Source organism: Achromobacter maghribensis, from assembly GCF_057334215.1.
Map to the genome: position 1 here is coordinate 3,426 of NZ_JBHFII010000047.1, position 90,430 is coordinate 93,855.

The window sequence follows — 90,430 nt, forward strand, 5'->3', positions numbered from 1 at the left end:
CCCCCCCCCTGACAGCGCTTAGCGGCCCTGACGGCCACGTCCGCCCATCACGCCAAGGCGGGATTCGTGGGCCGAAGCGCCACGCGGCTGCCAATCATCGCCACGCGGGGATGACGACGACGAGGCATTGCGCGGAGCACGCGGCTTGCCGCCCGCCCCCGGCCCCTTGTTGTTGCCGGCGCCGCCACCCGCCGCGCGCGGCGAGCCTTCGGTCTTGCTGCCGCCACGACCGGCGCCTGCCGGCTTGCCGCCGCGGCTGTTGCCGCCGCCCGCGCCCGCCGGTTTGCCACCACCCGGCTTACGGCCGGAAGGCTTGCGGCCACCACCACCCACGGGGGCTTCGGCCACATTGCCGACGGCATCCGCCGACGCCATGGGGCCCGACGGGCCGTTGGCCGCCGCCGAACGCGGACCGCGAGGCTTGCCGCCCGGTTTGCCACCAGGCTTTCCGCCCGACTTTCCACCCGGCCGGCCACCGCCCGCCGGCGCTGCCGAACGGCCGCCACCGGGCTTGCCGCCCTTGCGATTGCCGCCCGCGCCTTCCGCGGCCAACGGATGGCCGTTGGCATAGCCACCGGCAATCATCAAACCGGTACCGAACGGATCCGACGGACACGCGGCCGTTTGGCCTGCACTACCCAGACGACCGCCCTGCAGCTTGCCGCGGCGACCAATGCGGGCGCCATTCATGCCATTGCGGTCCATGGTGCCGAAGCCGGGAGGCAAGGCGCTGTCATGGGATTGCGGTTGCTTCGAGCGGCGGCGGTTGCCACCGGATTCGTCGTCTTCACGCAACAGTCCCAGCTGGACCATCAGCGCGGTCACGAGCGAACCGTCCAATTCTTCCCAGCGGCCGCGCCGTAGCGTGCGCGGCAGCACCACATCGCCGAAACGGGTACGGATCAGGCGACTGACCGTGACGCCGACGGCTTCGAACATGCGGCGGACTTCGCGGTTGCGGCCTTCCTGCAAGGTCACGCGATACCAGCGGTTGCTGCCATCGCCACCCAGGTATTCCAGCGCGCCGAAAGCGGCCAGGCCGTCTTCCAGCTCAATGCCATCGACCAGCGACTGGCGCTGCGCCTCGTCCATTTCGCCCAACACGCGGACCGCGTATTCGCGTTCGGTGCCGTAACGGGGGTGCATGATGCGGTTGGCCATGTCGCCCGAGGTCGTGAAAATCAGCAGACCTTCGGTATTCAAGTCCAGACGCCCGACCGACAACCATTTGCCGGTGCGCAGCTTGGGCAAGCGCGCGAAAACGCTGGCGCGACCACCCGGATCGTCGTGGCTGACGATCTCGCCTGCCGGCTTGTGATACAGGATCACGCGCGGCGGCTTCTTCGTATTCACGCGCATGATCGGCTTGCCGTTGACACGAACCTGATCATTCGGCGCCACGCGCTGGCCAATATGGGCCGGCTCGCCGTTGACCGACACGCGGCCCGCGACGATCAACTCTTCCATCTCGCGGCGCGAACCGATACCGGCATCAGCCAGCACCTTGTGCAGCTTGGGCATGACCGAATCGCTGTTCAGGTACTTGCCCAGGCGCTGCTCCATGCGGTCCGCCGAGTCCAGGTACGACAGGGCCTGCTCGGCTTCCTGCTCGCCGCCTCGGGAGTCAGGCGACTCGACCGTAGCAGCGGCGGCAGCAGGCTGCTGGCCCTCAACGGCCGGTGCCTGTTCGGCCGTCGCATCGCCGCGACGGCGACGGAACGGCGTCCTCAGCTTGCGCCCGCGCCCACGGGCGCCGGCCTCACCTTCGACTGCCGGCTCGCGCGCGGCGGAAGCTTCCGGTTGACCGTTGGAAACGGTGTCATCCGAACGGGGATTGTCGTCCTGCATTGCTGTATTCGTTGTCACTGGGACAGCTCCGAATTTCAAACTTGGGTAGGCCTGCCAGGGGCAGGCTCGTCATCATCAGGGGACGCCGACTCACGGCCGGCGCGAGGCCGCTCCGGATCTGCCTCGCCCGATGCCGTGGGGACGACATCAGGGTCGGGCCGAACAGATTCGTCAAGGCCGATGGCGGGCTCATGCCCGGCGGCGCCAGGCGCTGCGTGATCGGTCTCGTCAATCGGTTCGGTCGGTTCCGCGTGTTTTGCGTTCTCGACACTTTCCTTTGCAGCACCGGCTTCTGTGACGTCGGCGGCCATATCGGAAAGGTCGTTGCCAGCCCCTTCGTCGGGAAAACCGGACGGGGTTGGCGTATTGGACAAGCCTTCGGCTTGCTCCCGGACGGTGGGTTCGTCTGCGGGATCCGCGCCTTCTTCTGTGCGCGAAACGACGGATTCTACGCTATCGCCCGGGGCTATGGTTGCATCGTGTTCCGAAACAGACAATTCCGCAACTGGGATAGCGTCATTTTCTTCCACGCCCGGCGGCTCGTCGACGGCGATTTCACCCTGCAAACCGCTGGTTTCATCACCGATTCCATCGCTGGTTTCGCCGTCGGCGTCGGCGGCGGCACCGTCAGGCGCGGCGGCGTCGGCGGGCGCAGCCCCCTCGCCTGTCAGTTGCTGCACTTCGCCCAAGTCCAGGCCGGCCAGCGCCGCAGCGGCTTGCGCCGATTCCAGCGGCGGAAGCTCATCCAGCGCCCGCAAGCCCAGATCGTCCAGGAACTGGCGCGTCGTGCCGAAGAGGGCGGGACGGCCCGGCGCATCGCGATGCCCGATTACCTCGATCCAGCCCCGATCCTCCAGCGCCTTCACGATCTGCGAAGACACGGTGACCCCGCGAATGTCCTCGATATCGCCGCGCGTGACCGGCTGACGCCAGGCCACGATGGCCAGCGTCTCCATGACAGCACGCGAATACTTGGGCGGCTTTTCAGGGCTGAGCCGCTCAAGGTAGCGCTGCATGTGCGGGCGGCTTTGGAATCGCCATCCGCTAGCCAGTTGCACCAGCTCAAGGCCACCATCGGCCCAATTGCTCTGCAGCGTCTCCAACAGCCCGCGCAGCTTGCTGTTGTCGAATTGTTCATCGTCCCCGAATAGCTTGCGCATATCGGACAGTTGCATCGGCTGCACCGCGCATAGCAGCGCGGTTTCCAGCACGAGTATTGCCTCGCTATCGTTCATCGACATTCAAATTCAAAAAGGGCTAACTTGCGCTAGGTTGAAAATAAGGTTAATATTCTTTTCTCAGACGCGGGGTGGAGCAGTCTGGCAGCTCGTCGGGCTCATAACCCGAAGGTCGTAGGTTCAAATCCTGCCCCCGCAACCAAATTGACGAAGGCCTGGCGAATGCGCCGGGCCTTTTTCATTGGTGCCCGCAAATTCGCGCCCGCAAAATTCATTCGTGCGCACCAAACCGTTAGCGGCAACGGGCACGAACCCCACAAACTCGGCACCCAACCCCGCCCCCGCGACTGACGCGGACTGCGCAACGAACCTCACGCCCGCACCCGCCGGCAAGATCCCGGCAAAAGCGGGCTCGCTACAGACAGCGTGGGTTTGCGTAGTGTTCACAACATTCCTGGGTTGACTGCCATGCATGACGGGCTGCGCGGCGGACCGCACGCTGGCTATGCGCCAAAACGGCCGCACCAATCAAGATAGGGCGATATGCCTGCCGGATTTCCATCGCGGCAGACGCCTTAAGCAAATTCTGGAAAAGCTGGCATTACACGCCAACACTAGCCTGCGGGACACGCCGGTAACCCGGCGACTGCTTCCTGCGGCGATCAGTATCAAGACCTGGATCGTCAGGCATCGGATTCGGCATTGTGGCTGGCCGCCACCTTTGAATCCCATGCACCCCCTCGCGCATACGAAGACCCGCTTCGTGATGCGATGACCAACCCCAGGCCGGACTTACGATTCTTAGCTGTTTTCGACGACTACATGCTAGCGGACATTGGCCCGCCGCAATATGGTTTGCTGGCGAAAGCCCGGAAAGAAATGTGGCTCGTCCGCCAAAGCAATACGGAAATTATACCGCCATAACCCGGCCCCTCAAGCCCGGCCGCCCGCAAGACCACCCCTCAAGCGGGCGCGCGCGGCGCCACGACGGGCTTGTCCCACGGCGCGGAACCCAGGCGCTCGACCAGAAAATCCAGCATCGAACGCAAGATCAACGGCATCTGGCGGCGCGAGGCATAGACGCCATAAATACCCAATTCCTGCGGCTTGCACTGCGGCAAAATAGCTTTCAAGCGCCCGGCCGCCAAGTCCTCGGCCGCGTAGTAAGTCGGCAGCATGGCGATGCCCGCCCCTTCCAGCGCGGCGCTCGACAGCACCGAGACCTCATTCGCGCTGATATTGCCGCTGACCGGCACATCCACCGGCTGGCCGTCGCGCTCGAATCGCCACAGGCTTTTGCCAAAATAGGAATGCGTCAGGCAGTTGCGCAACGACAAATCCTCGATGCGCGCCGGCACGCCTTCGCGCGCCAGGTATTCCGGCGATGCGCACACCACCGAGCGGCAGACGGCCAATTTGCGCGCGATCAGATTAGGATCCAGGTCATTCGTGATCCGGACCGCCAGATCCACCCGCTCTTCGACCAGATTGACGGCGCGCTCGACCAACATCAGATCCACGGAGGTGCCGGGATGTTGTTTGACGTAATCGGTAACCACGCTGGCCAGATGCCTTGAACCGAAGGACATGCTGGTCGTGATGCGCAACAAGCCGCGCGGCGTGTCTTCCGGCGTGGACACCGCGCTGCGCAGGTCACCCACCATGTCCAGCATCTGCCGGCATCGGGGCAAGGTTTCCGCCCCCGCCGGCGTGAGGCTGAGCCGGCGCGTGGTGCGATGCAACAAGCGCACCCCCACCCACTGCTCCATTTCAGCCAGATACCGCGACACCATCGCTCGCGACATGTCCAAATGGACGGCCGCCGCCGACAGGCTTCCCCGGTCGGCGACTTCCACGAACACCTGCATGGCTTTCAGACGATCCATGATTGTCTCGGTTCTTGCATCAGACCGTACCGGTTATACCGTATTTCCATGCAACATCCGTGCAGAAATAGCGACACGAGTATTCAGCGCGTACCGCGATGAAACCCGGACGGCGGCACTCAGGCGGGCAACTGGCCCAAGGCCCGAAGGACCTCGGCGCGCACGCTCTCCGCGTCCAGCCCGCGCAAGATGTAGACCAGGCGCGACGCGCGATCATCGCTGGGCCATTGCAACAGCGGGCGCAAGGGATAGAGTTCGCCGTGGACGCCATGCACCTCGCATGGCAGCGCCTCGCCCTCGAAGCACACCAGCCCCTTCATCCGCAGCAGCCCCTGGCCGAAGCGCTCCTGGATGCGCGACACCCCGGCCAGGAAGGCGGCCCGGCTCAACGGCGCGGACAAGACCAGGGAAAAACTGGTGACCTGCGCGTGGCGGCCCGCGACGGGACGCGCGAAGGCCTGCAGCCAGTTCGCCAGCGCGACGCCATCGCGGCGCGCGAGCGCATCGGGGCCGTCTCGCAATATTCCGGCCAAGGGCGCATCCTGGCGCTGGACGCAACGTTGCGCACCAGGATTGATGGCGATGACCGCCTGCTCCACCCGCCGCAACTGCGCCGCGTCCGCCAAATCCGATTTGCCCAGCACGACGGCATCGGCCAACGCCAATTGCCGCGCCGCTTCCGGCTGTGACGCCAATTGGTCCTCGCCGTGCCGCACATCCACCACCACGATGGCGCCACGATAAGCGTAGCGCTCGGCCAGGAACCGGTCATGTTTGAGCATGAACAGGATCGACGCGGGATCCGCCAACCCGCTGGTTTCAATCAGCACGCGGCGAAACGGCTTGATCCGGCGGCTGAGCGCCAGCATGAAAAGGTCGCGCAGCGCATCCACCACCGCGCCGCTGACGACACAGCAGAGGCAACCGCCCTCGATCAACACGACGTTCGCCGGCGCCAGGCGCACCAGATGATGGTCCACACCGACGTCGCCATATTCATTGACGATGACGAGTGCGTCGGCATACGCCGGCTCGTGCAGCAAGCGATTGAGCAGCGTGGTCTTGCCGCTGCCCAGAAACCCTGAAATCACCGCCACGCCAATGCGCTTGCCCTCGTCCATACCCATTCGTCCAACGGGTGCCACCCCGGATTTTGCGGCCGCCCCCGCACACCAGGAACGGATCCGCCAGCGCAGCCCCCTCATTCGCGGGACAACAACTATGCGAACAAATACTAAACAAAAGACCTAAACAAAAGGCGGCCCAAACAAAAAGGGCCACTCACTTTCGTGGGTGACCCTTCTGCATTCGGCGCCAGCCTGGCGCTGAACTTATCGGTACTGAATTCTTTTGGCTCCCCGAGCTGGGCTCGAACCAGCGACCTGCGGATTAACAGTCCGTCGCTCTACCGACTGAGCTATCGGGGATCTGCCAAGAACGTAATTATGACCTAAATTTTTTTGGCATGCAAATCGCGATTTTTTTGGTTCTTTTTGAGCCCTTTGTTTCCCATCGCGAAAAAACTCTGATATGATTTCGGTCTTTCCAGATCAGGCCCCATAAACAGGGCAGCGAACTGGGAAGAATAAAGATGTTTTGCTAGAAGTTCAGCATTGCCGAATTCAACACCGGCACGCAAGAATCGAAGCAAATGGTCTTGCCGGCATAGCTCAGTTGGTAGAGCAGCGCATTCGTAATGCGAAGGTCGTAGGTTCGACTCCTATTGCCGGCACCAAATTCAAAAAGCAGCCCTCTCGGGCTGCTTTTTTCATTTCTGCTCCGCCATCCCTCTTGCGGGCCCGATCACGGGAACTCCATCCGCCTGCCACGCGTCCAACTTGCTGGATTTCCGTCACCACCAAGCGAAGACCACCATGCGCATCCTACTCGTCGAAGATGACATCATGATCGGTGAAAGCGTATTGGACTGCCTGCGTGCGGAGCATTACGCCGTCGACTGGGTCAAGGACGGCAACGCCGCGGAACTTGCCCTGCGCACCGACACTTATGACCTGATCCTGCTGGACCTGGGCTTGCCCAAACGCGACGGCCTGACCTTGCTGCGCGACCTGCGCACCCGCAAGGACCGCACGCCGGTGCTCATCGCCACCGCGCGCGACGCCGTCAGCGACCGCATCGCCGGATTGGACGCTGGCGCGGACGACTACATTGTCAAACCCTATGACGTGGACGAACTCCTGGCCCGCATGCGCGCGCTGATTCGTCGCAGCGCCGGCCGCGCCGAGCCGGTGTTCGAACACGACGGGATCACCATCGACCCGCAATCGCACGCGGCCATGGTGGACGGCACCCCGGTGGCCCTGACCGCGCGCGAATGGGCGGTGCTGGAGCCCCTGATCGCCCGCCCCGGCATGATCTTTTCGCGCGCGCAGCTGGAAGAGAAGCTCTACAGCTGGAAAGACAGCGTCAGCAGCAACGCCGTTGAGGTTTATATTCATGGCCTGCGCAAGAAACTGGGTCAGGACCTGATTCAGAACGTCAGGGGCGTCGGCTATGTCATTCCCAAAACATGAGCATGCGGCTTAGCTACTCGCTGAGAGCCCGCCTGCTTTTCTTCCTTCTGGCCGCCATTGCGGTCGGCGCGCTGGTGCAAGGCGCAATCGCCTACCGCAGCACGCTGGCGCAGGCCGACGATATCTTTGATTCCCTGCTGCAACGGACCGCCCTGTCGCTGGGCACCGGCGACGGGCTGCTTAGAACCGGCCCGACCCATGCGCGCGGCGCGGGCTCGCCCGTCGCCGACGATCTGATCATCCAGATATGGACCCCGGACGGCCTGCGCGTGTTCAATTCGCGGTCGCGCAGGCCCTTGCCCGATCAAATCGTGCTGGGCTTTTCCGACGCCCGGATGGAAGGCATTACCTATCGCGTGTATTCGCTGGCCACGCCGTTCCAGGTGATCCAGGTGGCGCAGGATATGGACGTTCGCAAGGACATGGCGCGCGCGCTCGCGCTGCGAACCATCGCCCCCATCGCTGCCGCCGCGCCGTTGCTGATGCTGATTATCTGGTGCGTGGTCAGCTGGTCACTGCGGCCGGTCAAGCGTGCCCGTGCCCAGGTAGCGGCACGCCAGCCCGAAGACCTGTCGCCGGTCAATGTGCAAGGCTTGCCCGATGAGATCCAACCCCTGATCCAGGAACTGAACCTGCTGCTGGAACGCATGCGCGGCGCCTTCGCCCAACAGAAGCAGTTCGTGGGCGACGCGGCGCATGAACTGCGTTCGCCGCTGACCGCGCTGCGCCTGCAATTGCAGGCATTGCAACGTGCCGGCGACGCCGATAGCCGCCAACTGGCCGAACAACGGCTGGCGGCCGGCATCGACCGCGCCACCCGCCTGGTCGAGCAGCTACTGTCCATGGCGCGCCACGAAAGCGCGGCGGCGCCCTCGCCTGCCGGCCCGGTGGACCTGGCTGATGTGTTGCGCCAGGCCCTATCCGAAACGCTGCCGCAAGCCAACGCCAAGTCAATCAGCATCGAGATGGAAGGGGCGGCGCAAGCCCCGCTTCAGGGGCATCGCGATGCGTTGGTGCTGTTGGCGCGCAACCTGCTCGACAACGCGGTCAAGCATACGCCCGAGGGCAAACACATCCGACTGCGCCTGGAACAGACGGCGGACAAGACCCAATTCATGATCGACGACGAAGGCCCGGGCATCCCGCCAGCGGAACGCGAACGTGTGTTCGACCGCTTCTACCGCGCAGAGGGCAATACGCAGCACGGCAGCGGCCTGGGGCTGTCGATCGCCCGCGCCATCGCCGAGCGACACGGCGCCCGCATCTTGCTGGAAGACGCGCCCGGCGGCGCGGGACTGCGCGCCCGGGTGGAATTCCCCCGCCCTCGATGAGTCCCGCGATTTAAGATTCCCCTAAGTGTCAGGCCCGATGATTGCGCCATGCCCTCAAACATGAACGCAGGAGCCGACATGAAAACCTCGCAACTGACCCCTTCCCGCCTGGTGCTGGCGCTGCTGGCCGCTGGCGCCATTGGTGGCGCCGGCGCAACCGCCATGACCGGCAGCGTGTCGATGGCGGCCAACGCGCCGGCCGCCGTAGCCGCGCCGCAAACGATCGCCCCCTCCAGCCCGCCGAATTTCGCGCAGATCACCCGCGACTTCGGGCCTGCCGTCGTCAACATCAGCGTCAGCGGCACCCGCAAGGTGTCCGCCGACGACGATGACCCCTTTGCCCAGTTCTTCGGCCAGATCCCGGGATCCCAAGGCCGCATGCCTTCGCGCGAAGTCCCGATGCGCGGGGAAGGATCCGGCTTCATCATCAGCAACGACGGCATCATCTTGACCAACGCGCACGTTGTGCAAGACGCCAAGGAAGTCACGGTAAAGCTGACGGACCGCCGCGAATACAAGGCCAAGGTGCTGGGCGCGGATCCGCAAACGGACGTAGCCGTGCTCAAGATCGACGCCAAGAACCTGCCGGTTGTGAAGGTGGGCGACGTGAACCAGTTGCAAGTGGGCGAATGGGTGTTGGCCATCGGTTCGCCCTACGGCCTGGAAAACACGGCGACCGCGGGCATCGTCAGCGCCAAAGGCCGCTCGCTGCCCGACGACACCTCGGTCCCATTCATCCAGACGGACGTGGCGGTCAACCCCGGCAATTCGGGCGGCCCGTTGTTCAACGACCGCGGCGAAGTCGTGGGTATCAATTCCCAGATCTATAGCCGCACTGGCGGGTTCCAGGGTCTGTCGTTCTCCATCCCCATCGATGTGGCCTACAAGATCAAGGACCAGATCCTGGAGCACGGCAAGGTGCAGCATGCACGGCTGGGCGTGACGGTGCAGGAAGTGAACCAGGACCTGGCCAACTCCTTCAAGCTTGCGTCCCCGTCGGGCGCACTGGTGTCCAGCGTCGAGAAAGGCAGCGCTGCCGACAAAGCCGGCCTGCAACCCGGCGACGTGGTGCGAAAGATCGACGACAAGACCATCGTGTCCTCGGGCGACCTGGCCTCCCTGATCACGCTCGCCTCGCCGGGCGAAAAGATCAAGATGGACGTGTGGCGCGCCGGCGCTCCCAAGGAACTGGTGGCCACGCTGGGGGGTATTCCCAAAGACAAGACGCAGGCGTCGGCGGGCGATCAGGACGTGCAGCGCGGCCAATTGGGCCTGGCGCTGCGCCCACTGAGCCCGCAGGAACAGCAAGCGTCAGGCACCGAAGGCTTGCTGATCGAACGCGCCGCCGGCCCGGCCGCCAAGGCGGGCATCGAACCGGGCGACGTGCTGCTGTCTTTGAATGGCGTGCCCGTGCACAACATCGGGCAAGTAAAGGAAGCGCTGTCCAAAGCGGGCAAGACCGTCGCCCTGCTGGTCCAGCGCGGCGAAGACAAGATCTTCGTCCCGGTGCAGATCGGCTAAGCCGATCCGCAGGCGTTACTCCGCGTCGGGCTGCTTACCCGGCGCGGCGTCCGCGAAGGCAGGCAGTTCACGGCAGGCAGCATCGATGCGCACCACATTGGGCATGGCGGACAGGTCACACTCAAGGCGATGCGCATTGGCCACTTGCGGCACCAGGCACAGGTCGGCGATGGTCGGCGTGTCGCCGTGGCAGAAGCGGCCCGTGGCACCAGACCGCGCCAGTTGCGCCTCCAGCGCTTCCAGCCCCTGATGCACCCAATGCCTGTACCAGGCGTTCTTGGCAGCTTCGTCCACGCCCAGCGTGTGCTTCAGGTATTTCAGCACGCGCAGATTGTTCAGCGGGTGCGTGTCGCAGGCGATGCCAAGCGCCAGATCGCGCACGCGGGCGCGGCCGATGGCATCAGCCGGCAGCAGCGGCGGCTGGGGATGCGTCTCTTCCAGGTACTCGATGATGGCAAGCGACTGCCCGATGACGGCATCGCCATCAATCAGGGTAGGCACCAGCGCCGTCGGGTTCATCTTGCGATACCCCTCCGACAATTGCTGCCCGCCATCCTTCAACAGATGCACCGGCAGGTATTCGTACGACAAGCCCTTCAGGTTCAGGGCGATGCGCACGCGATACGCGGCCGAGCTGCGGAAATAGCTATACAACTGCATCAGGTCTCCTAGGTGTTCTCCGGCGCTGCGGGCGCCTGTATTTTCAGCCGCGCAATCCGACGCTATTCCAGCGACTCCGTCTGCGCGGCCTTGCGCGACAGGCCCTTCGGAAGCGGGAACGCCACGTTCTCTTCCAGGCCCGGCATCGTGCGCACGGATACCGCGCCCAATTCCTTGACGCGGTCGATCACCTGCTGCACCAGCACTTCGGGCGCGGACGCGCCTGCGGTCACGCCGATGCGCTTGCGATCCACCAGCCACGCCGGATCAATGGAGTCGGCGCCATCGATCAGGTAGGACGCCACGCCCTTGCGCTCGGCCACTTCGCGCAGCCGGTTCGAATTCGAGCTATTGGGGCTGCCCACGACCAGCACCAGATCGCAGTCGGGCGCCATCACCTTGACTGCGTCCTGGCGGTTTTGGGTGGCATAGCAAATATCGCTTTTCTTGGGTTCGACGATCGAAGGGAAGCGCGTCTTCAGCGCCTTCGACACCGCCGCCGCGTCGTCCACCGACAAGGTCGTCTGCGTGACGTAGGCCAGGTTTTCCGGGTTGACCACGTCAAGCCCGGCGACATCCTCCACGGTCTCGACCAGGTACATGCCGCCTTGCGCCTGACCGAGCGTGCCCTCGACCTCGGGATGGCCCTTGTGGCCGATCATGATGATCTCGCGGCCGGCGGCGCGCATGCGGGCCACTTCAATATGGACCTTGGTGACCAGCGGGCAGGTGGCATCGAATACTTGCAGGCCGCGGGACTCCGCTTCCGCCCTCACCGCCTTGGACACGCCATGCGCCGAGAACACGACGATCGAGCCCGCGGGCGCGTCGTCGAGTTCATCGATGAAGATCGCGCCCTTGGCGCGCAGGTCTTCCACCACATAACGGTTGTGGACGATCTCGTGGCGCACGTAGATCGGCGCGCCATGCAGTTCGATCGCGCGTTCGACGATGTCGATGGCGCGGTCAACGCCGGCACAGAAGCCCCGGGGCTGCGCCAGCAGGACTTCGGCGCCGACGGCGGTAACGGCCTTGCTCATGTCAGAGGACTCCCAGCAGCGCCACGTCCACGCGCAAGCTGATGCCCGCAAGCGGGTGGTTGAAGTCGAACAGGGCCGACTCGTCGTTGATTTCCTTCAGGACGCCCGAATAGCGGCCGCCGTTGGGCGCGGTGAATTCCACCAGGTCGCCCGGTTCGAAACCGGCATCCGCGCCCGCGTGTTCGGCCAGCATCGTGCGCGTGACGCGCTGGATCAGTTCGGGGTTGCGGTCGCCATAGGCGTCGGCCGGCTCCAGCGTGACGCTGAACCGCTCACCTTCAGCATGGCCGATCAACGCGGCCTCCAGGCCGGGCGCCCACTGGCCGCTGCCCATTTGCAGCGTGCCGGGACGGCCGTCGAAGGTATCGGCGAACACCGAGTCCTTGCCCGGCCCGGAAGCCAGCGTGATCCGGTAGTGCAGCGTTAGGTAGGAATCCTGACGGACAAAAACGTTCACTTCGTTAGAGGCGATGCTCAAGATCTGCCACCGTATAGATATTGGATAAACCCTGATTTTAGAGCCTCTTATGAAATTGTCTGTGCGGCTGTCAAAACATGAGCGTCCCCGAGAGCGGCTGCTGCGCCACGGAGCCGCCGCGCTCCAGGACGCCGAACTGCTTGCCATCGCCCTGCGCACCGGCATTCCCGGGCTGAACGTGATGGATTTGTCCTACCGCCTGCTGGAGCGCTTTTCGGGCCTGCGAGGCCTGCTGGGCGCCACTCCCGAGGAATTAATGACCGTATCCGGCCTGGGCGAGGCCAAATCCTGCACGCTTGCCGCCCTGCTGGAGCTGGCGCGCCGAACGATCGAGGAAGACCTGACCCGCAACGACACCCTGCGCCACCCCGGCCAAGTGAAACAATATTGCATGACCGCGCTGGGGCATCGCCGGGTCGAGCACTGCATTGCCCTGTACCTGGACAACCAATTACGCGTCATCACCACCGGCGAACTGGCTCGCGGCACCCTGTCCCAGGCCTCGGTCTACCCGCGCGAGGTCGTCCGGGAAGCCCTGCGCCACCATGCCGCGGCGCTGATCGTGGCCCACAACCACCCCTCCGGCCTGGCCGAAGCCAGCGCCGCCGACCGTGGCTTCACCTCGCAACTGAAACAGGCCCTGGCGCTGGTGGACATCAAGCTGCTGGACCACCTGATCGTCGCCGGCTCGACGGTCGTCTCCATGGCCGAACTGGGCGACCTGTAGCCGCAGCGCGGCATGCCGGAATTCGTTAGACTACCGCCCTGAATTGCTTTAGGCTTTAACCTGTTCCGGCCTCATCCGACCGCTTCCCCGCCACCATGAAACGCCTGTGGGATATTTCCCCTCCCGTCTCCACGGCTTCGCCTGTCTTTCCCGGCGATACGCCGTACCGCCAGCAATGGAAGTGGTCGCTGACGCCCGGCTGTCCGGTCAATGTCAGTGAAATCACGCTGTCGCCGCACATCGGCGCGCACGCGGATGCCCCGCTGCACTACCAGAACGGCGCCGCCGCCATCGGCGCGGTATCGCTGGAACCCTTCCTGGGCCCTTGCCGCGTCATCCACGCCATCGATTGCGGCCCACTGATCACTACCGACCACCTGGCCCATGCCGCCTTGAACCTGCCGCCCCGCGTGCTGGTGCGCACGGCCAAGCATGCGGCGCAAGACTGGTGGACCGACGATTTCTCGGCCTACGCGCCCCAAACCATCGAATGGCTGGCCGAACGCGGCGTCATGCTGATCGGGCTGGATACCGCCAGCATCGACCCCGCGTCCAGCAAGACCCTGGACAGCCACCACACGATACTGCGGCATGACATGCGAGTACTGGAGAACCTGGTGCTTGATGACGTGCCCGAGGGCGATTACGAGTTGATCGCCCTGCCGTTGGCGCTGGTCCAGGCTGATGCCAGCCCGGTGCGCGCCGTCTTGCGCGAACTGTAGGCTGGTCCGCTTGCCATGGGCTGGCCGGCCCCGCCGGCTGCCCATTTTCGACTAGGCACGACCATGAAACCTGTTTCCCCCTACGCGCCCCATTGGCGCGCGTTGCCCGCATCCGCCCGCCGCGCGGCGCCTCCCTGCCACGGAGGCCGAGCATGAGCTGCCCCCACCGCCCCGAAGATATCGTCCGCGAGGAAAAGGCGCAGCTGGATTTCGCGCGCGACATGACCTACGGCGACTACCTGCATCTGGACGAATTGCTGGGCGCGCAGCACCCGCTGTCGCCCGAGCACAACGAGATGCTGTTCATCATCCAGCACCAGACCAGTGAACTCTGGATGAAGCTGATGCTGCACGAGCTGCGCGCCGCCATCGCCAACGTGGCCGCCGACCGGCTGCAGCCCGCCTTCAAGATGCTGGCGCGCGTCAGCAAGATCATGGAACAGCTGGTCCATGCCTGGGACGTGCTGGCCACCATGACGCCCCCCGAGTATTCCGCGCTGCGCCCGTATCTGGCCCGCTCCAGCGGCTTCCAGAGCTATCAATACCGCCAGGTGGAATTCCTGCTGGGCAACAAGAACGCGGCGATGCTCAAACCGCATGCGCACCGTGAAGACCTGCTGGCGCAGGTACGCACCGCCTACGAGGCCCCTTCGCTGTATGACGAGGCGCTGCGCCTGCTGGCCCGCCACGGGGTGACCGTGCCGGCCGACCGCCTGGAGCGCGACTGGACGCAGCCCTATGAGGCCTCGGCCGGCGTCGAAGCGGCCTGGCTGACCGTCTACCGCGACACCGACCGCTATTGGGACCTGTACCAGCTGGGTGAAAAGCTGACGGACCTGGAAGATGCGTTCCGCCTGTGGCGATTCCGCCACGTCACGACGGTCGAGCGGGTCATTGGCTTCAAACGGGGCACTGGCGGCACGTCCGGTGTCGATTACCTGCGGCGCATGCTGGACGTGGTGCTGTTTCCCGAGATCTGGAAGCTGCGCACGGAACTCTGAAGCCTGTCCCCAAATTGATGGAAGGAAGGCGGCGCGGGTCGTGCCAGCCTTCGGCCGCTGGCGCACCGGGATTTTCCCGTGCTAGAATTTGGGGTTACTTTTCGGATACGTGGCTAGCGTTCTTGCGTAAACGTTACTTGTGAACCCGTTCTTTATGAACTCGTTTCCTGTGAATTGTTTTTCGCGTCCTGGCTGGCGACCCTAACACTTTGAGAAAGACTCCTTGCGAGTCCTAGGAAAGCACCATGAAAGAAGGCATTCACCCCGAATACCGCGACGTCGTTTTCGCCGACCTGCAAACGGGCAACAAGTTCATCACCCGTTCGACCGTCCACACGCGCGAAACCGTCGAAATCGACGGCAAGACGTACCCGCTCTTCAAGTGCGACGTGACCTCCGAATCGCACCCGTTCTATACGGGCGCCCAAACGCGTATCGTCGAAACCGGCCGTGTGGAGAAGTTCCGCGCTCGCTTCGCCCGTACGGCTGGCACGGTCAAGTCCGCTTCCTGATCCTGCCGCTCCCGCGGGAGTCGCAGCAAAAAGGCAGCCTCCGGGCTGCTTTTTTTTCCCCCCTAGCCAGCTTGTTACGCGCTGGGGGCTGGCGCAACCAGACCACTCGGTTACATTAACGCCCGTGTCCCCACTTTCTCTTTCCACTCCGGCCCGGCTCACGTCCGTGGCAACCGCAAAGCTCCCCAGACTGATTCTGCTGGGCTTATCGCTGGCCTATATCGTGGCCGGCCTGTTCATGCGTGACCCGTGGAAAACGGACGATGCGGTCGGATTGGCGACCATGATCACGGCGATCCGCGAAGGCGGCATCACCTGGCTGCTGCCGCAAGTGGGACTGCTGGCGCATGCCGAGGAAGGCCCGCTGATCACCTGGGTCGGCGCCGCCAGTATTTGGCTGTTCGGCCCTTTCGTGGGCGATATCACGGCCGGACGCTTGCCCAACCTGTTGTGGTTCGCCATCACAGCGTCCAGCGTCTGGTACGGCACCTATCTGCTGGGCCGCCGCACTGAAGCCCAGCCGCTGGCCCTGCCCTTCGGCGGCGAGCCCGCCCCACGCGACTACGGACGCATGCTGGCGGACGCGGCCCTGCTGCTGCTGCTGGCCACGGTGGGCATCCTGCAACGCACCCACGAAACCACTGTCGTGCCCGCCATCATGGCGTGCCAGGCGCTGGCATTCTATTCGCTGGCCCGTAGCGTCGACCGCCCCGTGACTGGCACGACCACGCTGGGGATTGCCCTGGCGGCCAGTTTCCTGACCCGCGGCTGGGTCGGCGCCTTGCCCATCATGATCGGCGCCCTGCTGGCTTTCTACCCGCGCAGCCAACTCTGGAAGTGCAAGCGCTGGTTGCCGTGGGCGGCGCTGGTGACCGTTGCCCTGATTCTGGCCTGGTGGATCCCGGCCAGTGAAAGCAGCGAATACTGGATCCGCAACTGGAAGACCTGGAACCTGGCGTCGTTCGCGTGGCCGTCCTGGCGCGACATGGGCCGCACGCTGCGCGACCTGCCGTGGTACCTGTGGCCGACCTGGCCTCTCGCGCTGCTGGCCGTGTGGCGCTGGCGCGCCTGGATCTATGCGCCCCACATCTGGCTGCCGCTGATGCTGCTGGCGTGCTCCGCCCTGGTCTTGTTCGGCCTGGATGAAGCCACCGATTCCGAATATGTGATGCTGGTGGTGCCTTGCGCCGTGCTTGGCGCCTTCTCGCTGCCGACCCTGCGCCGCGGCGTCGTCAACACGCTGGACTGGTTCGCCGTCATGTGCTTTTCGCTGACGGTGGCCACTGCCTGGCTGGGCTGGGTGGCCCTGCACTTCAACTGGCCAGCCCAGATATCGCGCAACATCGCCCGTCAGACGACAGGCTATGAGCCGGTCATCTCCTGGACCGCGTTCACACTGGCGGCCATCTTCACCGTGGCCTGGATCGCGCTGGTCGTCTGGCGGCTGCGCGTGCGTCCGCAAGCCTTGTGGCGCGGCACGGTGCTGTCGGCTGGCGGCTTGACCGTGACGTGGATCCTGCTGGTGCTGCTGTGGCAGCCCGCCGTGGACTACGCCCGCAGCTACCGCACCGTTTCGGGACAACTGGCCCAGGCGCTGGAGCAGAACATGCGGCCGGGCGAATGCGTCCGCGGCCTGAGCCTGGGCAGCGGCCAACGCGCATCGTTCCTGATCTTCAACAATCTGACCTTCACGTTCGACGCGAAGTGCACGCTGATCCTGCAACAGACCAGCAACCAGAGCCTGCGTGACAACACCGCCGCCTATAGCGACGGCGCCGACGTGCTGTGGCAGGGCGGCCGCCGGGCCGATCGGCAGGAAGTGTTCCGCCTGCTTCGGGTCGGCGCCAACCGATGAGTTCCGTGAACGCGGCGCCGATCTCTTTCGGCGCCACCCTGCGCGGCATCGCCAAGCAGGCCTGGCCCGTGCTGATCAGCCAATGGGCCGGCATCTCGTTCGGCGTGCTGGACACCGCCATGACGGGCCACTCCAGCGCCAGCGACCTGGCGGCGATGGCGCTGTCCGCCTCGATCTACATCACCGTTTTCGTCGGCTTGATGGGCGTGGTCCATGCCCTGATCCCCATCCTGGCCCAGCACTACGGCGCCGGCAACAACCTGGAAGTGGGCCGCAGCTGGGGCCAGGGCGTCTGGCTGGCGCTAGGCCTGTCGGGGGTGGGCGCCATCCTGATGCTATTCCCGGACGTCTGGCTGTCGATGTCCGGCGAGGTAGCCCCCGCAGTGCGGGAACGGATCGGATCCTACCTGCAGGCGCTGGTGCTTGCCCTGCCCGCCGCGCTGGTGTTTCGCACGATCTATGCGTTGGGCACCTCGGTGTCACGCCCTAAACTCGTCATGGCCATCAACTTGTCGGCCATCGGCTTCAAGGCCTTGTTCAATTGGATCTTCATCTACGGCAAGCTGGGCCTGCCGGCCATGGGCGCCACCGGCGCCGGCCTGGCGACGGCCCTGGTGTCGTGGATGAGCCTGGGGCTTGGCCTGTGGGTGATTACCCATGACCGTTTCTACCGCCGCTTCCAGTTGCGGATCGGCAAGCCCGACTGGAAGACGCTGAAGGAACTGTTGCGGCTGGGCATCCCGATGGGCGGCTCGTACCTGGTGGAAGTGTCGGCCTTCACGTTCATGGCTTTGCTGGTCGCGCGCGAAGGCACCTACGTGACAGGCGGGCACCAGATCATGTCGAATCTGGCCGCGCTGTGCTACATGATGCCGATGGCGCTGGGGGTGGCCACCGCCGCCCTGACCGCCCAGGCGATCGGCGCAGGCAACCTGGCTCATGCGCACCGCACCGGCATGGCCGGACTGGCGCTGGGCCTGATCGGCGCGCTGCTGACGTCGGCGGTGCTATTGGCCGGCCGTCCGCTCATCCTGGCCGCCTATACCGATGACGCCGGCGTGGCGGCCGTCGCGACGACCTTGCTGGCGGTGCTGCCGCTGTTCCATCTGTTCGATTCGATGCAGTGCATTAACTCCTACCTCCTGCGTGCTTATAAGGTCGCGGTCGTGCCCCTGCTGCTGCAGGTGGTGGCGCTGGCAGGCGTTGGCCTGGTGGGCGGCTGGTGGTTCGGCTTCGGTCCGGGCCAAGGTGGCCTGGACGCTATCCGCAACGTCCTCGTGCCGGGATCGCCCGTCGGGGCGGGCAGTATGTGGCTGATGGCCATGGTCGGCCTGGCCCTGTCCGCCGTCCTGCTGCACTTCTGGTATCGGCGAATCGTGCGGACGCTGGCCTAGCGGCAAACACAGCAACCGAATAAAAAAATGGCGGCCCGAAGGCCGCCATTTTTTTCGGGTGGGATCTACCCTTTGGGTCGCTTATCGATCACGCGGCGCGCCTTGCCGGTCAAGGTGCGTTCCACATGCCCGGAGTCCGACACCTGGATGCGCGCACTGACGCCGATGTGCGTTTTCACCGCATGCTGCAGTTGCCGGCCCAGGTCGTTGCGCTCGGCGTCCGACAGGCCTGAGAACTCGGCCCGCACTTCGGTCAGGATTTCCAGCTCGTCCATGTTGCCGGTGCGCGACAGCACCAACTGATAGTGCGGGGCCAGTTGGGCGATCTTCAGCACCAGCTCCTCGACCTGTGTCGGGAACATGTTCACGCCGCGCACGATCAGCATATCGTCGCTGCGGCCGGTGATCTTGCCGATGCGGCGCATGCTGCGCGCCGTGGGCGGCAACAGCCGGGTCAGGTCGCGCGTGCGGTAGCGGATGATGGGCATCGCTTCCTTGGTCAACGACGTGAACACCAGTTCGCCCGGCTCACCGTCGGCCACGGGCTCGCCCGTGTCCGGATTGATGATCTCGGCGTAGAAATGGTCTTCCCAGACCACGGGGCCGTCTTTGGTCTCGACGCATTCGCTGGCCACGCCCGGCCCCATCACTTCGGACAGGCCATAGATGTCCACCGCATCAATGCCGGCTTCGGTCTCGATATCGGCACGCATCTGGCCGGTCCAGGGCTCGGCGCCAAAGATTCCGATACGCAGCGAGCTTTGACGCGGATCAATGCCCTGGCGGCGCTGCTCTTCCAGAATATTGCAGAAATAGGAGGGCGTGACCATGATGATGTCCGGACGGAAATCGCTGATCAGCTGCACCTGCTTTTCGGTCTGCCCACCCGACATCGGAATGACCGTGCACCCCAGGCGTTCGGCTCCGTAATGCGCGCCCAGGCCGCCCGTGAACAGGCCGTAGCCGTAGGCCACGTGCACGGTGTCGCCCGGCTTGCCGCCAGCCGCGCGGATGGAACGCGCCACGAGGTTTGCCCAGTTGTCCAGGTCGCCCTTGGTGTAGCCCACCACCGTCGGCTTGCCCGTGGTGCCGCTGGATGCGTGAATACGCGAGATCCGGTCGCGCGGGACGGCGAACATGCCAAAGGGATAGTTCTCGCGCAGTTCTTTCTTGGTCGTGAACGGAAACTTCGCAATGTCGGACAGCTGCTTCAGATCGTCGGGATGCACTCCCGCTTCGTCGAACGCCTTCTTGTAGTGCGGGACGTTTTCGTAGGCATGCTTCAGCGTCCACTTAAGACGTTCCAGCTGCAACCCGCGAAGCTCATCCTCGCTGGCATGCTCGATGGGGTCCAGCCCCGGCTTGCTCATGGTGTTGGACATGATTATCTCTCTCCTGAAATTCTCTCTGCGCCGGTTCGGGCGGCAACAGGGGCCTGAACTCCCTGGCGCGCGCCGCCCGACTGGCGGCCTTATCTTTGGCGGATTGCGTTACGCGGCGGCGGGAACGCCGACGATCTGGCCCTTGATGCGATACGAACGTCCCCGGAACAACGCGACATTGCGGCCTTCCTGATTGGTCACGGTCACGTCGTAGACGCCCGTGCGGCCTGCCAGCGACCGTTCCTGGGCCACGGCAGTCAGCACGTCGCCTTCGAAACCGGGCGCCAGATAATCGATGGTGCAGCCGGACGCCACGGTGCTGACGTTGCGCGAATTGCAGGAAAACGCGAAGGCGCTATCGGCCAGGGCGAAGATGAAGCCGCCGTGGCAGGTCTTGTGCCCGTTCAACATGTCGGCGCGCACGCGCATCGTCAGCCGCGCGTAGCCGGGCGCCATTTCCTCGACTTTCATGTCCAGGCCTTGTGAGGCCGCGTCGCCTGCGTACATCACGGTACCGACCGCCTGCGCCAACTCCTGGGGGTCCGCCGGCACTTCAACTACGGGAACGTGCACATTCATCATTGCCCCTTGAATTGCGGTTCGCGCTTGCCCAGGAACGCGGCTACGCCTTCGGCGTAATCAGCGCTGCGGCCCAGTTCACGCATCATGTCGCGTTCGAGGTCCAGCTGCGTGGACAGGTCGTTGCCCAGGCTGGCCTGCATGGCCCGCTTGGTGAATGCCAGGCCCTTCGTGGGCGCCGTGGAGAAATGCTGGGCCAGGCGGTCCAGCGTGGCGTCGAACTCGTCGTCCTCCACGCATTGCCAGATCAGGCCCCATGCTTCCGCCTGCCTGGCGCTGAGCTTGTCGCCCAGCATCGCCAAGCCCATGGCGCGCGCGCGGCCGACCAGGCGCGGCAGCACGAAGGTGCCGCCGGTGTCGGGGATCAGCCCCAGGCGGCAGAACGACTGGATGAAGTTGGCCGACGCGCGGGCGATGACGATATCGCCCGCGAACGCCAGGTTGGCGCCCGCGCCGGCCGCCACGCCGTTCACGCCCACCACGACGGGCAGGGCCAAGGCGTTCAAGCGCCGCACCAGCGGACCGTAGAACTTGTCGACCGTTTCGCCCAGATCGGGCGGCGTGCCGTCTTCGGCGGGCTTGCGCTCGCTTAAGTCCTGCCCCGCGCAAAAGCCGCGCCCCGCGCCGGTCAAGACCAGCACGCGCGCGCCTTCGGTTTCAACGCGCGTCAACGCGTCGGCCACTTCGGCGTGCATGTTGGCGGTAAAGCTGTTCAGCTTGTCCGGGCGGTTCAGCGTCAGGCGCGCGATACCGTTGGACAGATCGAATTTGATGTCTTGGTAGTTCATGTCAGTTATCCATTGCGGGCACGCTACTGGCATTAAAAGTAATCGGTACCCCCTATCCGGGCCGCGCGGAGCCGGCTTTGCCGGGCCGCAGCGGCGCCCCCTCGAGGGGGAAGCGCGTAGCGCTTCGGGGGTGGGCTAGATATGACGGCGGGTTTGCACCACGCGGAAGCGGTTCGACACGAACGCCGTGTCGGACAGCGCCGCATTGGCGGCCGGGTTGGCGCCGGTACCGTGGAAGTCGCTGAAAGCCGCGGTCTGGTTCACGAACACCGCGCCCGTCAAGTTCAGCGACAGCGACACGCCGGACACTTCCGCCGCGTCCTGGACCTGGTCAGCCACCTGCGCGTCGGTCGTGTAAGCGGACAGCGACAGGGCACCGTGCTGGACGACGCTGTCGCGGGCCAGCTGGATGCTGTGCGCCGTGGAGTCGGTGGCCACCACGAAAGCGATAGGACCAAACCATTCCTGGCTGATGGCGGCATTGCCCGCTTCCGTACGCAGCAACAGCGGCGTGCGCACGCAGGCATTCTCGAACTGCGGGTGCGTCAGCGTCTTGCTGTCGGCGACGACCGGCAGGCCCAGGGCGCGGGCGCGTTCGATGCGCTCGACGATGCCTGCGTTCTGGATCGCGCCGGTCAGTTCGACCGCGCGCGCGGCGTCGGCGCTGACCTTTTCCAGCGCCACGCCCAGCGCGGCGGCGACGTCGTCGAAGCTGACGCGGCCTTCCGGCGTATTGATGCCGTCGCGAGGCACGTAGATGTTCTGCGGCGCCGTGCACATCTGGCCCGAATACAGGGCCAGCGAAAACGCCAGGTTGCGCGCCACGCCCTTCAGGTCATCCGTGGAATCGATGATGACCTGGTTGACGCCGGCCTTCTCGGTGTACACCAGCGCCTGGCGGGCGTTGTTCTCCAGCCAGTCGCCATTGGCGGTGCTGCCCGTGAAGTCGACGATCTTGACTGCCGGGTCCAACGCCAGCTTCTGTGCGGTGTCGTCGCCGGCTTCGTGCGCGGCCAGCAGCACGACGTCGGGATCGAAGCCCGCTTCCTGCAGCACTTCGCGCGCCACCTTGACCGTGATGGCCAGCGGCAGGATCGCGCCGGGATGCGGCTTCACGATGACGGTGTTGCCGGTGGCCAGGCTGGCGAACATCCCCGGATAGCCGTTCCAGGTCGGGAAGGTTGAGCAGCCGATCACCAGCGCGACGCCGCGCGGCACCACGGTGAACTGCTTTTCCATGCGGATCGGGTCGTTCTTGCCCTGCGGCTTTTCCCAAATCGAGACGCCAGGAATGCGCGACATTTCCTGCCAGGCGTAGGTCACGGCCTCGAAGCCGCGGTCCTGCGCGTGCGGGCCGCCAGCCTGGAAGGCCATCATGAAGCCCTGGCCGGTGGTGTGCTGGACCGCGTAGGCGATCTCGAAGCTGAGCTTGTTCAGCCGGGCCAGGATTTCAAGCGACACGCCGACCCATGCCTGCGGGCCGGCGCGACGCCAGTCTTCCAGCGCGCGCTTGGAAGCGGCGATCAGTTTGTCCACGGGCACGTGCGGATAGGTGATGCCCAGCTCGAAGCCGTAGGGCGATTTCTCGCCGCCCACTGTGCCGTCGGCATCATGCAGGTTCAGCGGAAACGGTTTGCCCTGCAGCGCTTCGAAAGCCGCGCGGCCGTCGTCATTGGCCGTTTCGCCATAGTTGCGGGGGCTGGGCGATTCGGCAAACGGGCTCCAGTAGCCGCGCAGCGCGGCGGCGGCCAGGGATTGTTCCAGCAGGGGCTGATGGCGTTCGAAGAATTTCTGGGACACTGTGTCTCTCCAATGAATTAGGGATGTCTGTCTGGCGTGCGCCGGATCAGGTTTCCTGGTCGAAGTCGATGACCAGGCGATCGCTGACGGGGAAGCTCTGGCAGCTGAGGACAAAACCGCGCGCCACTTCGTAGTCTTCCAGCGCGAAGTTGGCATCCATGTCCACCTCGCCTTCGACCACTTTGCAACGGCAGGTGGAACACACCCCGCCCTTGCACGAATACGGCAACTCGATCCCTTGCGCCAGCGCCGAGTCCAGCACGCTGTCTTTATTCTTTTCAATGACGAACTTGCGGCTATGGCCGTCCTGCACCACGGTGACTTCGCACTGGCCCTTGCCGGGCGCCTGGCGGGCGTCGTGGCCGGTGCGCAGCGCACGCGGCCCCTTGGGCGCGCCGAACAACTCGAACTTGATGTTCGACTTCGGAATGCCGCGGGCCTGCAACCGCTCGACCACGCTTTCCGTCATGGTCTGCGGACCACAGACAAAAGCGTAATCGATATCCTCGGGGCTCATCCAGGCCGACATCAGCTGGTCGACCTTGTCGCCATCCAGACGGCCGTTGAACAGTTCGATGTCCTGGGACTCGCGGCTCATGACGTAGACCAGCGAAAAGCGGTCCATGTACAGATTCTTCAGGTCTTCGATTTCTTCGCGGAAAAGCACCGCCGAGGACGCGCGGTTGCCAAAGAACAGCGTGAACTTGCTGCCCGGCTCGGTAGACAGCGCCGTCTTGACCAGCGAGAACACCGGCGTGATGCCGCTACCCACGGCGAAGGCCACGTAGTGACGTTTATTTTCGGGAGAAAAATCGACCGTGAAATTGCCCGCCGGCGCCATGACTTCCAGCGTCTGGCCGGGTTGCAGCTCTTGGTTGGCCCAGCTGGAGAACGTGCCTTCGTCCACCTTCTTGATCGCCACGCGCAGCAGCTTGTCGTGCGGCGCGGAACAGATCGAATACGAACGGCGCAGCTCTTCGCCGTTCAATTGCGTGCGCAGCGTCAGGTACTGGCCCGGCAGGAACGCGAATTCCTCGGTCAGCGTGTCGGGCAGATCGAAAGTCACGACGACGGCGTCGCGCGTATTGCGCGCTACCGAGGCCACCTTCAACGAATGAAATTGATTCTGGCTCATCTCGAAACCGCTCTCAGTGAGTCTTGAAATAATCGAAGGGTTCGCGGCAGGCGACGCAACGGTACAGCGCCTTGCATGACGTGGACCCGAAGTTGCTGACCATCCGCGTGTCGCGTGAACCGCAGCGCGGGCATGCGATGGCGGGCGCGGCGGCGCGGCGGCTGATGCCCGAGATGTCGATGGCGCGTTCCGCGGGCGCGGCGATGCCGTAGCCCTTGAGCGCTTCGCGCCCCTTCTCGCTCATCCAATCGGTGGTCCAGGCCGGCGCCAGGCGGGTTTCGACACGGACCTCGTCAATGCCGTGGCGGGCCAGCGTCTGCTGGATGTCCTGCGTGATCTCGCGCATGGCCGGGCAGCCAGAGTACGTGGGCGTGATGACGACGACGCAGGCGTCGCCGTCCCAGGACACGTCCCGCACCACGCCCAGGTCCACCACGGACAGCACGGGGATCTCCGGATCGGGGACCTCCTGCAGCCAGGCGTAGACCTGGTCGGCGGAAATGGGCGCCAGCGCGTTCACCACGTGGCTCCCGGATAAGCGCGCGGCAGGTACTGCATTTCCGCCAGCACGTAGCCCAGTTCTTCGGTGTGCCTGCCCTGGCGTCCGCCACGGTAGGCCAGATGGTTGGCGGCGGTTTCGTCCGGCACGGTCAGCGTGGCTTCTTCCAGCACTTCTTGCACATGGGCCAGCCACGGCTGGCGCAAGGCGGCCAGCTCACAGCCGATGCCACGGGTGGCCAGGTCCTGGTCCACGGCGTCGTCGGCGAACAGTTCACCCGTGAAGCGCCAGGCGTCGTCGATGGCAGCTTGCATCTTGGCGTGGCTTTCCGCCGTGCCGTCGCCCAGTCGGACCACCATGTCCGACGAGCGGCGCACGTGATAGGTCACTTCCTTGATCGACTTGGCCGCGATGGCGGCCACGCGCTCGTCCGAGGATTGCTCCAGACGTTGCAGCAGGAAGTAGTGCCATACGTCGAACAGGAATTGGCGCGCCATGGTGTCGGCGTAGTTGCCGTTGGCGCGCTCCACCAGCAGCGCGTTGTGGAACTGATGCGCGTCGCGGTGGTAGGCCAGCGCGTCTTCGTCGCGGCCGGCGCCTTCCACTTCACCGGCCAGCGTCAGCCACATGCGGGCCTGGCCCAGCAGGTCCAGCGCGGTGTTGGTCAGCGCCAGGTCTTCTTCCAGGATGGGGCCGTGGCCCGTCCATGCGCCCAGACGCTGCGACAGGATCAGCGACGTATCGCCCAACCGCAACAGGTATTCAAACAGAGTCTTGTCCATGTCTCCCCCGCCGCCTCACATGTGCTTGATTTCTTCGGGCATCGGGAAAAACGTGGGATGCCGGTAAACCTTGCTGTTGGCCGGTTCGAACAGGGGTTCCTTGTCGCCGGGGCTGCTGGCCGAGATGTCCGAGGCGCGCACGACCCAGATGCTCAGGCCTTCGTTGCGGCGGGTATAGACGTCGCGGGCGTGGTTGATCGCCATTTCGGCGTCGGACGCATGCAGGCTACCGACGTGCTTGTGCGCCAGGCCGTGCTGGCTGCGGATGAACACTTCCCACAAAGGCCAGTCTTTGCTCATGATGGATATCCTTGGAATGCCGGGCGCGCGCCGCGCGCACCGGTCTACGATGATGATGGGATGGAGAATGCGGCCGGGTGCGGCTCAGGCGGCTTTGCGCTGGGCCTGCTTGTCGGCGTAGGCGACCAGGGCGTCGCGCACCCAGGCGCCGTCCTCGTGCGCCTTGACGCGCGCAGCCAGGCGTTCCCGGTTGCAGGGGCCGTTGCCCTTGAGCACCACGTAGAACTCGCTCCAGTCGATCTCGCCGAAGTCGTAGTGGCCGCGCTCGGCGTTCCACTTCAGATCGGGGTCCGGCACGGTCAGGCCCAGGTATTCGGCCTGGGGCACGGTCTGGTCGACCATCTTCTGGCGCAGTTCGTCGTTGGAGAACAGCTTGATCTTCCACGCCATGGACTGGGCGCTGTTGGGCGAGTCGGCATCCGACGGGCCGAACATCATCAGTGCGGGCCACCACCAGCGGTTCAGCGAATCCTGGACCATGGCCTTCTGCTCCGGCGTGCCATGCAGGCACATCTGCATCAACAGGTCGTAGCCCTGGCGTTGGTGGAAGGACTCTTCCTTACAGACACGCACCATGGCCCGCGCGTACGGGCCGTAGGAGCAGCGGCACAGCGGAATCTGGTTGATGATGGCCGAGCCGTCGACCAGCCAGCCGATCATGCCGATGTCCGCCCAGCTGAGCGTGGGGTAGTTGAAGATGCTGGAGTACTTGGCGCGGCCGGCATGCAAGTCGTCGATCAGCTCGTCGCGCGACACGCCCAACGTTTCCGCAGCGCTGTACAGGTACAGCCCGTGGCCGGCTTCGTCCTGCACCTTGGCCAGCAGGATCGCCTTGCGCTTGAGGGACGGCGCCCGGGTGATCCAGTTGCCTTCCGGCAGCATCCCCACGATTTCCGAATGCGCGTGCTGCGAGATCTGGCGAACCAGCGTCTTGCGGTAGGCGTCCGGCATCCAGTCCTTGGCCTCGATGCGCACGCCGTCGTCAATGCGGCGCTGGAACGTCTGGTCGCGGCCTTCAAGCTGATCGGCGGTCTTGACCTGCTTGACGCCGGTTTCGACGAGTTGAGCGTACATGTTCTGTCTCCTAGAGACGGTTTGCGAAAACGCAAAGCAAACGTTCCGCAGTGCCGTCATGTCATAGGCGGATTATTTAATACAAAAAAATCATTGTCAAACTCAAATCTGTATCACATTGGATTTATGTATCATATTGCGGATCCCGATATCGGCCGCTTGCGGCCCCCCTTATGGCAAACCCTCAGTCGCCCCTGGACCGCTTTCTGTCCCGCTTATTGAAAAGCGATCCGCCCCGCGCCAAATCCCTGTGCGTCAGCTTGCTGGGCGACGCGCTCGCGCCCCATGGCGGCGCCATTTGGCTCGGCGACCTGATCGCGCTGCTGGCACCGCTGGGCATCAACGAGCGGCTGCTGCGCACCAGCGTGTTCCGGCTGGTCGCCCAGAACTGGCTGCAATCCGAACGCCATGGCCGTCGCAGCCTTTATCTGATTTCCGAGCAAGGCCTGCGCCATACGGCGCACGCGTCGCAGCGCATCTACGAGGGCGCGGCGCGGGACTGGAATGGGGAATGGACATTGGTGGCGTTGCCGCGCACGGGCAACGGCCTGGCCGAACGCGCGGAGCTGCGGCGCGAACTGGTCTGGGAAGGCTTCGGCATGATTGCGCCGGGTTTGTTCGCCCATCCGCACACCGAAGCACGGGCGGCGCACGACATCCTGGACAAGCTGGGCATCCCGGACCGGGCGCTGGTGTTGTCCGCACGTGACCTGGCCGGCGCAGGCGGCCTGCCCATCGCCAGCCTGGCGTCGCAATGCTGGAACCTGGACGACGTCGCCGAGCAATACCTTCAGTTCTCGCGAAACTTCGGCCCGTTGGAGAAACTGCTGGAAGAACCGCCCTCTCCGCCCGAGGCGTTCGTCGTCCGCGTCATGCTGCTGCACCATTGGCGACGGATCGTCCTGCATGACCCGCAGTTGCCCGGCCCGATGCTTCCCGACAACTGGCCCGGCCACGCGGCGCGCGAGTTGTGCGGAAGGATCTACTGGAAGGTGTTCGACGCGTCGGAGACGCACCTGGCAGCCTTGGCCGGCCAGGACAACGAACGCTTTGCCCCCCTGGCGGGAGACATCGCCGGTCGCTTCGGCGGACGCCCGGCCTGAACGCCCGGCTTCAAGCGGGCGGAGACAGGGTCACGCCCAGCGAATCGACGTGACGCTCGCCGGCGGCGATCTGGCCGGGGCCGGGACGCGATAGCCCGACCGTGGCGGCGATGAAGGAAAGCGTCCAGTGCGCCTGGATGGGCCGCCCCAGCGCCGCGCCGGTATCGGCGTCGATGCCGCTGGGCACATCCAGCGCCAGGACCGGCACGTTCCAGCTGTTGACCGTATCGACCAGCACCTGCCAGTCCGCGTCCAGCGTACGGTTCAAGCCGATGCCGAACAAGCCGTCAATGACGATATCGGGGACGTCCCCAGACCCAAGCGACGTCTGCGTCTCGCCGCCGGCGGCGTGCCAGCCGGCCCAGGCGCGGGCCGCATCCGGTGGCAAGCGGGCAGGGTCGGATGGCAGCAGCACCCGTACCGTGTATCCCAGGGCGAGCAGGCGCGTCGCGGCTTCCAGCGCGTCGCCCCCGTTATTGCCGGGGCCGGCCAGGGCCAGAAGGGTGTGATCAGGGGAGAAACGGGCCGCGATGAACTCGGCGGCAGCCCGGCCGGCCAACGGCATCAGCGCCCGGCCCGAAGCCAGGGCTAGCTGTTCGGCGCGGCGTATCTGAGCGACGGAGTAAGACGGCATGGCGAAGGCGCGGCGGAGGGATCCAGACCAAAGGTCTTACCCAGTTTACGCCGCGGCCCGGCCTGCCGCTCACACCTTCAGGAAGTGCTCGCGGTAGTACTTGAGTTCGTCGATGGATTCGTAGATGTCCGCCAGTGCTTCGTGGCGGCTCTTCTTTTCGAAGCCCTTGTACACCGCAGGCGCCCAGCGGCGCGCCAATTCCTTCAGCGTGCTGACGTCAAGGTTGCGGTAATGGAAGAACTGCTCCAGGCGCGGCATGTAAGCAAACATGAAGCGGCGGTCCTGGCTGATGGTGTTGCCGCACAACGGCGACTTACCGGCCGGCACATGCTGCGCAAGAAACGCCAAGAGCGTATCCTCTGCCTGCGCCTCGGACACCGTGGATGCCTTGACCTTGTCGATCAGGCCGCTCTTGCCGTGGGTGGACTTGTTCCAGTTATCCATGGCGTCAAGCAGGCTGTCGGGCTGGTGGATCACCAGCACCGGGCCTTCGGCCACGACCGTGAGGTCGGGCTCCGTCACCACGACGGCCACCTCGATGATGCGTTCTTTCTCAGGTTCCAGGCCCGTCATTTCCATGTCGAGCCAAACCAGGCGATTTTCGTTCACAGCCATATAATTTGCCTATAAAACGCGCGATTTTCGCACATCCCTACTTGAGTCGACCGCTTCGCCCATGTTCACATTGCTGTTCGTTGCTTTCCTGCTGACCGATATTGCCGTGCGTCTGTGGCTGGCGACACGCCAGATTCGCCACGTGGTACGCAATCGCGACCAGGTGCCCGTGGAGTTTTCCCATCGCATCGGGCTGTCCAGCCACCAGCGTGCGGCGGATTACACGGTCGCGCGGGTCAAGCTGGGCATGCTGGAGCGCACCTACGACGCGATCCTGCTGGTGTGTCTGACGCTGATGGGCGGACTGCAGTTCATTGACCTGATGGTAGGCCAGCTTACCAGCAACGACTTCCTGCGCCAGATGTTGCTGCTGGTGGCCGTGGCGCTGCTGCTCGGCGTGTTGGGATTGCCGTTCACATTGTGGCGGCAGTTCAAACTGGAGGCGCGTTTCGGATTCAACCGCATGACGCCCGAGCTCTTCATCGCCGACGCGGCCAAGGGCCTGCTGGTGGCCGCCGTGCTGGGCTTGCCGCTGGCCGCTGCGGTGCTCTGGCTGATGGGCAGCGCGGGCGCCTACTGGTGGATCTGGGCGTGGGCGCTTTGGACCGTGTTCAACCTGGCGCTTCTGATCATCTACCCGATGTTCATCGCCCCGCTGTTCAACAAGTTCACCCCGCTGTCCGACCCGGAACTGGCGGGACGCATCCAGAGCCTGGCGCAACGCTGCGGCTTCTCCCTCAACGGCCTGTTCGTGATGGACGGTTCGCGCCGCTCCGCCCACGGCAACGCCTATTTCACGGGATTCGGCCGGTCGCGCCGCATCGTGTTCTTCGACACCTTGCTGGCCCGCTTGAACGGCGACGAAATCGAAGCCGTGCTGGCCCACGAGCTGGGCCATTTCGCCAAGCGTCACATCATCAAGCGCATCATCTTCAGTTTCGGCATGGCATTTGCCTTTTTCGCCATCCTGGGCTGGGTCGCCCAACAACCCTGGTTCTATGTGGACCTGGGCGTGATGCCACAATTGGGCGGGCGCAACGATGCCATGGCATTGCTGCTGTTCTTCCTGGCCATTCCCGTTTTCACTTTCATGTTCACCCCGCTGGCCAGCTGGTACTCGCGCCGCGACGAATTCGAAGCCGACCGCTATGCGGCCGAGCAGAGTTCGCCGGAACGCCTGGTGGCCGCGCTGGTCAAACTCTACGACGACAACGCCTCTACGCTCACCCCCGATCCCGTGCACTCCGCCTTCTACGACAGCCATCCCCCCGCCGCCGAGCGCATCCGCCACCTGATGGCGACCGCCGCATGAACGCCCGCAACAACAGCAGCAGGAAACCTCCCAATACGGCGCCTGCGGGCACCCCGGCCGCGCAAGTCGGGCTAGAAGGCCGCATCATCGCGGCGCATGGGCGGCATTACACCGTGGAGCTGGCCGACGGCTCGGTACGCAAGTGCTTCCCCCGCGGCAAGAAGGCCGGCGCCGCCGTGGGCGACCGCGTCCAGATCACGCCCCAGGGCAACGATGAAGGCGCCATTGACACCATCCTGCCCCGCAGCAACCTGTTGTACCGCTCGGACGACATGCGCTCCAAGCAGTTCGCATCCAACGTAGACCAGCTTCTGATCGTGATCGCCGTGCGGCCGACGTTCTCGGACGACCTGACCGGCCGTGCGCTTGCCGGGGCCTGGAGCGCGGGCATCTCGCCGCTCATCATCCTGAACAAAACGGATCTGACCGACGAATTGCCCGCCGCGCGCGCCCGCCTGGCGCCGATCGCGGCGCTGGGTGTGCCGGTCATCGAACTCAGTGCGCTGGAACCCGAAAAAGTCCATACCCTGCTGGCGCCACACTTGGCCGGCCGCACCAACCTGTTGCTGGGCCAGAGCGGCATGGGGAAATCCACGCTGCTCAACGCGTTGATTCCCACCGCCGGCGCCGCCACGCGCGAACACTCGACCGCGCTGGACATGGGCAAGCACACCACGACCAGCACGCGGCTCTATCACCTGCCCGATCCGGGCGGCGACCTGATCGACTCGCCGGGATTCCAGGCCTTCGGGTTGCAGCACCTGACCCGCGACGACATCATCCGCGGCTTCCCGGAATTCACGAAGCCCATCGAAGCATGCCGTTTCTACAACTGCACGCATCGGCAGGAACCGGGCTGCGGCGTCCTTGCGGCGCTGCAGGCAGGCGAGATCAATCCGCTGCGCTATGCACTGTACGAACGCATCCTGGAAGAAAACCTGGCCGGACAGCAGCGCTATTGAAGGTCAGCGGCGCACGTCGCGCCCGACCAGCAACCGTGCCACCCGGCATGATGACGGCCCCATAAGGGGCCGTTCTTATTGGGGTGCGCGACGGGCGGGCGGCGGGTGGGCGCCGTCAGCGCGGCTGGAAGCCGTTGCGCAGCAGGTGATAGAGGTTGCGCAGCATGCCGGCAGTGGCGCCCCAGATGAAATGGTCGCCGTAGGGCATGCCGTAATAGTTGCGTACCCGTCCGTCGTCCAGCCGCGCTTCGTACAGGCGGTGGTTGGCGGGATCCATCAGGAAAGACAGCGGCACTTCGAACACTTCGGCCACTTCAAATGCGTCGGGCGCCAGGTCGAAACCCGGGCGCACCAGCGACACCACGGGAATGATGGAAAAGCCCGTCGCCGTCAGGTACGGCGGCATGCTACCCAGCACTTCCACATGGTTCGAGGGCAGGCCCGTTTCCTCCTGCGCCTCGCGCAGGGCCGCGGCCACCGGCGTCGAATCGCTGGTCTCGATGCGTCCGCCCGGAAAGCTGATCTGGCCGGCATGGTCGTGCAAGTGCGCGGCACGCTGGGTCAGCATGATGTGCACGCCGTTGTCGCGGGTGACCAGCGGAATCAGCACCGCGGCGGGCACGGGCGTGCCTTCGCGACCTGGATAGCGCAGGTCGTTGTCGCGGGAAAGCTCCAGCGTCCAGGTGGACGGCTGGCTGAGCGTGCCCCGCAAGGAGTCCGGGGTCAGCAGGCTGGCAGGCACGGCCGGCAAGGACTCGTTGGCCACCACCCACGGTTGCGTCGCGGGATCGAAGCCGGGACGCGCGAGCGGCCGTCTAGGCCGCGCGGAATACGAGGAATCAGACATACGGCTTTGCAATAAGAAAAAGGCACCCTCGCAGGTGCCTTTTTAACCCGGAAACCTGTGCCGGACGGAAACGCTGAATGGCGCGGACGTCCGACACTGGTAGGGCCGTGTGCCGATAAGCGATCAAGCCGCCGGGGCTTGCTTGCTGACCAGCTTTTCCTTGATACGCGCCGACTTGCCCGAGCGGTTGCGCAGGTAGTACAGCTTGGCGCGGCGCACGTCGCCGCGGCGCTTGACTTCGATGCCAGCGATTTGCGGCGAGTACAGCTGGAACGTACGTTCCACGGCTTCACCCGACGAAATCTTGCGCACGGTGAACGCGGAGTTCAGGCCGCGGTTGCGCTTGGCGATAACAACGCCTTCGAAAGCCTGCACGCGCTTGCGGGTGCCTTCAACGACGTTCACGCTCACGATGACGGTGTCACCAGGAGCAAATTCAGGCTTGGCTTGGCCGCCGGTCAGACGGGCAATTTCTTCCTGTTCCAGGATAGCGATAAGGTTCATTAGAACTCCTAAGTCATCATGTCTTTGCGGACTAAAACTTTTGCCGTTCGATGTTGTTCACGTAAAGCGTAGCCATCAGATGGCAGACTTTCCGTGTGCATGGCTGGCAATCGATGCGTGTGCCCAGGGTTCGCTTGAAGTAGGTCTACTCAAAGTTCTACACGGGGCCACTCATGATTTCCCGCAATGCTCGTACCGCAAGCAGAGGATGAGATTTGGCAAACCAATGATTCTACACCAAAAATTCGGTTGGGCGTCGGGTAGAATGGCGACCTTCTGGTGGCTTTGATGTACGCTTGCCACTTCTGTAACAAACACGTCATCTGACGCTGTTCCCCCATGTCGTATACGTCCCTGTTATTGGTTGTCCTGGCGGCAATGGCCCACGCGACGTGGAACCTGCTGGCCAAGCGAGCGGCCATGGTGGGCGCCCCATTTGTCTTCGCGTACGGCTTGTGCGCCTCGGTGCTGTATGCGCCTTGGGTGATCTGGGTGCTGATGCATGACGGCATGACGTGGACGTGGCCAGTCGTGGCCGCCATCCTCACTTCGAGCCTGTTGCATCTGGGCTACAGCCTGTGCCTGCAACGCGGCTATCAAGTGGCCGACCTGTCCGTGGTGTACCCCATCGCCCGGGGCACCGGCCCCCTGCTTTCGACCACTGGCGCCTTCCTGCTGCTGGGGGAACCCGCCACCAGCACCGGCATCATCGGCATGCTGTGCGTGGTGATCGGCGTATTGCTGATCGCGACCCAGGGCCGGCTGACCATCTTCAAGCAGGCGCAAGCCTGGGTGGGGGTGCGCTGGGGCGTGGTGATCGGCCTGTTCATCGCCGCCTACACCGTGGTGGACGCCTACGGCGTCAAGGTCTTGCTGATCAGCCCGGTGCTATTCGACTGGTTCACGTGCGTGACCCGCACCGCCATGATGACGCCCCACATGCTGGGCCGCCGCGCTCAGGCCTGGGAATCGATGCGGGGGCATTGGCATCTGGCGCTGGCCGTGGGCCTGCTGTCTCCGCTGGGATACATCCTGGTGCTCTACGCCTTGCGCAACGGCGCGCCGCTGAGCCTGGTGGCCCCTGCGCGCGAAATGTCCATGATGCTGGGCACCTTGGCGGGCATGTTCCTGCTGCGCGAAAAGGTCGGGCCCGGGCGTCTGGCCGGCTGCCTGTCCATTCTGGCGGGCGTCATCCTGCTGGGTTCCAGCTGAACCTCCTGCCGCTCAGAAACCGGCGGCCGCGCCCAGCCACATCAGACCGGGGATGATTGCGCCCCAGGCCAACACCATCACCACATCGATCACCATGGCCTTCATGGTGACCTGAGACGTAACGGGTTCAACCGTGGCGTTGCCCAGGCTGCGTTCGCGCACGACGGCTGCCGTGGGCGTGCTGACGGCAACCGGCGCCACGGGGCGCCCCGTTGCCACCGGCGCCGGGGCGGGAACCACCCCGTGGCTGGCAGAGCCCTCTTCCGCCGGCGCGGGCGGGAACGGCCAACGGGCGGGCATGGAGCCAGGACGCGCACGATGACGCGGCTGGGCATCGGCCGATGGAGTCCAGGGCATCGCCAGGCCCACCAGCTTGGCGCATACCGCCCGGGCGCGATGCGCGCTGCGGCGCAACGGGTTGAGCGTAACGGCAAGCTCGTCCGACAAAACGGAAATATCAGCGGTGTTCATGGGAACTCCTTGGAGAAAGATTCCAGGCCGCGGCGGGCACCGCGGCGTCGACCGGCAATCAGTCGAACAATGACAACTGGCCTGCCGCCATTGCGCGCAGTTGGCGCGCACCGCGGCCCACTGCGCCGCTGACCGCGGGCAATCCATCAGAAAAAGGGACCCCTGAAGACGCTTGCGCGCCAACCGGGGATAGGAAATCGGAAGAAGACGCGGCGGAAGAAGACGCGGCGGACGCGCCAGGCTCGGCCGCGGTGAACAGCGACGGCGTCGCGTTCGAGGCCAGCGGCGGCTGGAAGCGTTCGCAGTCCAGGGCAAGACGATGACGGTTCAGGCCCAACTTGCGGGTCGCCACGGCGAAACGTTGGCGCAGCAGATCTGCCCAGATGCCGGTGCCGCGCATGCGCGACCCGAAATTTGGATCATTGCGGCGGCCATTGCGCAGGTCTTCAATGCGGTGCAACACGCGCTGGGCGCGATCGGGGAAATGGGCGTTAAGCCAGTCCTCGAACAAGGTCTTGACCTCCCAGGGCAGGCGCAAGACGGTGTAGCTGGCGTAATGCGCGCCGGCCGCCTTGGATTCCTGGAGGATATGTTCCATGGAGTCGTCGTTGATGAACGGAATGACCGGTGCCACCAACACGCCCACCGGCACGCCCGCTTCAGTCAGCGTGCGTACCGTTTCCAGCCGACGCCAGGGGGCGGCAGCCCGGGGTTCCAGCGTGCGGGCCATGCCGGCATCCAGCGTGGTGATGCTCATGTAGACCACCACGAGCTTTTGCTCGGCCAGCGCCGCCAACAGGTCCACGTCGCGGGCGACCAGCGCGTTTTTCGTGACGATCGTGACCGGATGCCGGGTTTCCAGCATGAGCTCCAGCATGCCACGGGTGAGCCGCCAGTCGCGTTCGATGGGCTGGTAGGCGTCCGTGGCGGAGCCGATGTTGATGGGAGACGGCTTGTAACCGGGGCGGCTGAGTTCGGCTCGCAGCGCCTGCACGGCATTCGCCTTGGCGACCAGCCGGGTTTCGAAGTCGAGCCCGGGGGACAGCCCCAGGTAGGAATGCGTGGGCCGGGCGTAGCAGTAGACGCAGCCATGTTCGCAGCCCCGGTACGGGTTGACGGCCACGTCGAAAGGAATGTCGGGCGAGTCGTTGCGCGACAGCATCTTGCGCGCTTCTTCGGCCGTGACGGTGGTCTTGGGCGCGGCAGGCGCCACGCGCGAATCGGGCAGGATCGGAATGACCCGCTCGCGGGAGGGCGTATCAGCAGGAAATTCGGAAGGGAATTCGGGGACGGAATCTACGTAATCGGCCGGCAGGCCGGAAGTGGACCAGCCGTCATCGACCTGCACGCGGTCATCGCGTTGAAAGCGATGCCGAACATTAGTAACCGCACCCCGACCGCGCAAGGCGGCGGGGGCGGCAGCCGGGGACCCAGAACCGGCGGGAAAAGAATGATCGGTGCGTGCCATAAAAACTACTGTACAAAAACACAGTGGTTTTGACAAGCACCAAAAGCCTTTTCGTAAGACAACCCCACTTTACCGCAAGACGAGAGCCCCGTCTGAACAAATCGATTTCACCAGGCGATATGGGCCGGAGAGCCGCGCCAGCATTGGATTTGGAAGAAAAACAACAGCGAAATTCAGCCTCAGGAGCCGTTGTTTTCCAGCCCACCCCCGCGCTCAGCGCAGCATGCCCGCCGCCGCGGTCTGATGCGTGGCTTCGTCGATCAGGATGAAGGCTCCGGTCGCTGGCACGTCGGCATAACGATCAACCGCCAGCGCTTCGCGCGTGGTGAACGTCACGCGTCCGATATCGTTCATGCGCAAGGTGCCTTCGGTGTTTTCGACTTCCTGCAACTCGTGGATGTCGCGATGCGAGAGCACGGCGCGGATCTTCGCCGACGTCAGGCGCGTGCCGGACTTCAGCAGATATTTACGCGCGGGATTCAACGCCTGCGCATCCAGCCAGCACAGCTCGGCTTCGAACTCGCGCGTTACCTGCGCAGGCGCGGACGAGTGCACGATCACGTCGCCGCGCGACACGTCCACATCGCGGTCCAGCACCAGCGTGACCGAATCCCCCGCCACCGCTTCATCCTGCACGCGGTCGAAGACGCGCACTTCACGCACCACCGCCGTGACGCCCGAGGGTTGCACGGTGACCGCATCACCCGCGCGCAGCACGCCGCTGGCCACCCGGCCCGCATAGCCACGGAAGTCTTCCTTGCGGTCGCCATCGTGGCGCGCCACCCATTGCACGGGGAAGCGCAGCGGCAACGCGCGGCCGTCGCTGGCCAGGTCCAGCGACTCCAACAGCGCCAGCAGCGGCTGCCCTTCGTACCACGGCGTTTTGGGCGATAGCGTGACAACGTTGTCGCCATTCAGGGCCGACAGCGGCAGCGCGTCGAAATGCGCAATGCCCAGCTTGCCCGCCAGGTCGGCATAGGCGTCGCGGATGCGCTCGAACACGGCGCGGTCCCAGTCCACCAGGTCCATCTTGTTCACCGCCACCACGATGTGGCGAATGCCCAGCAGGCGGGCGATGGTGCTGTGGCGCTTGGTCTGCGCCAGCAGCTTGCCGTCCGCGGCGCGCGTGGCGTCGATCAGGATGACGGCGACGTCCGCCGTCGATGCGCCCGTGACCATGTTGCGCGTGTACTGTTCGTGCCCCGGCGCGTCGGCGATGATGAATTTGCGCGCCGGCGTGGAGAAGTATCGGTAGGCCACGTCGATGGTGATGCCCTGCTCCCGCTCGGCTTCCAGCCCGTCGGTCAGCAGTGAGAAGTCGATCCCGTCGCCGGCCACGCGCTTGTGCTTGGCACGCGAAATCGCGTCCAGCTGGTCGGCGAACACGCCCTTGCTGTCATACAGCAGGCGGCCGATCAGCGTGGATTTGCCGTCGTCGACGGAACCCGCCGTGATCAGGCGCAGCACGCCGTTGCCGGCGCCGGAAAGAAAAGAGTCGTTCAGTGCGTTCATGTGCGTCCCCTGCCGCCGGCCGCAGCCGGCGTATCCTGCATTCAGAAATAGCCTTCCTTCTTACGGCGCTCCATCGAGGCCTCGGAAGTCTGGTCGTCCATGCGCGTGGCGCCGCGCTCGGTGATGTCGGTCACCGCGGTCTCGGCGATGATGGCGATGGTGTCCGTGGCGTCGGACGCCACCGGGCAGGTGCACGAGATATCTCCCACCGTGCGAAAACGCACGGGCAGGCGTTCGACCTGCTCGCCATCCTGCGGCGGCGTCAGGCGCGTGACCGGCACCAGCAGGCCCTTGCGGCGGACCACTTCGCGTTCATGGCTGAAATAGATGGACGGCAACGCCAGCTGTTCGCGCTGGATGTATTGCCAGACGTCCAGTTCGGTCCAGTTCGAGATCGGGAAGACGCGCATGTTCTCGCCCCGGTGCACGCGGGTGTTGAACAGGTTCCAGAGTTCCGGACGCTGTGCCTTGGGATCCCATTGGCCGAACTCGTCGCGGAACGAAAAGATGCGTTCCTTGGCGCGCGCCTTTTCCTCGTCGCGCCGGGCGCCGCCGATGCAGGCGTCGAACCCGAACTCCTCGATCGCCTCCAGCAAGGTCACCGCCTGGGCCGCGTTGCGGGAATCGGTTTCGCGCCGCAGCACCACGCTGCCGCGCTTGATCGAATCTTCCACGCTGCGCACGATCAGCGTCTCGCCCAGTTCGGCGGCGCGCTGGTCGCGAAAGGCAATCACCTCATCGAAGTTGTGCCCCGTATCGATATGCATGAGCGGAAACGGAAAGCGCCCCGGCCGGAAGGCCTTTTCGGCCAGGCGCAGCAGCACCACAGAGTCCTTGCCGCCCGAGAACAGCAAGACGGGGTTTTCGCTTTCGGCAGCGACCTCGCGCAAGATGAATATTGCTTCCGATTCCAGCCAATCCAGGTGGCTGCGTTGGATCACAGCAGACATAGGTATTCCCCTAAAACAGATTTCGAATTCATGGTCGGCGTCAGTCGCCGCGCGCCACGACACTGATGACCCGGTTGCCTGCATGCAGGCCGCATTCCTTGGAGTCCGACGACTCCCACCACCAGCGCCCTGCCCGCAGGTCTTCGCCCGGGCGGATCGCGCGCGTACAGGGCTCGCACCCGATCGACGGGTAGCCCTGGTCGTGCAACGGGTTGTACGGAATACCCAGGGCGCGGATCACGGCCCAGACTTCTTCTTCGCTCCACTCGGCCAGCGGATTGAACTTGTAGAGGCCGAAGGTCGTGTCGTGTTCTTCCAGCGGCAGCTCGCCGCGCGTCGTGGACTGCTGCCGGCGCTGGCCGGTGATCCACGCGCCGCGGCCGGCCAGCGCGCGCTTGAGCGGTTCGACTTTGCGGATCTGGCAACAGGCTTTGCGCAGGTCGACGCTTTCGTAAAAGGCATAGGCGCCATGCGCCGCCACGTGCGCGTCGACCGCAGCCGCGTCGGGCCGGTACACCGTGACGCGGCGCCCATAGCGCGCGTCCACGGCATCCAGCACGCCAAGGGTTTCGGCATGCAGCCGGCCGGTATCCAGCGTGAACACTTCCAGGCCCAACCCCGAACCATAGATGGCATGCGTCAGAACCATATCCTCGGCCGCCAGCGACGACGCCAGCGCCGCGTCGGGGTAGCGGCGCTGAACCTGCGCCAACCGGTCAAGCAGCTCTCGCCAGCGGCGGGCCAACCCCGCATCCAAACCGGCCGGAAGCGCGGCAGCAAACTCTGAAGAAACCGCAGCAGACACCGTCATGGCTGCACCGCGAAAATGCGTGCACGGCGGGGACGCGCCAACAGAACCTCGCCGTCGCGCAGGTCCAGCTCCCGGTACAGGTATTCGGGCACCTCCGCTTCGATGATGGTGTCGGAATCCTCGCGGGCCAATTCCAGATAGGCGCTGGGTCCGGCCAGATATGCGTGCGACAGGCGCACCGCGATGCCCTCGCCGCCCGCGCGATAGCGCTCGATATCGAATTCGTGCGGCCGCACATAGGCGGTAGCGCGCCGGGCTTCGGCTTGTGCCAGGCCGGGCGCGGGCAACGACAGGCCGGCGCCTTCCCAGACCTCGCGCGCCGCCACGCCCTGCAACTGGTTTACATCGCCCAGGAAACCGTAGACGAAGGGCGTGGCGGGCTGTTCCCAGACTTCGCGCGGCGTACCCACCTGCTCGATACGGCCGGCGTTCATCAGCACGACGCGGTCGGCCACCTCCAGCGCCTCTTCCTGATCGTGCGTGACGAACACGCTGGCCACGTTCAGTTCGTCGTGCAACCGGCGCAGCCAACGCCGCAGTTCCTTGCGCACCTTGGCATCCAACGCGCCGAAGGGCTCGTCCAGCAGCAGCACGCGCGGTTCGACGGCCAGCGCGCGCGCCAGCGCAATGCGCTGCCGTTGGCCGCCCGACAATTGCGCGGGGTAACGATCCGCCAGCCAGTCCAGTTGAACCAGCGTCAAGAGTTCGTGCACTTTGCGGCGGATCTGGTCCTCGGCGGGACGCTGCGACCGGTGCTTGACGCGCAGGCCGAAGGCCACGTTTTCGAACACCGTCATGTGCTTGAACAGCGCATAGTGCTGGAACACGAACCCGACCTGGCGCTGGCGCACGTCGACCGAGGTGGCGTCTTCACCGGCGAACAGCACGCTGCCGGAATCCGGCGCCTCCAGCCCGGCGATGATGCGCAGCAGCGTGGTCTTGCCGCAGCCAGACGGCCCCAGCAGCGCCACCAGCTCGCCCGTTTCGATGTGCAGCGACACGTCGTTCAGCGCGCGGAATTGGCCAAACTGCTTGGATAGATTGCGAACTTCGATACTCATGCTTGTCTCCGTCTGAACCGACCGCGTCAGGCGACGGCAGGTTTGAGGGTTGCCGCCGCCGGACCGGGGTACTCGGTGGGCAGGTCCGCCGCGCGCAGGAAGCGCGCGTTGCGCCACTCGACCACGTTCTTGGCCACCAGCGTCACCAGCGCCAGCAAGGCCAGCAGCGAGGCCACCGCGAATGCCGCGGAATATTGATATTCGTTATAGAGAATCTCTACATGCAGGGTCATCGTGTTGGTCAGCCCCCGTATCTGCCCGGACACGACCGACACCGCCCCGAACTCGCCCATGGCCCGCGCGTTGCACAGGATCGCGCCGTACAGCAGGCCCCACTTGATGTTGGGCAGCGTGACGCGCCAGAAGATCTGCCAGCCATTGGCGCCAAGCGTCAGCGCGGCCTGCTCTTCCTCGCTGCCTTGCGCCTGCATCAGCGGAATCAGTTCGCGCGCGACGAACGGAAAGGTCACGAAGAGCGTGGCCAGGATGATGCCGGGCACGGCGTATACGATCTTGACGTCGTGTTCCTGTAGCCAGCCGCCCAGCCAGCCTTGCGTGCCGAACAGCAGGATGAACACCAGGCCGGCCACAACGGGCGACACCGAAAACGGCAGATCGATCAACGTGATCAGGAACTGCTTGCCCCGGAACTGGAACTTCGTGATGGCCCAGGCGGCGGCTACCCCGAACACCAGGTTCACCGGCAGCGCGATCGCCGCCACCAGCAAGGTCAGCCAGATGGCCGACAACGCATCGGGTTCGACGATGGCCGCCAGGTACAACTCCCAGCCCTTCTTGAACGCCTCGGCGAACACCGCCGCCAACGGCACCAGCAGAAACAGCGTCAGGAATCCCAAGGCGATGAACAGCAGCACGCCGCGCACCCAGCGCGGCTCGGTCAGATGCGGCGGACGGTCCGATGCGCTCATGCGAGCCTCCCCTGGTTGCGGCGGGCCTGCCAGCCTTGCAACAGATTGATGATGAACAACAGCGCAAACGACAGCACCAGCATCACCGTCGCGATGGCGGCGGCCCCGGCGTAGTCGAACTGCTCAAGTTTGGAAATGATCAGCAGCGGCGTGATTTCGGACACCATGGGCATGTTGCCCGCGATGAAGACCACCGATCCGTATTCACCCACCGCGCGCGCGAACGCCAGGGCGAAGCCCGTCATCAGCGCAGGCAGGATGGTCGGCAGCAACACGCGGCGGATGGTCTGCCAGCGGCTGGCGCCCAGGCTGGCGGCGGCCTCTTCGATCTCGCGCTCGACGTCTTCCAGCACGGGCTGCACGGTACGCACCACGAACGGCACGCCGATGAAGATAAGCGCGATCACGATGCCCAGCGGGGTGAACGCCACTTTCAGGTCAAACCATTTTGACAACGGCGCGCCCAGCCAGCCTTTTTCGGAATACAGCGCGGTCAGCGCGATACCGGCCACGGCGGTCGGCAACGCGAACGGCAGGTCGACCAGCGCGTCCAGGATTTTCTTGCCGGGGAAGCGGTACCGCACCAGCACCCACGCCACCACGGTGCCGAACACCAGGTTCACCAGCGCGGCCAGCAACGACGCGCCGAAGGTCAGCTGATACGACGCCAGCACCCGAGGCGCCGTCACGGTGTCCCAGAACCCCTGCCATCCCAGCTCGGCGCTTCTCAAGGGCAGCGCGGCCAACGGGATCAGCACCAGCACACTCAGGTACAGCACCGCGTATCCCATGGAAATGCCGAATCCGGGCAGCACGCCGGGGCTGTTGCGCCGAACGGCAAAAGGCGCTTGCGCGCCGTTTGCCGCCGGGTTCGAGGCTGTAGTCATGACTATCGTCCGCTCGTTGTCCGTTTATTTCTTCTGCGGCAGATAGATCTGATCGAACGTGCCGCCGTCGCTGAAGTGGTCCTTCTGCGCCTTGCGCCAGCCGCCGAAGATCTTGTCGTCGATGGTGACGAGCTTGACCTTGGGAAACTTGCTTTCGTACTTGGCGGCCACCGTCTTGTCGATCGGGCGGTAATAGTTCTTCGCGATGATCTCCTGCGCGGCGGGCGTGTACAGGAATTCCAGGTAGGCCTGCGCCGCGGCCCGTGTTCCCTTCTTGTCCACGATCTTGTCCACGATCGCGATCGGCGGCTCGGCCAGGATCGACAGCGACGGCACCACGATGTCGAACTTGTCAGGCCCCAGTTCTTCAAGCGCCAGGAACGCTTCGTTCTCCCAGGCCAGCAGCACATCGCCGACGCCGCGTTCGACAAAGGTGGTGGTGGCGCCGCGAGCGCCGGTGTCCAGCACCGGCACGTGCTTGAGCAGGTCGCCCACATAGGCGCGCGCCTTCTCTTCGCTGCCGCCGTTCTTCTCCAGCGCATAGGCCCACGCGGCCAGGTAGTTCCAGCGCGCGCCGCCCGACGTCTTCGGGTTCGGGGTAATGACCTGGACGCCGTCCTTCACCAGGTCGTCCCAGTCCTTGATGGCCTTGGGGTTGCCCTTGCGCACCAGGAAGACGATGGTGGAGGTATAGGGCGAGCTGTTTTGCGGCAGACGGCTCTGCCAGTTCGCGGGCAGCAGGCCGCGGTCGGCGATGGCGTCGATGTCGTAGGCCAGCGCCAGCGTCACCACGTCGGCTTCCAGGCCGTCGATGACAGAGCGCGCCTGGCGGCCGGAGCCGCCGTGCGATTGGCGGATCGTCAGGTCGACGTTGGCCTTGTCCTTGTATTGCTTGATGAAGGCGTCGTCGATGGCGCGGTACAGCTCGCGCGTCGGGTCGTACGAGACGTTCAGCAGCGTCTGCTTTTGCTGAGCCTGCGCCGGCGCGACCGCCGCCAGCGAAAATGTCACCGCCGCTAACGCGGCCAACCAACCGGCTTTCCCGAAAGACATCCCTTGCTCCCTGTATTTGGCAATATGGAAGCAAGTGTGCTGGCTGGCCATTCTGAACGGAACGAATCATTTTTTGATTGCTCATCGCTCCCAGACATATAGGATCCGTGTCCCAACAATGAAAAACCGCCGCGTTTCCCTATGGAAAGGCGGCGGTTCGGGCGGCGGTGGAACGCCCGCGGAATGCGGAGGCTACCCCCCGGAATTCGAATTTACTTATTCGGCTGGGGCGTAATGCGCAGGTACGGACGCACGGCCTTGTAGCCCTTGGGGAATTTCTGCTTGATCACCGCTTCGTCCTGCAAGGACGGCACGATGATTACGTCATCGCCGTCTTCCCAGTTGACCGGGGTGGCCACGCTGTGGCTGTCGGTCAATTGCAGCGAATCAATGACGCGCAGGATCTCGTTGAAGTTGCGGCCGGTGCTGGCCGGATACGTGATGATCAGGCGCACCTTTTTATTGGGGTCGACGATGAACACCGAACGCACCGTCAGCGTGGCATTGGCGTTCGGGTGGATCATGTCGTACAGCTCGGACACCTTGCGGTCCTTGTCGGCCAGGATCGGGAAGTTGACCTTGGTCGATTGCGTGTCGTTGATGTCCTCGATCCACTTGGAATGGGAATCGGCGCCGTCCACCGACAGCGCCAGCACCTTCACGTTGCGCTTGGCGAATTCGTCCGCCAGCTTGGCGGTGTAGCCGAGTTCGGTCGTGCACACGGGCGTGAAGTCGGCCGGGTGCGAAAAGAGCACCCCCCAGCTGTTGCCCAGATACTCGTGGAAGCGGATAGGGCCAGCCGAGGATTCCTGTTCGAAATCAGGGGCGGTATCGCCCAGACGTAGATGACTCATGGTTTCTCCTGTATGCGGATTCAGTGGGGGACCGGCGGCGCGCGACCGCTGCCACCGGGGAAGTCGTTCCATGCGGAGATTACCGCGGGTAAAACGATTCTTCCATCAAACCTTTGGCTGGGGAAATACGCAAGCCATATAACCTTATGCAATATCTGCAGCGGCGCCGCACGCCTCTGCGACCACCCCGGCCCGAACCGCCGCGGACAGTGCCAACGCGCGCGGCAGGATGTACGCGGCATAGAACAATCCTGTCGCGATTTTCGATTTGTGGAACGGGTCCGTGGACCCCGCGGCCAGGTGTTTTCGGCACGCCAGCACCGCGCGCGCCATCTGCCAGCCGCCATGCACCACGCCGGCCAGCATCAGGTATGGAACGCTGCTGGAGTAGACCGCCCGGATGTTGGCGGCCGACTGCTCCAGGATGAAGCCCACACCCGCCTCGTACGCCTGGATGGCGCCATCCAGGTTGTCGCGCAGCAGCCGCAGCGCATCGCGTTCCGCTGCGGCGGCGCGCGTGGATTCCGCTTCCACGGCGCGCAGCGTTTCGCGCATGGCGGCGATGGCCGCATAGGCGGTGGCGCCGCCGTCACGCTGCGTCTTGCGGCTGACCAGATCGTTGGCCTGGATCGCGGTGGTGCCTTCATAGATGGGCAGGATGCGGGCGTCGCGGTAGAACTGCGCCGCGCCGGTTTCCTCGATGAACCCCATGCCGCCGTGCACCTGCACGCCCAGTGACGCAACCTCTACCGCGGTCTCGGTCGAGAAGCCTTTCACGATGGGCACCATGTATTCGTAGAACGCGCGGTTGCGCGAACGCTGCTCCGGATCGGGATGGTGCGTGCCCTTGTCGTGCGCCGCCGCCGTCACGTAGGACACCGCGCGGGCGGCCTCCGTCAACGATTTCATGGTCAACAGCATGCGTTGCACATCGGGATGCCGCACAATCGCCACCGGCCCCGCCGACCCTTCCACCGCGCGTCCCTGCACGCGTTCGCGCGCATACGCCAGCGCATGCTGGTAGGCGCGTTCGGACACGCCGATGCCTTGCTGCCCCACGGCATAGCGCGCGGCGTTCATCATGATGAACATGTATTCCAGGCCACGGTTCAATTCACCGACCAGATAGCCCACGGCGCCCTCGCCCACTTCGCCCTTGCCGGCGCCGTACAGCAGCACCGCCGTGGGGCTGCCATGGATGCCCAATTTGTGTTCCAGCGAGGCGCACCAGACATCATTGCGCTCGCCCAGGCTGCCGTCGGCCTCGACCATGAACTTCGGTACGATGAAAAGCGAAATCCCCTTCACCCCCGCTGGCGCGTCCGGGGTGCGGGCCAGCACCAGATGGATGATGTTCTCGGCCAGGTCGTGCTCGCCATAGGTAATGAAGATCTTCTGGCCCGACAGGCGAAAGCTGCCGTCGTCCTGCCGGACGGCGCGCGTGGCGACCTGGGCCAGGTCCGAACCGGCCTGCGGCTCGGTCAGGTTCATGGTGCCGGTCCACTTGCCGCTGATCAGGTTGGGGACGTATTGCTTGCGCTGCGCCTCCGACCCCACGGTCAGCACGGCTTCGATCACGCCGTCCGTCAACATCGGGCATAAAGAGAAGGCCAGGCTGGCCGCCTGGATGTTCTCTCCAGGCGCCGCGGCGACCAGTTTGGGCAGGCCTTGCCCGCCCCATGCCTGCGGATGCTGCAAGCCTTGCCAGCCCCCCGCCGCGTAATCCTTGAAACCCTGGGCGTAGCCCGGCGTGGTCCTTACCTGCCCATCCTTCCAGACCGGCGGCTGCGTGTCACCGGGCACGTTCAAGGGGGCCACCGCCTGCTCCACGAAGCGCCCGTTCTCTTCCAGGATGGCGTCCACCAGGTCGGGGGTGACGTCACCGAATCCGGGAAGTTTCAGGATATCGTCCAGTCCGGCCAGTTCCTTCAGGGCGAAGCGGAAGTCCTGCAGCGGGGTTACGTAAGGCATGGTGTCTCCGTGTGCAACGGACCCCGAGGCGCGGAGCGCCTCGGAGTCGGATGCGTTTCTTGATACGCGCGTCTGATTGCACGCGTCGGGATGCGTCAAGCGCCGCATCATCCGGCGGATAGCCGGACGGGCGCTAACTCAGATGGTACGCCAATGACACAATGATCGGCCCCAGCACCGGCAGCAGCACATTGGCAATGGCATAGGTCACGGTGTAACCCAATAGCGGCACGGAGCTGCCGCTGGCCCCCAAGATAGCGCTGATCGCGGGCGTGCTGACGTGCTGCCCGGCGATGGCACCCACCAGAAGCGGCCCCTCGATCTTCAGGATCTTGTGGCCCACCCACAGCGACAGGCAGGCCGGCCCCAGCGACACCAGCAGCCCGATCAAGGGCAGCACGGCACCGTGTTCGCGAATCAGCGAAATTGCCTCGGGCCCCGCGGACAAGCCCACGCAGGCCACGAATACCGCCAGGCCCAGATCTTTCAGCAGTTGCACCGCATGGTCCGGCATATGGCCGATGGCGGGCCGCTTGGCGTTGATCCAGCCGCAGACCAGGCCGCTGACCAGGGCGCCGCCCCCGCTGCCCAGCGACACCGGGATGCCCCACAAGCGGGCGCTCAGGGCGCCGATCATCAGGCCGACGAGGATGCCGAACGCCAGGAACACCAGATCGGTCACGCCGCTGCGGCGCAATTCGTTGCCCAACGCGGCACCGGCTTGTGACAGCTCCGGCTCGGTTCCCACCAAGGTCACCAGATCGCCGTATTGAACGACGGTAGCCGGCGTCAGGGGCAGCACATGGCCGGACCGCACGATGGATTGAACGAAAACGCCGCGCGCGCGCCGGGCGCCGGGCCGCTTGCCCAATTCGGCCAGCGTGTGCCCGTTGATCGCCTTCTTGCTGACGATGATGGCCAGTTCACTCAGTTGCAGGTCCTCCGCATGCGCTTCGGGCAACTGGATTTCAGGGCCGACCACTGAACCGGCGCGCAACGCGAAGCGGCGCAGGCCCAGCACCACCACGATGTCACCCGTGGCCAGGGTGTCTTCCGGCGTGGCGTCGACCGCCTCGCCATTGCGCAGGATGCGGCTGATCACCGTCCGCCCGCCCAGTTGCGCCTCGACGTCGGCCACGTTCATGCCGTTGGCGTCCTTCACCACATGGGCACGCCCCACCAGTCTTGGCAATGTCGGCAGATTGACGTCTTCCTCGTCGCCCGACGCCACGCCCAGCTTTTCCTCCAGGGCCTTGGAGGCCTCGCGCAGATTGATGCGCAACAGCGCCGGCGCAACTTGGCTGGTGAAGAAGACGATGCTGATCAGTCCCACCAGATAGGTCAGCGTGTAGGCCGTGGCGATGTTGGCCTCCATGCGCTGCACCTCGGCATCCGGCAGTCCCAGGTGCTTGAGCGCCTCGGCAGCCGTGCCCACCACGGCGGATTCCGTGGCCGCCCCCGCCGCCAGACCAGCCGCCGTGCCGGCGTCCAGGCCGAACAAGGGCACGGCCGCCAGCACGATGGTCAGCACCAACAGGGCCTCGATGATCGGCAGCACGATGTAGCGCAGGCTGGACCGGTTGAGGTTGGCGAAGAACTGCGGGCCACCGGAGTAGCCCATGGCGAAAATGAACAGAGCGAACGCAACCTCTTTCAGGTCGCCGCGCATCTGGCAACCCGTCTGGCCGATCAGCAGGGCGACGATGAGCGTTCCGCACACCCCCCCCAGCTGGATCGGCCCGACCTTCAGTTTGCCGATCAGATATCCCAAACCCACCGTGACGAACAACACCGCGATGGGGACGTTATTGAAAAATCCGATCGAGCACGTCATAGCTCATGTCGCCTGTGGTTGTCTACTTGCGGGCGGTGGCCTTCTTGGCGGATTTGGCCGCCGTGTCCGCTTGCTTGACTGCTTTCTTCACGGCTTTCTTCACCGCCGTCTTGGCGACCTTCTTCGTGGCCGTCTTTGCCACGCGCTTGGCCGCACCCGCTTTCACCGTCTGGCCCTTGCCGGCAGTCGGACCCGAACGCACCAGTTCGGACGCCTTCCATGCCTCGACGTATTCGGTCGCGCACTCGACCATGTATTTGCCGATCTTGGCGTAATCGGCATCGTCAAGGTTGGCCAGCGAGATGCGGATGGACCACGGCGGGCCGCCGAAGCCGCCGCCATCCATCAAGACCACACCGGATTTTTCGGCCAGGCGGAACAGGAAGTCCACCGGCTCGTAGTTCGATGTCATGTACTTGCAGAAGGCGTCGCCATACATGACCTTGGCCCACACCATGAAGTCCAGTTCAACGTAATACCAGGCACGCATGGGATCTTCCGGCGGCAACGGAATACCCAGGCCGCTCCACAGCGAGTCGCGGCGCGCACGCACGATCTGCATCGTCAGGTGCTTGTAGGCGTCCTTCAGATCCAGCAGGTGAGACAGCGCAAAAAAGCACATCTGTACCTGCTGCGGCAAGGACAGGCCGGCCGTGTGGTTCAGCGCCACGTTGCGGCTGTCAGCCACCATGCGGTCGATGAACTTCAGCTTTTCGGGCTCCATCGTCATCGCGCCGTAGCGCTTGTTCAGACGCTGCTTCCACGCCGCAGGAAGTTCGGCGATGCGTCGGTCCATGGTGTTTTTCTCGTGCGTGGCGATCACGCCCAGACGCCAGCCCGTGCAACCGAAGTTCTTGGAAAAGGAATAGACGCAGATGGTGTTGTGCGGCACTTCGGCCATCAACGACCGGAAGTTCGGCACGAAGGTGCCGTACACATCATCCGTGACCAGCACCAGATCGGGATTCTTGCGGATCAAGCGCACGATCTGCTTCATCTCGACCGGGCTGAACGCGACCGACGGCGGATTGCTGGGGTTCACCGTCACGGCGAGCTTGATCTTCGGATTTTCCAGCTTGGCGATTTCGGAGGCGGGATAGTGCCAATCGTGCGTGCCGTCGGCCCGCAGGCTGCTGGCGTTGATGGCGACGATCTTGAATTGGAAACGCTCAAGGTGCGCGATTTCGATATACGGCGTGAAGGTCGGCAGGAACAGCGCAATCGTGTCGCCCTGCTTCAACAGGCCGTTCTGCATCATCGAGTCGAAGATGTAGCACATGGCGGCGGTGCCGCCTTCAACCGGGAACAAATCGAACTTGCCCTTGGGCGGCCGGCCATCGCACATTTCCTTGATCAGGTAGTCATGCACGATCTGTTCGGTATGCACCAGCGCGCGCGGCGGCACGGGGTAGTTGTCCCCGATGATGCTGTCGCTCAGTTCGTGGATCCATTCATCCGGATCGAAACCCTTGATCTTGACGCCGTATTCAAGCACGCCCACCAGGAAGTCGTAGCCATCCTCGCCCTTGTGTTTGGACAGGAATTTTCGCAAGCGGTCGGCGCAACCTTTCTTTGCCGGCATGCCCGCCAGGATGGCATCGTCGCGCACGCGGCGCGCCTCTTTCATGGCGAACTGGCCCATCAGGAAGAAGGCGTCGCGCGGCTCGGTGGCGATCCAGTTCGGGTTGCCCCGGCCCGCGTTCAACATGGTCAAAGCGGCCGTCTGCTGATTTTCCTTGGCCAACGTAATCAGATAATCCTTCAGTTCAAACGGCGACAGTTGTTCAAGGTCGCGTTGACGCGAGCGGGTCGTCTTCAAGGTAGAAGCCAAACTGACGGTGAGAGGCGCGGTGGAAGCCATTATTCAGTACTCCTGGGTTGCGTATTGACAATCGCTGGCCGGGGCGGCGCGGGCGGGCACGCCCGCAGCCCCGAGGTGCTGCCCGCAAGCCCGAAACAGGCTTGCGGGGCGTCCCACTAGGTCATCAACATGACAATGACAATGCCCCAGATGATGAGCAGGGTATTGCCGATTGCATAGGGCACCGTGTAGCCCAGGGCGGGCACCTGGCTCTTGGCCGTCTCGGTGATCTGGCCGATCGCAGCCGTCGTGGTGCGAGCGCCAGCGCAAACGCCCAGCACGATGGCAGGATGGAATTTGAAGACATATCGGGCGATGAACACGCCCAGGATCATTGGCACGCTGGTGGCAATGATGCCCGCCACGAACAGCTTGGCGCCCAATTGCTGGAAACCTTGCACGAAGCCCGGCCCGGACGTGATGCCGACCACCGCCACGAAGGCCGTCAGCCCCACCGACGTCAGGAACCAATGCACCGGTTCCGGTACGCGGCCGAAGGTGGGATGCACGGACCGCAGATAACCGAAAATCAGGCCCGATATCAGCGCGCCGCCGGAGGTCGACAAGGTGATGGGAACGCCGCTGACCGTCAGCACCAGCGAACCGAACAGCCCGCCCAGCAAAATGCCGAAGCCGACGAACACCATGTCGGTCTGCTCGGTCGCACGGTCCACATATCCCAGCTTGCCCACGACGCGCTCAACGTCACGCTTGGCACCCAGCACGAACAGGCGATCGCCGCGGTCAAGCTTCAACCCCCAATTGACCGGCATCTCATGGCCGCCTCGTACAACCTTGCGCAGGAACACGCCCCGGCCAAGCTCACGCACGGTTTCGTTTTCGACCAGTTCCTTGAGCGTCTTGCCGGCCACGTTCTTGTTGGTCAGCACCACCTCGACGATCTCGGCGGGCAGATTGATGACTTCTTTGTCCTCGACTTCATTGCCGATGATGCCGCCTGCCTGCAAGACCAGCGCGTCGTGGCGCCCCGCCATGCCCAGCACATCGCCCGCCTGCAGCACCGTGCTGGAGTCGTTATCGATGATCTGGTCGCCCCGGCGGATACGCTCCACAAACACGCGAGCGTCGACGAAGCGCGCTTCCAGATCGCCCACCGTCTTGCCGACCAGATCGGTGTGATCCAGCTTATAGGCGCGCGCCGTGAACTTGCGGTAGCCGGACAGCTCCATGGAATCGGCGCCGCCAGACATCTTGGCTTCGTATTCCTTGCACTCTTTGACGATGTCCACGCCCATCAGCTTGGGGCCCAGCGAGGCCAGCAACCAGGCGCTGCCGACCGTACCGAAGATGTAGCAGACCGCGTAGGCCACCGGGATGCTGTCGATCCACTTCTTCTTGGTCGCGGCATCCACGCCCAGGCCGTTGATCGTGTCCGTCGCCACACCCATCACCGCTGAAATGGTTTGCGCACCGGCCAGCAACCCCGCACCGGTACCGGCGTCAAATCCGAATCCGACGGCGGTGGCCCAGGTGACCAGCAAGCAAATTACGCAAATGATGACCGCAAAAATGACCTGGGGAAGGCCATCGCTTTTCATGCCGCGGAAGAATTGTGGCCCGACGCCGTAGCCTAGACCGAAGAGGAAGAGCAGGAAGAACACCTGCTTGAGAATTGGGGCGATGGTGATGTCGAGTTGCCCGACCAGCACGCCCACCAGCAAAGTACCTGTTACCGCGCCTAGATTGAAACCGAAGATCTTCTTGGCGCCGATCCAATAACCCAATCCCAAGGTCAGGAAGATCGCTAATTCTGGGTACTTCCGCAATGTGTCAAAGAACCAATCCATCCCGAATCTCCTTCGTTCTGTACAGGTCGAGCACGTGCGCAAACAATCCTGCTGCGCGCGGAACACATTATCAGAATCTTTCAGAAAATCAAAAGAAATACTAAAGCCATGACAAATGGATGCAGATTATCCGGGGCAAAAAAAAACCGCAGGCGAATGCCTGCGGTTTTTGATATTGCATGACCGGGCGTTTTACAACGCGCTGGTCAGTTCAGGCACGACCTGGAACAAATCGCCCACCAGGCCATAATCCGCCACCCCGAAAATCGGGGCTTCGGCGTCTTTATTGATGGCGACGATGACCTTGGAATCCTTCATGCCGGCCAAATGCTGGATGGCACCGGAAATACCGACGGCCACGTACAACTGCGGCGCAACAATTTTGCCGGTCTGGCCAACCTGCCAGTCGTTCGGGGCATAACCGGCATCGACGGCGGCGCGCGACGCACCCAATGCCGCGCCCAGCTTGTCGGCCAGCGGATCCAGGATCTTGAAGTTCTCGGCGCTGCCCAACCCACGGCCGCCCGACACCACCACGCGAGCGCCAGCCAGTTCGGGGCGATCGCTCTTGGCGACTTCGCGGCCCACGAACGTGGACAGGCCCGAATCAGCCACGGCAGCCACGTCTTCGACGGCCGCCGAACCCCCTTGCGCGGCGACGGCGTCAAAGCCCGTCGTGCGCACGGTGATGACCTTCACGGCATCGGCCGATTGCACGGTGGCAATGGCGTTACCCGCGTAGATGGGGCGCAGGAACGTGTCGGCGGATTCCACGCCGATGATGTCGGAAATCTGCGCGACGTCGAGCTTGGCGGCTACGCGCGGCGCCACGTTCTTGCCCGACGCAGTGGCGGGGAACAGGATGTGGCTGTAGTTGGAAGCCACGGCCAGCACCTGCGCCGCGACGTTTTCCGCCAGGCCGTCGGCCAATTGCGGCGCATCGGCCAGCAAGACCTTGGCCACGCCTGCGGCGGCGGCGGCCTGATCGGCCACGGCGCGCGCGTTGGCGCCGGCGACCAGCACGTGCACATCGCCTCCGATCTTGGCGGCGGCGGCGACGGCGTTCAGGGTTGCGCCCTTCAACTGGGCGTTATCGTGTTCGGCAATAACCAGCGTCGTCATGTTCAGACCACCTTCGCTTCGTTCTTGAGTTTGTCCACCAGGGCTGCAACGTCCGCCACCTTGATGCCGGCCTTGCGGGCGGGCGGTTCGCTGACTTTCAGCGTCTTCAGGCGCGGAGCCGCATCAACGCCCAATTCTTCGGGCGTGACGGTGTCCAACTGCTTCTTCTTGGCCTTCATGATGTTCGGCAGCGTGACGTAACGCGGCTCGTTCAGGCGCAAGTCGGTGGTGACGATCGCCGGCAGCTTCAGCGTCAGTGTTTCCAGGCCGCCGTCCACTTCGCGCGTGACCGTGACTTTGCCGTCGGCCAGTTCGACCTTGCTGGCGAACGTGGCTTGCGGCCAGTCCAGCAGCGCAGCCAACATCTGGCCGGTCTGGTTGGCGTCGTCGTCGATGGCTTGCTTGCCCAGGATCACCAGTTGCGGCTGTTCCTTGTCGACCAGCGCCTTCAACAGCTTGGCGACGGCCAGCGGCTGCAGCTCGGCGTCGGTCTGGACCAGCACGCCGCGGTCGGCGCCGATGGCCATGGCGGTGCGCAGCGTCTCCTGGCATTGCGCAACGCCGCAAGAAACCGCCACAACTTCAGCGACGGCACCCTTTTCCTTGAGGCGGGTCGCTTCTTCGACGGCGATTTCGTCAAAGGGGTTCATGGACATCTTCACATTGGCGATATCCACGCCAGTCTGATCCGACTTGACTCGCACCTTGACGTTGTAGTCAACGACGCGCTTGACAGGTACCAACACCTTCATCCCGCTGCCTCCAAATGGAAATAATGACCCGGCGATGCGCCAGGATCGCATTGCACAATTTTTTCCTGATTCTACAGCTTCGCCAGCGCTCGTATATGCGCAACCACGCTGCGGCCCAAGGCCGACAAGTTGTAACCGCCCTCCAGCGTGCTGACGATCCGTCCCTGGCAGTGGCGTTCCGCCACGTCCACAAGCTGCTCGGTCATCCAGGCATAGTCGGCCTCGACCAGCCCCATCTGGCCCATGTCGTCTTCCCGGTGCGCGTCGAAACCGGCCGACACCAGGATCAGTTCCGGGCGATGGGCCTCCAGCCGGGGCAGCCACGTGTCCGTCACGATCGCCTTGACCGCGGCGCCCGTCGTGTAAGCAGCCACGGGAACGTTCAACATGTTGGCGGCCGGGTTTTCCGTGCCGCTGTTCGGAAAGAAGGGGTGCTGGAAAAAGCTGCACATCAGCACGCGATCATCGCCCGCGAACACGTCTTCGGTGCCATTGCCGTGATGCACGTCGAAGTCCACGATGGCCACGCGCGACAAACCGTGGAAATCCAGCGCATGGCGCGCCGCGATCGCCACATTGTTCAGAAAGCAGAATCCCATCGCTTGCGAGCGGCAGGCATGGTGCCCGGGCGGACGGACCGCGCAGAAGGCCGTGCGCGCCTCGCCGCCCATCACCGCATCCACCGCCGCCACGCCCGCGCCAGCCGCATACAACGCGGCTTCATACGTATGGGGATTCATCAGGGTGTCCGGATCTATCGGGTAATACCCTTGGTCCGGCGTATGTTCTTGCAAACTGTCCAGATACTGGACGGTGTGCACGCGCAGCAGGTCGTGACGCGACGCCTGAGGCGCCTGCCTGTCATCCAGATAGGGCATCAAGCCGCTGGCCAGAAGCTGGTCGGAAATGGCGTCCAGCCTCTGCGGGCTTTCGGGATGCCAACTGCCCATTTCATGCAAGCGGCATGCCGGGTGGGTAAGATACATGGTCTCCATAAGGAAGATTATGTTCATCTGTCGGCGATTACTGCAACTCGGAGCGCTCTCCGCCCTGTTGGCGGGCTGCTCCACCACCGCTCCCACTGCCCCGAATTCCCTTGCCACCCCATCCGTGGCCGCCTCTGGCAACACCGCCATTCGCATCGGACCTAGTACGCCGACACCAGGCTCCGAACTGCCGGACGACGCGCCCGCCACGCTGACCGCCACCGGTGCGTTGCGGCCGGAAGTGCGCAGTTTCGTGGAAGCGCTGGCCGCGGAACGCCAGTTGCCGCTGGACCCGATGGTCAAGGCGCTGGAAGGGTCGCGCTACAACGCCACGGTGTCGCGGCTGATCGCGCCCTCTGCGCCGGGCAAGAAGATCTGGCGCAGTTGGCTGACGTACCGGTCACGCTTTGTCGAGCCCAAGCGCATTGGCTGGGGCGTGGACTTCTACAACGAAAACCGCGACCTGCTCAATCAGGCCGCACAGCGTTTCGGTGTGCCCGCGCCCATCATCGCGTCGATCATCGGCGTCGAAACGCTGTACGGCCGCAACATGGGCAATTTCAGGGTGCTGGATGCGCTGGCCACCCTGGCCTTTGACTACCCCGATCCCAACAAGCCTGAACGCGCAACGATGTTCCGCGGCCAGTTGGGCGACTTCCTGACGCTGGTCATGAAAGACAAGCTGGAACTGGAAACGCGCGGCTCGTACGCCGGCGCCATCGGCATGCCCCAGTTCATGCCGACCAGCATCATGCATTACGCGGTGGACGGCGATGACAACGGCCATATCGACCTGACGAACAACACGCAGGACGCCATCATGTCCGTGGGCAGCTTCCTGGCCCAGCACGGCTGGCAACGCGGCCTGCCCGTGTTCGCGCCGGTGGTGCTGCCGGCCGATCCGACGGCGCTTGTTGATGGCGGCCTGGAACCCAAGCAGAGCTGGAGCACGTTGTCGGCCGCGGGCGCGCGCCTGCAAGCGGGCGCTTCCGTGACTGGCTGGGGCAGCCAGCCGCTGGGCGTGGTCGACTTGGTGGAAGAAGCGCGCGGCACGGCGCAGTACCGCGTCGGCACGCCCAACTTCTTTGCGCTGACGAAATACAACCGAAGCTACTTCTACGCCACGTCGGTCGCGGACCTGGCCAGCGAGATCGAAGCCCGCGTCACGCGCTGACCTGGCGCTGGCGGAAATCAGAAACGCCCCGCAGGACGGGGCGCTTCTGATCGCGGACCGCCGCTGCGGCGATGGTCAGGTTTTCAGTTGAAGACGCCCGTGGACAGATAGCGGTCGCCACGGTCGCACACGATGAAAACGATGGTGGCGTCGTTGACGCGCTCGGCCACGCGCAAGGCGGCAACCAGGGCGCCAGCGGACGAAATGCCGCCAAAGATGCCCTCTTCCGCCGCCAGGCGGCGCGCCATGACTTCGGCTTCCGACTGCTCGATGGACTCGTAGGCGTCTACGCGGCTACGGTCGAAGATCTTGGGCAGATAGGCTTCGGGCCACTTCCGGATGCCGGGGATCTGGGAACCTTCGGCCGGCTGCGCGCCCACCACCTGCACCGCCGGATTGCGCGACTTCAGGTAGGTCGACACACCCATGATGGTGCCCGTCGTGCCCATCGCGCTGACAAAGTGCGTGATGCGGCCATCGGTCTGGTCCCAGAGCTCGGGACCGGTGGTTTCGACGTGCGCGCGGGGGTTGTCGGGGTTGGCGAACTGATCCAGCACCACGCCCCTGCCGTCCGCCTGCATCTCGGTGGCCAGGTCGCGGGCGTATTCCATGCCGCCCTTGTCGGCCGGCGTCAGGATCAATTCGGCGCCATAGGCCGCCATGGCCGCCCGGCGCTCCACCGACAGGTTGTCCGGCATGATCAGGATCATGCGGTAGCCCTTCATCGCGGCGGCCATGGCCAGCGCGATGCCGGTGTTGCCACTGGTGGCTTCAATCAGGGTATCGCCCGGTTTGATGTCGCCGCGCGCTTCCGCATGCTTGATCATCGACAAGGCCGGACGGTCCTTCACGGAGCCGGCGGGATTGTTGCCTTCCAGCTTGGCCAGGATGACGTTGCCACGCGCGTCGCCCGCGGCACCGGGAATGCGCTGCAAACGCACCAGCGGCGTATTGCCGACGGTCTGCTCGATAGTGGGGTAGGTAGTAGTCATGCGGACGATAATAACTCCGCCCGGCGGCGGACGCGGCCAAAAGCCGCGCTCCCGCCAGGGGTTCCCCCGTCAGGCGGCCACCGCTCAAGACCGAGGCGTCGCCCTCGCCTTCAAGGTGGCCGGTCCGGATGCGGGTTTGGTTGCCGATTTGGCTTCCGGTTTGGCCCCTGGCTTGGCTGCCGGTTTGTCTCCCGGCTTGGCGGAGGGCGCTGCGGTTGTCGCCGGGCCGCCGGCTCCAATCTGCAAACCGGCCGATTCCAGGGCTTGCGCCTTTTTCAGGCCGATGCCCCGCACGCGCTCCGCCAGGTCTTCGAATGAATCGAACTTGCCGCCGCGGTCACGCTCGCCCACGATGATCTCGGCGGTGCGCGGACCGATGCCGCGGATGCCTTCAAGTTGTTGAGCGCTGGCCTGGTTGACATCCAACGCATGGGCTGGCGCTGCCGCCACGCCAAGCCCCGCCGTCACCAGCAGCACGCCCAACGTCCGGCGCAGGCCGCGCGGGATGCGCCGGGGAAACGCGGATCGCCCCGGCCGGCAAGGCAGACGCCCTGCCGGGCAGGCGCCATTCGCGGCGAGCGAGGACGGATACAGTGCATTCATAAGGGTCTCCGGATGGAACGGACGCAACGGCTGTCGCGTCACCCTTGAATCATGGCCAACCGGCTCTCTGCCCGGTGGTTCGGTGAACGGAAAGATCCACCTCGGCAACTACGGGGCAGGCAAATACGGAGAGACAAAAAAAACCACCGGAACGGTGGTTTTTCTATCCCGAGCAACGCGATGCCAGGGCCCCGCCGGCCATGCCGCTCTTAACGGCGCGCGCGCCAATAGCGCACGTACTCGGCCACGCCCGTCTGCACGTCGCGCATGGGCGCGTGGAAACCGGCCGCGCGCAGTTGCGTCACATCCGCCTGCGTGTAGCTCTGGTAGCGGCCTTTGAGGTCATCGGGGAACGGGATATAGCGGATAAGGTCCAGTTCCACCAATTGAGCCAGCGTCAGCTCCGCTTCGCCGCGCTCGGCGCGCAGGGTATTCACCACCGCCGCCGCCACGTCGTTGAACGGCTGGGCACGCCCCGTGCCGCAATTGAAGATGCCCGACTGTTCCGGGTGGTCCAGGAAATGCAGGTTCACGGCCACCACGTCTTCGACCGAGATGAAGTCGCGGCTCTGTCCGCCGTCCACGTAGCCGTCCCAACCCGCGAACAGGCGCACATGGCCATGCTCCAGGAACTGATTCATGTTGTGGAATGCCACCGAGGCCATGCGCCCCTTGTGCTGCTCGTGCGGCCCATAGACGTTGAAATAGCGCAGCCCCACGACTTGCGCCGTCAGGCTGTCCATGCGCTTGCGCAACACCTGGTCGAACAGCAGCTTGGAATAACCGTAGACGTTCAAGGGGCCTTCGTTATCCGGATGTTCGACGTAGATGGACGAACCTCCGTACACGGCCGCCGACGAGGCATACAGGAACGGAATGCGCCGCGCCTGGCAGAACTCGAACAACTCCAGCGTGACCCGGTAGTTGTTGTCCATCATGTAACGGCCATTGCGCTCGGTCGTGTCCGAGCACGCGCCCTGATGCAGCACGGCGCGCACCCCGGGCAAGCTGCCGTCGGCCACCCGGCGGCGGAAATCATCCTTGTCCATGTACTCGGCGATCTGGCAATCGACCAGGTTGACGAACTTGTCGCCTTCGGTCAGATCATCCACCGCGATGATGTCCTGGATGCCACGGCGGTTCAGCCCGCGCACCAGATTGCTGCCAATGAAGCCTGCGGCTCCGGTTACGACGATCATGAGGGTTCTCCTGCCAGTTCGGCTGCAGTGACGACGGAAGTGCCAAGTTTGCCCACGGCGATGCCGCCGGCCTTGTTGGCCCAGCCCATCGCCTCGGGCCACGGCAAGCCGATGGCGCGCGAGACCGCCAGCGTCGCCAGCACGGTGTCGCCCGCGCCAGACACGTCGAACACTTCGTGCGCTTGCGCGTCGATGTGGTCGCGTCCCGTGTCGGTAAACAACGTCATGCCCTGCTCGGAACGCGTCACAAGCAAGGCTTCCAGGTCCAGGTCGGCGCGCAAGCGCTGCGCCCGATCGGTGAGTTCGGCCTCGGAATTCCAACGGCCCACGGCCTGCTGCATTTCCGAGCGGTTCGGCGTGACCAGCGTCGCGCCGCGATAGCGCGCGTAGTCGTCGCCTTTGGGATCCACCAGTACCGGTATGCCGGCATGGCGCGCCATGGCCAGTAGCGACTCGACGCGGGTCAGCACGCCTTTGGCATAGTCGGACAGCACGACGATGTCGTGGTTGGCCAGATGGCGGGCTAACGCGGCGTCCACGCGATCCAGCGCGGCCTGCTCCGGTTGCTGTTCGAAATCCACGCGCAGCAACTGCTGCTGGCGGCCCAGCACGCGCATCTTCAGCGTGGTGTGCAGCGATGGGTCGGCGATCAGGTCGGCATGAATGCCGGCCTCGGCGGATAGGCGGCGGATGCTGTCGCCCGCCTCGTCCTCGCCCAACACGCCAACCAGGGTCACCTGGCCGCCCAGCGCCGCGACGTTGCGGGCCACGTTGGCGGCGCCGCCCAAACGGTCTTCGCGGCGCGCCACGCGCACCACGGGCACCGGCGCTTCCGGCGAAATACGTTCGACTTCACCAAACCAATAACGGTCCAGCATCACGTCGCCAACCACAAGAACGCGGCTACGCGAAATAGCTTCGGCGGGGAAAGGCTTCATTCAAGTTCTTCCAAACGGCGCGGCGCATAGGTTTCCCAGGCATTGCAGCCGGGACATTGCCAGTAAAAACGACGCGCTTGAAAACCGCAACTGCGGCACGCATAGCGGTCCAGCCGCTGTGTATGCTTGTGGATCAGACTGCGCAGCAGCGTCAGGTCGGCGCCGGGCACCGGCCCCTGTTCAGTAACGCCGGTTTCCGGGCTGGCCAATTCGGCTTCCAGAAGGCGGTCCAGGCCCAACAGGGACGGATGACTGCGCAGCGCGCCGCGCGCGAATGCCCAGGCAACAGCCGAACCTTGCTGAACGCGAAGTTCGCGGAACACCACGTTGAACAGGTCCAGCGACGCATGACGCTGATATTGCTTCTGCAGGAATTCCAGCCCGGCTTGGACCTGAGCGGCGGCGCGATAGTTTGCCAGCAACTGTTCGGCCACCAAGCCGGCGTACTCCGGCGCGTCGGTCATGACCGACTCCAGATACAGCCGCTCGCGCTTGGGATCCTGTTCCATCAGCGCCAGGCGCGCGCGCAGCATGGCGGTGCGCACCATCGCGCCCTTGCTCAGCGACGCGTCGGTCATCGAGAGGGCGTGATCGGCGGCATCAAGCGCCTTGTGCGCGGCATCGACGTCGGCGGGCTTGGCGGTCAGGGCGGTCTGCGCTTGCTCGCAGTAGTAATGCACGATCTGCGGCACCGGCTCGTCGACCAGGCCTTGCAGCGTCTTGACGGCTTCAATAGCGCGCGGCCAATCGTGTTCGGATTCAAAGATGCGGATCAGTGAGCGCAGGGCCGGCAGCGCATAGCGCGTGTCCTTGAGCTGTTCAAATCCGCTTTCCGCGCGGTCCAGCATGCCGGCCTTGAGGAAGTCCTGCGCCAGCTCATGCTGCGCGTGTTCGCGCTCGGCGGCCGGCAGGTCAGACCGGCTCAGCAGGCTTTGATGCACCCGGATGGCGCGTTCCATTTCGCCGCGGCGACGGAAAAGGCTGCCCAGTGCAAAGTGCAGCTCGGTCGTCTCCGGGTCCAGCTTGGCGACTTCGACGAACGCGTCGATTGCGCGGTCCGGCTGTTCGTTCAGCAGGAAGTTCAGCCCCCGGAAATACGAGTCGGGCAGGGTGCGGGTTTCCCGAAGCATCTGCCGAATATCGAAGCGCGCGGCCAGCCAGCCGAGCGCAAACAATACCGGCACGAAAATCAACCACCAAGGTTCAAAATCCACTGTTCGGGCTCTTGCGGTAATTCAGTGCGAAAAGGGGGACGTGCGACGGACGGCGCGCCGTCACAGCGGCGACATCGGCGCAACGGCTTCCGGCGGCACGACGGGGGTGGTGCCATTGACGGCGGCCTGGACACGGTCCAGTTCGCGGCGCAAGCGCATGGCTTCACGGCGGCGGCGCATGGCGGCAGGCACGGTCAGCAACAGGCCGAACAGAGCGCCGGCAACGAATACGACCAGCATCACGACGATCAACGGCACATCTTGCACGACGTAGTCCGCGTAGAACTTCACGGCGACCGGATCGGTGTTCTTCAAGGCGAACATCAATACCGCAATAAACACGAGCAATCGCAGGGCCCAGACGAGATAGCGCATGACGCATGCTCCAGAGAATTCAAGACTGTCAATTGTAAGCGACGCCGCAAAGCAGCAAGAAAAAAAATCCCGCGCGCCGCCCGGCCGACGCATTGGCGGCCGGAAAAAACAAAGCCCCTTGATTTCTCAAGGGGCCTGTTCTCGGTCCGATCTGCCCGTAGGCAGCCTTTACGCCGATCCGTCAGTGCATGGCGTGCAAGCTTGCCATGGACGGCATCGGTTCACTCGATCCAGAAGATTGAGCGTCCTCGTCATTGCCGCCGACCAGGTCTACCCGCTCGCGCAGTTCCTTGCCCGCCTTGAAGTGCGGCACCTGTTTACCAGGTACCAGCACTTGTTCGCCGGATTTCGGATTGCGACCGATTCGGGGAGACCGCTGCGACAACGAGAAGCTGCCAAAACCGCGGATCTCGATGCGCTGACCCGAGGCCAGGGCCTGGGTCATTGCATCCAGCACGGTCTTGACCGCGTAATCGGTGTCGCGGGCGGCCAGCTGAGGATAGCGGGCCGCCAAGGCGGCGATCAGCTCCGACTTGGTCACGAATTAACCGTCGTTGCGCTGTTGGTCCAGCTTGGCCTTCAGCAGCGCGCCGAGGTTGGTGGTGCCGGACGAAGCGCTGGCGTCGGACATGCGCTGGATCGTGTCGGCGGTCTCGGCGTTGTCACGGGCCTTGATCGACAGTTGGATCGAACGCGTCTTGCGGTCGATGTTGACGATCATGGCTTCGATGTTCTCGCCAGCGTTCAGAACGGTGGTGGCATCTTCAACGCGGCCCGAGGAGATCTCGGAAGCGCGCAGGTAGCCTTCAACGTCCACGGACAGCGTAACAACAGCGCCCTTGGCTTCGACGGACTTGATGGTGCCCGGAACAACGGCGCCCTTGTCAAACGTGGCGACGAAGTTGTTGAAGGGGTCGCCTTCCAGCTGCTTGATGCCCAGCGAGATGCGTTCCTTGTCGGTATCGATGCCCAGAACCACGGCTTCGATCTCGTCGCCCTTCTTGAAGTTGCGCACGGCTTCTTCGCCCGTTTCCGTCCAGGACAGGTCGGACAGGTGAACCAGGCCGTCGATGCCGCCAGGCAGGCCGACGAACACGCCGAAGTCGGTGATCGACTTGATGGCGCCACGGACCTTGTCGCCGCGCTTGAAGTTCGTAGCGAACTCTTCCCACGGGTTCTGACGGCACTGCTTCATGCCCAGCGAGATACGACGACGGTCTTCGTCGATTTCCAGGACCATGACTTCGACTTCTTCGCCCAGGGTAACAACCTTGCGCGGGTCGACGTTCTTGTTGGTCCAGTCCATTTCGGAGACGTGAACCAGGCCTTCGATGCCGGCTTCGACTTCGACGAAAGCGCCGTAGTCGGTCAGGTTCGTGACCTTACCGAACAGGCGGGTGCCTTGCGGGTAGCGGCGAGCCAGGCCCACCCACGGATCTTCGCCCAGCTGCTTGACGCCCAGCGAGACGCGGCTCTTTTCCTGGTCGAACTTGAGGACCTTGGCTTCGACTTCTTGACCCACTTGCAGGACTTCGGACGGGTGACGCACGCGACGCCATGCCATGTCGGTGATGTGCAGCAGGCCGTCGATACCGCCCAGGTCAACGAACGCGCCGTAGTCGGTGATGTTCTTGACCACGCCCTTGACCACGGCACCTTCGTGCAGGGTTTCGAGCAGCTTTTGACGCTCTTCGCCCATGCTGGCTTCCAGCACCTGGCGACGCGACAGCACAACGTTGTTGCGCTTGCGGTCGAGCTTGATGACCTTGAATTCGAGGGTCTTGCCTTCGTACGGGGTGGTGTCCTTGACCGGACGCAGATCCACCAGCGAACCCGGCAGGAACGCGCGGATGCCGTTGGTCATGACGGTCAGGCCGCCCTTCACCTTGCCGGTGATGGTGCCGGTAACCAGTTCGCCGTTTTCCAGGGCCTTTTCCAGCTGCAGCCAGGCCGACAGGCGCTTGGCGCGGTCACGCGACAGGATGGTGTCGCCGTAGCCGTTTTCCAGGGAATCGATGGCCACCGAGACGAAATCGCCGGGTTGCACTTCGAGCTCGCCCTGGTCATTCAGGAACTCTTCCAGGGGGATCAGCGCTTCGGACTTCAGGCCGGCGTTGACGACGACGAAATTATGGTCGACGCGCACGACTTCGGCGCTGATGACCTCGCCGGACTTCATGTCCTGGCTCTTGAGGCTTTGTGCGAAAAGGTCGGCGAAACTTTCGCCGCCGGTGGCGGTAGTGGAAACGGAAGACATGGGGTTGAAATCCATTGGGCCGAAATGGCCGTTAAGAACACACCGCAGCGGATTGCCCGCCACAGTGGAGTCAAAATACCTGCCTGCCGGTTTGCCCTGCGGGGTGTCCCGTGGGGGTTGCGCCTGGCTAGGACAGGGCCTAATCAAAAAATCAAAGTGGATCGGCTTGGCTCATCGCAGGCCTGGCACATCGCATCAGAGTGGGGCTTGCAGCCTTTATCCGTGCTTGGCTTGTGCTTGCTGCCAAAAATCCAGTATTGCCTGCACCGTCTCTGCAATCGTCAAATCAGACGAATCCAGCACGTGTGCATCTGCTGCAGGAGCCAACGGCGCAGTCGCCCGTTCGGTATCGCGGGCGTCCCGCTCGCGCATGTCTCGCAGTAGGTCATCTAGATTAGCAGAAATTCCCTTTTCGATCAACTGCTTACGGCGTCTCTCCGCCCGGGCGACCACGTCGGCGACCAGGAAGACCTTCAGGGACGCATCCGGGAACACGACGGTGCCCATGTCACGGCCGTCCGCCACCAGGCCGGGCGGCACGCGAAAAGCGCGCTGGCGCTCGAGCAACGCCTGGCGCACGCCCGGGAAAGCCGCCACGCGGGAGGCGAAATTGCCCACTTCCTCGCGGCGGATCTCATGGCCCACGTCGGCCCCTTCCAGATACACATGGGGGCCGTCGAAGCGCACATCCAGCGTTTCGGCCACACGGGCCACGCCTGCTTCGTCGTCGGCGGCGACGCCCTGATTGATGGCGGCCAGGGCGGTCAGCCGGTACAGCGCGCCGCTGTCCAGCACATCCCAGCCCAACGCCTTGGCGACCCGATGCGCCACGGTGCCCTTGCCCGAAGCGGTGGGGCCGTCGATCGTGATGACGGCGGCCAGAGGGGGAACAGTCGAAGAAGTCAAAGTCATGTGTCTTTTCGCGCTAGGCCGATACCAGGCCCGCGTAAACGTCAAAGTAACCCGGGAACGTCTTGCTGACGCAACCCGGATCCAGGATTCGGACCGCTGCCGGGCCGAAGGCGGCCAGCGAAAAGCACATGGCCATGCGATGGTCGTCCCAGGTGCCGATGTGTGCGTCGCGCCAGGCATCTTGCGCCGGCGGGATGACACGCAGCCAATCCGGCCCCGATTCCACCTGCGCACCCAGCTTTTCCAGCTCGGTCTGCATGGCGTGGATGCGGTCGGTTTCCTTTACCCGCCAGCTGCCGATGTTGCGCAGGCGGCACGGGCCGTCGGCATACAGGGCCAGCGCCGCTGCGGTCATGGCCGCATCGGGAATCAGGTTGAAATCGGTGTCGAATGCCTTCAGCCGCGCGCCGTCGGCCACCCGGACGCCGGTCACCTCGATCCAATCAGGGCCATAGGCGACCTTGGCGCCCATGTGCGCCAGCGTGTCGGCGAAACCGACGTCGCCCTGGATGCTGTCCGCGCCCACGCCGGTCACGCGCAAGGGGCCGCCGCCGATCGCGCCCAACGCCAGAAAATAAGATGCCGTGGAGGCATCGCCTTCCACCGCGATCCGGCCCGGGCTGCGATAACCGGCGCCACCATCGATCACGAAGCGGCTCCAGCCGTCGCGCCGCACCTGCACCCCGAATCGGGCCATCAGGTTCAGCGTGATTTCAATATAGGGCTTGGAGATCAGCTCGCCCACCACTTCAATGGTAACGGGCTTGCCGCTGCGGCCCGCCTGCAGGGGCGCGGCCAGCAGCAAGGCCGTCAGGAATTGGCTGGACACGGAACCCTGCACACGGGTCACGGCGTCGGCGGCGATTTCGCCGCGGCCGATATGCAACGGCGGATAGCCGGGCTGGCCCAGATAGTCGACGCGCGCGCCCAGGGCGTTCAAGGCGTCCGCCAGGTCGCCGATGGGCCGTTCGTGCATGCGCGGTACGCCGGACAAGCGATAGTCGCCGCCCATGAGGGCCAGCGCGGCCGTCAGGGGACGGATCGCGGTGCCCGCGTTGCCCATGAAAAGGTCCGCGCTTTCCACCGGGAACCGGCGCACGCCCTCGACAGTGACGCAGCCCGCGTCAAGATCCGACACCTGCACGCCCAACTGGCGCAGTGCGGCCAGCATGACGCGCGTATCGTCGGAATCCAGCAGGCCGGTGATGACCGTCGTGCCCTCGGCGATCGCCGCCAGCAACAGCACGCGGTTGGAAATACTCTTGGAACCCGGCAAGGCGATCGCGCCCTGCGCTTGCCGCACGCGCGGCAGGTCCAGATAAGGCAAAGCGCCCATGTCAGCTACTCCTTGCGCCAGTTGCGGCGTGCCTGGGCCGCGGTCTCCAGCAGCGCCAGCAAAACCGCATCGTCGCCGTTTTGAATTGCGCGTTCGGCGCGATCCAGGACGGCGCGCACGTCGGCAAGCTCGGCCAGCATCGCATCGCGATTGGATAGAAAGATATCGCGCCACATCTCTGGCGAGCCCGCCGCGATGCGCGTGAAATCACGAAAACCGCTGCCGGCCAGATCCAGGCGCGTACGGGCGTCGGCGGCCGTGGCCACCTGTTCCATGTAGACGGCCGATAGCAAATGCGGCAGATGGCTGACCGATGCCAGCAGCCGATCGTGCGCGCCGGCGTCCATGTCGATCACGCTGGCGCCGCAGGCCTGCCAGGCCCGGCGCACAAGGTCGGCCGACGCCGCGCTATTTTCGGCAAGCGGGGTCAGGATGACGGTGCGATCGCGGTACAGCGATGGGTCGGCGGCGTCCGGCCCGGTACGTTCGGCGCCCGCGATGGGATGCCCGGGCACGAACTGCCCCACGCTGCCGCCAAGCGCTTCGCGCGCGGCGTCCACGACTTCGGCCTTGGTGCTGCCCGCGTCGGTCAACACCGTCGTGGCGCCCAGATGCGGCAGCATCCGCGCGAGCACGTTCTTCAGGCCGCCAACGGGCGTGGACAGCAGGATCAGGTTGGCGCGGGCCGCCGCGTCTTCAGCGCTGACGGCCTCGTCGATCAAACCCAGCTCGACCGCGCGCGCCAGCGATGACGCGCTGCGCCCCACGCCCAGCACCCGGCCCACCTGTCCTGCCTGGCGCAACGCCGCGGCGAAAGATCCGCCGATCAGGCCCACGCCTACAACCGCCAATACAGGAATCAGGGGGCCAGCGGCCCCCTGATCGGTAGAAGGTAACGCGTCGTTCATGCGGACAGGATGGCAGTCAGGGCATCGATGAAACGGGCGTTCTCTTGCGGCAAGCCGATAGACACGCGCAGCCACTCAGGCAGGCCGTCGCCGGCTACCGGGCGCACGATCACGCCCCGCTTGAGCAATTCCAGGTTGATGCGGGGCGCGTCGCCCACATGCACCAGCACGAAATTCCCGTAGCTGGGCACATAGCGCAGCGTCAAGCGGTCGAACGCCTCGCACAATTGGGCCTTGCCCGACTTGTTCGAGGCATACGCCTCTTCCAGGTAGGCCGCGTCGCCCAGCGCGGCAATCGCCGCGGCCTGGGCCAGCGTGTTCACGTTGAACGGCTGGCGCACGCGATTCAGCAGGTCGGTCAGCGGCGGCTGCGCCACCGAGAAACCCACGCGCAGACCCGCCAGGCCATAGGCCTTGGAGAAGGTGCGCGAGATGATCAGGTTCGGGAACCGGCGGGCCAGCGCAGTGCTGTCGAAACGGTGTTCCGGGTCCAGGTACTCGTTGTAGGCCTCGTCCAGCACCACGGTGACGCGGTCGCCGTGCGCGGCCTGCACGCGTTCCAGGAACGAGGCGACCTTGTCGCCCGGCACGAAGGTGCCCGTGGGATTGTTGGGGTTGGCGATGAACAGCAGGCGCGTGTCGTCAGCGATTGCGTCGAACATCGCGTCCAGGTCATGGCCGTAGTCTTGCGCCGGCACCACGATGTGGCGCGCGCCGCGCGCTTGCGTGGCAAGGCGGTACACCGCGAACGAATGCTGCGCATACACCGCCGACGCGCCCGGCTCCAGCAAGGCCAGCGCGGCGATTTCCAGGATGTCGTTCGAACCGTTGCCCAGCGTGATCCAGCTCATTGGCACGCCATAGCGTTCCGCCAGCGCCGCTTTCAGATCGAACCCGTTGGGATCGGGATAGCGGGCCAGCGACTCGGCCGCCGCCAGCATGGCCGCGCGCGCCGACTTGGGCATGCCCAGCGGGTTTTCGTTTGACGCCAGCTTGACGATGCCGGCCGGATCCAGCCCGAACTCGCGGGCCAGTTCTTCAATGGGCTTACCCGCCTGGTAAGGCGCGATGGCGCTGACGTGCGCGGGAGCAACGAGGGGCTTGGATGCGGTGGTCATGGTGTGGGGGCTCACGGCGCCGGGTAGGAACCCAACACCTTCAGGTAGGCGACCTGCGCCTGCAAGGCGGCAAGCGCGCGCTCGACGTTCGGGTCATTGCGGTGTCCCAGAACGTCAACGTAGAAATAGTATTCCCATTGGCCGGTGCGCGCGGGGCGTGACTCGAAGCGCGTCATCGACACGCCATTGGCCGCCAGCGGGGCCAGCATTTCATAAACGGCGCCCGCGCGGTTCGGCACAGCCAGGATCAGGCTGGTCTTGTCCTTGCCGCTGACCAGCGGCTGGATGTTGCCGATGGCCAGGAAACGGGTGCGGTTGTGCGGATCGTCCTGGATGCCGGCCGCGACGACCTGCAGGTTCCAGGCGGGCGCGGCCACTTCGCCAGCGATCGCGGCGATGGCCGGATCGCCCGCCGCCGCCCGTGCCGCTTCGGAATTGCTGGAAGCAGCCACGCGTTCAAGGTCGGGATAGTTGCGCGTCAGCCAGCCCTGGCACTGGGCCAGCGCCTGCGGATGCGCGGAAATGGTCTTGATGCCGTCCATGCCGCCCGATTGGGTCATCAGGCAATGGCGGATCACCAGCGAACGTTCGCCCAGGATCGTCAGCGGCGTATTAAGCAGCAGGTCCAGGCTGCGGTTGACGGCGCCTTCCGTGGAGTTCTCCACCGGCACCATGCCCACGTCCGCCTGACCGCCTTCGACCGCGCGGAAGACTTCGTCGAAGGAGACGCATGGCAGCTTCTGCACGGCGTGGCCGAAATGCTCAAGCGCGGCCTGCTCGGAGAACGACCCCTGCGGCCCCAGATACGCAACGGTCATGCCGCGTTCCAGGCCACGACAGGCCGAGATAATCTCGGTCCAGACCGACGCCACGCCCGCGTTCGGGAACGGGCCGGGGTTGAGCTGCTGCAAGCGGCGGATGACTTCGGCCTCGCGCTCGGGGCGCAATACCGGACCGTCGGCCTGGACAGCGTGCTTGGCCTCGCCCACTTCCAGCGCGGCGCGAGCGCGCTGCGACAGCAAGTCGAGGATCTGCGCGTCCAACGCATCGATGCGTTCGCGCAAGGGGCGCAGCTTGCGCTGCAGGTCTTCATCCATAGCGGCGCTCGAATTCCTTCAGGTACTCGACCAGCGCCGCCACCCCGGCAAGGGGCACGGCGTTGTAGATGGAGGCACGCATGCCGCCCACGCTCTTGTGGCCCTTCAACTGCGTCAAGCCAGCCGCGTCCGCGCCTTGCAGGAAGGCGTCGTTCAGCGATTCGTCGCGCAGCACGAAGGGCACGTTCATGCGCGAACGCACGGGTGCATGGATGGGATTGCGGTAGAACTCGCTGCTGTCCAGGTAGCCGTACAGCAGATCGGCCTTGGCTTTGTTGGCGGCTTCCATGCCCGCCACGCCGCCATGGGCCTTGACCCACTTGAACACCAGGCCCGCGACGTAGATCGCGAACGTGGGCGGCGTGTTGTAGCGCGAATGCTCGGCCGCCACGTTGGCGTAATCAAACGCCGACGGGCAGATGGGCAAGGCGTGGCCAATCAGGTCGCGACGCGCGATGACCATGGTCACGCCTGCGGGGCCGGCATTTTTCTGCGCGCCGGCATACACCATGCCGCAGCGCGCGATGTCCATCGGACGCGACAGGAAATGCGATGAGGCATCGACGACCAGCGGCACATCGGGCGCGCCCAGCGCAGCGGTGTCGGGCCAGTCCATGAACTCGACGCCGCCAATGGTTTCGTTGCTGCACAGATGCAGGTAGGCCGATTCCTTGCGCACGTTCCAGGAATCGACCGGCGGCACCCAGGTCAGCGGCGCCTGCTCGCGGCCATCCAGCTGGATGGGCTGCTCGCTGCTTGCCGCCACATGGGTGCTGCCATAGCGGGCCGCTTCCTTGTACGAACGCTTGGACCAATGGCCCGTCACGACGAAGTCGGCGGCCGGCGTGCCGCGGCGTCCCATGAGATTCATGGGAACGATAGCGTTTTCCCCGGAACCTCCGCCTTGCATGAACATGACGGCGTAGTCGGCGGGCAAGCCCAGCAGATCACGCAGATCCGATTCAGCTTCGTCGCAGATCTGCACGAAATGCTTGCCGCGATGGGACATTTCCATCACCGACATGCCGCTGCCATGCCAATCCAGCATCTCAGCTGCTGCTTGCTGCAATACCACCTCGGGCAAGGCCGAGGGGCCTGCCGAGAAGTTCCAGGGGCGGGCCATTATTGCTCCGTAGGTTCCGTCGAATCCGTCGCTTGCGCGTCGCCGTTGCTGTCATCGCCGCCTTCGTCCTGGCCCTCTTCGCCCAGGTCGCCGTCGTCGTCCGCATCGCTTTCCACGACACGGCGCACGCCGGACAGCGTGCTGCCATCATCCACGTTGATCAGCGTCACGCCTTGCGTCGCGCGGCCCATTTCGCGGATTTCCGCGACACGGGTGCGCACCAGCACGCCACCAGTGGTGATCAGCATGATCTCGTCGGTCGGGTTGACCAGCACGGCGCCCACGACCTTGCCGTTGCGCGAACTGGTCTGGATCGCGATCATGCCCTTCGTGCCACGGCCATGGCGCGTGTATTCGCCGATCGGGGTGCGCTTGCCGTAGCCGTTTTCGGTGGCGGTCAGCACGGTCTGCGTTTCGTCGCCGGCAACCAGCAGCGCGATGACGGTCTGCGTTTCCTCGAGCATCATGCCGCGCACGCCGCGGGCGTTGCGGCCCATCGGACGCACGTCGTTCTCGTCGAAGCGGACCGCCTTGCCCGAATCCGAGAACAGCATGACGTCATGCTTGCCATCGGTCAGGTCGGCGCCAATCAGGTAGTCGCCATCGTCAAGGTCGACGGCGATGATGCCGGCCTTGCGCGGGTTGGAGAAGTCGGACAGCGGGGTCTTCTTGACCGTGCCGCGCGACGTCGCCATGAAGACGTAGTGGTCTTCGCTGAATACCTTGACCGGCAACACCACCGTGACCTTCTCGCCGTCAGCCAGCGGGAACATGTTGACGATGGGTTTGCCGCGCGAGTTGCGCGTGCCCTGGGGCACTTCCCAGACCTTCAGCCAGTACACGCGGCCGCGGTTCGAGAAGCACAGCAGGAAGTCGTGCGTGTTGGCGATGAACAACTGATCGATCCAGTCGTTTTCCTTCATCGCCGTCGCCTGCTTGCCGCGTCCGCCGCGCTTTTGCGAGCGGTATTCGGACAAGGGCTGGCTCTTGATGTAGCCGCCATGCGACAAGGTCACGACCATGTCGGTGGGCGTGATCAGGTCTTCGGTGTCGAGTTCGGTCGCGTTCATCTCGATTTCCGAACGGCGCGTGTCCTTCACGCCGGTCGAGAACTCGGCCTTGATGGCTTGGAGTTCGTCGGAGATGATCGTGGTGATGCGCTCGGGGCGGGCCAGGATGTCGAGCAAATCGGCGATGGTGGACATGATGTCCTTGTATTCGCCGACGATCTTGTCCTGCTCCAGCCCGGTCAGGCGTTGCAGGCGCATGTTCAGGATTTCCTGAGCCTGCGTATCGCTCAAGCGGTACATGCCGTCGCCTTGGAGGCCGAATTCGGCATCCAGGTCGTCCGGACGGAAGGCCGAACGGCCTCCCGGCGTATCGCCGTCGGCGCGCGACAGCATTTCGCGCACCAGCGACGAATCCCACGACTTGGCCATCAATTCCTGGCGAGCGACGGGAGGCGTTGGCGCCGCCTTGATGATCGTGATGAAGTCGTCGATGTTGGCCAGTGCAACGGCCAGGCCTTCCAGCACATGACCGCGTTCGCGGGCCTTGCGCAGCTGGAACACCGTGCGGCGCGTGACCACTTCGCGGCGGTGCTGCAGGAAGTAGTCGATCATCTGCTTCAGGTTGAGCAGGCGGGGCTGGCCGTCGACCAGCGCCACCAGGTTCATCCCGAAGGTGTCTTGCAGCTGCGTGTTCTTGTACAGGTTGTTCAGGACAACCTCGGGAACCTCGCCGCGCTTGAGCTCGATGACCAGGCGCATGCCGTCCTTATCGGACTCGTCGCGAATATCGGAGATGCCTTCGATCTTCTTGTCGTTGACGAGTTCGGCGATGCGTTCCTGCAACGTCTTCTTGTTGACCTGGTAGGGAATCGCGTCGATCACGATCGCTTGGCGATTGCCCTTCTCCATGTCTTCGAAGTGGGTCTTGGCGCGCATGATGACGCGGCCGCGACCGGTGCGATAGCCTTCCCGCACACCCGACATGCCGTAGATGATCCCGCCCGTGGGGAAATCAGGCGCCGGGATGAGCTCGATGAGTTCATCGACCGTGCAGGCCGGATTGCGCAGGCAGTACAGGCAGCCGTCGACCACTTCCTGGAGGTTGTGCGGCGGAATGTTGGTGGCCATGCCCACCGCGATGCCCGAACTGCCGTTGACCAGCAGGTTGGGCAGGCGCGACGGCAACAGCAGCGGCTCTTGCTCGCTGCCGTCGTAGTTGGGGCCGAAGTCCACCGTTTCCTGGTCGATGTCGGCCAACAATTCGTGGGCGATCTTGGCCAGGCGAATTTCGGTATAGCGCATCGCCGCGGCGTTATCGCCGTCGATCGAGCCGAAGTTGCCCTGGCCGTCGACCAGCATGTAGCGCATGGAGAAATCCTGCGCCATGCGGACGATGGTGTCGTAGACGGATTGGTCGCCGTGGGGGTGGTACTTACCGATGACGTCCCCGACGATACGCGCCGACTTCTTGTAGGCGCGGTTCCAATCGTTGTTCAGTTCATGCATCGCGTAGAGCACGCGCCGGTGGACGGGTTTCAGCCCGTCCCGCACATCCGGTAGCGCCCGCCCAACGATCACGCTCATCGCGTAATCGAGGTAACTGCGGCGCATCTCTTCTTCCAGCGAAACCGGAAGCGTCTCCTTGGCAAAGGAATCCATATATATAACGACAGAATCGTGTAAGGAGGAACCCGGGCCGGGTAAACAGGAAATTCTATCATTCGATTCCGATCCCGTTGGGCAGCGCCGCGGGAAGTGGCCGATGAACGGTCTTTGCGGATAACCCTTCCGGCGCCAGGGGGATGCCGCGCCCCGCTGCCGGGCCGCGCCCAACGGCCCTGTTGTCAAAAACCAACATGGAAAACCGATGGAGCGCCGAAAACGTCGTATCCAGCGTTAATGCGCCTGTCCAGGGAAGCCAAAGCCCCCCAAATGCCTTAAGATTGTTTCCAGCACGCAGGAAACCCAGTAGCTAATCCTTTGAACCAGCTCTTGGCGTTGCTATACTGGCCCCGTTTTCCTGATATGCGGCGGGGGTTCGCTGCGAGTCACTTATCCAGCTTCAAGCTCAACGAGGAGAAACATGAACAAACCCTCCAAATTCGCTCTGGCGCTCGCCTTCGCCGCCGTCACGGCCTCTGGTGTAGCTTCCGCGCAAACCGTGGACAACTGGCGCAACCCGTTCGGTAACGTTTGGAAAAACGGTACGAACGAACTGTGCTGGCGCGATGCTTTCTGGACCCCTGCCACCGGTATCCCCGGTTGCGACGGTGTCCCGGTTGCACAACAGAAGGCGAAGCCGGCCCCGATGGCGGCAAAGGTCGTGTTCAATGCTGACACGTTCTTCGACTTCGACAAGTCGACCCTGAAGCCCGAAGGCCGTCAGCTGCTGGATCAAGTCGCCCAGCAAGCTCGCGGTATCGAGCTGGAAACCATCATTGCTGTTGGCCACACCGACTCCATCGGTACTGACGCCTACAACCAGAAGCTGTCCGAGCGCCGCGCCGCTTCGGTCAAGACCTACCTGGTCAGCAAGGGTATCGACCCCAACCGTATCTATACGGAAGGCAAGGGCGAGTCGAACCCGATCGCTTCCAACAAGACGAAAGAGGGCCGCGCCCAAAACCGTCGCGTTGAAATCGAAATCGTGGGTAGCCGCAAGTAATTGCCGGACTAGCTACAATAAAGGGCCTCGCATAGCGAGGCCCTTTTTTTCGTCCGTCTTGCACCAATGTAGTGCAATGGCGTGTTTCCTTCCCGCCTTCGCGCGACGGACCCCTCTATATATAGCGTCGCTTTTCGCTGGACCGCCCATGACCACGCAAATTCACGACTCCACCCGCCCCGCCGTCAATGCCGACCAGGCCGAACTGGACAAGTTCAGCGCCCTGGCCAGCCGCTGGTGGGACCCCGAAAGCGAGTTCAAGCCCCTGCACGCCATCAATCCGCTGCGGTTGGAATGGATTCAGGAGTGCGCTGGCAGCCTGGCCGGCAAAAGAGTTTTGGATGTGGGTTGTGGCGGCGGCATTCTGTCGGAATCGATGGCCCGGGGTGGCGCGGAAGTCACCGGCATCGACCTGGCCGACAAATCGCTGAAGGTTGCCCGACTGCATGGCCTGGAGTCCGGCGTGAAGGTCGAATACCGCAAAGTGCCGGTGGAAGAACTGGCGGCGGAACAGCCCGGGCAATACGACGTGGTTACCTGCATGGAGATGCTGGAACACGTGCCGGACCCGGCGTCCATCGTGCGTGCCTGCTCGACGCTCGTCAAACCGGGCGGCTGGGTGTTCTTTTCGACGCTGAATCGCAACGCCAAGGCGTTCCTGTTCGCCATCGTCGGCGCCGAATACGTCTTGCGCCTGCTGCCGCGCGGCACCCATAGTTATGACCAGTTCATCAAACCCAGCGAACTATCGGCGGCGGCCCGCGCCGCCAGCCTGGAGCCGGTCAGCATGCGCGGCATGGAATACAACCCGATCACCCAGATCTACACGCTGTCGGCCGACACCTCGGTCAACTACCTGATGGCTACCCGTAAATGAGCGCCCTGATCCTGTTCGACTTCGACGGCACCCTGGCCGACACCGCCCCCGACCTGGCCGCCGCCGCCAACCGGCAGCGCACCCGCCGTGGGCTGGAACCCCTGCCCTACGAAGCCCTGCGCCCCGTCGCGTCGCAAGGCGCTCGCGGCCTGTTGCGCGTGGCGCTGGACCTGAAGGCTGGCGATCCGGACTACGAACCGACGCGTTTGCAGTTTCTGGAAGATTACGCGGCCAGCTCGACCGTGCACAGCAAGCTGTTCCCCGGCATCGAAGCGCTGTTGGCCGACATCCGCCGCCGCGGCCTGTCGTGGGGCATCGTCACCAACAAGGTGACCTACCTGACCCTGCCGATTGTCGAATTCCTGGACCTGACGCGCGACAGCGCGGTGCTGGTCTGCGGCGACACGACCGCCCACGCCAAGCCGCACCCGTTGCCGCTGCAACACGCCGCGCGCGAAGCCGGCTTCGCCGTTGACCGCTGCGTCTATGTCGGCGACGACCTGCGCGACATCCAGGCCGCGCACGCGGCGGGCATGCCGGCCGTGGCAGCCGCGTACGGCTATGTCGGCGAAGAGGACAACATCAGCACCTGGGAAGCCGAAACCTGCGCCAATACCCCGGCGGAACTCTGGTCCGCGATTCAACCACTGTTGCCCAGCGACCTGCGCTGACGCGACCTTGCTGCTGCCCTGCGGCCCTGCGGCCCTGCAGCGAGCGGCACACCCGGCGGGGGCCGGGTCGGCTTCGGCCGCCTGCCCCGCCACGGGTTTCCTACGGTTGTTCGCACGCATTAGTTGATCTGGTCGAATAATTTATCCGAAACCCGGCCCTTTATCCGGGTTCCAAAGTCCCTTAAAGTGTCACTCATGCAAGGCATTCGGGTGCCTCCCGATTGCCATTCCGGCTGACGCCGGGGTTGCGGCCGATCCCATCCGCAACCACCGCCCTACGCACCGACGGCTTTCTGCCGCCGCGCAGCGCCCGGCTCCATGCCGCCGCGCCCCTTAGACCGTTCAGTACGCCTATAACGCCCTGCCCCGCGCGCCGCCTGACGGCATCGCGCCAGAGGAATGCCTATGCTTTTGCCTATCCTGTTACTTTCCGCCGCCGGTTTCACGATCCTGACCACCGAATTCCTGATCGTCGGCCTGCTGCCTGGACTGGCCCGCGACCTGGGCGTCACGGTGTCGCAAGCCGGTTTGCTGGTGTCGCTGTTCGCCTTCACGGTGGCGGCCACCGGCCCCCTGCTGACCGCGCTGATGGCCAACGTCGAACGCAAACGCCTGTTCATCGGCGTGCTGCTGCTGTTCGGCGTGTCCAACGCCGTGGCGGCGATGGCCCCGAACATCTGGGTCATGGCCGTGGCGCGCTTCGTGCCCGCTCTGGCCCTGCCTGTATTCTGGTCATTGGCCAGCGCCACCGCCGTGGAATTGGTCGGACCGGCGCGCGCCGGCCGCGCGATCTCGATGGTGGCCTTCGGTATCGTGGCGGCCACTGTGTTCGGCATCCCGATTGGCGTGCTGATCTCGGATGCGTTTGGCTGGCGTGCGGCCTTCTGGGTGTTGTCGGGCGTCGCTTTCGCCAAGGCGCTGCTCCTGCTGCTGGCATTCCCCAGCACCCGCATCCGCGCCGACAGCGTCAGACTGGTCACGCAGTTGCGCATCCTGCGCAACCCGATCGTGCTGGGCCACGTGGTGTTGTCGCTGCTGGTGTTCACAGGCATGTTCACTGCCTACACGTACCTGGCCGACATGCTGGAGCGGCTGGCCGGATTCAATGGGCAGATCGTCGGCTGGACCATGATGGCCTTCGGCGGCGTGGGCCTGATCGGCAACACGTTGGGGGGCCGCATGGTGGACCGCAGTCCGCTGGGCGCGACCGCGCTGTTCTCGTCGATGATGGCGGCAGGCTTGGCGTTCGTGGCACCCGTGATGCAATCGCACGGCCTGTTGGCCGTGGCGCTGGGCGTCTGGGGCATTGCGCAGGCCGCACTGTTCATCGTGTGCCATGTGCGCCTGATGAAGGCTGCCCCCGAAGCGCCGGCCTTCGCGGCCTCGCTGAACATCTCGGGCGCCAACATCGGCATCGGGCTGGGCGCCGTGGTCGGCGGCCATGTCATCGACCACTACGGCCTGGCGTCGCTGGGCTGGGCGGCATCGGTCATCGTGGCGGTTTCCGTCGCCCTGGCCTTCGCGCTAATGGCTGCATCGCGCCCCCGGCAGGCGAAACCAGCATGCGCCAACGCGGCCTGAGCCTGCACGTGTGTCCCCTGCGCCACGCCTGCGCAGGCAGGCGCCGAGAACGCAGCAGGCTATTGCGTTTACCAGTACAATAGAAGTTCTTGGGGCCGATCCGGATTCGACGTGGGTCGCGAAACAACTCAGGGCATGCCGAGCACCAGTTCGCTCGTTAAACCACTGGAAACACTACAAACGCCAACGACGAGCGTTTCGCTCTCGCCGCTTAAGCGGTGAGCCGCTGCACTGATCTGTCCTTGGGTCAGGTGGAGGAAGGCAACTTCCTAGGGGGGTAACCCTCGAACCACAGCAGCGACATTCACAAGGAATCGGTCTGCGCTGGGGTCACACGGCTCAGATTTAAATTACGTGAATCGCTTTGGTCCGGCCTGTCGGTTGGCTAAGTCCAGAGTTAAAACTAAATAAATCGACTACGCATGTAGAACTGATTGCAGAGGGCTTGCGGACGGGGGTTCAATTCCCCCCGGCTCCACCAAACACTCCAGTGCTATCAAGCACTTAAAAAAGGCCAACCCTTAAAGTTGGCCTTTTTTTTGATACTCAGTCAGCTCGCAACACGCGGGTCGATATTTGTTGCGCCACGTGTATCGCGGACCTGGCCAACACGCGCGCCAGCACGCCTGCTCGTCCTGCGGCGTGGTGCGGGGACAACGTGCCAGACTTTTACGAGGTATGTCCCCAACATTGCTCCAGGTCGAAATAATCCGTCACATATTACCAATACTTTCAAGACATAATAAACGCAAGGAAATGCCACCACGTCTGTGAGGTCATTCTTGCGATGAAAGTCCTGTCCATATTCGGCACGCGTCCCGAGGCCATCAAGATGGCTCCGCTTGTCACCGCGATGCAGCAGGAACCACGTATCCAAAGCGTGGTTTGCGTGACGGGCCAGCACCGGGAGATGCTGGATCAGGTCTTGGCGCTGTTCGACCTGCGCGCCCAGCACGACCTGGACATCATGGTCCCCAACCAGACCCTGAACGGACTATATGCGCGATTGATCAGCCGGGTGGACAGCGTGCTGGAGGCCGAGCAACCCGATTGCGTCCTGGTGCATGGCGACACCAGCACCGCCTCTGCCTGCGCCTTGGCGTCGTTCCACCGCCGCGTCCGTATTGGCCATGTCGAGGCTGGATTGCGCACGGGCAACCTGGCGATGCCCTTCCCCGAAGAAATGAACCGCCGCGTCGTCGATACGGTCGGCGATTGGCTGTTCGCCCCCACGGCCGAGTCGCGTGGCAATCTGCTGCGCGAGAACCTGGCGGGCCACATTACCGTCACGGGCAACACGGTGATCGACGCGCTGGCCATGACGTGCGAAAAACTGGATCCGCAAGGTCCGCTGGCCCGCCAATTGGAGTCCCGCTACGACTGGCTGGATCCGTCCCGCCGGCTGCTGCTGGCGACCGGCCATCGGCGCGAGAGCTTTGGGGGCGGTTTCAAGAATATCTGCGCGGCGCTGGCCGAACTGGCCCGACGCGACGACCTGCAGATCGTCTACCCCGTGCACCTGAACCCGCAAGTCCGCAATGTGGTGATGACGGAATTGGCTGGCCTGCCGCATGTGCACCTGATCGACCCGCTGGATTACCTGGACTTCGTCTGGTTCATGCAGCGGTCGTATCTGATCCTGACCGATTCCGGCGGGGTTCAGGAAGAAGCCCCTTACCTGGGTAAACCGGTGCTGGTGATGCGCGACGTGACCGAGCGCCCCGAGGCGGTGCAGGCGGGAACGGTGGCGCTGGTGGGCACCGACACGCGACGCATCGTAACCGAAGTGACCCGCCTGCTGGATGACCCCGAGCTGCATGCGTCTTTCTCGCGGCGCATCAACCCCTACGGAGACAGTCAAGCCAGCCAACGCATCGTGGACGCCCTGTGCGGACGCGCCGTATCGGAATTCGACCCCTACGGAACTGCGTCCGCTGCTGGCGCCTGACGCCCTTGCGACGTATTCCCAGCCCGGAGCCCCCATGCCTTCCCCTGCCCTGATCGCCCCCGCTATCCGAACGCTTTGCCGCGCCTTGATGGCCGCCGGCATGCTGTTTCCCCTGGCCGCGACGGCCAGCCCCGCCGGCGACGCTTTGCGGCGCCTGCAAAGCGATGACTGGGTCACACGGAACACCACGCTGCAAGACCTGGGCATTACCGAGCCGGTCGTCCTGAGCAACAGTGACGCGCGTCATGACTTCTATCTACCCGTGCCGCGCGGCGTGCCCATTTCCGATGCAACCCTGAACTTCGACGCGAGGTACACCAAGGGCGAGCCGGGGCGCACGAGCATGGTGCTATGGGTGGACGGTGTGCCGCAAACCGCACAGCGGATCGCCGACGGCGACGGGTCCCTGACGCGCAAGCTGGCCGTGGAGCAGCACAGCCGCCAGACCGGTTTCCTGCGGCTCGGCATCGACTGGCAATCGGAAATCGCGCTGCGCAATTGCGAGAGCAACCGCGCGACAGCCAATGCGCTGACGATCTCGCCACAGACCGACCTGAGCTACCGCTACGACGCGTCCGCCATCAGCAATCTTGATGACGCTTGGGGCACCTTGCCCGGCAAACCGGTATTGATGGTGCCCGGGGCCAAGGTAGACCCGCAGACCTTCGACAGCGCCTGGCGCATGGGCGTGGCGATGGAGCGCGCGGGCAAGCGCGTGGCGGTCAAGGCATTCCCGTCGGTGGGCGAAGAAGTCGACACGCGCGGCCTGCAGGCGCCCGCCGGCCTGGGGCAGATCCCGGCGTTCGCCGCCGTGACGGACAAGGCGAAGCACAAGCTGGCCAGCCCCGCCGAAATTGGCGCATTGCTGGTCCTGGGCGCCCCCGCTGTAAGCGGCGATGTGGTCATCGTCGATGCCTCGCTGCGCGCTCGCTACAACGCCGCGCTGGATGCGCTGCAAGGGCAACTGGCCTCGGACGCCGACGCTGCCGACGCCTTCAAGGCGTGGCGCCAGCAGCGCATGCCGCTGGCCGGCGCGGACCTGCCCGCGAAGGATATCCGGCTGCTGTCGTTGGGGCGCCAAGCCGTGATCGCCGTGGCGGCCGATGCCGGTGCTCAAGGCGCAGGCGCTTTCGACGCGGCATGGCGGCGCATTCTGGTGACGCGCCAGGTCAATGTGAAAACCGCCACGCCGCCCCAGACCTTCGCGGACGGCGGCCTGCGCCTGACGACCCTGGGCGGTTCAGCGGACAGTTTCGACGTGGTCGCGCGTGGCGACTGGAACGCAACCTTCCCGCTGGCGTCCGTATCCGCGGATGGCCGGATGCCGGACGAACTGGTCCTGGATCTGGCTGCGGCGCCCGGGGCGTCCACAACACGTCCCGTGGCCTCGGTCTTCTGGAACGGCATTCTGCTGGCCGCCAAGCAGATGGACGCCGACGGCAGGCCCGAGCGCCTGATCGCTCGGGTTCCCGGCTATGCGCTGGGCGTCACCAATGCCGTGCGCGTCACGTTCCAGCGCCAGCCGGTATCGGTGGACTGCAACGAAATCCCCCAGGGCTATCCCGTGAACGTGCTGCCGACGAGCTACGTGAAGCCGGGCAAGGCGCAGCCTGACGGCACCTTCGTGGGACTGTTGCCGCTGCTAGCCGGCAGCCCGCAACTGATCATTCCGGACGCCTATCTGGCCGATGCGCCCGACAACATCAAGCGCGTGATCGGTATCGCATCCGCCAGCGGCGTATCGGCGACGCGCGCCGAGCTGACGGTGACGCCCGCAGGCCAGGCCGTCAAGCCGGCACGGCCGTTCCTGGCGATGGAAGTCACGGTGGAAGGGGCCAAGCCCATGGTCCAGGTGACCGACCGCAAGCAATTGAAGGTGGATGGCAAGAACGCGACCTGGCTGGACATTTCCGGCCTGGACCACATCAGCACCGCGGAAGTCGTCAGCGGCGGCGGCCAGGACGGCTTGCTGTGGCACACGCTGGGCGAGCGGCCGGGCATGCTGGATGCGCCCTTCGTGCTGAACCGTGGCAACGTCGTCATCATCGGCGCAACGGGACCGGTAGCCTGGATCGATAGCGGCAACCCTGACGCCAGCCACCCGCCCGGGGCAGGCGAAAGCGCCTTCTTTGAATGGCGCCGCTATATCTCGTGGAGCGTGCCCGCCATCAGCATCAGCATGCTGATACTGATCTTGATCCTGATCGTCGCCCTGCGCGTGAGCCGCAGGAAGCACAAGGAAAACAGGTAACCCGGAAGCGCCATGTCCTCGCTCTACTGGCCCTACCTCATCGCGGATTACTACCGTGGGCTGGAAGTCGTGACCGCCATCGTGGGCGTGGTCATCCTTCTGTCGAGCCTGGACGACCTGTTCATCGACGCCTGGTACTGGGTGCGCGAGCTGAAGCGTTCATTGACGGTCAAGCGCCGCTACACCCCGCTTTCAGCTGAACAGCTGCGCGCCAAGGAGGAACAGCCGCTGGCGATCATGGTGCCCGCGTGGCTGGAGTACGACGTGATCTCGTCGATGCTCGAGACCATGGTGTCGACGCTGGAATACAAGAACTACATGATCTTCGCCGGCACGTACCAGAACGACCAGCGGACGATCGACGAAGTGGAGCGCATGCGTCGGCGGTATCGGCAATTGATCCGGGTGGAAGTGCCCCACGACGGCCCCACCTGCAAGGCCGATTGCCTGAACTGGATCGTGCAGGCCATCTTCGCGCAGGACGAGAAGCAACCGGTGCCCTTCGCCGGCGTCATCCTGCATGACAGCGAGGACGTGCTGCACCCGCTGGAGCTCAAGTACTACAACTATTTGCTGCCGCGCATCGACTTCATCCAGCTGCCGGTGACGTCGCTGGAGCGCCATTGGTATGAACTGGTTGCCGGTAGCTACATGGACGAATTCGCGGAGTGGCACACCAAGGACCTGGTGGTGCGCGAAAGCCTGTCCAAGATGGTGCCGTCCGCCGGCGTGGGCACCTGCTTTTCGCGCCATGCGATGGTGGAACTTGCCGCTGAAACCAACAACCAGCCGTTCAACACGGACACGCTGACCGAAGACTATGACATCGGCGCTCGGCTGGCCCAGCGCGGCATGAAGCAGATCTTCGGCAAGTTCCGCGTGGAATACGTGACGCGGCGGCGGTCGTGGTTCGGGCTTGGGCCTGAAAAAATATCGACCATCAGAATGCCGCTGGGTGTGCGCGAATATTTTCCCAACACCTTTCGCACGGCGTATCGGCAGAAGGCGCGCTGGACGCTGGGGATCGGCCTGCAGGGCTGGCAGCAAGTGGGATGGACGGGATCACTGGCGACCAGATACCTGCTGTTCCGCGACCGCAAGGGGCTGATCACGTCGTTCATTGCGATTCTGGCGTATGTGCTGCTGGCCAACTTTTTCGTGTTTTTCCTGGCGGACAAGTTTGGCTGGTGGACGGTGTATTACCCCTCTTATTTCCGGCCCGGCGGGTGGCTGGTGACGCTGATGTGGATCAATGCGGTGGCCCTATTGCTGCGCGTGGTGCAGCGGGCGTACTTCGTGGGGCGCATGTATGGCTGGGAACACGCCATGCTGTCGATCCCCCGGATGATCGTCGGCAATTTCATCAATGCGATGGCGGCGGCCCGGGCCTGGCGGCTGTTCATCATGCACCTGATCACCGGCAAGCGCCTGGCATGGGACAAGACCATGCACGACTTCCCAAGCACCGACCAACTGTCGCAGCAGCGCAAGCGGCTGGGCGAACTGCTGCTGTCCTGGCAGGCCATCGACCAGGACACGCTGTCGCGCGCGCTTGAAATCCAGTCGCGCGAGAAAAAGCCACTGGGCAAGATTCTGATGGAGCAAGGCTGGCTGGACGAGCGCACGCTCAACGAGGCCATCGATTTCCAACAAGCGGGACAGGAGGCGCCGCCGCCCCCGCACGCCAAAGACAAACCGGCGACGACATGACTCTGCTGACCCGTTCGCTCATCTTGTCCGCCGCGCTGGCATGCGTGTGGGCGGCCGCGCCCGCCTCCGCCCAAACCCCGGGCCAGACGCCGGCCAAGACGGAAGCGCCGCTGGAAGGCGCCGCCTGGCAGTTTGCCGATGAAGGCTACAAGAACTACGACGCGGGCAAGTATGAACTTGCCCAGCGGCAGGCGGAATCCGCCATCGCCCTGCGTCCGGACGTGGAACGGCTGCGCTTGCTGCTGGTCTATTCGCTGCAAAAGCAGGGCAAGCTGAAAGAGGCCGACCAGGCCGCCGCCGATGCGATCAAGAACGGCCTGGACACCCCCGCCTTGCGGCAGGCCCGCGCCAATCTCCGGCCGCAGGCAGCGCCGCGCCCGGCGGGCGTTGCATCCGGCGGTCCGGCCACGACTTCCGCTTACCGCCGCGGCTTTCCCATCGCCACGCGCGCCTACGCCGACTACAACCGTGCCGACTACCCGGCCGCCGCGCGCGGGGCCGAACAGGCGTTCCGCATCGATCCGAAGCAAGGCGCTTGGGCCATGCTGTGGTTGGACGCGCTGGAAGCCCAGGGCAAGTATGAAGAGGCCGACGCTGCCGCCGCCCGGGCCATTGCGCTGGGTGCGCCCAACAAGAACGACTTGACCGCCCGCCAGCAGACAATGAAGCGGCGCATGGCGATCAAGCCGGCCGAAGCGGGCTACCAGGCCCTGATTGCCAATCGGCCGGGCGACGCCGTGCCGCTGGCGCGTCAGGCCGTCGCGCTGGCGCCCGATACCGCCAGCCATCGCCTGCTGCTCATCAGCGCCCTGATGCTGGACAACCAGTTGCAGGCGGCCGAAGACGCCGCGACGGACGCGATGAAGCAGGACGACGAAAACACCGTGGCGCTGGTCATGCGCGCGTATCTGCGCCAGCGCCAGGGCAAGACCGACCTGGCGGACGCGGATTTCGACGCTGCCCTCAAGCAGGATTGGCTGGATGACGACCAGCGCCGGAATATCCGTTTGATCGCCGCGGATGCGTCGCTGGCCGCCGGCGAAAACGCGCGCGCGCTAGCCCTGCTGCAACCGCTGGGCGCCAAGGACGACGCGGCGGAGGCTCGCATCAAACGCGCACGCTCGCGGCCCGCGGTGCCTGCGACCCTGACGTTGGCCAACTATCCCGCCCCGGTGCAGGATTGCCGCGACACGCCCTACGGCACATCGTGCGAACTGCTGCCTTCGGACGCCGCCGGCAGCGGCGGCCCTGCCTCGCTGGCTTACGCGGCGTATGCGCGCGAGGATTATCAGGAAGCCATTGCCCAAGCCCGCCAGGCAGTTGCGCAAGACCCTGCCAACAAAGAGTTCCAGCGCCTGCTGACGACCACGCTGGCCGCCGGAAATCGCGCGCAATTGACGGAAGCCAACCAGCGCATGAGCGAGGCACTGGCGGCCCAGCCCGACGATCCCGCGCTACTGATGCAGCGCGGCTATTTGCACCAGCGCATGAAAGAGCCGAAGCTGGCGCTCCAGGATTTCCAGGCGGCGCGCGCCACCGGCAAAGCGCCCCCGACCGTCATCCTGGACGAGGGTTATGCGCTGTCGGGAGTCGGCGACAAACGCGGCGCGGTCGACAAACTGAAGGAAGCCATCGACGAAGCCGATGCCGGCAGGCTGGAACTGACGCCGCAGCAGCGCTTCGACACCCGCAACGGCATCGCGGGGCTGGACCGCGAATGGGGCGGCTATTTTTCCGCCGGCTACCGGGGCGCACGGCCCGCCTCGGCAGGCCTGGGCGGCGCGGCGGTTACCGTGCCGGGCGACGCTGTATTCAGCACCGCCGAGATCTTCTGGCGGCCATCGGACTTTCTGAATTCGTCCACCCAGGTCTTCGAACTGTACGGCCGCCTATCCAACACGCTGTACGACAAAGGCGGCAAGACCGCGAGCCAGACGGTGTCCGACCCGTGCGGCGGCAGCATCGACGTCAACGAGACCAGCAATCAGGGGCTTGCCGGCATTCCCACGACGGTGGGCTCATTGGGGTTGCGCTTCACGCCTTCCACCGAGGTGGGGCTGACATTCGGCCTGGAACGACAGTTCAACCTGGGCACCGCGACCCGGCGCGGCACGTTCAGCCCGGATCCGTCGGCGTTGCGCTGCCAGCTCAACCGAGACAACGAGACCGCCCACTACGAAACCAATGCCGGTAGCGGCGGCTGGCTGGCCTATGTGACTTACGGGCTGTATGAAGGCACGACGCTGCGCATCGACCGCCCCGATTGGTTCACGATGGAAGGCTATGTGCAGGCGGGCTATTCCTGGCAGGACATGCCCGCGAAATTCTGGCTGCGCAACAATGCGACGGGCGTCGATGGCGAGAAATCATCGGGCAGGCTGAAGCGCGACCAGGCCTTTGGCGCGGGTGAATTGCGCGTGGGCCGCAGCTACCGCATGGACGCCATCAGCGACCGTCTGGTGTTTTTTCCATACGCCGTGATCGGCGCGGACTGGTTGTCGAACCGGAACCGTGTATCCGGCCTGGACATCAACGGCACCGATTCCTACAACCTGGTGGGCAACGGCTCATCCTGGTCCCTGGGAGCCGGTCCCGGTTTCAACGTCCGCTACTGGTTCCGCGAAGACCATTACAACGCGCCACGGTCCTATCTGGACTGGACGACGCAATACCGCTTCAACATCGGCGGTGGAGCGGCCGACCGGGCCCGCGGCCTGTTCATCAACCTGACCCTGTCGTACTGACGACCCGCATCGAACAAGGAGTCCGTCTTCATGCAAACCCCTTCTCCCTTTTCCCGCCGCCTGGCGCTTGGCCTGTCCGCCGCGCTGCTGGCCGTGGCCGCCCATGCGCAGGAAGGCTCATCCCTCGTGATCCAGGGCAAGGACAACTGGCTGTTCCCCGGTTGGGGCAGCCTGACGCGGGTGGACATGCGCGGCATCGACGCCTCGACCCAGCTGGTACGCGAAACCCGCGACGCCTTGGCCGCCAAGGGCATCCAGCTGGAAGTGCTGGTGCTGCCGGACAAGACACTGTTCTATCAGGACAAGCTGCCCGACGGGAAATCGCTGAGCGCCGACGTGAAGAAGCGCTATCAGACCATCCAGGACAAGCTGAAGCAGGCCGGCGTGTCGACCTTCGACGACGAAGCCGTACTGAAGCGCGTGAAGGACAGCGGCAAGGACGTCTTCTACCGCACCGACCAGCACTGGACGCAGGCCGCGGCCGACGCCACCGCCGAAGCGCTGGCGCAGCAGATCAAGCAAGACGTGAAGACGCTGGCCGGCAAGCCCGGCACCGGCATGCCGCTGGGCAGCGTGGTCAACGAGCGCCGCTATGGCGATCTGGCCGAACTGTTCCTGACGCCGGACCAGCGCAAGCAGGCCGGCCGCGAGACCTACACCGTGCGCCGCCAGGCCGAAAACCAGAGCCTGCTGGACGACGCGCCGGCCCCCGTGCACGTGACCGGCCACAGCATGGTGCAGCCGTATTTCGGTTTTCCGCAGAAGCTGTCCAACGTGCTGGACCGCCCGGTCTCCGTCAATTGGAAGCCCGGCAACGTCGGCCAGTGGATCATGCTGCTGGAGTACCTGGAGTCGCCCGCGTTCAAGCAGAACAAGCCGCAGGTGCTGGTCTGGCAAATGTTCGAGCCCACCTATGCGCAAGGACCAGACGCCAAGGGCTTATGGGACAACGCGTCCATCATGGGCGCCGACACCTGGCGCAACCGCATGAAGACCGCCATTGGCAAGTAGCGCCGTGGAACCCTCTGACAAAGCCGCCGCGCCCAGCCACCGGCTGAGCGCCTGCGTGGTCGCGTTGCTGCTGGCGGTCGGCCTGGGCTGGGGCGCCTGGTGCCTGGTCGACGCCAAGATCGGCCCGGAGCAGGTGTCGCCGTCCGCGTGGGCCGACGGATCGGCGGGCAGCGTGCTGAACAGGGCCATGCATATGCCCAGGCAGGCGGATGTGGACACCTGGAACGCCTCGGTGCGCTACCGCGTGCTGGGCGACCTGGGCGATCAGGTCGCGATGGGCTGCCCGCAATGGCTGTTCTACCGCGACGGCTTGCGCCCGCAGCCAGGCGTCCACGTCTTCAATGAGCGCCTGCGCCTGATGCGGCACTGGGTGGATGAACTGCGCAAGAAGCAGGTACAGGTGCTGGTCGTTGCCGTGCCGGATAAATCGCGTATCGAAGCTGACCGGCTTTGCGGCCTGCCGGTGTCGATGCCGATGCGCCAGACGCTGGACGCATGGCAGGATGCCCTGCGTGCGCAAGGCGTGCCTTTCGTGGACCTGCGCGACGCATTGCGCGCCGCGCCCGCCCCCCGCTTCTTCCGCACCGACGTGCACATGAACGCGCAGGGCGCGAAGGCCGCCGCGCAGCGTGTGGCCGAGGCGACCTTGCCCCTGCTGCAAGGCCCCGGCACGCAAGCGTTCAAGACCGATGCGCCCGCGCCCGCCACGACACGGATGGGCGACCTGATCGTGCTGGCGGGGCTGGAGCATGCGCGACCAGGCTGGCGCCCGACGCTGGAAGTGGTATCGGAGCAGAAGATCGAACCCGTGCGCGCCGGCGGACTGCTGGACGAGGCGCCGCCCGTGGAAGTACTGCTGGCGGGCACGTCCAATGGCCGCCGCAGCCAATTCGCGGAACGGCTGGGCATCGGCCTGGGCCGCGAAGTCTGGAACATGAGCCTGGACGGCGGGCAGTTCTCGGGAGCGTTGCAGATCGCGCTGAAGCAGCGCGACCAATGGCCCAAGAGCCTGAAGGTACTGATCTGGGAATTCTCGGAAAACGCCTTGTCCCTGCCGCTCACCCCGGACGAACAGGCCGTGCTGGCCCGCCTGCCGTAGCGAACCAAGATGCTATTTAACTCTTACCTGTTCCTGCTGATCTTCCTGCCGGTCACGCTGGCCGTCTATTACGCGCTGGGGCCACTGAACGTGCGCCTGGCGGCGTTGTGGCTATGCCTGACCTCGCTGGTCTTCTACGGCTGGTGGAACCCGCAGTTCGTGGTGCTTCTGGCTGGCTCCATCGCCTTCAACTACGTGATCAGCCAGTTGATTCTGCACAACGCGGGACGGCCCCGGCTGCAGGGGCTGATCGTGGGACTGGGCGTGGGCGCGGACCTGGTGCTGCTGTTCCATTACAAGTACTTCGCCACGCTGCTGAACTTCCTGACCGACCTGGGGGTGACCCAGACGACGATGGACGACATCATCCTGCCGCTGGGTATTTCGTTCTTCACGTTCACGCAGATCGGCTACCTGCTGGATTGCAAGGCCGGCGTGGTGAAAGAGCGCAGCCTGCTGAGCTATGTGTTGTTCGTCACGTTCTTTCCGCACCTGATCGCCGGCCCCATCCTGCATCACAAAGAAATGATGCCGCAGTTCGCGCAGCCCGAAAACTACCGCTTCAAGGCTGAAAACCTGTCGGTCGGCGCCATGCTGTTCGTCATCGGACTGGCCAAGAAGGTGCTGCTGGCCGATGGCATCGCGCCCTATGCGGACGCCGGCTTCGCCGCGCCGGGCGAACTGATGTTCTGGGGGTCGTGGGGCGCCAGCGTCTGCTACGCGCTGCAACTGTATTTCGATTTTTCGGGTTATTCGGACATGGCGTTGGGCCTGGCCAAGATGTTCGGCATCCGTTTCCCGCTGAATTTCAATTCGCCCTACAAAGCCAGCAGCATCATCGACTTCTGGGCCCGCTGGCACATGACGCTGACCCGCTACATCACCGCCTACCTTTACTACCCCGTGGCGATGGCCGTGTCGAAATGGCGCACCAACCGCAACCTGCCGGTGGGCTCCGCGGGCATCCGCACGCCGGGCGGATTCGCCAGCAGCATCGTGGTCCCCACGCTGTTCACGATGACGCTGGCGGGCGTGTGGCACGGCGCGGGCTTGCAGTTCATCGTCTTCGGACTACTGCACGCCATGTACCTGTCGGTGAACCATGCCTGGCGCATCTTCGTCGTGGGCCGCAAACCCGCCGCAGCGCGCCAGGTCGGCGCCGTCAAGCGCGGCCTGTGCATTCTGCTGACCTTCGTGGCGGTGCTGGTGGCGCAGGCGTTCTTCCGCGCCCATGGCGTGGGCGACGCGATGCTGCTGATGCAAGGCATGGTTGGCATGCGCGGCATGGAATCGCTGGACCTGTCCACGCATGTGGCCGGCCTGGCGTGGGGCGACGCCTGGCGCGTCATCGTGGGCCACCACCTGCAGCTGGTCTACGCGATCGTGCTGCTCGGCATTGCCTGGTTCACGCCCAATGCGCACCAGATCCTGGGCCGCTATTCGCCCGCGCTCTTCAAAATGCAGGAAGCACCTCGCACCTTCATGCGCTGGCGCCCCAACGCGGCTTGGCTGGCCGCGATGCTGGTGTTGCTCTTTCTTTGCCTGGTAAACCTGCACAAGGAAACCCGGTTCCTCTATTTTCAATTCTGACCGCGTCGCGGTCCTGGAGCATCCTATGGACATCAAGGCGATCGAGACCAAGGTCTCGGACATCATCGAGAACATCATCCTGACCAAGGTCGACCCGGACACACTGCTGATCGACTCCGGCCTGGTGGATTCGCTGGCCGCCGTGGACCTGGCCCTGGCCGTGGAACGCGAGTTCGGCTGCAAGATCCCCCCGACCGAAATCGACGTGCACCTGGAATCGGTGCATACGCTTGCCGCATTCATCGCGGAGAACGCCCGCGCTTGAGGCGCACGCCGGCAGCCTGGAGGACGGCATCATGCGTTTCGATTTCAACACCTACGATTTTGCCAACGCTGCGGTCGACGCCGCCGCCATCGCGGTCGTCGACGCGCAAGGCGCCACGACATGGGGCGAGTTGAAGGCCGCCACCGAAGCGTGGGAACAGGCCGCGCGCCAGGCCGGCGCCACGGCGGGCGTGCCGCTTGCGATCTCGGGCCACAAGGAAACCGCATTCCTGGTGGCCATCCTGGGGTGCCTGCGGCTGGGCGTGCCCTTCGTGCCGGTGGACGTCATCAATCCGCCCGACCGCATCGCGCGCATCGGCGAGCTGGTGCGTGCGAGCCTGCGCTACGACGCGCAAGCCCGCACATTCCAACCCGGCTGCGCCGCGCCGGCGCCGCTTGCCGAAGCGGGGCTGGCCTACATCATGTTCACGTCCGGCAGCACAGGCGACCCCAAGGGCGTGCAGATCGGCCGCGAAAGCGTCACGCTGTTCGCAGGCTGGATCCGCGACTGCCTGAGCCTGGAGCCCGCGCCCGCGTTCATGGACCAGATGCTGTTCAGCTTCGACTTTTCGTTGTTCAACTGGGTCGGCGCACTGGCGCTGGGCGGCACCTGCGTGTTGTGCCCGCGCGAGATCATCGCCGAACGCGACGCCTTCCTCCGGTACCTGGCCGATTCCCGCATCAGTGTCTGGGCCTCGACACCGTCGTTCGTGCGGCAGCAGCTGTTCAATCCCGACTTCGATCACGCGCATCTGCCCGACCTGCGCGTCTTCGTGTTTGGCGCGGAATCCCTGACGCCCTCCCTGACTGACGCACTGTGGCAGCGGTTTCCGCACGCCCGCATCATCAATTCCTACGGACCGACGGAGGCCACCTGCTCTACGACCTGGGTCGAGATTGACTCGGACCTGCGCGCGGCCGCGCCCAATCCCTTCCCCATCGGCCGTGCCAAACCGTATGCGGAGGTTTTCATCGAAAACGGTGAAATCAGCATCGCGGGCGACCACGTCATGCGCGGCTACCTGAACCGCCCCGAGCTGAACGCGTCGCGCATGTTCGTGCGCAACGGCAAGCGTGGGTACCGCAGCGGCGACCTGGGCGAAATCGACGCGCAAGGCCTGGTCACCTTCCGCGGCCGCGTCGACGACCAGATCAAACTGCACGGCTACCGCATCGAACTCGCCGAGATCGATGCGGCCATCGCCACGCTGCCGGGGG

General features: G+C 64.5%; 79 protein-coding genes, 3 tRNA genes and 1 other RNA gene. 30 read left to right on the plus strand and 53 right to left on the minus strand.

Annotated elements, in window-relative coordinates; translation table 11 throughout:
- Window positions 1–18: 18 nt before the first annotated feature.
- Both ACE039_RS20005 and scpB read right to left on the minus strand, forming a co-directional pair.
- Window positions 19–1,848, minus strand: coding sequence for a pseudouridine synthase (locus ACE039_RS20005; RefSeq protein ID WP_485823177.1), 1,830 nt, complete (start codon window positions 1,846–1,848; stop codon window positions 19–21).
- A 35-nt stretch (window positions 1,849–1,883) separates the two neighbouring features.
- Window positions 1,884–3,083 (minus strand): SMC-Scp complex subunit ScpB, encoded by a 1,200-nt coding sequence (scpB, locus tag ACE039_RS20010; protein ID WP_448708624.1) that lies wholly within the window; start codon window positions 3,081–3,083, stop codon window positions 1,884–1,886.
- A gap of 68 nt (window positions 3,084–3,151) precedes the next feature.
- On the opposite strand from scpB, the gene ACE039_RS20015 reads away from it, so the two are divergent.
- A tRNA-Met gene (locus tag ACE039_RS20015) sits at window positions 3,152–3,228 on the plus strand.
- A gap of 760 nt (window positions 3,229–3,988) precedes the next feature.
- On the opposite strand, the gene ACE039_RS20020 is transcribed toward ACE039_RS20015, so the two are convergent.
- From ACE039_RS20020 to ACE039_RS20030, 3 genes are all read right to left on the minus strand, one after another.
- Window positions 3,989–4,912 (minus strand): LysR family transcriptional regulator, encoded by a 924-nt coding sequence (locus ACE039_RS20020; protein ID WP_105554920.1) that lies wholly within the window; start codon window positions 4,910–4,912, stop codon window positions 3,989–3,991.
- A gap of 119 nt (window positions 4,913–5,031) precedes the next feature.
- Window positions 5,032–6,033 (minus strand): CobW family GTP-binding protein, encoded by a 1,002-nt coding sequence (locus ACE039_RS20025; RefSeq protein ID WP_485823178.1) that lies wholly within the window; start codon window positions 6,031–6,033, stop codon window positions 5,032–5,034.
- A gap of 230 nt (window positions 6,034–6,263) precedes the next feature.
- A tRNA-Asn gene (locus ACE039_RS20030) sits at window positions 6,264–6,339 on the minus strand.
- Window positions 6,340–6,571: 232 nt separating this feature from the next.
- On the opposite strand from ACE039_RS20030, the gene ACE039_RS20035 reads away from it, so the two are divergent.
- From ACE039_RS20035 to ACE039_RS20050, 4 genes are all read left to right on the plus strand, one after another.
- A tRNA-Thr gene (locus tag ACE039_RS20035) sits at window positions 6,572–6,647 on the plus strand.
- Window positions 6,648–6,786: 139 nt separating this feature from the next.
- A complete protein-coding gene (locus ACE039_RS20040; RefSeq protein ID WP_105555542.1) occupies window positions 6,787–7,446 on the plus strand; it encodes a response regulator in 660 nt (219 codons plus the stop codon).
- Complete coding sequence (locus ACE039_RS20045) at window positions 7,443–8,777, plus strand: ATP-binding protein (RefSeq protein WP_485823179.1); 1,335 nt, start codon at window positions 7,443–7,445, stop codon at window positions 8,775–8,777. Before ACE039_RS20040 ends, ACE039_RS20045 begins: the two co-directional genes overlap by 4 nt.
- 78 nt (window positions 8,778–8,855) lie before the next feature.
- Window positions 8,856–10,298, plus strand: a complete 1,443-nt coding sequence (locus tag ACE039_RS20050; protein ID WP_485823180.1) for a DegQ family serine endoprotease — start codon at window positions 8,856–8,858, stop codon at window positions 10,296–10,298.
- A 15-nt stretch (window positions 10,299–10,313) separates the two neighbouring features.
- Here the strand turns inward: ACE039_RS20050 and maiA are convergent, their stop codons facing one another.
- The 3 genes from maiA to ACE039_RS20065 form a co-directional block, all read right to left on the minus strand.
- A complete protein-coding gene (gene maiA, locus ACE039_RS20055) occupies window positions 10,314–10,958 on the minus strand; it encodes a maleylacetoacetate isomerase (protein ID WP_485811408.1) in 645 nt (214 codons plus the stop codon).
- A 62-nt stretch (window positions 10,959–11,020) separates the two neighbouring features.
- Window positions 11,021–11,998 (minus strand): 4-hydroxy-3-methylbut-2-enyl diphosphate reductase, encoded by a 978-nt coding sequence (ispH, locus tag ACE039_RS20060; RefSeq protein ID WP_105554925.1) that lies wholly within the window; start codon window positions 11,996–11,998, stop codon window positions 11,021–11,023.
- A gap of 1 nt (window position 11,999) precedes the next feature.
- On the minus strand, window positions 12,000–12,476 hold the full coding sequence (locus ACE039_RS20065) for an FKBP-type peptidyl-prolyl cis-trans isomerase (protein ID WP_105554926.1): 477 nt from the start codon (window positions 12,474–12,476) through the stop codon (window positions 12,000–12,002).
- A 49-nt stretch (window positions 12,477–12,525) separates the two neighbouring features.
- Between ACE039_RS20065 and radC the strand changes: the two genes are divergently transcribed.
- The 6 genes from radC (at window position 12,526) to ACE039_RS20095 (ending at window position 18,687) form a co-directional block, all read left to right on the plus strand.
- Entirely contained in the window at window positions 12,526–13,203 is a 678-nt protein-coding gene (gene radC, locus ACE039_RS20070; RefSeq protein ID WP_485811382.1) for a RadC family protein, read from the plus strand.
- Between the two features lie 95 nt (window positions 13,204–13,298).
- A complete protein-coding gene (kynB, locus tag ACE039_RS20075) occupies window positions 13,299–13,925 on the plus strand; it encodes an arylformamidase (protein WP_006218257.1) in 627 nt (208 codons plus the stop codon).
- A 152-nt stretch (window positions 13,926–14,077) separates the two neighbouring features.
- Window positions 14,078–14,926, plus strand: a complete 849-nt coding sequence (gene kynA / locus ACE039_RS20080; RefSeq protein ID WP_485811383.1) for a tryptophan 2,3-dioxygenase — start codon at window positions 14,078–14,080, stop codon at window positions 14,924–14,926.
- 245 nt (window positions 14,927–15,171) lie between these two features.
- Window positions 15,172–15,438: a type B 50S ribosomal protein L31 gene (locus ACE039_RS20085; protein ID WP_006225101.1), complete on the plus strand. Its 267-nt coding sequence runs from the start codon at window positions 15,172–15,174 to the stop codon at window positions 15,436–15,438.
- Window positions 15,439–15,562: 124 nt separating this feature from the next.
- Window positions 15,563–17,293 carry an ArnT family glycosyltransferase gene (locus tag ACE039_RS20090; protein WP_485823181.1) on the plus strand — a complete coding sequence of 577 codons (1,731 nt, stop codon included), beginning with the start codon at window positions 15,563–15,565 and terminating at the stop codon, window positions 17,291–17,293.
- Window positions 17,290–18,687 carry an MATE family efflux transporter gene (locus tag ACE039_RS20095; protein WP_485823182.1) on the plus strand — a complete coding sequence of 466 codons (1,398 nt, stop codon included), beginning with the start codon at window positions 17,290–17,292 and terminating at the stop codon, window positions 18,685–18,687. The genes ACE039_RS20090 and ACE039_RS20095 overlap by 4 nt, the downstream gene beginning before the upstream one ends.
- Window positions 18,688–18,752: 65 nt before the next feature.
- Here ACE039_RS20095 and paaK read toward each other — a convergent pair whose 3' ends face one another.
- The 9 genes from paaK to paaA all read right to left on the minus strand — a co-directional run bounded on the left by paaK (window position 18,753) and on the right by paaA (window position 27,026).
- Complete coding sequence (paaK, locus tag ACE039_RS20100) at window positions 18,753–20,069, minus strand: phenylacetate--CoA ligase PaaK (RefSeq protein WP_310032657.1); 1,317 nt, start codon at window positions 20,067–20,069, stop codon at window positions 18,753–18,755.
- Window positions 20,070–20,177: 108 nt separating this feature from the next.
- Complete coding sequence (gene paaI / locus ACE039_RS20105; protein WP_485823183.1) at window positions 20,178–20,648, minus strand: hydroxyphenylacetyl-CoA thioesterase PaaI; 471 nt, start codon at window positions 20,646–20,648, stop codon at window positions 20,178–20,180.
- On the minus strand, window positions 20,648–21,436 hold the full coding sequence (paaG, locus tag ACE039_RS20110; RefSeq protein WP_485823184.1) for a 2-(1,2-epoxy-1,2-dihydrophenyl)acetyl-CoA isomerase PaaG: 789 nt from the start codon (window positions 21,434–21,436) through the stop codon (window positions 20,648–20,650). Before paaG ends, paaI begins: the two co-directional genes overlap by 1 nt.
- A gap of 135 nt (window positions 21,437–21,571) precedes the next feature.
- Entirely contained in the window at window positions 21,572–23,236 is a 1,665-nt protein-coding gene (paaN, locus tag ACE039_RS20115) for a phenylacetic acid degradation protein PaaN (protein WP_485811386.1), read from the minus strand.
- A gap of 46 nt (window positions 23,237–23,282) precedes the next feature.
- Window positions 23,283–24,371: a 1,2-phenylacetyl-CoA epoxidase subunit PaaE gene (paaE, locus tag ACE039_RS20120; protein WP_485811387.1), complete on the minus strand. Its 1,089-nt coding sequence runs from the start codon at window positions 24,369–24,371 to the stop codon at window positions 23,283–23,285.
- Window positions 24,372–24,384: 13 nt separating this feature from the next.
- Window positions 24,385–24,891: a 1,2-phenylacetyl-CoA epoxidase subunit PaaD gene (paaD, locus tag ACE039_RS20125; protein WP_105555543.1), complete on the minus strand. Its 507-nt coding sequence runs from the start codon at window positions 24,889–24,891 to the stop codon at window positions 24,385–24,387.
- Window positions 24,888–25,652, minus strand: a complete 765-nt coding sequence (gene paaC, locus ACE039_RS20130) for a 1,2-phenylacetyl-CoA epoxidase subunit PaaC (RefSeq protein ID WP_485811388.1) — start codon at window positions 25,650–25,652, stop codon at window positions 24,888–24,890. Before paaC ends, paaD begins: the two co-directional genes overlap by 4 nt.
- A 15-nt stretch (window positions 25,653–25,667) precedes the next feature.
- Window positions 25,668–25,952 (minus strand): 1,2-phenylacetyl-CoA epoxidase subunit PaaB, encoded by a 285-nt coding sequence (paaB, locus tag ACE039_RS20135; RefSeq protein WP_006225111.1) that lies wholly within the window; start codon window positions 25,950–25,952, stop codon window positions 25,668–25,670.
- 84 nt (window positions 25,953–26,036) lie between these two features.
- The gene (gene paaA, locus ACE039_RS20140; protein WP_485823185.1) at window positions 26,037–27,026 is read right to left on the minus strand and encodes a 1,2-phenylacetyl-CoA epoxidase subunit PaaA; all 990 of its coding nucleotides are present in this window, start codon (window positions 27,024–27,026) and stop codon (window positions 26,037–26,039) included.
- Between the two features lie 173 nt (window positions 27,027–27,199).
- Between paaA and paaX the strand changes: the two genes are divergently transcribed.
- Window positions 27,200–28,129: a phenylacetic acid degradation operon negative regulatory protein PaaX gene (gene paaX, locus ACE039_RS20145; protein ID WP_485811389.1), complete on the plus strand. Its 930-nt coding sequence runs from the start codon at window positions 27,200–27,202 to the stop codon at window positions 28,127–28,129.
- 10 nt (window positions 28,130–28,139) lie between these two features.
- Here paaX and ACE039_RS20150 read toward each other — a convergent pair whose 3' ends face one another.
- Together ACE039_RS20150 and orn are read right to left on the minus strand one after the other, a co-directional pair.
- Entirely contained in the window at window positions 28,140–28,763 is a 624-nt protein-coding gene (locus tag ACE039_RS20150; RefSeq protein WP_485823186.1) for an NAD(P)H-hydrate epimerase, read from the minus strand.
- 69 nt (window positions 28,764–28,832) lie between these two features.
- Window positions 28,833–29,378 (minus strand): oligoribonuclease, encoded by a 546-nt coding sequence (gene orn / locus ACE039_RS20155; RefSeq protein ID WP_006225115.1) that lies wholly within the window; start codon window positions 29,376–29,378, stop codon window positions 28,833–28,835.
- Between the two features lie 61 nt (window positions 29,379–29,439).
- Here orn and ACE039_RS20160 point away from each other — a divergent pair, with 61 nt between their 5' ends.
- Together ACE039_RS20160 and rsgA are read left to right on the plus strand one after the other, a co-directional pair.
- Entirely contained in the window at window positions 29,440–30,690 is a 1,251-nt protein-coding gene (locus tag ACE039_RS20160) for a M48 family metallopeptidase (RefSeq protein WP_485823187.1), read from the plus strand.
- Window positions 30,687–31,652, plus strand: a complete 966-nt coding sequence (rsgA, locus tag ACE039_RS20165; RefSeq protein WP_485811393.1) for a ribosome small subunit-dependent GTPase A — start codon at window positions 30,687–30,689, stop codon at window positions 31,650–31,652. The genes ACE039_RS20160 and rsgA overlap by 4 nt, the downstream gene beginning before the upstream one ends.
- 115 nt (window positions 31,653–31,767) lie before the next feature.
- Here rsgA and ACE039_RS20170 read toward each other — a convergent pair whose 3' ends face one another.
- Together ACE039_RS20170 and rplS are read right to left on the minus strand one after the other, a co-directional pair.
- Window positions 31,768–32,499: a CoA pyrophosphatase gene (locus ACE039_RS20170; protein ID WP_105554942.1), complete on the minus strand. Its 732-nt coding sequence runs from the start codon at window positions 32,497–32,499 to the stop codon at window positions 31,768–31,770.
- Window positions 32,500–32,622: 123 nt separating this feature from the next.
- Window positions 32,623–33,003, minus strand: coding sequence for a 50S ribosomal protein L19 (gene rplS, locus ACE039_RS20175; protein WP_054423686.1), 381 nt, complete (start codon window positions 33,001–33,003; stop codon window positions 32,623–32,625).
- Window positions 33,004–33,342: 339 nt separating this feature from the next.
- Here rplS and ACE039_RS20180 point away from each other — a divergent pair, with 339 nt between their 5' ends.
- The gene (locus ACE039_RS20180) at window positions 33,343–34,215 is read left to right on the plus strand and encodes an EamA family transporter (RefSeq protein WP_310032676.1); all 873 of its coding nucleotides are present in this window, start codon (window positions 33,343–33,345) and stop codon (window positions 34,213–34,215) included.
- A gap of 12 nt (window positions 34,216–34,227) precedes the next feature.
- Here ACE039_RS20180 and ACE039_RS20185 read toward each other — a convergent pair whose 3' ends face one another.
- The 17 genes from ACE039_RS20185 to ACE039_RS20265 form a co-directional block, all read right to left on the minus strand.
- Entirely contained in the window at window positions 34,228–34,686 is a 459-nt protein-coding gene (locus ACE039_RS20185; RefSeq protein ID WP_485823188.1) for a hypothetical protein, read from the minus strand.
- Window positions 34,687–34,744: 58 nt separating this feature from the next.
- Window positions 34,745–36,154 (minus strand): PA0069 family radical SAM protein, encoded by a 1,410-nt coding sequence (locus ACE039_RS20190; protein ID WP_485823189.1) that lies wholly within the window; start codon window positions 36,152–36,154, stop codon window positions 34,745–34,747.
- Between the two features lie 213 nt (window positions 36,155–36,367).
- The gene (locus ACE039_RS20195; RefSeq protein ID WP_485811396.1) at window positions 36,368–37,666 is read right to left on the minus strand and encodes a sulfate adenylyltransferase subunit 1; all 1,299 of its coding nucleotides are present in this window, start codon (window positions 37,664–37,666) and stop codon (window positions 36,368–36,370) included.
- A 41-nt stretch (window positions 37,667–37,707) separates the two neighbouring features.
- Window positions 37,708–38,616: a sulfate adenylyltransferase subunit CysD gene (cysD, locus tag ACE039_RS20200; protein WP_105554947.1), complete on the minus strand. Its 909-nt coding sequence runs from the start codon at window positions 38,614–38,616 to the stop codon at window positions 37,708–37,710.
- 40 nt (window positions 38,617–38,656) lie between these two features.
- Entirely contained in the window at window positions 38,657–39,427 is a 771-nt protein-coding gene (locus ACE039_RS20205; RefSeq protein ID WP_485823190.1) for a phosphoadenylyl-sulfate reductase, read from the minus strand.
- A complete protein-coding gene (locus ACE039_RS20210; protein WP_485811399.1) occupies window positions 39,424–40,488 on the minus strand; it encodes a sulfate/molybdate ABC transporter ATP-binding protein in 1,065 nt (354 codons plus the stop codon). Before ACE039_RS20210 ends, ACE039_RS20205 begins: the two co-directional genes overlap by 4 nt.
- A 26-nt stretch (window positions 40,489–40,514) precedes the next feature.
- Window positions 40,515–41,417, minus strand: coding sequence for a sulfate ABC transporter permease subunit CysW (gene cysW / locus ACE039_RS20215; RefSeq protein WP_485811400.1), 903 nt, complete (start codon window positions 41,415–41,417; stop codon window positions 40,515–40,517).
- Window positions 41,414–42,304: a sulfate ABC transporter permease subunit CysT gene (cysT, locus tag ACE039_RS20220; protein ID WP_369868202.1), complete on the minus strand. Its 891-nt coding sequence runs from the start codon at window positions 42,302–42,304 to the stop codon at window positions 41,414–41,416. The genes cysW and cysT overlap by 4 nt, the downstream gene beginning before the upstream one ends.
- Before the next feature lie 24 nt (window positions 42,305–42,328).
- Window positions 42,329–43,357: a sulfate ABC transporter substrate-binding protein gene (locus tag ACE039_RS20225; RefSeq protein ID WP_105554950.1), complete on the minus strand. Its 1,029-nt coding sequence runs from the start codon at window positions 43,355–43,357 to the stop codon at window positions 42,329–42,331.
- 212 nt (window positions 43,358–43,569) lie between these two features.
- The gene (locus ACE039_RS20230; protein WP_105554951.1) at window positions 43,570–44,211 is read right to left on the minus strand and encodes a peroxiredoxin; all 642 of its coding nucleotides are present in this window, start codon (window positions 44,209–44,211) and stop codon (window positions 43,570–43,572) included.
- A gap of 144 nt (window positions 44,212–44,355) precedes the next feature.
- On the minus strand, window positions 44,356–46,182 hold the full coding sequence (locus ACE039_RS20235) for an acyl-CoA dehydrogenase family protein (RefSeq protein ID WP_485823191.1): 1,827 nt from the start codon (window positions 46,180–46,182) through the stop codon (window positions 44,356–44,358).
- A gap of 133 nt (window positions 46,183–46,315) precedes the next feature.
- On the minus strand, window positions 46,316–48,016 hold the full coding sequence (aspT, locus tag ACE039_RS20240; RefSeq protein ID WP_485823192.1) for an aspartate-alanine antiporter: 1,701 nt from the start codon (window positions 48,014–48,016) through the stop codon (window positions 46,316–46,318).
- Window positions 48,017–48,038: 22 nt separating this feature from the next.
- A complete protein-coding gene (locus ACE039_RS20245; protein ID WP_485811403.1) occupies window positions 48,039–49,877 on the minus strand; it encodes a bifunctional aspartate transaminase/aspartate 4-decarboxylase in 1,839 nt (612 codons plus the stop codon).
- 116 nt (window positions 49,878–49,993) lie between these two features.
- Complete coding sequence (aspT, locus tag ACE039_RS20250; protein ID WP_485811404.1) at window positions 49,994–51,685, minus strand: aspartate-alanine antiporter; 1,692 nt, start codon at window positions 51,683–51,685, stop codon at window positions 49,994–49,996.
- Window positions 51,686–51,877: 192 nt separating this feature from the next.
- Window positions 51,878–52,807, minus strand: a complete 930-nt coding sequence (locus tag ACE039_RS20255) for an electron transfer flavoprotein subunit alpha/FixB family protein (protein WP_105554956.1) — start codon at window positions 52,805–52,807, stop codon at window positions 51,878–51,880.
- A 2-nt stretch (window positions 52,808–52,809) separates the two neighbouring features.
- Window positions 52,810–53,559: an electron transfer flavoprotein subunit beta/FixA family protein gene (locus ACE039_RS20260; RefSeq protein ID WP_013392406.1), complete on the minus strand. Its 750-nt coding sequence runs from the start codon at window positions 53,557–53,559 to the stop codon at window positions 52,810–52,812.
- Window positions 53,560–53,630: 71 nt separating this feature from the next.
- Complete coding sequence (locus tag ACE039_RS20265; protein WP_485823193.1) at window positions 53,631–54,554, minus strand: histone deacetylase family protein; 924 nt, start codon at window positions 54,552–54,554, stop codon at window positions 53,631–53,633.
- 10 nt (window positions 54,555–54,564) lie between these two features.
- Between ACE039_RS20265 and mltB the strand changes: the two genes are divergently transcribed.
- Entirely contained in the window at window positions 54,565–55,719 is a 1,155-nt protein-coding gene (mltB, locus tag ACE039_RS20270; RefSeq protein ID WP_485823194.1) for a lytic murein transglycosylase B, read from the plus strand.
- A gap of 83 nt (window positions 55,720–55,802) precedes the next feature.
- On the opposite strand, the gene cysM is transcribed toward mltB, so the two are convergent.
- From cysM to gyrA, 15 genes are all read right to left on the minus strand, one after another.
- A complete protein-coding gene (gene cysM / locus ACE039_RS20275) occupies window positions 55,803–56,711 on the minus strand; it encodes a cysteine synthase CysM (RefSeq protein WP_105554962.1) in 909 nt (302 codons plus the stop codon).
- 84 nt (window positions 56,712–56,795) lie between these two features.
- Window positions 56,796–57,188, minus strand: coding sequence for a ComEA family DNA-binding protein (locus tag ACE039_RS20280; protein ID WP_485823195.1), 393 nt, complete (start codon window positions 57,186–57,188; stop codon window positions 56,796–56,798).
- A 335-nt stretch (window positions 57,189–57,523) separates the two neighbouring features.
- Entirely contained in the window at window positions 57,524–58,513 is a 990-nt protein-coding gene (gene rfaD / locus ACE039_RS20285) for an ADP-glyceromanno-heptose 6-epimerase (RefSeq protein ID WP_448709934.1), read from the minus strand.
- The gene (rfaE1, locus tag ACE039_RS20290; protein ID WP_448709933.1) at window positions 58,510–59,451 is read right to left on the minus strand and encodes a D-glycero-beta-D-manno-heptose-7-phosphate kinase; all 942 of its coding nucleotides are present in this window, start codon (window positions 59,449–59,451) and stop codon (window positions 58,510–58,512) included. The genes rfaD and rfaE1 overlap by 4 nt, the downstream gene beginning before the upstream one ends.
- Window positions 59,448–60,665 (minus strand): lipopolysaccharide assembly protein LapB, encoded by a 1,218-nt coding sequence (gene lapB / locus ACE039_RS20295; RefSeq protein ID WP_448709932.1) that lies wholly within the window; start codon window positions 60,663–60,665, stop codon window positions 59,448–59,450. Before lapB ends, rfaE1 begins: the two co-directional genes overlap by 4 nt.
- A gap of 60 nt (window positions 60,666–60,725) precedes the next feature.
- Window positions 60,726–61,040 (minus strand): LapA family protein, encoded by a 315-nt coding sequence (locus tag ACE039_RS20300; RefSeq protein ID WP_006225143.1) that lies wholly within the window; start codon window positions 61,038–61,040, stop codon window positions 60,726–60,728.
- A gap of 181 nt (window positions 61,041–61,221) precedes the next feature.
- Window positions 61,222–61,581 carry an integration host factor subunit beta gene (locus ACE039_RS20305; protein WP_049072346.1) on the minus strand — a complete coding sequence of 120 codons (360 nt, stop codon included), beginning with the start codon at window positions 61,579–61,581 and terminating at the stop codon, window positions 61,222–61,224.
- Between the two features lie 3 nt (window positions 61,582–61,584).
- Window positions 61,585–63,297 (minus strand): 30S ribosomal protein S1, encoded by a 1,713-nt coding sequence (gene rpsA / locus ACE039_RS20310; protein ID WP_006225145.1) that lies wholly within the window; start codon window positions 63,295–63,297, stop codon window positions 61,585–61,587.
- 216 nt (window positions 63,298–63,513) lie between these two features.
- Complete coding sequence (cmk, locus tag ACE039_RS20315) at window positions 63,514–64,209, minus strand: (d)CMP kinase (RefSeq protein WP_448710961.1); 696 nt, start codon at window positions 64,207–64,209, stop codon at window positions 63,514–63,516.
- A gap of 13 nt (window positions 64,210–64,222) precedes the next feature.
- Window positions 64,223–65,545 carry a 3-phosphoshikimate 1-carboxyvinyltransferase gene (gene aroA / locus ACE039_RS20320; protein ID WP_485823196.1) on the minus strand — a complete coding sequence of 441 codons (1,323 nt, stop codon included), beginning with the start codon at window positions 65,543–65,545 and terminating at the stop codon, window positions 64,223–64,225.
- Between the two features lie 5 nt (window positions 65,546–65,550).
- On the minus strand, window positions 65,551–66,453 hold the full coding sequence (locus tag ACE039_RS20325; protein ID WP_105554969.1) for a prephenate dehydrogenase: 903 nt from the start codon (window positions 66,451–66,453) through the stop codon (window positions 65,551–65,553).
- Complete coding sequence (hisC, locus tag ACE039_RS20330) at window positions 66,450–67,571, minus strand: histidinol-phosphate transaminase (RefSeq protein ID WP_448710955.1); 1,122 nt, start codon at window positions 67,569–67,571, stop codon at window positions 66,450–66,452. The genes ACE039_RS20325 and hisC overlap by 4 nt, the downstream gene beginning before the upstream one ends.
- Window positions 67,572–67,582: 11 nt before the next feature.
- A complete protein-coding gene (gene pheA, locus ACE039_RS20335) occupies window positions 67,583–68,668 on the minus strand; it encodes a prephenate dehydratase (RefSeq protein WP_448710953.1) in 1,086 nt (361 codons plus the stop codon).
- A complete protein-coding gene (gene serC / locus ACE039_RS20340) occupies window positions 68,661–69,791 on the minus strand; it encodes a 3-phosphoserine/phosphohydroxythreonine transaminase (protein ID WP_485823197.1) in 1,131 nt (376 codons plus the stop codon). Before serC ends, pheA begins: the two co-directional genes overlap by 8 nt.
- The gene (gene gyrA, locus ACE039_RS20345) at window positions 69,791–72,460 is read right to left on the minus strand and encodes a DNA gyrase subunit A (RefSeq protein WP_448710949.1); all 2,670 of its coding nucleotides are present in this window, start codon (window positions 72,458–72,460) and stop codon (window positions 69,791–69,793) included. The genes serC and gyrA overlap by 1 nt, the downstream gene beginning before the upstream one ends.
- Window positions 72,461–72,884: 424 nt before the next feature.
- Here gyrA and ompA point away from each other — a divergent pair, with 424 nt between their 5' ends.
- The 14 genes from ompA to ACE039_RS20415 all read left to right on the plus strand — a co-directional run.
- Window positions 72,885–73,466 carry an outer membrane protein OmpA gene (gene ompA, locus ACE039_RS20350; RefSeq protein ID WP_006225153.1) on the plus strand — a complete coding sequence of 194 codons (582 nt, stop codon included), beginning with the start codon at window positions 72,885–72,887 and terminating at the stop codon, window positions 73,464–73,466.
- 148 nt (window positions 73,467–73,614) lie between these two features.
- Window positions 73,615–74,343, plus strand: coding sequence for a bifunctional 2-polyprenyl-6-hydroxyphenol methylase/3-demethylubiquinol 3-O-methyltransferase UbiG (gene ubiG, locus ACE039_RS20355; RefSeq protein WP_448710947.1), 729 nt, complete (start codon window positions 73,615–73,617; stop codon window positions 74,341–74,343).
- The gene (locus tag ACE039_RS20360; RefSeq protein WP_105554975.1) at window positions 74,340–75,014 is read left to right on the plus strand and encodes an HAD-IA family hydrolase; all 675 of its coding nucleotides are present in this window, start codon (window positions 74,340–74,342) and stop codon (window positions 75,012–75,014) included. Before ubiG ends, ACE039_RS20360 begins: the two co-directional genes overlap by 4 nt.
- A 405-nt stretch (window positions 75,015–75,419) precedes the next feature.
- Window positions 75,420–76,595, plus strand: coding sequence for an MFS transporter (locus ACE039_RS20365; RefSeq protein ID WP_485811406.1), 1,176 nt, complete (start codon window positions 75,420–75,422; stop codon window positions 76,593–76,595).
- 91 nt (window positions 76,596–76,686) lie between these two features.
- Window positions 76,687–77,076: a transfer-messenger RNA gene (gene ssrA / locus ACE039_RS20370) on the plus strand.
- Between the two features lie 306 nt (window positions 77,077–77,382).
- Window positions 77,383–78,543, plus strand: coding sequence for a non-hydrolyzing UDP-N-acetylglucosamine 2-epimerase (gene wecB, locus ACE039_RS20375; protein ID WP_485823198.1), 1,161 nt, complete (start codon window positions 77,383–77,385; stop codon window positions 78,541–78,543).
- A 34-nt stretch (window positions 78,544–78,577) separates the two neighbouring features.
- The gene (locus ACE039_RS20380; protein WP_485823199.1) at window positions 78,578–80,794 is read left to right on the plus strand and encodes a cellulose biosynthesis cyclic di-GMP-binding regulatory protein BcsB; all 2,217 of its coding nucleotides are present in this window, start codon (window positions 78,578–78,580) and stop codon (window positions 80,792–80,794) included.
- Window positions 80,795–80,806: 12 nt separating this feature from the next.
- Window positions 80,807–82,504, plus strand: coding sequence for a glycosyl transferase family protein (locus ACE039_RS20385; RefSeq protein ID WP_485823200.1), 1,698 nt, complete (start codon window positions 80,807–80,809; stop codon window positions 82,502–82,504).
- Entirely contained in the window at window positions 82,501–85,248 is a 2,748-nt protein-coding gene (locus ACE039_RS20390; RefSeq protein ID WP_485823201.1) for an NfrA family protein, read from the plus strand. The genes ACE039_RS20385 and ACE039_RS20390 overlap by 4 nt, the downstream gene beginning before the upstream one ends.
- A 30-nt stretch (window positions 85,249–85,278) precedes the next feature.
- On the plus strand, window positions 85,279–86,259 hold the full coding sequence (locus ACE039_RS20395; RefSeq protein ID WP_485823202.1) for an alginate O-acetyltransferase AlgX-related protein: 981 nt from the start codon (window positions 85,279–85,281) through the stop codon (window positions 86,257–86,259).
- 4 nt (window positions 86,260–86,263) lie between these two features.
- Window positions 86,264–87,358, plus strand: a complete 1,095-nt coding sequence (locus ACE039_RS20400) for an alginate O-acetyltransferase AlgX-related protein (protein ID WP_485823203.1) — start codon at window positions 86,264–86,266, stop codon at window positions 87,356–87,358.
- Window positions 87,359–87,367: 9 nt separating this feature from the next.
- Window positions 87,368–88,948: an MBOAT family O-acyltransferase gene (locus ACE039_RS20405; RefSeq protein WP_485823204.1), complete on the plus strand. Its 1,581-nt coding sequence runs from the start codon at window positions 87,368–87,370 to the stop codon at window positions 88,946–88,948.
- A 25-nt stretch (window positions 88,949–88,973) separates the two neighbouring features.
- Entirely contained in the window at window positions 88,974–89,213 is a 240-nt protein-coding gene (locus ACE039_RS20410; protein ID WP_105554984.1) for an acyl carrier protein, read from the plus strand.
- A gap of 31 nt (window positions 89,214–89,244) precedes the next feature.
- Window positions 89,245–90,430 (plus strand): AMP-binding protein (locus ACE039_RS20415; protein WP_485823205.1); only part of this gene is annotated, 1,186 nt, incomplete at its 3' end.

Coding starts and splice junctions, on each gene's coding strand:
- ACE039_RS20005 (WP_485823177.1), bottom strand. CDS start 1,848: ATGCAGGACGACAATCCCCGTTCGGATGACACCGTTTCCAACGGTCAA.
- scpB (WP_448708624.1), bottom strand. CDS start 3,083: ATGAACGATAGCGAGGCAATACTCGTGCTGGAAACCGCGCTGCTATGC.
- ACE039_RS20020 (WP_105554920.1), bottom strand. CDS start 4,912: ATGGATCGTCTGAAAGCCATGCAGGTGTTCGTGGAAGTCGCCGACCGG.
- ACE039_RS20025 (WP_485823178.1), bottom strand. CDS start 6,033: ATGGACGAGGGCAAGCGCATTGGCGTGGCGGTGATTTCAGGGTTTCTG.
- ACE039_RS20040 (WP_105555542.1), top strand. CDS start 6,787: ATGCGCATCCTACTCGTCGAAGATGACATCATGATCGGTGAAAGCGTA.
- ACE039_RS20045 (WP_485823179.1), top strand. CDS start 7,443: ATGAGCATGCGGCTTAGCTACTCGCTGAGAGCCCGCCTGCTTTTCTTC.
- ACE039_RS20050 (WP_485823180.1), top strand. CDS start 8,856: ATGAAAACCTCGCAACTGACCCCTTCCCGCCTGGTGCTGGCGCTGCTG.
- maiA (WP_485811408.1), bottom strand. CDS start 10,958: ATGCAGTTGTATAGCTATTTCCGCAGCTCGGCCGCGTATCGCGTGCGC.
- ispH (WP_105554925.1), bottom strand. CDS start 11,998: ATGAGCAAGGCCGTTACCGCCGTCGGCGCCGAAGTCCTGCTGGCGCAG.
- radC (WP_485811382.1), top strand. CDS start 12,526: ATGAAATTGTCTGTGCGGCTGTCAAAACATGAGCGTCCCCGAGAGCGG.
- kynB (WP_006218257.1), top strand. CDS start 13,299: ATGAAACGCCTGTGGGATATTTCCCCTCCCGTCTCCACGGCTTCGCCT.
- kynA (WP_485811383.1), top strand. CDS start 14,078: ATGAGCTGCCCCCACCGCCCCGAAGATATCGTCCGCGAGGAAAAGGCG.
- ACE039_RS20085 (WP_006225101.1), top strand. CDS start 15,172: ATGAAAGAAGGCATTCACCCCGAATACCGCGACGTCGTTTTCGCCGAC.
- ACE039_RS20095 (WP_485823182.1), top strand. CDS start 17,290: ATGAGTTCCGTGAACGCGGCGCCGATCTCTTTCGGCGCCACCCTGCGC.
- paaK (WP_310032657.1), bottom strand. CDS start 20,069: ATGTCCAACACCATGAGCAAGCCGGGGCTGGACCCCATCGAGCATGCC.
- paaI (WP_485823183.1), bottom strand. CDS start 20,648: ATGAATGTGCACGTTCCCGTAGTTGAAGTGCCGGCGGACCCCCAGGAG.
- paaG (WP_485823184.1), bottom strand. CDS start 21,436: ATGAACTACCAAGACATCAAATTCGATCTGTCCAACGGTATCGCGCGC.
- paaE (WP_485811387.1), bottom strand. CDS start 24,371: ATGAGCCAGAATCAATTTCATTCGTTGAAGGTGGCCTCGGTAGCGCGC.
- paaC (WP_485811388.1), bottom strand. CDS start 25,652: ATGGACAAGACTCTGTTTGAATACCTGTTGCGGTTGGGCGATACGTCG.
- paaB (WP_006225111.1), bottom strand. CDS start 25,952: ATGAGCAAAGACTGGCCTTTGTGGGAAGTGTTCATCCGCAGCCAGCAC.
- paaA (WP_485823185.1), bottom strand. CDS start 27,026: ATGTACGCTCAACTCGTCGAAACCGGCGTCAAGCAGGTCAAGACCGCC.
- paaX (WP_485811389.1), top strand. CDS start 27,200: ATGGCAAACCCTCAGTCGCCCCTGGACCGCTTTCTGTCCCGCTTATTG.
- ACE039_RS20150 (WP_485823186.1), bottom strand. CDS start 28,763: ATGCCGTCTTACTCCGTCGCTCAGATACGCCGCGCCGAACAGCTAGCC.
- orn (WP_006225115.1), bottom strand. CDS start 29,378: ATGGCTGTGAACGAAAATCGCCTGGTTTGGCTCGACATGGAAATGACG.
- ACE039_RS20160 (WP_485823187.1), top strand. CDS start 29,440: ATGTTCACATTGCTGTTCGTTGCTTTCCTGCTGACCGATATTGCCGTG.
- rsgA (WP_485811393.1), top strand. CDS start 30,687: ATGAACGCCCGCAACAACAGCAGCAGGAAACCTCCCAATACGGCGCCT.
- ACE039_RS20170 (WP_105554942.1), bottom strand. CDS start 32,499: ATGTCTGATTCCTCGTATTCCGCGCGGCCTAGACGGCCGCTCGCGCGT.
- rplS (WP_054423686.1), bottom strand. CDS start 33,003: ATGAACCTTATCGCTATCCTGGAACAGGAAGAAATTGCCCGTCTGACC.
- ACE039_RS20180 (WP_310032676.1), top strand. CDS start 33,343: ATGTCGTATACGTCCCTGTTATTGGTTGTCCTGGCGGCAATGGCCCAC.
- ACE039_RS20185 (WP_485823188.1), bottom strand. CDS start 34,686: ATGAACACCGCTGATATTTCCGTTTTGTCGGACGAGCTTGCCGTTACG.
- ACE039_RS20190 (WP_485823189.1), bottom strand. CDS start 36,154: ATGGCACGCACCGATCATTCTTTTCCCGCCGGTTCTGGGTCCCCGGCT.
- ACE039_RS20195 (WP_485811396.1), bottom strand. CDS start 37,666: ATGAACGCACTGAACGACTCTTTTCTTTCCGGCGCCGGCAACGGCGTG.
- cysD (WP_105554947.1), bottom strand. CDS start 38,616: ATGTCTGCTGTGATCCAACGCAGCCACCTGGATTGGCTGGAATCGGAA.
- ACE039_RS20205 (WP_485823190.1), bottom strand. CDS start 39,427: ATGACGGTGTCTGCTGCGGTTTCTTCAGAGTTTGCTGCCGCGCTTCCG.
- ACE039_RS20210 (WP_485811399.1), bottom strand. CDS start 40,488: ATGAGTATCGAAGTTCGCAATCTATCCAAGCAGTTTGGCCAATTCCGC.
- cysW (WP_485811400.1), bottom strand. CDS start 41,417: ATGAGCGCATCGGACCGTCCGCCGCATCTGACCGAGCCGCGCTGGGTG.
- cysT (WP_369868202.1), bottom strand. CDS start 42,304: ATGACTACAGCCTCGAACCCGGCGGCAAACGGCGCGCAAGCGCCTTTT.
- ACE039_RS20225 (WP_105554950.1), bottom strand. CDS start 43,357: ATGTCTTTCGGGAAAGCCGGTTGGTTGGCCGCGTTAGCGGCGGTGACA.
- ACE039_RS20230 (WP_105554951.1), bottom strand. CDS start 44,211: ATGAGTCATCTACGTCTGGGCGATACCGCCCCTGATTTCGAACAGGAA.
- ACE039_RS20235 (WP_485823191.1), bottom strand. CDS start 46,182: ATGCCTTACGTAACCCCGCTGCAGGACTTCCGCTTCGCCCTGAAGGAA.
- aspT (WP_485823192.1), bottom strand. CDS start 48,016: ATGACGTGCTCGATCGGATTTTTCAATAACGTCCCCATCGCGGTGTTG.
- ACE039_RS20245 (WP_485811403.1), bottom strand. CDS start 49,877: ATGGCTTCCACCGCGCCTCTCACCGTCAGTTTGGCTTCTACCTTGAAG.
- aspT (WP_485811404.1), bottom strand. CDS start 51,685: ATGGATTGGTTCTTTGACACATTGCGGAAGTACCCAGAATTAGCGATC.
- ACE039_RS20255 (WP_105554956.1), bottom strand. CDS start 52,807: ATGACGACGCTGGTTATTGCCGAACACGATAACGCCCAGTTGAAGGGC.
- ACE039_RS20260 (WP_013392406.1), bottom strand. CDS start 53,559: ATGAAGGTGTTGGTACCTGTCAAGCGCGTCGTTGACTACAACGTCAAG.
- ACE039_RS20265 (WP_485823193.1), bottom strand. CDS start 54,554: ATGGAGACCATGTATCTTACCCACCCGGCATGCCGCTTGCATGAAATG.
- mltB (WP_485823194.1), top strand. CDS start 54,565: ATGTTCATCTGTCGGCGATTACTGCAACTCGGAGCGCTCTCCGCCCTG.
- cysM (WP_105554962.1), bottom strand. CDS start 56,711: ATGACTACTACCTACCCCACTATCGAGCAGACCGTCGGCAATACGCCG.
- rfaD (WP_448709934.1), bottom strand. CDS start 58,513: ATGATCGTCGTAACCGGAGCCGCAGGCTTCATTGGCAGCAATCTGGTG.
- rfaE1 (WP_448709933.1), bottom strand. CDS start 59,451: ATGAAGCCTTTCCCCGCCGAAGCTATTTCGCGTAGCCGCGTTCTTGTG.
- ACE039_RS20300 (WP_006225143.1), bottom strand. CDS start 61,040: ATGCGCTATCTCGTCTGGGCCCTGCGATTGCTCGTGTTTATTGCGGTA.
- rpsA (WP_006225145.1), bottom strand. CDS start 63,297: ATGTCTTCCGTTTCCACTACCGCCACCGGCGGCGAAAGTTTCGCCGAC.
- cmk (WP_448710961.1), bottom strand. CDS start 64,209: ATGACTTTGACTTCTTCGACTGTTCCCCCTCTGGCCGCCGTCATCACG.
- aroA (WP_485823196.1), bottom strand. CDS start 65,545: ATGGGCGCTTTGCCTTATCTGGACCTGCCGCGCGTGCGGCAAGCGCAG.
- ACE039_RS20325 (WP_105554969.1), bottom strand. CDS start 66,453: ATGAACGACGCGTTACCTTCTACCGATCAGGGGGCCGCTGGCCCCCTG.
- hisC (WP_448710955.1), bottom strand. CDS start 67,571: ATGACCACCGCATCCAAGCCCCTCGTTGCTCCCGCGCACGTCAGCGCC.
- pheA (WP_448710953.1), bottom strand. CDS start 68,668: ATGGATGAAGACCTGCAGCGCAAGCTGCGCCCCTTGCGCGAACGCATC.
- serC (WP_485823197.1), bottom strand. CDS start 69,791: ATGGCCCGCCCCTGGAACTTCTCGGCAGGCCCCTCGGCCTTGCCCGAG.
- gyrA (WP_448710949.1), bottom strand. CDS start 72,460: ATGGATTCCTTTGCCAAGGAGACGCTTCCGGTTTCGCTGGAAGAAGAG.
- ompA (WP_006225153.1), top strand. CDS start 72,885: ATGAACAAACCCTCCAAATTCGCTCTGGCGCTCGCCTTCGCCGCCGTC.
- ubiG (WP_448710947.1), top strand. CDS start 73,615: ATGACCACGCAAATTCACGACTCCACCCGCCCCGCCGTCAATGCCGAC.
- ACE039_RS20360 (WP_105554975.1), top strand. CDS start 74,340: ATGAGCGCCCTGATCCTGTTCGACTTCGACGGCACCCTGGCCGACACC.
- ACE039_RS20365 (WP_485811406.1), top strand. CDS start 75,420: ATGCTTTTGCCTATCCTGTTACTTTCCGCCGCCGGTTTCACGATCCTG.
- wecB (WP_485823198.1), top strand. CDS start 77,383: ATGAAAGTCCTGTCCATATTCGGCACGCGTCCCGAGGCCATCAAGATG.
- ACE039_RS20380 (WP_485823199.1), top strand. CDS start 78,578: ATGCCTTCCCCTGCCCTGATCGCCCCCGCTATCCGAACGCTTTGCCGC.
- ACE039_RS20385 (WP_485823200.1), top strand. CDS start 80,807: ATGTCCTCGCTCTACTGGCCCTACCTCATCGCGGATTACTACCGTGGG.
- ACE039_RS20390 (WP_485823201.1), top strand. CDS start 82,501: ATGACTCTGCTGACCCGTTCGCTCATCTTGTCCGCCGCGCTGGCATGC.
- ACE039_RS20395 (WP_485823202.1), top strand. CDS start 85,279: ATGCAAACCCCTTCTCCCTTTTCCCGCCGCCTGGCGCTTGGCCTGTCC.
- ACE039_RS20405 (WP_485823204.1), top strand. CDS start 87,368: ATGCTATTTAACTCTTACCTGTTCCTGCTGATCTTCCTGCCGGTCACG.
- ACE039_RS20410 (WP_105554984.1), top strand. CDS start 88,974: ATGGACATCAAGGCGATCGAGACCAAGGTCTCGGACATCATCGAGAAC.